General features: G+C 52.9%; 81 protein-coding genes (1 of these 81 running past the window's edge). 39 read left to right on the top strand and 42 right to left on the bottom strand.

Annotated features, from left to right (window positions below; all coding sequences use genetic code 11):
• Positions 1–1,121 carry the 5' portion of a chloride channel protein gene (locus MK110_17140; GenBank protein MCH2213032.1) on the bottom strand. 727 nt of this gene lie to the left of the window's left edge, so 1,121 of the gene's 1,848 nt are visible here — the first part of the coding sequence; its start codon is at positions 1,119–1,121; the stop codon falls past the left edge of the window.
• A 284-nt stretch (positions 1,122–1,405) separates the two neighbouring features.
• Positions 1,406–2,296 carry a hypothetical protein gene (locus tag MK110_17135; GenBank protein ID MCH2213031.1) on the bottom strand — a complete coding sequence of 297 codons (891 nt, stop codon included), beginning with the start codon at positions 2,294–2,296 and terminating at the stop codon, positions 1,406–1,408.
• Between the two features lie 519 nt (positions 2,297–2,815).
• Between MK110_17135 and csrA the strand changes: the two genes are divergently transcribed.
• Complete coding sequence (csrA, locus tag MK110_17130) at positions 2,816–3,010, top strand: carbon storage regulator CsrA (GenBank protein ID MCH2213030.1); 195 nt, start codon at positions 2,816–2,818, stop codon at positions 3,008–3,010.
• 123 nt (positions 3,011–3,133) lie between these two features.
• Here the strand turns inward: csrA and trkA are convergent, their stop codons facing one another.
• Entirely contained in the window at positions 3,134–4,480 is a 1,347-nt protein-coding gene (gene trkA / locus MK110_17125; GenBank protein MCH2213029.1) for a Trk system potassium transporter TrkA, read from the bottom strand.
• 242 nt (positions 4,481–4,722) lie between these two features.
• On the opposite strand from trkA, the gene MK110_17120 reads away from it, so the two are divergent.
• The 3 genes from MK110_17120 to MK110_17110 all read left to right on the top strand — a co-directional run bounded on the left by MK110_17120 (position 4,723) and on the right by MK110_17110 (position 9,042).
• Positions 4,723–5,427: a phosphoribosylanthranilate isomerase gene (locus MK110_17120; protein ID MCH2213028.1), complete on the top strand. Its 705-nt coding sequence runs from the start codon at positions 4,723–4,725 to the stop codon at positions 5,425–5,427.
• A 466-nt stretch (positions 5,428–5,893) separates the two neighbouring features.
• Positions 5,894–8,275 carry a hypothetical protein gene (locus MK110_17115; protein ID MCH2213027.1) on the top strand — a complete coding sequence of 794 codons (2,382 nt, stop codon included), beginning with the start codon at positions 5,894–5,896 and terminating at the stop codon, positions 8,273–8,275.
• Between the two features lie 227 nt (positions 8,276–8,502).
• Positions 8,503–9,042 (top strand): flavin reductase family protein, encoded by a 540-nt coding sequence (locus MK110_17110; protein ID MCH2213026.1) that lies wholly within the window; start codon positions 8,503–8,505, stop codon positions 9,040–9,042.
• 35 nt (positions 9,043–9,077) lie between these two features.
• On the opposite strand, the gene MK110_17105 is transcribed toward MK110_17110, so the two are convergent.
• Both MK110_17105 and metH read right to left on the bottom strand, forming a co-directional pair.
• Positions 9,078–10,406, bottom strand: coding sequence for a DUF1501 domain-containing protein (locus MK110_17105; protein ID MCH2213025.1), 1,329 nt, complete (start codon positions 10,404–10,406; stop codon positions 9,078–9,080).
• 204 nt (positions 10,407–10,610) lie between these two features.
• Positions 10,611–14,384 carry a methionine synthase gene (gene metH, locus MK110_17100; protein MCH2213024.1) on the bottom strand — a complete coding sequence of 1,258 codons (3,774 nt, stop codon included), beginning with the start codon at positions 14,382–14,384 and terminating at the stop codon, positions 10,611–10,613.
• Positions 14,385–14,739: 355 nt separating this feature from the next.
• Between metH and MK110_17095 the strand changes: the two genes are divergently transcribed.
• Positions 14,740–15,882 (top strand): PLP-dependent aspartate aminotransferase family protein, encoded by a 1,143-nt coding sequence (locus MK110_17095; protein MCH2213023.1) that lies wholly within the window; start codon positions 14,740–14,742, stop codon positions 15,880–15,882.
• A 24-nt stretch (positions 15,883–15,906) separates the two neighbouring features.
• Entirely contained in the window at positions 15,907–16,893 is a 987-nt protein-coding gene (locus MK110_17090) for an NAD-dependent epimerase/dehydratase family protein (protein ID MCH2213022.1), read from the top strand.
• 8 nt (positions 16,894–16,901) lie between these two features.
• On the opposite strand, the gene MK110_17085 is transcribed toward MK110_17090, so the two are convergent.
• Positions 16,902–19,226, bottom strand: coding sequence for an AAA family ATPase (locus MK110_17085; protein MCH2213021.1), 2,325 nt, complete (start codon positions 19,224–19,226; stop codon positions 16,902–16,904).
• 204 nt (positions 19,227–19,430) lie between these two features.
• Positions 19,431–20,603: a lipid-A-disaccharide synthase gene (lpxB, locus tag MK110_17080; GenBank protein MCH2213020.1), complete on the bottom strand. Its 1,173-nt coding sequence runs from the start codon at positions 20,601–20,603 to the stop codon at positions 19,431–19,433.
• Positions 20,604–21,013: 410 nt separating this feature from the next.
• Here lpxB and MK110_17075 point away from each other — a divergent pair, with 410 nt between their 5' ends.
• The 5 genes from MK110_17075 (at position 21,014) to MK110_17055 (ending at position 27,279) form a co-directional block, all read left to right on the top strand.
• Positions 21,014–21,841 carry a hypothetical protein gene (locus MK110_17075; protein MCH2213019.1) on the top strand — a complete coding sequence of 276 codons (828 nt, stop codon included), beginning with the start codon at positions 21,014–21,016 and terminating at the stop codon, positions 21,839–21,841.
• Between the two features lie 222 nt (positions 21,842–22,063).
• The gene (locus tag MK110_17070) at positions 22,064–23,578 is read left to right on the top strand and encodes a Gfo/Idh/MocA family oxidoreductase (GenBank protein ID MCH2213018.1); all 1,515 of its coding nucleotides are present in this window, start codon (positions 22,064–22,066) and stop codon (positions 23,576–23,578) included.
• 92 nt (positions 23,579–23,670) lie between these two features.
• A complete protein-coding gene (locus MK110_17065) occupies positions 23,671–23,976 on the top strand; it encodes a Dabb family protein (GenBank protein ID MCH2213017.1) in 306 nt (101 codons plus the stop codon).
• 84 nt (positions 23,977–24,060) lie between these two features.
• On the top strand, positions 24,061–26,076 hold the full coding sequence (locus MK110_17060) for a hypothetical protein (protein MCH2213016.1): 2,016 nt from the start codon (positions 24,061–24,063) through the stop codon (positions 26,074–26,076).
• Positions 26,077–26,520: 444 nt separating this feature from the next.
• Positions 26,521–27,279 (top strand): segregation/condensation protein A, encoded by a 759-nt coding sequence (locus MK110_17055; GenBank protein ID MCH2213015.1) that lies wholly within the window; start codon positions 26,521–26,523, stop codon positions 27,277–27,279.
• Positions 27,280–27,365: 86 nt separating this feature from the next.
• On the opposite strand, the gene MK110_17050 is transcribed toward MK110_17055, so the two are convergent.
• Positions 27,366–27,764 carry an FHA domain-containing protein gene (locus MK110_17050; protein ID MCH2213014.1) on the bottom strand — a complete coding sequence of 133 codons (399 nt, stop codon included), beginning with the start codon at positions 27,762–27,764 and terminating at the stop codon, positions 27,366–27,368.
• A gap of 303 nt (positions 27,765–28,067) precedes the next feature.
• Between MK110_17050 and MK110_17045 the strand changes: the two genes are divergently transcribed.
• Complete coding sequence (locus MK110_17045) at positions 28,068–29,093, top strand: hypothetical protein (protein MCH2213013.1); 1,026 nt, start codon at positions 28,068–28,070, stop codon at positions 29,091–29,093.
• Here MK110_17045 and MK110_17040 read toward each other — a convergent pair whose 3' ends face one another.
• The 3 genes from MK110_17040 to pilM form a co-directional block, all read right to left on the bottom strand.
• Entirely contained in the window at positions 29,094–31,256 is a 2,163-nt protein-coding gene (locus tag MK110_17040) for a hypothetical protein (GenBank protein ID MCH2213012.1), read from the bottom strand.
• A 355-nt stretch (positions 31,257–31,611) separates the two neighbouring features.
• A complete protein-coding gene (locus MK110_17035; GenBank protein MCH2213011.1) occupies positions 31,612–33,363 on the bottom strand; it encodes a hypothetical protein in 1,752 nt (583 codons plus the stop codon).
• 67 nt (positions 33,364–33,430) lie between these two features.
• On the bottom strand, positions 33,431–35,611 hold the full coding sequence (pilM, locus tag MK110_17030; GenBank protein MCH2213010.1) for a type IV pilus assembly protein PilM: 2,181 nt from the start codon (positions 35,609–35,611) through the stop codon (positions 33,431–33,433).
• Between the two features lie 175 nt (positions 35,612–35,786).
• Here pilM and MK110_17025 point away from each other — a divergent pair, with 175 nt between their 5' ends.
• The 3 genes from MK110_17025 (at position 35,787) to cmk (ending at position 39,905) form a co-directional block, all read left to right on the top strand.
• Complete coding sequence (locus tag MK110_17025; protein ID MCH2213009.1) at positions 35,787–36,065, top strand: hypothetical protein; 279 nt, start codon at positions 35,787–35,789, stop codon at positions 36,063–36,065.
• A gap of 200 nt (positions 36,066–36,265) precedes the next feature.
• Entirely contained in the window at positions 36,266–39,130 is a 2,865-nt protein-coding gene (locus tag MK110_17020) for a hypothetical protein (protein MCH2213008.1), read from the top strand.
• 127 nt (positions 39,131–39,257) lie between these two features.
• Complete coding sequence (cmk, locus tag MK110_17015) at positions 39,258–39,905, top strand: (d)CMP kinase (protein ID MCH2213007.1); 648 nt, start codon at positions 39,258–39,260, stop codon at positions 39,903–39,905.
• 46 nt (positions 39,906–39,951) lie between these two features.
• Here cmk and MK110_17010 read toward each other — a convergent pair whose 3' ends face one another.
• The gene (locus MK110_17010) at positions 39,952–40,143 is read right to left on the bottom strand and encodes a carbon storage regulator (protein ID MCH2213006.1); all 192 of its coding nucleotides are present in this window, start codon (positions 40,141–40,143) and stop codon (positions 39,952–39,954) included.
• A gap of 533 nt (positions 40,144–40,676) precedes the next feature.
• Here MK110_17010 and hemW point away from each other — a divergent pair.
• Positions 40,677–41,894, top strand: coding sequence for a radical SAM family heme chaperone HemW (hemW, locus tag MK110_17005; protein ID MCH2213005.1), 1,218 nt, complete (start codon positions 40,677–40,679; stop codon positions 41,892–41,894).
• Between the two features lie 19 nt (positions 41,895–41,913).
• Here the strand turns inward: hemW and leuB are convergent, their stop codons facing one another.
• A complete protein-coding gene (gene leuB, locus MK110_17000) occupies positions 41,914–42,984 on the bottom strand; it encodes a 3-isopropylmalate dehydrogenase (protein ID MCH2213004.1) in 1,071 nt (356 codons plus the stop codon).
• A gap of 1,059 nt (positions 42,985–44,043) precedes the next feature.
• Between leuB and MK110_16995 the strand changes: the two genes are divergently transcribed.
• The 7 genes from MK110_16995 to MK110_16965 all read left to right on the top strand — a co-directional run bounded on the left by MK110_16995 (position 44,044) and on the right by MK110_16965 (position 52,207).
• Entirely contained in the window at positions 44,044–45,825 is a 1,782-nt protein-coding gene (locus MK110_16995) for an aspartate kinase (GenBank protein ID MCH2213003.1), read from the top strand.
• Positions 45,826–45,982: 157 nt separating this feature from the next.
• Positions 45,983–46,207: a hypothetical protein gene (locus MK110_16990; GenBank protein MCH2213002.1), complete on the top strand. Its 225-nt coding sequence runs from the start codon at positions 45,983–45,985 to the stop codon at positions 46,205–46,207.
• 60 nt (positions 46,208–46,267) lie between these two features.
• Positions 46,268–47,215 (top strand): tyrosine recombinase XerC, encoded by a 948-nt coding sequence (gene xerC / locus MK110_16985; GenBank protein ID MCH2213001.1) that lies wholly within the window; start codon positions 46,268–46,270, stop codon positions 47,213–47,215.
• Positions 47,216–47,852: 637 nt separating this feature from the next.
• Positions 47,853–48,089: a carbon storage regulator gene (locus tag MK110_16980; protein ID MCH2213000.1), complete on the top strand. Its 237-nt coding sequence runs from the start codon at positions 47,853–47,855 to the stop codon at positions 48,087–48,089.
• Positions 48,090–48,156: 67 nt separating this feature from the next.
• Complete coding sequence (locus MK110_16975; GenBank protein MCH2212999.1) at positions 48,157–50,220, top strand: S41 family peptidase; 2,064 nt, start codon at positions 48,157–48,159, stop codon at positions 50,218–50,220.
• A gap of 661 nt (positions 50,221–50,881) precedes the next feature.
• The gene (locus MK110_16970) at positions 50,882–51,334 is read left to right on the top strand and encodes an N-acetylmuramoyl-L-alanine amidase (GenBank protein MCH2212998.1); all 453 of its coding nucleotides are present in this window, start codon (positions 50,882–50,884) and stop codon (positions 51,332–51,334) included.
• Between the two features lie 33 nt (positions 51,335–51,367).
• Entirely contained in the window at positions 51,368–52,207 is an 840-nt protein-coding gene (locus MK110_16965) for a hypothetical protein (protein MCH2212997.1), read from the top strand.
• 115 nt (positions 52,208–52,322) lie between these two features.
• On the opposite strand, the gene ispE is transcribed toward MK110_16965, so the two are convergent.
• Positions 52,323–53,240, bottom strand: coding sequence for a 4-(cytidine 5'-diphospho)-2-C-methyl-D-erythritol kinase (gene ispE, locus MK110_16960; GenBank protein MCH2212996.1), 918 nt, complete (start codon positions 53,238–53,240; stop codon positions 52,323–52,325).
• Positions 53,241–53,408: 168 nt separating this feature from the next.
• On the opposite strand from ispE, the gene MK110_16955 reads away from it, so the two are divergent.
• Positions 53,409–54,986 (top strand): aldehyde dehydrogenase (NADP(+)), encoded by a 1,578-nt coding sequence (locus tag MK110_16955; GenBank protein MCH2212995.1) that lies wholly within the window; start codon positions 53,409–53,411, stop codon positions 54,984–54,986.
• A 29-nt stretch (positions 54,987–55,015) separates the two neighbouring features.
• On the opposite strand, the gene MK110_16950 is transcribed toward MK110_16955, so the two are convergent.
• The 6 genes from MK110_16950 to MK110_16925 all read right to left on the bottom strand — a co-directional run bounded on the left by MK110_16950 (position 55,016) and on the right by MK110_16925 (position 63,500).
• Positions 55,016–56,152, bottom strand: coding sequence for a hypothetical protein (locus MK110_16950; GenBank protein ID MCH2212994.1), 1,137 nt, complete (start codon positions 56,150–56,152; stop codon positions 55,016–55,018).
• Between the two features lie 60 nt (positions 56,153–56,212).
• Complete coding sequence (gene ilvB, locus MK110_16945) at positions 56,213–57,988, bottom strand: biosynthetic-type acetolactate synthase large subunit (GenBank protein MCH2212993.1); 1,776 nt, start codon at positions 57,986–57,988, stop codon at positions 56,213–56,215.
• Positions 57,989–58,261: 273 nt separating this feature from the next.
• Entirely contained in the window at positions 58,262–59,851 is a 1,590-nt protein-coding gene (gene serA, locus MK110_16940; protein ID MCH2212992.1) for a phosphoglycerate dehydrogenase, read from the bottom strand.
• Positions 59,852–60,028: 177 nt separating this feature from the next.
• The gene (locus MK110_16935; protein ID MCH2212991.1) at positions 60,029–61,420 is read right to left on the bottom strand and encodes an RtcB family protein; all 1,392 of its coding nucleotides are present in this window, start codon (positions 61,418–61,420) and stop codon (positions 60,029–60,031) included.
• Positions 61,417–62,607 carry a ribosome small subunit-dependent GTPase A gene (gene rsgA / locus MK110_16930; protein MCH2212990.1) on the bottom strand — a complete coding sequence of 397 codons (1,191 nt, stop codon included), beginning with the start codon at positions 62,605–62,607 and terminating at the stop codon, positions 61,417–61,419. Before rsgA ends, MK110_16935 begins: the two co-directional genes overlap by 4 nt.
• Positions 62,608–62,732: 125 nt before the next feature.
• A complete protein-coding gene (locus MK110_16925) occupies positions 62,733–63,500 on the bottom strand; it encodes a redoxin family protein (protein MCH2212989.1) in 768 nt (255 codons plus the stop codon).
• A 254-nt stretch (positions 63,501–63,754) separates the two neighbouring features.
• On the opposite strand from MK110_16925, the gene MK110_16920 reads away from it, so the two are divergent.
• From MK110_16920 to dnaE, 4 genes are all read left to right on the top strand, one after another.
• Positions 63,755–64,306, top strand: a complete 552-nt coding sequence (locus MK110_16920) for a hypothetical protein (GenBank protein ID MCH2212988.1) — start codon at positions 63,755–63,757, stop codon at positions 64,304–64,306.
• Between the two features lie 55 nt (positions 64,307–64,361).
• Complete coding sequence (locus tag MK110_16915) at positions 64,362–65,540, top strand: hypothetical protein (protein MCH2212987.1); 1,179 nt, start codon at positions 64,362–64,364, stop codon at positions 65,538–65,540.
• Positions 65,541–65,570: 30 nt separating this feature from the next.
• Positions 65,571–66,266: a 2-C-methyl-D-erythritol 4-phosphate cytidylyltransferase gene (ispD, locus tag MK110_16910; GenBank protein MCH2212986.1), complete on the top strand. Its 696-nt coding sequence runs from the start codon at positions 65,571–65,573 to the stop codon at positions 66,264–66,266.
• Positions 66,267–66,446: 180 nt separating this feature from the next.
• Positions 66,447–69,992 (top strand): DNA polymerase III subunit alpha, encoded by a 3,546-nt coding sequence (gene dnaE, locus MK110_16905; protein ID MCH2212985.1) that lies wholly within the window; start codon positions 66,447–66,449, stop codon positions 69,990–69,992.
• Between the two features lie 73 nt (positions 69,993–70,065).
• On the opposite strand, the gene MK110_16900 is transcribed toward dnaE, so the two are convergent.
• From MK110_16900 to MK110_16885, 4 genes are all read right to left on the bottom strand, one after another.
• The gene (locus MK110_16900; protein ID MCH2212984.1) at positions 70,066–71,796 is read right to left on the bottom strand and encodes a S1 RNA-binding domain-containing protein; all 1,731 of its coding nucleotides are present in this window, start codon (positions 71,794–71,796) and stop codon (positions 70,066–70,068) included.
• Between the two features lie 214 nt (positions 71,797–72,010).
• Positions 72,011–72,838: an SUMF1/EgtB/PvdO family nonheme iron enzyme gene (locus MK110_16895; protein ID MCH2212983.1), complete on the bottom strand. Its 828-nt coding sequence runs from the start codon at positions 72,836–72,838 to the stop codon at positions 72,011–72,013.
• Between the two features lie 208 nt (positions 72,839–73,046).
• Positions 73,047–73,295: a hypothetical protein gene (locus tag MK110_16890; GenBank protein MCH2212982.1), complete on the bottom strand. Its 249-nt coding sequence runs from the start codon at positions 73,293–73,295 to the stop codon at positions 73,047–73,049.
• 622 nt (positions 73,296–73,917) lie between these two features.
• On the bottom strand, positions 73,918–75,327 hold the full coding sequence (locus tag MK110_16885) for a hypothetical protein (GenBank protein ID MCH2212981.1): 1,410 nt from the start codon (positions 75,325–75,327) through the stop codon (positions 73,918–73,920).
• A gap of 1,360 nt (positions 75,328–76,687) precedes the next feature.
• On the opposite strand from MK110_16885, the gene MK110_16880 reads away from it, so the two are divergent.
• From MK110_16880 to MK110_16855, 6 genes are all read left to right on the top strand, one after another.
• On the top strand, positions 76,688–76,873 hold the full coding sequence (locus tag MK110_16880) for a hypothetical protein (protein MCH2212980.1): 186 nt from the start codon (positions 76,688–76,690) through the stop codon (positions 76,871–76,873).
• A 435-nt stretch (positions 76,874–77,308) separates the two neighbouring features.
• Positions 77,309–79,456 carry a membrane protein insertase YidC gene (gene yidC, locus MK110_16875; protein ID MCH2212979.1) on the top strand — a complete coding sequence of 716 codons (2,148 nt, stop codon included), beginning with the start codon at positions 77,309–77,311 and terminating at the stop codon, positions 79,454–79,456.
• A gap of 311 nt (positions 79,457–79,767) precedes the next feature.
• Complete coding sequence (locus MK110_16870) at positions 79,768–81,132, top strand: tRNA modification GTPase (protein MCH2212978.1); 1,365 nt, start codon at positions 79,768–79,770, stop codon at positions 81,130–81,132.
• A gap of 276 nt (positions 81,133–81,408) precedes the next feature.
• Entirely contained in the window at positions 81,409–82,434 is a 1,026-nt protein-coding gene (locus MK110_16865) for a general secretion pathway protein GspE (GenBank protein MCH2212977.1), read from the top strand.
• A gap of 237 nt (positions 82,435–82,671) precedes the next feature.
• The gene (locus MK110_16860; protein MCH2212976.1) at positions 82,672–83,937 is read left to right on the top strand and encodes a pyridoxal phosphate-dependent aminotransferase; all 1,266 of its coding nucleotides are present in this window, start codon (positions 82,672–82,674) and stop codon (positions 83,935–83,937) included.
• Positions 83,938–84,289: 352 nt separating this feature from the next.
• Positions 84,290–85,447 (top strand): trypsin-like peptidase domain-containing protein, encoded by a 1,158-nt coding sequence (locus MK110_16855; protein MCH2212975.1) that lies wholly within the window; start codon positions 84,290–84,292, stop codon positions 85,445–85,447.
• A 31-nt stretch (positions 85,448–85,478) separates the two neighbouring features.
• Here the strand turns inward: MK110_16855 and MK110_16850 are convergent, their stop codons facing one another.
• On the bottom strand, positions 85,479–86,519 hold the full coding sequence (locus MK110_16850; protein MCH2212974.1) for a type II secretion system F family protein: 1,041 nt from the start codon (positions 86,517–86,519) through the stop codon (positions 85,479–85,481).
• Between the two features lie 320 nt (positions 86,520–86,839).
• Between MK110_16850 and tpx the strand changes: the two genes are divergently transcribed.
• The gene (gene tpx, locus MK110_16845) at positions 86,840–87,358 is read left to right on the top strand and encodes a thiol peroxidase (GenBank protein ID MCH2212973.1); all 519 of its coding nucleotides are present in this window, start codon (positions 86,840–86,842) and stop codon (positions 87,356–87,358) included.
• A gap of 54 nt (positions 87,359–87,412) precedes the next feature.
• On the opposite strand, the gene MK110_16840 is transcribed toward tpx, so the two are convergent.
• From MK110_16840 to MK110_16800, 9 genes are all read right to left on the bottom strand, one after another.
• A complete protein-coding gene (locus tag MK110_16840; GenBank protein ID MCH2212972.1) occupies positions 87,413–88,342 on the bottom strand; it encodes an ABC transporter ATP-binding protein in 930 nt (309 codons plus the stop codon).
• 17 nt (positions 88,343–88,359) lie between these two features.
• Positions 88,360–90,696 (bottom strand): DUF4350 domain-containing protein, encoded by a 2,337-nt coding sequence (locus MK110_16835; protein ID MCH2212971.1) that lies wholly within the window; start codon positions 90,694–90,696, stop codon positions 88,360–88,362.
• A gap of 9 nt (positions 90,697–90,705) precedes the next feature.
• Entirely contained in the window at positions 90,706–92,415 is a 1,710-nt protein-coding gene (locus tag MK110_16830; protein ID MCH2212970.1) for an ABC transporter permease, read from the bottom strand.
• A gap of 191 nt (positions 92,416–92,606) precedes the next feature.
• Complete coding sequence (locus tag MK110_16825) at positions 92,607–93,953, bottom strand: hypothetical protein (protein MCH2212969.1); 1,347 nt, start codon at positions 93,951–93,953, stop codon at positions 92,607–92,609.
• On the bottom strand, positions 93,950–96,244 hold the full coding sequence (locus MK110_16820; protein ID MCH2212968.1) for a hypothetical protein: 2,295 nt from the start codon (positions 96,242–96,244) through the stop codon (positions 93,950–93,952). Before MK110_16820 ends, MK110_16825 begins: the two co-directional genes overlap by 4 nt.
• A 123-nt stretch (positions 96,245–96,367) precedes the next feature.
• Positions 96,368–97,336, bottom strand: a complete 969-nt coding sequence (locus MK110_16815; protein MCH2212967.1) for an ABC transporter ATP-binding protein — start codon at positions 97,334–97,336, stop codon at positions 96,368–96,370.
• A gap of 339 nt (positions 97,337–97,675) precedes the next feature.
• Entirely contained in the window at positions 97,676–99,064 is a 1,389-nt protein-coding gene (locus MK110_16810) for a bifunctional folylpolyglutamate synthase/dihydrofolate synthase (protein ID MCH2212966.1), read from the bottom strand.
• A 161-nt stretch (positions 99,065–99,225) separates the two neighbouring features.
• A complete protein-coding gene (locus MK110_16805; GenBank protein ID MCH2212965.1) occupies positions 99,226–100,518 on the bottom strand; it encodes a YkgJ family cysteine cluster protein in 1,293 nt (430 codons plus the stop codon).
• Between the two features lie 41 nt (positions 100,519–100,559).
• Positions 100,560–101,657, bottom strand: coding sequence for a ThuA domain-containing protein (locus MK110_16800; GenBank protein ID MCH2212964.1), 1,098 nt, complete (start codon positions 101,655–101,657; stop codon positions 100,560–100,562).
• 193 nt (positions 101,658–101,850) lie between these two features.
• Here MK110_16800 and MK110_16795 point away from each other — a divergent pair, with 193 nt between their 5' ends.
• Entirely contained in the window at positions 101,851–102,849 is a 999-nt protein-coding gene (locus MK110_16795; GenBank protein ID MCH2212963.1) for an NAD-binding protein, read from the top strand.
• Between the two features lie 216 nt (positions 102,850–103,065).
• Positions 103,066–104,163, top strand: a complete 1,098-nt coding sequence (locus tag MK110_16790; protein MCH2212962.1) for a DUF1559 domain-containing protein — start codon at positions 103,066–103,068, stop codon at positions 104,161–104,163.
• Between the two features lie 206 nt (positions 104,164–104,369).
• Here MK110_16790 and MK110_16785 read toward each other — a convergent pair whose 3' ends face one another.
• Positions 104,370–105,677: a Gfo/Idh/MocA family oxidoreductase gene (locus MK110_16785; protein MCH2212961.1), complete on the bottom strand. Its 1,308-nt coding sequence runs from the start codon at positions 105,675–105,677 to the stop codon at positions 104,370–104,372.
• A 703-nt stretch (positions 105,678–106,380) separates the two neighbouring features.
• Between MK110_16785 and MK110_16780 the strand changes: the two genes are divergently transcribed.
• Positions 106,381–106,692, top strand: coding sequence for an RNA-binding protein (locus MK110_16780; GenBank protein ID MCH2212960.1), 312 nt, complete (start codon positions 106,381–106,383; stop codon positions 106,690–106,692).
• Positions 106,693–107,410: 718 nt separating this feature from the next.
• On the opposite strand, the gene MK110_16775 is transcribed toward MK110_16780, so the two are convergent.
• From MK110_16775 to MK110_16745, 7 genes are all read right to left on the bottom strand, one after another.
• Positions 107,411–108,778, bottom strand: coding sequence for a DUF3748 domain-containing protein (locus MK110_16775; protein ID MCH2212959.1), 1,368 nt, complete (start codon positions 108,776–108,778; stop codon positions 107,411–107,413).
• Positions 108,779–109,514: 736 nt separating this feature from the next.
• The gene (locus tag MK110_16770; GenBank protein MCH2212958.1) at positions 109,515–110,513 is read right to left on the bottom strand and encodes a lysophospholipase; all 999 of its coding nucleotides are present in this window, start codon (positions 110,511–110,513) and stop codon (positions 109,515–109,517) included.
• Positions 110,514–110,652: 139 nt separating this feature from the next.
• Complete coding sequence (gene fabF / locus MK110_16765) at positions 110,653–111,939, bottom strand: beta-ketoacyl-ACP synthase II (protein MCH2212957.1); 1,287 nt, start codon at positions 111,937–111,939, stop codon at positions 110,653–110,655.
• Between the two features lie 28 nt (positions 111,940–111,967).
• The gene (locus tag MK110_16760) at positions 111,968–112,453 is read right to left on the bottom strand and encodes a beta-hydroxyacyl-ACP dehydratase (protein MCH2212956.1); all 486 of its coding nucleotides are present in this window, start codon (positions 112,451–112,453) and stop codon (positions 111,968–111,970) included.
• Between the two features lie 18 nt (positions 112,454–112,471).
• On the bottom strand, positions 112,472–112,858 hold the full coding sequence (locus MK110_16755) for an acyl carrier protein (GenBank protein ID MCH2212955.1): 387 nt from the start codon (positions 112,856–112,858) through the stop codon (positions 112,472–112,474).
• A 291-nt stretch (positions 112,859–113,149) separates the two neighbouring features.
• Positions 113,150–113,902 carry a 3-oxoacyl-[acyl-carrier-protein] reductase gene (gene fabG, locus MK110_16750; protein MCH2212954.1) on the bottom strand — a complete coding sequence of 251 codons (753 nt, stop codon included), beginning with the start codon at positions 113,900–113,902 and terminating at the stop codon, positions 113,150–113,152.
• 98 nt (positions 113,903–114,000) lie between these two features.
• Positions 114,001–114,477, bottom strand: coding sequence for a beta-hydroxyacyl-ACP dehydratase (locus MK110_16745; protein ID MCH2212953.1), 477 nt, complete (start codon positions 114,475–114,477; stop codon positions 114,001–114,003).
• A 564-nt stretch (positions 114,478–115,041) separates the two neighbouring features.
• Here MK110_16745 and MK110_16740 point away from each other — a divergent pair.
• On the top strand, positions 115,042–115,343 hold a 302-nt coding region (locus tag MK110_16740; GenBank protein MCH2212952.1), incomplete at its 3' end, for a hypothetical protein.

The following is a 115,343-nucleotide window of genomic DNA, read 5'->3' as shown; positions in this document are numbered from 1 at the left end:
CCTCCAATCACCATTGATGGTCCGAACACACCACCAGAGCCGCCGGAACTGATCGTCAGTGAAGTGGTGATGATCTTTGCAGCAGCCACAGTGAGCAGGATCGAGATACTGATGTCACCCGGTGATTTGAGTGCTGTTTGCAGCAGCCCATAGCCCGTTGAGAGTACGGCCAGTGTCTGATCGTTGCGGTCGTGAGTAAAGTACAGCGCGATCGCAGTCAGACCGGCGAGGCCGGCTCCCAGTGCTGGTCGGACCATTCGTGGGCCCGGTAGTCGCGAAAATACTCGATTCAATTCGTGAAAGCACCGTGTGTACAGGAATCCAACTCCCACCAGTACGAGCGCCAATGCGCTGTACGGCAACAGTTCGGCGATGGAACGCATCTCAAACTCAGGAAGCACGCCAAAGACATGTCCGAAACACAGCTGATCCGGCAGGAATAGCCCATAAGCGGAGTAAGCCACGATCGAGGCGATTGCTGACGGAACAATCACTTCAGATTCGATATCTGATTCTCGATAGAGTATCTCACCCGCGAACAATGCTCCGGCCAGGGGCGCCCGAAATACGGCCCCCACACCGGCTCCCATTCCGGCTGCCAGCAGGATGCGGCGATCCCGTGCTGAGAGGTTGAGAAACTGACCGATACTGGATCCAACGGAAGCTCCAATCTGGGCAATCGGACCTTCCCGGCCTCCGGAACCGCCCGAACCCAGAGTGAGGGCCGATGCCACAGTTTTGATCACGGCAATTCGGGCGGATACCGTACCACGCTGGTTATGAAACGCATCAATTGCTCCATCGGTGCCGTGCCCTTCTGCTTCCGGGGCAAACCGATAAACAAAGAAACCGGAAATCAATCCACCCAACACCAGTACCATCAATACAGCAGTCAGCGAAATAGCCGAGGGATGATGTTCAAACAGGTGGTATTCTCCATCCGCTCCACCCGTCTGAAATCCGCTCGCGTACCACAGAACGTAGTGACTCACGGCTTCTGTCAACACCTGGAAAACGATGCCCGAACAGCCCGCAAGCAGGCCAACAACGACTGACAGGATCAGCCAGCGGCCGGACAGGAGATCCGACAGGGATTTTCCGAGACCTACACGCCTGGTCATGAATGTTGCCAAGCCGTTTGAGTTCGTCGGTCGAGGTTAATTCAAAGGACGTAAAACTGTGGGTAACCTGTGACCCGATCGGTTGTGTCCCATGACCGGATCATCGATCCCGTTCCGGCGCGTCAGTTCAGCAGGACAAACAGGCAACGGGCATTTGCAGTCCGATGGACTGAGTTCAGCGGACTGCGCACCAAACAGAAGGGACGAAGCATAGTCTGCTTCGTCCCTGTGTTTTGTGAGGTTGTCGCCTGTTTCTCAGACACTGGACGTCGTCTTTGTCATTACTATTGACCAAAACTGCCGGATCGTCCCCGCGACGGAACAGTCGTGATCACTTCTACTGTGCTGTTTGATTCAGTTGCATTGGCTGTTTTTTCCCGGACGCGCCCTGTTGCGGTGGCGACCAGCAGTTGAGCTCGTTGCAGTTGCTGGGGACGGAAATAAGCTCGCTTGCGACCTGCGGAAACCACGATTTTTCCGGCAAGGTCATTCCAGCTCATGTTGTCGGTCCGTGTCCATACTGCGGCCTGAGCAGATTCATGATTTAGGCGACCCGTGCCCACCATGGTGATCAGTTCAGTCAACACTGGGTCTGTGGTGTAACTTTCGACTCGAACCATCTGCATCCGCGTTCGCGAATTTGGCTCCGGTTTACCGTGGTTCAGGCAAACAGACCCGTAGGGCAAACGAACGGTTTTTTCAGGTGGAATTGAGAAAAATCCCTGGCCGCCTCCGCCCCCGGCACCCCCAAATCCTCCACCTCCACCTCCACCGCCGGCACCGCCGCCGTCGTTACCAAATCCTCCGCCGGTACTCTGTTGGCCACCTCCCATTCCTCCGGCACCACCCATTCCTCCGCCAAGACCACCACCACCAAACTGTTTATTGATCTGAACAGCGACAAACGCCTCTGGCAACTCAACGGTCAGAGGTTCATTGCTGGTGTTTTTGATCAATACTGAACCTCCCCGGGCATTTCTGGCAATGACTGTTGTCTCAACATGGCCTTCGGCCATGGCGTCAAACAAGTCAATTCGGTCTGCCGTTGGGTCAAATCCCGGGTGGGTAATCGGGCGGTTACGCTGAACCTTACCGGCATTGACGAATGCCGTCCCGAACAGCAGCAGTCCACTGAGGCAGATGGCCCCGGAAATGTGTCGATGACTGCACAACATAGGTGCTAACTCCTGCGGAGATGAATGGTCCGAGCACGAGATTCAATCGGGGACGAACTGTCCCCATGACATGCCAAACATTAATTTGAACTTTAGATCTGTGAGTTTATCGCCTGATTCCACCGATTCACAATAAAAAACATTGTGATACGGTGACGTCAGGTCCAGGAACTGCCCAGCCACTCCGACAGCGAAGAGCCTCATACCTGCGGTTACTTTGTCGGTTTCCACGGTTGAACGGCTGTTAGCCTTTGGTGCCGTTCGGAATTACGATGAGAGACCACACAGTCCCTACAACGCTCACGGTATCCCCTGGATTATCCTGGCGGGGTTAAATTGCCCCGTTGCCCTGACGCACATATTTGATCCGGCCGATGGATACCATCATGAGCAAACCGGCAGAAGGCTTTGGCGGAGGCTTCACCGGACAGGTTTTTAAAAAACCGTATCGCAATCATATAACTATATTATACATCTGTGGTGGATGACCGCAGAATCACATTCAGGGAGGAAATGACAATGCTCGTGCTATCCAGACAGCGCGACCAGACAATCGTGATCGGCGAATCAATTCGCATTACCATTGTGGGGGTTCGAGGTGACAAGGTGTGTGTCGGAATTGATGCACCCCGCGATGTGACTGTCCATCGTGAAGAAGTGTACGAGGCGATTCAACGTGAGCGAACGGATGTTGAAGTCTCAACAAAAGTCTGATCGGTTTGAAGTGATGCCGGCCATTTGATCTGGACAGCCAGCAATCACGACAGACGGTGTGCCGACCTGCACACCGCATTCCGGCGGACTAGTCAAACAGAGGAGGGGGACGCCCTTCCTCTGTCACATGGATCCCTCCACGCCAAATAACGACATTATCTTTGTTTCCACGGCGCGATGGACCAACAGTACGACATTGTCACCGGTCTGGAGCTGATCACTGGCTCCGGGAACCTTCACGTGCTCTTCACGTTCGATCGCGGCGACCAGACATCCGGTCAGAGGCAGTTCCCGCAGTGGTGCCCGGGTTGCTGCGACATGAGGGCGGATTTCAATCTCCCAGATATCGGCCGTATCTCCGGCTACCGGTGAGCGTTCTGTGACCGGTCCACTGGCGATCAACCCGACGATTTGTCGTGCCATGGCCTGCCGTGGACTGACGGCTACGTCCACACCCAGTCGCTCCAGCACATTGGCGTAGTCGGGGCTGCGTACAATCGTGAGCAAACGCGGGCAGCCGAGTTCCTTGGCCTCAGCGCCGCATACAATATTTTCTTCGTCATGGCCGGTGCAGGCCACAAAAACATCAGCGCTGCCCACCCGGGCTTCCTCCAGGTCCGCACGATTTCTTACATCGGCAAGCAGTACAGTGCATTTTGGTAATCTTTCTGCAATGAGTTCGCATCGCGTTTGGTCGGATTCCAGTACGGTTGTCTGACATCGGGTGGGTTCCAGAATCCGGGCAAGATTGAGTCCTGTTTCTCCTCCGCCGGCGATCACTACACGGGGACGAGTTGATGTACGTCCTTCGAACATGGCTGTGACGTTTTGCAGTTCGTCATGGCTGCCGATCAGGGTCACATGGTCATCCACTTCAACGGCATCAGTCGCTCCGGCAATGAAAGATGTCTGCTTTCTGCTGATCACGCCAACGCGTACGCCGCGTGGCAGTTTCAGGTCGATCAGAGGAATCCCGATAGCTTCAGCGCCAGGGCCCACGATGATTCCCACAACTTCCACGCCCCCTCGCATGAAATTCTCGACGGTCACCACAGACGTACTTCGAATGTGTCTGGCGAGTTCAAGTGCGGTCAGATGTTCAAGGCTGATCAGTCGATCGACCGAAAAATGTCTCTGATAATCAAACGTACTGTTGTCTCTGAGAATCGGGTTGAACACTCGGGCGACACTGCGGGACGCTCCCATGTTCCGGGCCACACTGGCACTCAGCAAATTGACTTCATCCCGGCTTGTCACAGCCAGACACAGGTCGGCAGTCAGTACGCCGGCCTGAAAAAGTGTGGCCGCGTCAAAAGCTGATCCGCAGACGGTCTGCACATCGAAACGTTCTTCCACTCGACGCAGAACATCCACCTGTTCGTCAACGACGCACACGTTGAGTCCCCGGCCGCACAACAATTCTGCCAGCGACTGGCCAACCGTTCCTGCCCCCAGGACCACCACATTCATGGGAATTCTTCCAAATCGGGTCACAACTCCGGCAAACAGTGCTCGGAAACTCTTTAAATACCTTCAAAGCTGGCGATATTCTTTTGAGCTTTAGATCGAATTTTGCAGATTCATGGCAACAATGTCGAATCGTCTCTACGTGATTTCGTCCGTATGTGTTCTGAAATCGTGTTAATTTCGCACCAGGAATTGCGTTATTTGCACAAAATGGTGCAACGCTCATTGAATCATCGTGCCCGGTGATGGCCTTAATTATGTGGATCAAAATCTGTGGAATCAGGAATTTTGACGATGCGGATACGGCTGCTGCGGCCGGTGCAAATGCGATCGGTTTCAATTTCTATCAGGCCTCACCACGATACGTGTCACCCGACGCTGCCAGGGCGATTGTAAACAGAGTGAACGGTGTCGAGTTTGTGGGAGTGTTTGTCAATGATTCGGCCCGAGATGTGGCAAAAATCGTTGAAGACGTGAGATTGACAGCTGTTCAGTTTCACGGTGACGAGACGATCACTGAAATTCAGGAGTTTCAACAACTTTGTCCGCAGGTTCCGGTCATACGGGCATTCCGAATCGGGGCCGGGACTGAGTCTCTGAAATCACAGCTGCAGACGTTCAACGGATTGCCGATTCCTCTGAACGCTGCTCTGGTCGACGCCTGGAGTGCTGCCCGTTACGGTGGCACAGGTCGGACTGTGAATGCAGATTTACTTGAGAGTCATCGGCAATGGATTTCGCGACTGATTCTCGCAGGAGGATTGACACCTGATAATGTCGTGCAGGCAGTGTCCGCCACCCGGCCGTGGGGAGTCGATACAGCCAGTGGTGTGGAAATTTCGCCCGGAGTCAAATCAGCGGACCTTGTCCGAAAGTTTGTGTCGGTCTGTCGGCAGGCGTTGCCTGGATCATCTGACAGCCTTTCGGATCTGTCGGACACCGGTACATGATTGTGGATGCCGGATCGGAAACGCGGCTCAATCCCTGCGGGTGGTTTACGGCGGAGGATGCAGCGGTAACTATCTGGCTAACCGCTTTCGAAACCGGCAGGTTTGAGGGTTACAGTCGGCAGCAAGTACAATGTTGTCAGTTGAACAGGGGGTGTTGTGTTCCTGTGTCCACTGTCGGGAGCCGAAAGGAAGTTGGCTGCCGGGGGCCGGAAGGAACTGTCGGGTGCACAGGCCATGATCCGTCCAGATGGTTTTACGTGTGATGGCTTCAGGTGACCAAACATGTGAACCGGAGACATTTCGATTGATCCGCTGCAGCGCGGCCGGTGAATCAGAATCCCGCCGTAACCCTTTGTTATATTCTGCCGACATTTGCGGTTTGTACCGTCTCGATCAATAGCTGCAGTGTGATCCTCAATGATAGAATTTCAACGTTATTAACAGTTGATGTGCACGGAGTTGCCCAATGAATAAATCGAGCATGATGGCAGCAGCTGGCGAATCTCAGCAGGAGAAAATCCGTGTTCTGCGGCAAATTGAACGTAAGGTGCTGTGGCTGTCTTCGTGGATGATCCACAACGCGAATCACCTGCGGGAAAATATGGACGGATTGAAAGTCGGTGGCCATCAGGCTTCGTCTTCATCGGTTGCCACGATTCTCACCGCGTTGTATCTGGACGTCCTGAATCCTGAGGATCGTGTTGCCGTCAAGCCGCATGCCAGTCCGGTCTTTCATGCGATTCAGTATCTGTTGGGAAATCAGACACGCGACAGACTGGAAAAATTTCGGGGATTTCAGGGGGCACAGTCCTATCCGTCACGTACCAAGGACGACGACGATGTTGATTTTTCCACGGGGTCAATGGGACTTGGCGTAGCCCACACTGCATTTTCCAGTCTGGTCCAGGAATACGTGCGAAGCAAAGGCTGGATTCAGGAATCTCAACAGGGACGTATGATTGCACTGGTGGGAGATGCCGAACTGGATGAAGGTAATGTGTTTGAGGCATTGTACGAAGGCTGGAAACATGGATTGAAAAATACCTGGTGGATTGTTGACTACAATCGGCAGAGTCTGGATGCCGTGGTCACGGACCGTTTGTTTGGTCAGATCGAAAGCCTCTTCCGCATGATGGACTGGGACGTCCTGGTTCTGAAGTATGGAATTCCGCTGCAGGCTGCGTTTCGGAAACCTGGCGGTGCAGAACTTGAACGATGGCTGGATCACTGTCCAAACTCTCTGTACTCCAAACTGGTCTACAGTGGTGAGTGGCGGGATCAGATTTTGTCCGATCTGGGGACTGCGCCGCAGGTGGTTTCGCTTCTTGACGAATACGAGGGGCCGAAACTGCATCAGCTGATGACCAGTCTGGCGGGTCACGATATGGAATTGCTCTGTGACACGTTCCATCGCCTCGATAACGATGTGCCCAAATGCGTGATTGCGTATACCATCAAGGGATACAACCTGCCGATGGCCGGTCACAAGGACAATCACGCCGGGCTGATGAGCGCCCCGCAGATGGAAGAATATCGGAAAGAAACCGGGATTGCTGCCGGTGAGGAATGGGAACGTTCGGCTGGGCTGCAGCTGTCAGAAACCGAACTGGATGCGTTTCTGCGGCGTGTGCCGTTCAACCAGTCCGGATCGAGACGTCATGCGGCACCGCGGCTGCCGGTTCCGGAAAATGTTTCGGCTCGGTTTGATGCGGTCACTTCAACGCAAAAGGGATTTGGCCGGATCTTGAATTCGCTGGCTCGCACGGGGGGACCGCTGGTCGATCGGATTGTGACGACAAGTCCGGACGTCTCCGTGTCGACCAATCTTGGTGGATGGATCAGTCGTCGGAATGTGTTTTCCCCCAATACGCTCGATGAGCACAGCCCGCAGACTGATACGCCGTCGATGCTCAAGTGGAATTTGTCGCCGGGCGGCCAGCATCTTGAACTGGGGATCGCAGAAAACAATCTGTTTTTAATGCTGTCCGCACTGGGACTGTCCCACGAACTGTTCGGAGAGCGACTGATTCCGATAGGGACAATTTACGATCCGTTTATCAATCGCGGCCTCGATGCACTGAACTATGCCTGTTACCAGGACGCCCGGTTCATTCTGGTGGCGACTCCCTCCGGGATCTCACTGGCGGCCGAAGGAGGACTTCATCAGTCGCTGGGGACGCCACTGACCGGCATGGCACAGGACGGCCTGGCTGCATTCGAACCGGCGTTTGTTGATGAACTGTCGGTGATTGTCCGCTGGGCCTTTGACTACATTCAGCGCGACGGTACCGGTACGCAGAGTTCCACCTGGCTGCGTGATGCTCGAGGGGGATCTGTCTGTCTGCGTCTGTCGACACGGCCGGTGCAACAACCTGAACGCACGCTGTCGGATGAACAGCAGCGGGCGGTTGTGGATGGCGGCTACTGGCTGCGTCCGCCGGAACCCGGTGCCCGGCTGGCAATTGTTTACACCGGAGCAGTCGCACCGGAGGCCTTGTCCGCTTATGAACGTTGTCTTTCTGATACTCCCGGTGCGGGTCTGCTGGCAGTTACCTCGGCGGATCGTCTGAATGCCGGATGGCAGGCCTCACACCGATCCGATTCAACCGATACAGAGAGCTGCTGGATTGAAGCTCTGCTTGAACCGCTTGCCGAAAATGCCTGCCTGGTCACTGTGATCGATGGTCATCCTGCCACGCTGTCCTGGATTGGCGGCGTTCGCGGTCATCGAGTGGAATCCCTGGGTGTCGAGCACTTTGGACAGTCGGGAAACCTACCCGATCTTTATCGGCATTACGGTCTGGATGCCGATTCTATTTTGCGCTGCTGCCGGCGGCTTTGTGGCTGATGTGAGTTTTCTGAAGATGTTGGGACTGCAAAACACATGAACAAAGAATGGAGCAGTCGTTTTGTTGAATCAGCCGTGCGCTGAATCGGACAGTCCTTCAGGATACGCAGCCGTTCAGCCTGAGTAATTCCGGACGGGCTCCTCGAATGGTCATCCGAACCGAAAATCGGCAGCCGGACGGTCGTCACGGACCCGACTTCCGGTAACAATACGGGGAGACCAGAAATATGTTTTGCACTCCTGTTAATCGAGACCTGCAGATGGATGCTTCGGCCCCGGAAGCCCTCAAAGAGAAACTGACCCCGATCCTGGGACGAATACCCAGTGGTGTTTTTATTCTGGTCGCCGGAAACGAGGCCGGAAGACAGACCGGAATGCTGGCCAGCTGGGTTCAACAGGCATCATTTGAGCCTCCTCAGGTCACCGTTGCGGTAAATAAAACCCGATTTCTGAATGAATGGCTGACCGCCGGGGCACCAATTACGCTGAATCAGGTCCGGAAAAAAGACCCGGCGCTGTTTCGACATTTCGGCAAAGGTTTTGAACCTGATGTCGATGCCTTTGACGGAATCCAGTCTGAAGATTCGGACTGCGGACTGCCTCAGCTTCCTGACGCCATGGCAACACTGGAAGGACAGGTTGTCTCACAAATGGAAGCAGGGGATCACGTGATCTACCTGATCACGGTTACGTCCGGGAAAGCTCATGAAGATCCTGCAGCGTTTGACCCGTTTGTTCACGTCCGCAAAAACGGTTTCAGCTATTAGCGAGTTGGGAACGTCGATCACCAGTGTGCTTGACGTCAGATCAGTTCGGTGATGAGGCCGCTTTCCTCGAGCACATACCGGGGGCGACCGGCAAGATCGACGAATGTCAGGCCCGGATCAATCCCGAGGTGGCGATAGATCATTGCAAGCACATTTTCCGGGCGATACGGTGCTTCAGTGGGTAATTCACCTTTGGAATTCGAGGCACCAACAATTCCGGGGTTCAGACCACCACCGGCAAACAGCACGCTCATCACATCGCCCCAGTGGTCGCGGCCGGCGTTCTGATTATATCTTGGTGTACGTCCAAACTCACCCATGGCAACGACCAGGACCTGTCTGTCGATGCCACGATCGTACAAATCACGGACCAGGGCGGCGATGCCCTGATCATACGCGGGCGCTCGTTCCTTCAGACCGCGGGCCAGCTGTCCATGGTCGTCCCATCCCGTCACTCTGACGGTGACGCAGGTGACCCCGGCTTCCACAAGTCGTCGGGCCATTAGTAAACTTTGTCCCGTAGTATGTCTTCCGTATTTGTCCCGCAGCGTGTCTGATTCGGTCTTAATATTGAACGCCGCTCGCGCCCGAGGACCGGTAACCATTTCGAGTGACTGTTTTCTGAACCGGTCAATTGCGGTGGACGAACCCTGCAGGTCCAACATCCGCCGCCGACGATCCAGTGCCGACAACAATCCGCCACGATCGCCAAGACGGACGTCAGTCAGGCCGGACGCCGGTGCCAGGTTTTGAATACGAAACTCCGGTTGATTTGGATCAGCCACTGTTTCGAACGGATTATAGGATTTTCCCAGATACGATGCGTGTCCGTTGCGCATCACCTGGGGAATCGCCACATAGGCCGGCAGCCCGCTGACGTTGGCTCCACGAACTTTGGCGACGACGGATCCGAAACAGGGCATCGTGTCTGCCGAAGACCGTCCACCCTTTGGACCTCGTTTATAGTAGCCTGTCTGCGCCAGGTGACTCGACGGGTCATGACTGTTTGACGAATGGTGCACAGAGCGAACGATTGATAGTTTGTCCATCAATTTCGCCTGTTCAACCATCAATTCACTAAACAACACGTCTGGTGTACTCGTTGAGACAACACCAAATTCTCCACGATACTCAGCCGGGGTATTTGGTTTTGGATCGTAAGTTTCAAACTGTGACGGACCTCCCGCCAGTTCCACAAAAATGACAGATCTGTCGTCGGTCGCCTGTTCCGCTGCGCAGGCAGCACGCAGGCTCAGTACGTCGGGCAGGTAAAGTCCGGCCAGACCCAGGTGGCCGACATTCAGGAAACTCCTTCGGTCAATCCCGTCGCAAAACCTTGATTTCTCGCCGGTGAGTTGGAGCATGGCGATCTCCGGAAGTTCTTCGTATGCCTCGCGAAATTACCCGCATTGTATCACGGACCGGGACTCAACACAGCATCTGCAGGGCCATCCGATGGTCAATTTTCTCTGTCAGGGAACACGCGTGTCAACCTGGCTTCAGTGGCATGACTCCGTACCGGTTATCGCGGTGTTACTTTGTTCCGGCAGACAGACCATCGATCCCGCTCAGGCAGGGTCGTAGCCCAAATTGGGGGCCAGCCAGCGTTCGGTGTCTTTGACGGTCATCTGCATGCGACGTGCGTAGTCTTCGATCTGATCCTTTGTAATGCGGTCGACACTGAAATAACGGCTCCGGGGATGCGAGAAATACAGGCCACACACGGAGGCGGCCGGCCACATGGCACAGGAACTCGTCAATTTAATACCAACAGAAGATTCCACATCGAGCAATTCCCACAACCGACGTTTTGGCAAATGATCGGGACACGACGGATATCCGAATGCCGGGCGTATGCCCTGGTATTCTTCCTTGATCAGCTGTTCTCGCGACAGATCTTCAGACGTTTCGTATCCCCATTCCCGGCGCACACGTTGATGCAGGTACTCAGCGAATGCCTCGGCGAGGCGGTCAGCCAGTGCTTTGACCATAATTGACTGATAATCGTCTCCTGCGGATTCGAACTCACCGGCCAGTTCATCACATCCATGACCGGCAGTCAAAGCAAATCCGCCGATGTAGTCGGGGTAGGACACGGCTTCATTCAGTGGGGCAACGTAGTCCGACAGACAACGGAAAACGTTTTGCCCTTTGCGTTCCCATTGTTGCCGAAGCATGGGGAATTCCATCAGTTTTTCTGAACGTGAACAGTCCGTCCATAAAACGATATCGTCTCCGCTGCTGTTGGCGGGCCAAAACCCGTAAACAGCTTGCGCCTGGAGACTCCTGTTCTGCAACAGCTGCCTGAGTAGCTGTTGAGCGTCGTTAAACAGTTTTTGGGCTTCTTCGCCAATGATGTCGTCGTCGAAGATCTGAGGATATTTCCCAACCAGCTGCCAGGAGGAAAAGAAAGGTGACCAGTCGATAAAGGGCACCAGTTCGGTCAGTGACAGAGAACCAGTGAGCCTGGTTCCGGTGAAGGAAGGCTGTGGAAGATCAGCGGGATTCCAGTCCGGAGTAAATCGTTGTTTCAGAGCTGTTTTGTACGGAATCAGGGTGGCCTGCTGCCGTTGTCCAAAGGCGGCACGAGCACGGTCCTGAGAATCCAGATTCTGCTGTACGAACGCCGGTCTGGAATCGGAATCCAACAGGGCTTCCACGACCCCCACAGACAGAGACGCATCACCAACATGCACAATCGGATGATCATAGACCGGTGCGATTCTGACCGCCGTATGTTTTGCGCTGGTGGTCGCCCCCCCAATCAGCAGCGGCACGTTCCAGCCCTGTTCCTGCATCGTACGGGCCACCACGATCATTTCTCCCAGTGACGGTGTGATGAGACCGCTGAGTCCAATGATGTCGGCGTTACATTTTTTTGCCTCTTCCAGAATGGTTTCACACGGTACCATCACACCCAGGTCGATGACCCTGAAGTTATTGCACCGCAGAACCACGGCGACGATGTTTTTGCCGATGTCGTGAACGTCTCCTTTCACTGTGGCGATCAGAAACGTCCCGCGACTACTGCCTGTGGAGTCAGCAGTTTCCGTTTTCAGCCCGGCGGCTTGGACAATTGCAACCGCTTCATCCCGCGTACCGATAAACAGTTCGTCATCATTGAACCGACTGCGGTCATCGCCGGCCACTTTTTCGGCTTCCATGAACGGTTCAAGCCATGCGACGGATTTCTTCATCACACGGGCGGACTTTACCACCTGAGGAAGGAACATTTTTCCTGCACCGAACAACTCTCCCACTACGTTCATTCCGTCCATCAGCGGTCCCTGGATGATGTCCAGCGGACGACAGTAACTCAGACGCGCCTCTTCTGTATCTTGCTCGATGAAATCGGTGATGCCTTTCAGCAGAGCATGTCTCAGACGCTCTTCGACTGTTCCGTTTCGCCACTCCTGAGTCTTTGTGATTCCTGCCGCTTTTTCTTTGACGGTTTCTGCGTATTCAATCAGCCGTTCGGTGGCATCGGGACAGCGATTGAGCAGCACATCTTCGACGTAGACCAGCAGTTTTGGATTAATTTCATCGTAGACTTCCAGCTGAGTTGGATTGACGATTCCCATATCAAGACCGGCATCGACCGCGTGATACAGGAACGCTGCGTTCATGGCTTCACGGACAATATTGTTTCCCCGAAAGCTAAAACTGATGTTGCTCACACCGCCCGATGTTTTCGCTCCTGGACATTCCTTTTTGATCTGACGCACGGCTTCTATGAATTCCACTGCGTAGTTGGCATGTTCTTCCATGCCGGTTCCGACAGTCAGAATATTGGGGTCGAAGATGATGTCTTCCGGTGGGAATCCCGCTTCCTCTGTCAGCAGGCGATAGGCCCGCCGGCAGATCCGCACTTTATCGTCGCAGGTGGTGGCCTGTCCGGTTTCGTCGAAAGCCATCACAATCGCCGCCGCTCCGTAGCGACGAACGGTGCGAGCCTGTTCAAGAAATTTTTCCTGCCCTTCCTTCAGGCTGATGCTGTTGACAATGCTCTTTCCGTGAACGCATTTGAGTCCCGAGACAATGACGTCCCAGTCGGAACTGTCGATCATGATCGGCACGCGGATATTTTCATCATGAAGAAGCCACAGGAACTTCTGCATACAGCGCGGACCGTCCAGCAATCCTTCGTCCATATTGACGTCAATGACATTGGCGCCGCCTTCCACCTGATTTCGGGCAATGCTGATGGCTTCGTCGTATTTTTCTTCACGAATCAGCCGGGCAAATTTTCGTGATCCCGTGACGTTGGTGCGTTCGCCGACGTTTAGGAAGTTTGTTTCCGGACGCAGTGTCAGACAGTCGAATCCGGAATAGGTGGACCACCCGTTACCCTGAGGAATTCTGCGGGGGGCAATCCCGTCTACTGCTTCGGTGATCCGGTGGATATATTCGGGCGTATTTCCGCAACAGCCGCCAACCACGTTCACGTGGCCCGCTTTGGCAACACTGTGCATCATTGATGCAACTTCAGCAGGATTACTGTCGAAACCTCCCATACCGTCCGGCATACCGGCATTCGGGTAACACGTGACGTAGCGGGTTGCCATTCCGGACAGTGTTTCAAGATAGGGTTTGATTTCCTTAGGCCCCAGGGCACAGTTGAGTCCGACGCTCAGCGACGGGAAGTGTTCAATGGAGGTATAAAAAGCTTCCACCGTCTGGCCAAGGAGTGTGACACCACCTGCAAAGACAGTTCCGGAGATCATCACGGGGACTTCGCGGCCCAGTTCTTCGAACACTCCGGAAATTGCAAACAGACACGCTTTTAGATTGAGAGTGTCGAAGCTGGTTTCAGGCAACAACAGGTCAACACCGCCCTCCATCAGTCCGCGAATCTGTTCCGCATAGGAATCGACCATCCGGTCAAAAGTGAACGGTCGGGTGCCCGGCTCGTCAGCATTCATAGACAGCTGAACTTTAGTCGGTCCAATACTGCCGGCCACATATCGTGGCTTGCCCGGATTGGCCGCGGTCGTTCTGTCGGCCACGGATCGGGCCAGTTCAGCTCCGACCCTGTTGATTTCGCGAGTCAGATGTGAGAGCTCAAATTCTTCCAGTGAGATGACATTGGCGTTAAATGTGTCGGTTTCAATGATGTCGGCTCCGACATCGAGGTACTCCTGATGGATTTCGGTAATCCGCTGTGGCTGAGTCAGTACCAGCAGGTCCGTGGCATTTCTCACGTCGATGTGGTGATTCCTGAACCGCTCTCCCCGATAAAATGCTTCATCCGGTTCTTGTGACATGATCAACGCACCCATTGACCCGTCGATGACAAGGATCCGCTGGTCCAGCAGTTCACAAATGTCGGGTCTGGTATTCATTTCACGAGGATCTTGCCGGAAGGTGTCTGGTTGCCAGGAAGAATTCAGGTGACCGGTAACCGCGTGGAAAGTGATCGAGGTCCTGAAACAGTGACTGTAGTTTATCGGACGGTCCCTGACGGGCTACACTGCGAATCAAACCGTGTCACAGAGTTGAACATTTTGCCGAAGAAATCAGTGGTTTTGATCGATACCAGGAACTAACAGACGTTAATCGCTGTCTATGTGGCTTCCTGATTGCCGGAACGTACTTCGATCGGTCGTTTGCCGGTCGGGTTATCCGTCACTGTTACGGTATTTCAGTATAATTGTGAGTGTTACCTGTTCGTTTTACCATCAGCCGAAATTCCCGCCGATGCGTTTTCAGACAAAAGCTGTGCATACAGGTGTTCACAAGGACCAGCAGTACAACAGCGTCATTACACCGATCTATCCCAGTTCGACGTTCTACTGGAACAATCTGGAGGAAACCTCCGGTTATGATTACACGCGATCGGGGAATCCGACTCGAGATGCGCTGCAGGAAAATCTGGCTGCTCTGGAAGGCGGCGCCGGATGTGTGGCCACCTGTACGGGAATGGCAGCCGTCCACTGTGCAATGTCACTGTTCGGACCGGATGATCATCTGATTGTTCCTGCAGATGTTTACGGGGGTACGTTCCGACTGATCAGTCGGTTTCTGGTCGAAAAAGGAATGACGTTTACGTTTTTGGATATGACGGACCTGGATTCGGTTCGCAGCGCGGTGACTTCGAAAACGCGAGGGATCTGGATCGAGACTCCCAGCAATCCCATGATGAAGGTCATTGATCTGTCAGCGGTGGCACAGATCGGTCGTCAGTCCGGTCTGCTCACACTGTGCGACAACACCTTTTTGTCTCCCTATCTGCAACGTCCGTTTGAGTTTGGTATTGACATCGTGGTCCACTCAACGACCAAGTACATCAACGGACATTCGGATGTGGTCGGAGGAGCAGTGATCGCGAAAGAGGACAAGCTGGCGGAACGTATCAGCTGGATCTGTAATGCGGCGGGCATGGGCTGCTCTCCATTCGATGCCTGGCTGGTTCTGAGAGGGGTTAAAACACTGGGCTGCCGCATGGAAGCTCAGGAGCGCGGAGCACGCAAAATTGCCGAGTGGCTGGAAGCACATCCTGCGGTTGAAAGAGTTTACTATCCGGGTCTGGCGTCGCATCCTCAGCATGCGCTTGCCAGCCGGCAGCAGGATGGATTCGGAGCCATGCTTAGTTTCGACGTCAAACAGGGACGGTCGGTTGCCGAACGTGTCTGTATGGAGACGAAGCTGTTTGACGTAGGTGTGTCACTCGGGGGTATCGAAAGTCTCATTAGTTTTCCGGTCACGATGAGTCATGCATCGATGTCGGAGGAAGGACGAACGGCTGCGGGAATCACTGACAGCACTGTCCGGATTTCTGTGGGCCTGGAGGATCCTGAGGATCTGATTTCTGATTTGCGACAGGCATTCGAAAGTTCATAGGGCCATATATCGAGAGCGTTGCTGATGCAGGCACTGGTCACAGGTGGTGGAGGATTTCTTGGACGTTATGTGGTTGAACAGCTACTGGGTGCCGGTCACAAGGTGCGGGTCTTTTGTCGAGGCCGTTACGATGCGTTGAGCCGTCAAGGCGTACAGGTCGTCCAGGGGGATATTCGTGATGCAGCTGCTGTGACTGCTGTTTGCGAGGACATGGATGCCGTGTTCCACATCGCCGCAATTCCCGGAATCTGGGGCCGCTGGGAAACGTATCGCTCCATCAACCTGATGGGTACCCAGAACGTGATACAGGCATGCCGACATGCCGGTGTCAGCCGTCTGATTTATACGAGTTCCCCCAGTGTTGTGTTTGATGGAAATGACCATCGGGATGCAGATGAATCACTGCCGTACCCGAAGATATGGACCTGTCACTATCCTCATTCAAAGGCGCTGGCTGAACAGGCTGTGATGCGGGCCAATGCCGACGGACTTCGAACCACATCGTTGCGTCCCCATCTGATCTGGGGACCTCGTGACAATCATCTGATCCCGCGACTGATTCGTAAGGCAAAAACGGGACGATTACGACGTGTCGGTGCCGGGAAGAATGTGGTTTCGGTCAGCTATGTGGAAAATGTAGCTGCGGCACATCTGCAGGTAGAACGTTCTCTCAGGAACTCAACCTGTGCAGCCGGAAAATCATATTTCATCAACGAACCTGAAGCAGTTAATCTGTGGAACTGGATTGACGAACTTCTGGAATTTGCTGGGTTACCGCCGATTCAGAAATCGATATCCGCGGCGGCGGCCTATCGAATAGGTCACTCGATGGAGCTGCTGTGGAGATTGTTGCCGGGAGAGCCTCCGCTGACACGTTTCGTTGCATCTCAGCTCACCAGTTCACACAGTTACAGTATCCAGGCAGCCGTGAGGGACTTCGGGTATTCGCCGGTCTGCACAATGCAGGAAGGTATGCATAAACTGAGGACCGAACTGGCGCAGTTGCATTGACGGTGGCGCTACTGCTGCTGGCTGCGTATTCTTGTGAATAAGGTGCGAAATTCCTGGAGCCGCATGTTAAAAACGTCTGGTTTGTCCTCTCCAGATTTATCCGGTTCGTCCCGAGGCGTCAAAGAAAACGTGAGAGATTCATCTTCATACAGAACATAGTTTTCTGCACCGGCTGCCTTTTTGAGTGGACGGGCCGTGACTACCTGTTGTGCCCGATTTGTCAACTTTGGTCGAACCAGTTCGAGTGTCGGACTGGCAGGATCCTCTTCGGCACATTGGGGAACGAGATGTTCTGATGAATGATTCTGTTCGGGGGGGGCTGCAGCAAGGACTGATTCGCCGGCAGAAAAATCGGTGTCCCCGGCAGGGGAAGACATCGTATCATCAGAGACCTCAAGTCTGTGATCCGGATTGGTCTGTCGTTCCAGTCGTTCAGTGACACGATTTGGTTCGACCTGTTCTGTCCACACAGGTGCGCCGATCGCAGTCTTTTCCCTGAACGATTCATCGGCTTCAGTTTCCTGTTGCGAATCGACACAGGTTCCGGCGAGTCTCAGCGGAATCACATCAGTTTCTGTCACGTTGGCGGTGGCGTCCGATTCATGATCACCGGCAGAAATGTCCTGATTTGTGAGATGGTTCAGTAAATGCTGACAATTTTCTGCGGCATTGATTTGCGGAGCACAGGATTCCTGGACTGTCGTTAAACTGCCAGGAAATGTGGGTTCCGCAGTGTTTTCAAAATCAACCGCTTTAATTGGCGTGGATTCCGGCGGTCCGTTGACAGGAACGGGGTTGACCGGACCAATACCGGACGGCTGCGGCGGCCATAAGGGCAGAGGCACTTCGCAGGGAGGAATGTTGATTTCGTACTTCTGCACCTGAGACGACTGTGCGGGCTGTTCGCTGACAATGCTGTGAAATTCCCGGGTTTTTCGATCAGATGATTCCAGACGTGCCCAGTACCGGACCAGTTCGTCGCCCTCATTCCAGACAGCCGGCCAGCGTCCGGGCGGTGACCATCTGCTGAAACCGGCCAGAAGTTCGTTGAAGTCCGGAACTGTATTTTGATTATGTGTACCGGCGTGCATCACGGCATCGGCGTTATGAATCAGACGCTGATCAAGGTCTGCATCGATATCCATGGCCGGTTCGCCCACGGATTCGAGGTCAGCGAGTACATAGTCGGCGTCAACGCTGAATTCACTGTCGACGGTCTGCTGATAGTCAGACCGGAAACTTTCCGGTTCGTTTTCTATCAGATCGTCCGGTCGCGGATCGGATACCAGTTCATCCAGCGGAGGCAGATCCTCAAATGATTCACTGTCAAACGATTCTTCCGTATCATGTTCACCGGACAGCTCAACGGTTTCCTGCGAATTGATGATTCCCGTCGGTACTGATGCAACTGTGTGTTCTGTTTCAATGCATCCCGAATCCGGTTCGGCCCCGAACTCGATCACACCGTCCGAAAATGTATCGCGGATCGGAGCGTTTGTTACAGCATCATCCGGAGTGGATGATTGATCGACCGAGATGTTCCAGGTATGCGGCAGATGCTGCAGAACTCGGAGTGCTTTATGAACGCATTCTCGTGTGACTCGATGTTTTCCATCGCGACAGGTGGTGAGCAGTGATTCATCGGCCAGCAGGTTCACGCACCGTGGATTTCCATCGGCCGCATCAACAACCGCTTCGACGGCATCGGTGTCAAAACAGTCGGTCATACAACCGCCTGCGTATTCGATCCGACTCCTGATGTACTCCACGGATTCCTTTAAACGCAGGGGCTGAAGAAAATTGTATGTTCGAATCCGCTGAGCGAATCCCGAAATCGCGGGCTGGGCCAGGGTTTCTTCAAGTGCATGTGAACCCGCGAGAAACAGACGACACATCGGATGTGAGCTTGTACGTTGTTCCAGCAGGAATTTCAGTTCGTTAAACAGTTCGGCGGACAGGAATTGTGCATCATCAACCAGCAGTGCGATGGGCCCCCAAAACTCTGCGGATGTCTGCAGTCGTTCGACGATGTCCCAGCGGCCGGAGCCCGCGGTCACAGATTCAGTATCCTCGGATTTCAGGATTCGTCGGATGCACAGATACAGATCCTCTGTAGTTTTTAATGAGATTCCGGGAAGGACAACCGCCTGTCCCTGTCGGCTGAGTATTGCCTGAACATGGTTAAGAAGCACCGTTTTGCCGACGCCGTCGGGACCGGTGACCACAGCTACACCTGCTGCCGCCTGCATCGTGTGCAGAATCGCGGGAAGCACAGAGTCGGATGATTCCGATTCATAAAATTGCCACGCCGCCGGGGTGACGGAGAATGGCATCGTCTGAAAACCGAAGTGCTGCTCGTACATCCGTGTACCTGCACCTGAGGTGCCAGGAAAAGGTCCGGCAAAAGCTGCCGGTGCAAATGCGCACCGGTTCTCTCACAAACATCGAACCGCAAAATGGAGGATCTTGAGGATCTTGCTGTTCAAATCCTGCCGGCGGTAATATCAGCCGTGGGACTGTCGTTCGGCAGGCCGGGCTCAGGCCGCCATCTCTTCAGTCTGCGAACTCTGATTTTTCTCAAGCAGCAGTTCCGCGGTACGAGTAGTGGCTCCGGTAAGTGCGGTATTGCCGGCCAGAATCTCGAGTTGCTTCCGCCGGGCATTGAGTGCATCTGCATTGCCAGCCCACTCGACCAGAATCTTTGATATGCGGCGGATATCTCCGGCTGGATTTCCACTGGAGATTATTTCCGGCATCAGTTCTTCGTTCGCCATGAGATTGGTCAACGTGACGAAACGGCATCGGAGTGCCCTTTTGCCGATAAACCGCATGATCCTTCCGGTACGATAAAGGACGACACCGGGAGTCCGACGTGCCAGTAATTCGAGGCTCACAGATCCACTCACCATCAGGCAGGCGTGTGCTGCTTCGATGACTTCCGATGTTTGACCGGTTTCGTAATGAATGGTCAGTGGTAATTCACTTTTACGTTGTAATTCCTCACATCTCAACTGATGTTCTTTTCGATAGCATCCGGCAATCCATTTGATCCCGGGATGAACCTGCCGGACACGTGCAGCGATTTCCAGCATGATGGGCCAGTTGTGTTCCACTTCGTGTGATCTGGATCCAGGCAGTAAAGCAAAGACGCGCTGATCAGTGTCTGCGGTTTTCAGGGTTTTGAGTGTTTCCGGGTTGAGTTTTCGGTGCGCGACCTCATCGAAGAACGGGTGTCCCACGTATGTTGCATTCACACCGCGGCTGGCATACCAGTCAAATTCGAAGGGGAGAGTACAGATGACATGGTCAATCCATTTTCGCACTCGACGAATTCTCCACGGTGCCCAGGCCCATAACTGGGGAGGGAGATAATAGTAAACCGAAATTCCAAGCCGGCGGGCTGCACGGGCGATCCACCAGTTGAAACCAGGGAAGTCGACCAGTACCACTGCGTCCGGCCGGGTGTCTCTGAGATGATTTTCGGCGTGTTTGACCAGCCGACGAAAATGGGCCAGCAGAGGAACGACTCTCAGGAAGCCCATCACGGCATTTTCGGTCATTTCATGCAGCAGACGGCATCCCTGTTTCCGCATTTCGGGACCGCCGAATCCATCGCAGTACAAGTCGGGATTACGAAGTTTCAGTTCACGCACGAGCAGTGCCGCGTGCTCGTCGCCACTCGGCTCGCCGGCTGAAATAAAGATTCGCATGTCATTCGTCCATGATGGCGAAGGTCGCTGACGGTCGAACACAAACCGTCAGCAGATTAGAGCTGCGACAGATCGTCGTCAAGACGATGATTAATCCGTGTGTTTTCCGGAAACCGGACGTGTGAGCAGTAAGCAGGTGGAGGACCAGATCTGTTGGAAACGGGTTCCTGGGATTATATCGTTGTTCTGAAACAGCAGTGACCGGAATATTGTCATGGTGTTCTTCGCTTCTGTCTTACCAGATTTGACCGGCTCGTTAGTGGCATGAATTGCCGGTTTGTTTGCGGCGTTTTTGGTCCGGCATTGCTTCTCCTGCAGAGCGGTCCACGCATCGTCTGTCCGCGACTGACAAACGCTGTTAGATTCAGGTGTCAGGGTTGCCGCGGTAATCGTTCGGAGGTTCACATCCTATGTCGCACGTTTGTCGGATATTTTTCTGTCTGTTTGTGATCTGCCGGGTTTCTGCGGCACCTGCCCAGGGACTACGTGTTGAGACACAGGTTTACAGGATTGCTCAAGGGGCGGCAAACGGTGGAGCTGTTGAATCCCGTCTTTCCAGCAGCGTGACGCTCTTCCAAAACGGAACGGTTTATGATTATGTGGAAGCGGCTGATGAGGTGATTATTTTGAATTCGTCGGCGGGAATGTTCACGATTCTGAACACGGCGCGGGAGATCAGGACGGAAGGACATTTTGAGGAGATTCAACATCTGATGGATTCGTACCGCAAAGAATCTAAACGCTATCTGCACGAGTTGACCCGATCGACTCAATCGGATGCGGCGAAGGTTGTTCGCAGTCTGCAATTCCAGCTCGATCCGTCCTTTGAGACCGGATTCGACGTCAAAACCGGGTTACTCGAAATGACGTCAGATTCCTGGAGATATCGCGTCCGGACCCACAGATGGGATGATTTGGATCAGGTGGCGGAGTATCTGAAATACGCTGATCTTATCTCGCGACTCAACTACGTCCTGCATCCTGAAAGCATGTTTCCGGAACCTCGCAGACTGTTGAATGATGAACTTCGAAGGCATGAACGACTGCCAACTCACGTTTTTCGGGAGCTTAACGCCGAACAGTCGGTGACATTGCGGGCCAGTCACAAGTTCATTGCCGGTCTGAACCCTGATGACCTGCATCTGATCCAGGTCTGGGATTCAGCTGCTCGGGACACTTCACAGCGCAGTCTGCCACTAAGGCGATACCAGGAAGCTGTCCTCCTGAGTCAGCGTTGATGGCGTCGATTCCGGTAGAGACGCCTAAGGATCCCGTTCTCGCTTGAATCGTGTCGGTTAATACGATTCAATCGAGGTGTTGGTGTTTTTCGCAAACAGGTTCTGACATTGCGAATCTGAATTTCATTGTTGCTGAAATCGGCACTCTCGTACCTTGTACGACGTTTCTGGCCGTCGTGAAGAAAAGTGACGGGTGCTGTTTTCCCTGAGTAGGACGAAACCATGTTTACACTCGATCGTCGTGATTTCCTCAAAACCACAGCAGTTGCAGGCGCGGCATTTACAACTCCGGCTTTCGGTAGAGCGGGAATATCGGCCAACGATAGAATTGGTGCCTGCGTGGTGGGAGTCCGAGGTCGCGGCGGAAGCCATATCAAAGGTTGGCTGAATGACCCACGTACAGAAGTTCGTGCGATTGTGGAGGTCGATGAGGATGTCGCGGCAAAACGAGCCAGTGAGATTGAGACGAAACAGGGGATTCGTCCGGCGATTTATACGGATATGCGAAAGGCGTTCGAAAATGACGACATCGATATTGTGAGTTCTGCAACGCCCAATCACTGGCATGCTCTGTCAGCAATCTGGGCCATGGAACGAGGCAAAGACGCATATATTGAAAAGCCTGTCTCCCACAACATCGCAGAGGGCGCGGCGATGATCGCAGCAGCACGAAAATACGGAAGGATGTGTCAGGTCGGAACGCAGTGCCGTTCGCGTTCAGCAATACGTGACGCAGTGCAGTTTATTGCGGATGGTGGAATTGGTGAGTGTACGTTTGCGCGTGGTCTCTGTTACAAACGTCGTAAAGCAATCGATGCTTTGGGTGATTACGCGATTCCGTCAAACGTCGATTACAACTTCTGGTGTGGACCGGCAACATACACTGACCCGAAAAACACGCGCAAACGATTTCATTATGACTGGCACTGGCAGCGACATTACGGAAATGGAGACCTGGGAAATCAGGGACCTCATCAGACTGATATCGCCCGATGGGGCCTGGGAATCGATACGCATCCGTCGACAATCCTGACTTACGGCGGTCGACTGGGTTACCAGGCAGAAAGGAATGACCCCAACTATGTTGATGCCGGTGACACGGGGAATACGGAGGTTTCCATATACGACTATGGAGATAAATGCATTGTGTTCGAAACACGCGGCCTGGGTGTCAATCATTCGGATGATGACGAAATCAACAGGTTGTTCCAGAAAACAGAAGGTAACAAGATAGGCGTTATTTTCTACGGGTCCGAAGGATACGTAGTGCAACAGTCCTACTCACGCTGTGTCGTGTTCGACAGAGACTTAAATCCAATTGAGGACAAAAAATTCGTCGGTGGCGGTGATCACTTTGGGAATTTCCTGGATGCCTGTGAAAGTCGCAATGTTGAGGATCTGAATGGTGACGTTCGGGAAGGTCACCTGTCGGGCGGCATCAGTCATCTGGGTAATATTTCATATTACATGGGTGAACAAAATCATGTGGCCGCTGATGAAATTTCTGGTGCTTTGAAAGACGTGGTCAGCCAGGACGACAACGAAGCCACGCTGCAGCGGACGCTCAAACATCTGCAGGCGAATGGTGTTGATCTGGAAAAATATCCTTTGTCACTGGGACCGAAACTGGAATTCGATCCTGAACGTGAATTGTTCACCAACAATTCTGCTGCGAATCAGTACCTGTCTCGTGAGTATCGGAAGGGATTTGAGTGTCCTTCTGCAGAGAATGTCTGATCCCGGACTTCCGAAGCGTACCCTGTTTATCTGTTCAGTAAATTTCTGATCGACGGTCCACGGCGATCAGGTCTTTTGTCCAGGATGCTGTCGTGCTTTCACATATGGTTTATTTTACTCTGAAAGATCCGTCTTCGGTGAATCAGCAGCAGTTGATTGATTCGTGTCGGCATTATTTACCCGGACACGAGGGGATCGTGTTTTTCGCGGTGGGAACGCTCACACCGGATTTGAAACGTCCTGTCAATGACCACGATTTTCACGTGACTGCAAATGTTGTCTTCGAAAGCCGTGAAGCGCACGATGCGTATCAGGTTTCGGAAAATCACCAGGCGTTTATCAGAGAAAACAAGGAATCCTGGGAACGACTGCGCGTGTTTGACGCGGATGTGGAATAAGTCCAGGTACCGACCGAGACCTGTCTGATGTCGGCATTGGCTTCGCCAGAATTTCCTCAAAGCAGGCTGGCGGCAGACTCTACTGTGAGTTTGCCCGAATGGCTGACGGCCATCGCTGTCGGCTGCGGACTTTCGGTCCTGATGTGGCATGGTCTGCTTCTGGGGAACGATCTGGTCGGGGGGGACACGTGGACCTATTTCATGCCCCAAAAGCTGGTTCTTGCCGACAGTTTTTCGCGAAACGAACTTCCGCTGTGGCACGATCTGACAGGCCTCGGCTACCCGTTGCTGGCGGAAAGCCAGGCGGGTGTGTTCTATCCGTCCAATCAGATTTTGTATCGTCTGCTGGATGTCAACCTTGCCTACTACGTCAGCATCGTTGTGCATTATGCCCTGGCGTTCATATTCATGTGGCGATTTGCGAGGTGTCAGCAGATTTCCCACTGGTCATCATTGCTGGTGGCTCTGGTCTTTGTCTATGGCTGGTTTCCTGCCCGCATTTCTCTCGAATGGGCCATCATCGGGGGAGTCTGGCTGCCGCTGACACTCTGGATCACACACTCTTTTTTGTTACGACCGTCTCGATTGCGTTTCGCGCTTTTGGCAACCGTTCTCTCCACACATCTTCTGGCGGGCCACTTCACTCTGGCATTTATCAACCAGCTGTGCCTCGTATTCTACGCGGGGCTCCAGTTTTTTCTGCGTCGCGGCACTGATCGTCCGTCCTTCGGTGTTGCAGCTGCTGTTCCTCTGGCCATTGTGATCAGTCTGGCAATCAGCGCTGTTCAGCTGCTTCCGTCACTGGAACTTAAACAGGTTAGTCAGCGAGAAGGCGTGCGCGCCGAGTTCAGTCCGGGGTACGGGCACATGCCTCCGTTGTATCTCACACAGCTGGTTGGTTCGTGGATCTGGTGGCATGCTCCCGAAATTCTGGAATCCCGACAAATGTTGAAATTACCGGGTTCGATCGACAGTGAGACGAATCCGGTTGAGGCGCACTTCTATCTGGGACTGATTCCTCTGGCACTGGTGTGTCTGTGTTCAGTCTCACAGCAGAGCCGAAAGATTCCGGCTCCGGTGCAACGCTGCTGGCTGGTGCTCGGTGTGGTCAGCGTGGTTTATGCCACTGGCTGGCTGCTTCCGATCACACGATACCTGCCGGGCTTCTCCTATTTTATGGGGCCGGGCCGATATACGATCGTGGCTACACTCGCGGGGGCCGTGCTGAGTGGGCTTGCCCTGGATGCACTGACCGGCAGACGGCGGCGCCTGGTTCCCGCTGTGTTACTGATCGGACTGTTCACGTGGTATGATCTGCAGTGGTCCTCACGTCCGGTAGCCGATGCGGTTGAAGTTCCTGGTATCCTTATGCATCAGGAGAACAGCTGGGTCCGAAACTATTTTCAAAACCGGCCGCCGCGAACATGCCGACTCCTGGCAAGTGGTCCCAATGTTGCAAATATTTACCGCGTCAGCTGTGTGCCGCAGTACCTGGGCATTGGTCCGGCCGTTTATTTCGGTGAAGACTTTGATCTCGAGACACAGCCGGACGCACCGGACTTCGGTTCCAGGGCTCAGATGGACAAACTCAGACGACTGGGGGTGACCCATTTGCTGACCACAGAACCGGCTGATGAATTTGATTCCTTTTTGATTTTGATAGACGCCAAACCGGATGCGTTGCTGAACCGAATTTGGGGACGAGGCAGTGCCTCCTGTTACCTCTATGAACTTCGGCAGCCTGGCCGGCGTCTGGAATCTAAACCAGCCTCCGCACTGGTTGATTGGAGAACGCTGCGGGACACCTCTGATGACGTCTTGATTGAAGTGACGCTCAACGAGGCGGCTGAGCTGCACTTCAAAGAATTGATGTACCCCGGATGGACCGTACAAATCGACGGACAACCGGCTGAGGAACTTCCGGGCGATGAGCTGACGCGTTCGGTCCGGATGAATAAGGGGACTCATTCACTGCAATGGCAATTTGATTCCTCTACTGTGTATTTCGGTGCATGGATTTCCTGTATCACGCTGATCAGTGTATGGACAAGTGTGTTTGTTCCGGTACGCAGTTCACAAAAATGCGTGTCCTCTGAATAAAGACCGCGTTTGTCACCCTTTACTGTGGGACGGTAGTTGCTGCGGAATCTGTGGCCTGCGACATTCATCAATTGTGTGATGAATTTTATCGTCGTCAACAAATGTACCGGATTCGTTTGGGTGCACGGGACGCGTCGTAAGAGTGAACACTTTGTCGATTGATGATGAAGGTCACAGATCCGGAGCCGTATGACGGCAGTTGGTCGGGTTTTTCTTCGACGTTCGGCTCAGCGGATAAATCCGGTGCCGTTCTGTCGAGCGGCAGTCTTTGCCGAAACCAGACCTGCACGGCGATGCCGGTGACCTGACAATACTCTTCCTTCCGAATTTGGGGCGAACTGCAGTTCGTTGGAGGTTCGGCTGAGCCTGATTGTCTCAACAGGTCGAATGAAATTTTGATGACGTGTTCCTGTCATTCTTCACCGTTCGCAGAAAACCTGCGCTATGACGCTCGCGGAATACCGAATTGATCTTGGTTATTTTGGCGGTCCTCTGGATCTGTTGCTGTATCTTGTGCGCCGACATGAACTGGACGTCTGCGATGTTTCTCTGGCACGGATCACAAGTGAATTCAATCAGCATCTTGAGGTCCTGGAACTGCTGGATCTTGACCTGATCGGTGACTTCATTGTTGTGGCTTCAACGTTGCTGGAAATTAAGAGTCGGGAAGTGCTTCCGGAGCAGCCGGACCTAGTTGATGCGGATGCTGTCGAAGATCTGGGCAGTAACGAACTTATTCAGCGTCTGATGGAATACAGGCGTTTTAAGCAGGCAGCGATACAGTTGGAGCAGCGTGCTTCCGAATGGCTCGAACGATACCCGCGTCTCACTGACGACCGACCCGAAAGGGCTGGAAAATCAATTCCGGATCGAGTAAGGGGTGTTGAGATCTGGGACCTGGTCAGTGCTCTGACAAGAATTGTACGGATACCGGAGATCGCGGAACAAACCACGATTCGAATGGACGAAACCCCACTTTCCGTCCATCAGGATCGGATTCGACGTCGTCTTCAGCTGGAGAAACGTGCCGAATTCAGTTCGTTCTTTGACGGTGAAAAAAACCAGGTTCGCATCGTTGGGATCTTTCAGGCGATTCTTGAACTTATTCGTCACGAGAGATATCGCGCGGAACAGTTTGTGGATTGGGGTGAGATCTGGATTCTGGCTCCGTCCGCTACTGAAGAAGAGGACGAGAGCATCTGAGTTGACGGATTCGCCCCGTAAAGTGCGAATATTTCTCGTCGGGAACCGTATGGAACCGGGCTGACTGCGGGGACCGGACCGACAGTTCACTCCATCCGAGGCAGATCTTTGGTGGTCTGATCATGCGGATCGAATCGAGGAAGCCGAACCTCTACCTCAAATTCAGTGTCACCGAGCAGGATTTGATCCCTGTGTCTGAGGACATAACAGGTCACCTCCTGTGCATTGACGATAGAGAGATTCGTGGAATCCAGATCGACAAGTTCGAACTGCCCGGCTGAATTCAGTTGAATTTTTGCATGAAATCGACTCAGTCGGCCGTCCGCAATTGTGATGTCGGCTGAATGACTGCGTCCGAGAATCACCGGAAGATGTTCCGGGAGCAGTTCAAGTTCTCCGGCAGGAAATGCGTTGCACTTCAAAAGTAATGTGGAAACAGCCACGAACATACCCAACTGCAGCTGGACAAGCAGACTGACCGACATATTCGGTATCGTGAGACTGAACCGTACAGTGCTCACCAAAGGCGTCAACTGGTGGTCGAAATTGGATCTCTGCCGGATGTTAAGACATGTCGCAATTTTGGCAAAGTGCGACGAGCTAGGATAGTGTGCCGTCAGGGGGTGTTGGAACCGGAATCCCTACAGGATCCGTTACTCGTGTCGATTGACTGTAAAGATTCTTTAACACTCCGACCGGTCGGTATAGTTCCGATGCTGTCAGATATCTGACTGTCAGTCTGAAGCATCCGAAGATAATGACAGAACGTGAACACGGATCAACCTGAAATGACGAACACAATCGGTCCGTCCGTTTCTTCAGCACTCAGTGACCTGCGGAACGATCCTGAGAATAGTACGGATCTCCTGAAAACTCTGCAGACGATTGAATCCACTGCTACCGGTATTGGAGACGGGTTTGCCGCAAACCAGTGTCCGGATGCCGGGACAATGGCGGTTTCCGGCACCGGAACGGAATCGGGCATTGAGCTGGCCCTTGAACGTCAGACAGCTTCCCTGATTGAGCTGACTCAGGAACTCCGACAGGTTGAATTGCGTCTGACGTCAGAGATGGCAAACGCGATAGATGCGGCCGTTTCCAGGGGCCGCCGGACGTTTACTGCTGCCGGGGAAACGAAAACGGTTGAGAACGTATCTGGTATAAACACTCCGGATGACCTGACTTGTTCAAAATCGTTATGCCCGGAAACCGGTAATGGTTCAATCGATGAGTCATGGGCTGCGATCCGCGCGGCGATGCTTAATTCATCTGATGATGATTCGAACGGCTGTGTGGAAAATGAAAACGGACCGAGACGCGAAGAGTTGGCGACACCGAAACCCGAAATGGCAGACGAGTCAACTGTCACTGTGGAGTTCGAGATGCCGGAACCGTTCAACTGTGACACCATAGAAGATCACGATCTGCGTTTGGCTTTCCTTGAAAGGGAGGACCTTCTGCGCCGGCTGTCGACGAGACTTCGGCAAAGACTACAGCCACTGACCGCGATGTCTACGGAACAGATTCGGGAAATGTCGGAATACCTTCCTCAGGATCTGCAGGATCACGCGTCACAGTGTCTCTTACGTGTTGACGAGAATCTGCGGCTGACCGAACTGGAACTTTCACTGGAACGGGCCCGTCTGGCCCGTCAGATGACTGCAGTGGAAGATACAAGGTCCACTGTTGAGCACACAGCACGGCAACTGGGCTATACAATTAACAGTGACGGCACACTCGAGGGTTCACCGAATTACGCTGACTCACGACGTTCAGGACGGCGCTGGATGCGTGTTCTTGGATTTGGACGTTAATTACCGGGAACGATTCCCTGTGTTTCTGCGACGCGGTCGTCCGCTGCGGGATCCGAGTGCGCTGCCTTCACGCATCCCCAGACCACGCCCACGGCCTCTGCCGGCGGCGTAACCGGAGTCCTCTTCTTCTTCTTCGTCGTCGTCGTCATCGAGAAGATCCAGCCCGTCCCGTCCACCGGACGCTTCGGGACGCCAACTCGCAAAATTCATGATGATCGCGTCAACCAGCTCCCTGTCGGTCCAGTGAGAGTTTTCGACGGCATAACGCAGTACGATGTCACCACGAGCATCCACCAGACTAACCAGAGGAGCGACTGGCTGCTGTCTGCCCAGTTTCCTCAAAATTCCCTGCAGATCTTCGTGATCTCGCGGATTTAGTCGGACACGCGGAAGTACGCCACACAGCAATTCACCGGTAGCGAATTCGACTTCGCCACCTTCCAGGACTTGTTGTTCAAGGTCAACTCGCTCTGTGCGTTCATGGCCGGCAACCGGCATTCCGACGTCAACGGAAAGTGAGCCCATAACGGGCAGCACGCCGTCATCTTCGTAATAAACGCCGAAATCAACCGAGTGCTGACCATTTCGTGTTGCCTTTACTTTTCGTGCGTAATTGCGATACCTCATTGGTACGTGAACAGGCTCTGTCGCTTCGCTCCATTCCGACATAATGGTTTCCTGTTCAGCAGACTCCGGTGACACCAAATCATCCGCAATCTGTTCGAAGTTTGGATTATACATCTCGAGCCGCACACGATAACGATAAGCAAAGCCTCTCTGTGCAGTGAAATCTATGAATCTGACCAGGAACAGCCGGTAGTCTGCTGTCGCCGTCGCTTCAAATTGTTTCTTGAAAAGTGCCTGGCTCGTGTCATCAAAAGTTTGACCACTACGGTTGTAGAACTGTTGCATCTGCTCCATGGCCCCGGCCTGAAATTCGCCAGGTGTGGCATAGTTGTTTCTTGCCTGAATACCCAAGTGTTCCCGAGACCTGTAACTCGGCAGGAAACCTTTCTTTCTTTTTCGCTGCGGAGGGGCAATCTGTTCAGCCTTCCTGGCTTCATCCGCCAGAATTTCGTCAATACGATTCTGCATTTCCTGTTCTTCAGGACTGAGTTCGAAATCTGTGATCATACTGTGCGCTGCTTCATTATCCTGCCATGTTCCGGTGGCCCGGCGTGGAAGAGGCATGGTGAGTTCCGGGTTAGTTACCACCGGACTGACGATATCGATGTCCTGACCGAGTGAGTCAGACAGTATCTCACCAACATCCTCCAGCCTCACTTCTTCCCAGCCACTCCATTCACCATCTCGGTGCTGCATTCGCTCGATATGCATCTGCTGATAATCGACGTATCGCTGAATTTCGTCATAGTTTCCTGTGACGTGCAACGCGTCCATTACTCTTCTGCGCTGCTCCTGCAGATCGATGATCATGCGAACTGAAATTCCTGCACGCCATTCGACCTTTCGACGGGCCGATGCCGACAGAACGTCTTGGGAATTCGCTCCATATACCAAAGCTTCCGCATCTGCGCGAGCAACACCGAATCGTTCCATCATGTCCGCTACTTGACTTTCCCGCGGATCCGAGACGGGTGCACCGGGCCGTTGAACATCTTTAGGGGTCGCGGCATCGGCATTGCCTCCGAATTGTTGCGCGGCAAGCAATCTTGTTGAATCAATTTCCTTCTTTTCGTCACCTGTGTCTTTTCGATTGTCAGCCGGAAATTCATCGGAGTCTTCTTCATCCGGCGGAAATGCCAGAGGAATATCCACCGAAGAAACTTCAGGATGGGTGGGAGCGAGGACCTGAATGTCTTCCCGTTTTTCTCGCATTGCCATCAGCGGCTCATTCCACACGACCGGCATGCTAAACCGTGTGTGATCAATTCCCTCACGTTTCCCGAGTTCACTTGCCAGGCTTCTGATGTTCGGCATGTTTTCGGTGAATGTTTTTTGTTCGTCCTCCGGCCAGACGTTTTTCAAATCAATTTCTCTGCGGACATCACTCGCCTGTTGAATCAATTTAGCCGGCATTACATCCGCATACTCCCAGGATGTCTGTGCGAAACACCACATGGCCAGCAATACCGCGATTCCACCTATAATTTTCTCACTGTGGTTAATGAAAAATAATTTTAAGTCGAATTTGGTTGCCATTGTTTTTATTCCGAAAATGAGCGGAGCCCTGCCCGCAGATCTCGATCGGTGTATCACTTACCAGCGGACCTTTAGGAACCTGCCTGCCAGCCGAGTGGTTAACTTCAGAAAGTTATGTCCGCACGACGCAAACTAGCCCTGGTGCACCTTAGCAATTATGTAAGTCTGGTTGATTTGGTTACATCAATTCACTGAGCCAGGTTCACACGAGCTGATTGTCGAAGCAGAAAGTCCACATCGCAAATTCCGATTGGTGGTTTTGATATGCGACAAAACTCGTCCGGTCTCTATTGTCGTGATTGATATGTATTGGAGTTATTGATCAGGATTGCCTAAACCGGATACCAACAGTTGGTTATGGTTTCTGAGGAGATTCCTCCTCAAGTTGTTTTTCAGCAGGTCGTTGTTCCGGTGAGGCCTCCCCGGCCGAAGTCTGTGTAGTATCAGTGTTTTCGGAAGTAATCGTTTCTTCCGTTGAATTCGCGTCGGTGTCTGCGGCATTCGGCTCCTCCGAGGCAGCTGTCTCAGATGATTTGGCAGTGGCCTCGGCCTCTTCCCGTTCCATTTCGGCCGTTTCTTCGACCCGTTCGTTTTCTTCCGGGGTTCCGTAAAGTGTCAGGAGGCCCGCAATTTTTAATTCCACCAGGGCGGGATCATATAGAGCAGAATTCCGTTCTTCTTGCCCTTTGTTATACAGACGGCCGCTCAGCCGTTTGTTTTCTGCTAGCAGAGCAAGCGGTCCTACCGCCATGACAGTGGGACCGAGTTGCTGATGAGATCCGCCACCAATATCCCCGGTAGGTGCACCCATCATCCCCATCGGTGCGCCCATCATCCCCATCGGTGATCCGGTTGCCATACTCGCACTTCCGCGACCGAATCCACCCCCGAGTCTCGTACCTAAACTACTGCCAAAACTACCTGGTGCTCCCGGTGCATGAGCAATTCCGTTCTGTGCTGGTGACGTTGAGTTGGGTGAAAACACTGCTGTCACACGTACGATCTGAGCGGGATACGACGAGTTGGTGAGTTCGGAAAGCAACGAAGGGAGATACGATCCATCGATTTTGACACGCAGTAGAAAGGCTCGAGTTCTGTATTCGCTGTTAATGTCGACGTAACGACTTTTCGACGTGGCAACCTGAGACCCTCCCTCTTCTTCCGCTTCTTCTTCATCTTCATCTGTGTTGCGGATTTTGAATCGTCGTCTGGTTACCTTTCTTTCTTCGAAAATAGGTGCCGTAGTACCGAATTCCTCGTTCAAAAGGTCAGTTTGAAAAGTGCCTCTGAAACGTCTTCCACCTGACGAGCGAGTTCTTTTAGGACCGCCGGCCTTCTCTTTATCCAGTGCGGCCTGCTCCTCCGCATACATTGCCGCGTAATCTGCGATTCCCATAGATTGCGGGACGGCTGAGGCCGCAGATTTTTTCTTCTCTGCAGCTACACTTTGATCCCTGGACCCACCACGAAGCTGAAGTGACATGAGATGACGAATCGGTGATTTACCCAAACGTTCCGCACCTGACCCCCTGTTAACAGCAGCGATGGATTGGAACAGTGACCTTAACAGCCACAGATCTTCCTGGGCATTCCAGATTTCGGTTGCGGTGGGAGCCAGGTATCGCCACTGTTCCGGATTTTCCTGCGTGATTTCCGGGATCGTGACATCAATCAAACCGCGGTTGTCCTGAACAATGAACGGATCCAGAACACGCAGCTGTTCCGCAAAATGCTCTTCGTAGACTTTTCGATACTCGTTTCTGAGGGCTGTTTCCGGAATAGGAGATCCAAATGATGGAAGTTCATGAGCAAGTTTTTTGGGATATGTCCGATGCTGAATTTGCCGATTGTGCAGATCCCGTTCTGCGTTCAGAAATTCATTTCGGTGTCGGGTATTGATGGCGGTCGCCCCCGCCGTGAATATACCGTTAGGTGCGTCTTTGCCGGATTTAGAATCTCTTTCGTTGTTCACCAGTGTGGTTTTATTCTTGTTGATCTGTTCTCCCAGGCTGCCAATTGCTATCCACCAGCCACTGACTGCAATCACAACCACAAAACCAGTACAGATCCAGAAGATTTGTTTTAAAACGGGTTGGAGTTTTTCCATTGTCAGACCTCAATCGATGCGGTTTCTCTCTGACCGAAAATTGTGCACAGCTACAGGCGGGAATTAATTACCGGACTCCTGGTGGGGTCGCAGCCGTTGTGTCGTCCTCATCAAGTTCAACTCGTTTATCTTCTGATACAGGTAACCAGGCGAACTGCAGTTGAAAATCAGTTCTGGTTAGTTTCAGGATTGGCTTTGATTTGTCATCAAGGCTATCCAGAGGGCCGGTTCTGCGAAGAGATCCATTTGGCTGACCAATGGACGGTTGTCGGATAGATCCGCCAAAATTCCCGCCTCGTTCCTCTTCCTCTTCCTCTTCCTCGTCCTCGTCCTCGTCATAACCGCCTCTACCGCCTCTACCGCTGTTACGGCCGAATGAACCGCCCGGAATTCCTCCTGATCGTCCCATTTGGAGCGGCTCATTGGGATCGAAGGTTGTTCGGTTGGTTTCACTCCAGATAATAATCGGATGAGAGATGCCCAGTTGGCCTACCGGGACGTTAACCCCTTCTCGCTCTATGGTCCATTTCCGCAGGTTTGTTACCAGTGTGGATTCCAGAAACGCATCCTCGATTTCACGAAAATTGAGTGACCGGTCGTTGTGGAAATGGTAGCCGCTGAGTGTGACAATGTAGCCCACTCCGGCGGGGGCGGTTTCACCGTCATCTCCTCGGAATTTTTCCTTAAGATTGGGGTCCGCTGACAGATCCTTATGCCATTCCTCCACATCGCGCGTAAGCATTGTGGCAACCGACATAATACGGACTTTGTTTTGCAGCTGGACATTTACCTCATCCAAAGCAGTATCTTCATCCCGAGGCAGGCACTCATTGACCGCTTTGTAGAGTTCGGTCCACAGCGACCTTTTTTCCAGCGGTGCTGAAATGATTTCGATTTCCTTCAGCAGTGCAGAATGAGCATCCTGCTGGGCTTTGTATGCCATTCGGTTCTGATTGACGTAGTTCCTGAGGTCTGCGACTTCTTTATACGCTGTCTCGAATCGTTCCGGACTGAGTGAACGTGCTACGCTTGCAGTCACTGCTGTTGATATCCCCAGCGCCAGCAGCAGCACGGCCACGGCGACAACGACCCACGGTTTTTTGCTGCGGATCTTTCTTTCAGTGACAATTTCCGGTGGCAGCAACGTCGTCTGAATGCGCGTATGATTCAGTGTCTGCAACGCCAGACCATATGGCACTGCGAACGACATCACATTGTCCATAAACAGCGGATCGCTCAGGACTGCATCACCCGTTACACCGTCGAGATGTTCCAGACGATGGACTTCGTACTGCAGATTCTGCTGCAGGAATTTCTGCAGACCTGCCAGCTTGAAACCATTGCCAACCCCAATGACTTTCTTGATTTTTGCGGCACGGTTGACGCTGCCGAAGTACCCGATGGAACGCTGAATCTCAGTGACGTAGTCGTTAAAAACCGGACGCATTGCCTGAAAAGCGGCTTTCGGATCCGGCGACTTGGTTGCGTTGCATTTGAGATGTTCGGCCTTGGCAAATGTGAGCTTCATTTCACGGGTAAGCGCACGTGTGAAATGGTTACCCCCAATGGGAACATTGCGGATCCAGATGCTTCGACCGTTTGACACCAGCAGTGTGGTGTTGTCGGCTCCCATATCCAGGACAATGTAATAGTCTTCCGCGTCCGGTGGCTCCGGTGTTTGTTCGTTTTTTCGATACGATAAGACGTCGTACGACAGATAGTTATACAAAGCCAGCGGAGCAATCTGGACCACTTCGATTTCTTCGCCTTTGTCTGCCAGCGGGCGCATAGATTCGAAGATCAATTCGCGTTTCATTGCAAACAAACCGACTTCTGCTTCCAGCATGAAGCCACTTTCTTCCACTCCGCCGCCAATCGTCTGAAAGTCCCAAACGACTTCTTCCAGGGTGAAAGGAATCTGCTGCCGGGCTTCGTATTGGACGATTTCGGCAATCTTTCCCGGTTCCACCGGCGGCAACTTGATGAATTTTGCCAAAGACGTGTGACCGGGTACACTGATTCCGACAGCATCGTCGCCCAAATCGTTTCGTTCCAGGAATGTCGCGACCGACTGCTCAATCAGTTCAACCGGGACTGCATCCGGCTGACTGAGGATCTTGGGATGCGGGATATAATCAAACGCAGTCGCACGAACCGACTGGCCATTGTCTTCTGCCCTCAGTCGGATCGCTTTGAGAGCCGCCTGACCAATTTCGATTCCCCATGCATTCTGTATTGATGCTGCCATTCCAACTTTCCGTTGCCAGTCTTTGGTTTATTTACCCATACTGACCTGAATACACACAACGTTCAAATCTGAATTTTAACCAGCGAAACCTTTATTGTCCGGATCCGCACAATGGTAGATTTCGGCATGTTCAACAACACCGTTATATTCCTGATCAGAAACACGGGATGCTGGGGTGCTGGAAGTAACGTGGAGTCAATTGCCTCCAGCGTTACCGACATCGGTTTCCAAATTGCGAGAATTTTTCGTATCGTCAACCATTCGCATGGTTTATGCAAGCTTCAATATTCCTGAAGCTGTCCACGGCTCCATCATTTTCCGGCGGAAAAACTATCTTGGCGGTAATCTTCAGTTTGTGTTTGTCGATATTGAAGATTTGGACGATTCTCTTTTGGTGAGAGTTCCGCAAAAACAGACAATTCGTAAAAAGAGGATCAGATTGTGCTTCGTGTGAGCTGATCCGTCAGCAACTGGTGTGGGTGAAGTCTTGGTTTTCTACATGAGCCTGTGTTCCTGAACACCTGGCCGGAATCTCGCATGTTTCAGTTCTTACGGATGCCGGTAATCGATATCGATTCGCGAGTCCTTGTACCAACAGCATTTTCACCGTCAACACGGCTCTGACGCGTGGTCGGGATGGCGAGGGTTTAGGCAATGACATCAGTGCGCCGATTTAGCGGAATATCCGTGCTCATCCCTGGCTATTCCGTTGAAGACATTCCGACCGATCTTTCGGAAGAAAAAGCAACGGGTCTGCTTAACGCAATTGCCTGTGCCTGGCATCCCGCAGTCATTGGGGCAGCCGAAGGGGTGCCGCAGTTTCGCTACGCCGATCTCTCTGAAATCATGGATTCGGGACAGATTCTGATGGTGCCGGAGTGCAGCGGGGAGTGGCTGGGCCATGAGTGGCAGATGCAGCTGGAGACTGCGAATTGCTGTGTCCTGCACAGTCTGACGGAACGTGGAGACTGGCTGGATGCGATCGAACGGGAGTTGATCAGTTCTGATGACAGTCTTGCCGAATTAACGCTTGTTAACGATTTTCTGGCGCTCGGGCTGTCGTGGTATCTGGTGATGGCCCTAAGTCGTCGGATGCATCACTACATTGATCCCGATGAAATACGCCTTTCGTCAGCTGTCCACGATGCTGCGGCTGCCGCGAACGATGGCTGTACAGAAGACGCACAGCGATCGCTGCTTTCCGGATTTGAATGCATTCTGGAAACCCGCGAACAGCTCTTTCCCGTGGAAAGCTGTCTGCTGGACATTTGTCTGAATGCCGCGCCTGGCGATGAACAACAATTGTTGGCTTTAGTTAAAGATACGGAACGTCTGAATCTATTGATTTCCGGTGCGGAGTTGAGCGATCTCAGGCAAAACCATTTGGAAATCTACCAGGCAGTTACTGATGCAGCCTCGGTTGGAACCTGTTGTCTCGTGAGTGGCGGTCGACACGAACTTCGGTCCAGCCTGAGCTCCTTTTCTGCAGCGTACGGAGAACTTCAGCAGACGGGAACCGCTGATGCTCAGTCTGGCAGGATCTGGGGGCAGCGACGATACGGTCTGCATCATTCCCTTCCGGGGTTGCTGCGACTGTTTGATTATGATTTCGCATTGCATCTTGCTCTGGATGACGGAATTTATCCGGAGAGGGAACAGAACACATTTTACTGGCAGGATTCCGGTTCGGTTTCCATTAAGTCGTCGTCTCGTCTTCCTGTTGCGATCGATAGTGCGTCTTCGTTTCTGCGACTGCCCGAACGTCTTGCCGAGGCCATGCAGTATGATTCTCCTGCAGTCGTGCTTCTTGCTCGACTGCCCGAATCCCAAATGCCGTGGTTCAGAGATCTTCAGCGTATTCACGAGCACTGCCCTGTGCTCGGTCGGTTTGTGACCTTCGAAGAACTGCAGGAACAGATGGATGGTACCGGGGATCCTGTGCGTTTTGCTGCTGGTGAATATCTGGGGCCCCATCTGGTCCAGTCGTCTGTTCTGAAGACTGAACCACCCGTCACCGGCCCGGCTGAACTCCACTGCCGAAGACATCAGCTCGAGCAGCTGGCATTCCTACAGGCACTGAACCGGATTCTGAAACCGGAGTCAGAAGGCTGTGCGGTCGTGGCGGAACTGGAGTCTGAACTGCAGGAAGCTGAATATGTTCGTTTGACCGGGGAAACTCCCGGTGAGCCGGACCTGCAACGCAGGCACACAGAGCAGATCGGCGATCGAATTCAGCGGCATCTTGGGAATCAACTGGATCAGTTTGGGGCTCTCCTTCCTTCTGGTGATGCTGCAGGTCAGGTGATTGTTAATCCGCTGGCTTTCGGTCGGGAGACGACAACCCGCTGGCCACCGGAGAAAAGACTGCCGGAAGCGTCGGACAGTATTCTGGCGGCATACCGGCAGGGCCATGAAGTCTTTCTCCGGGTTAAAGTCCCTGCCGGGGGATTTGTCCAGCTTGCTGAAGCAGGGACACGTTCAGCCGGCGTTGGCATCCAGAAGGCCACCGGACGGCCTCTGGCTGAAAACGGAATGCTGCGCAATCAGTATTTTGAGGCGATATTAAGTTCTGCCAGCGGGGGAATTGCAGATGTGCGGTTTCATGGACAGCGGGCCAACCGAGTCAGCCAGTTGGTAGCGTTTCGCTATGAATCTGCGAAGACTATTCCGGAAACACAGGCGACTGATCAAATCACGAGCCAATACGCCCGAACAATTTGCGAAAAAATGACAGTGATCAGCAACGGTCCGTGGTACGGGGCTATCGAGTCACACTGCGTGATTCGTGACGTGTCAGACGAACGGATCCTTTTTCGTTTTCGTCAGATCACCCGTGTGGAACGAACGGTTCCGAGGATTGAGATCTGCATCATTCCCGAATCAGTGGCTGAACCACCGGTGACAGGCAATCCTTGGATGGCTTACTTGGCGTGTCGGTTTGCCTGGGACAACGAAGCCGCCTCTGTGTCCCGAAGTCTGCTCGGGCAGGTTTGTGGATTTCAGGGTGAGCGATTTGAATCTCCTGACTATATCGAAATAGCCGACTTCGACCACAGACTTCTAATCATTCCGCATGGTCGCCCCTATCACCGGAGGTCCGGCCCGCGAATGCTTGACAGCATCCTGATTGTGGAGGGACAGCCTGTTCCTGAGGACGGATTCCGGTTCACACTCGAATTTGATCAGCAGTTTCCTCATCGGTCGGTGACCGATGTGCTGCAGCCCGTGCTTTCTAATTCGGTTGAGAGCGTCACCTCTTCCACCGGCTGGGTTCTAGCCTGTTCTGCGAAAAATATTCAGGTTGCCAGAATTCGGGCTGATGGAAGATCGGTGGTCGTCGTACTTCAGGAATCAGAAGGACGTTCATCGAGATGTCGGCTGCAGACGGCCCGACAACCTGAGTCAGCGTGTGTGCGGAAGGCTACGGGCGCCCTGGTAGAGCAACTGGACATACTCGATTGCGAAGTCGTGATGACGTTTTCACCTTTTGAGTTGAAGGAAGTTCAGTTGAGTTTTTGATCAGAAGGGTATGAAGGGAGATCTCGGGTGCGAAGTTTCCGTCCGGGACATAGTGGGACCCGACCTGTCCTGAGGCGAACGTCAATCATGCCTTCAGGGTGAGACCGAACGAGGAGTCAGCGGGACGATGATTGTTGCCATAGACGGGCCTGCAGGCTCAGGAAAAAGTACAGTCGCCCGATTACTGGCTGAACGTCTGAGTATTCGTTATCTGGATACAGGGGCGATGTATCGTGCCATCGCGTTTGCCGTCGTTCAGTCAGAGTTTGATGAAAATGAAGTCGATGAGGTAAGTCGAATTGCTCAATCTGCCTGCATTGAATTTCGTCACGAAGACATTTACCTCAATGGATTCTGTGTGACCGAGGAAATTCGTAGCGCTAATGTCACGGCCGTGGCGTCAATTGTTGCTGCTAATCCGGACGTTCGAATGCGACTGGTGGAACTGCAGCAGCAGATCGCTGTGGCTGGTGATCTGGTGACCGAAGGCAGAGACCAGGGAACCGTTGTGTTTCCTCAGGCCGATCACAAATTCTTTGTGACTGCCAGTCTTCTGACTCGGGCTCGCCGAAGACATCAGGAGATGACGGCTCGTGGCTCCTCACTGTCACTGCAGACGGTCAAGGATCAACTGCGGTGGCGAGATCATCGCGATGAAAATCGGGATTACGCACCGATGAAACCAGCCAGCGATGCGCAGGTGATTGATACTTCGGACATGTCCATCGGCGAGGTGGTTGATACACTGATGCAGCGCATCCGGCCAAAACTATGAATTTAGTCTGCGTTCATGATCCGTGGCAGCAGTTGCACTCAACTGTTCAGGCGTCAGCGACTGTACCTTCTTTAAAGGTTTCTTTGTCATCAGCAAGCAGTTCTTTTCGCACGATTCGGATCGTTTGAGGAGCGTCGATTGACAGCCGAACGCGACCTGCTCTGACATGCGAAACAGTTACAGAAACATTGTCGGAGATCTGAATTGATTCACCTGTCTTACGACTTAGCACCAGCATCGCACACCTCCTAACAAAAGGTCAGTCACTCCATCGGGGGGGCGCCGCTGCAGCCCAATTACGATGTTCCGGCGGATAAAAAATTCACCCTAAGATCCGGCAGAAAAAATTTCGAAGGCAACTTCGGGGTCGTTCCACTTCAAATTTCTGCTTCCGATAACTTTACTACGCTGTTTGACCCGTCTCCTTCGCAATTCGTTCTGTAAAATCAGCAGTTTCTGCCGAAATATTTGTGTTAAATGTTGTTACAGGACCGCAGATTGTTGTGTTCCAACAGGTGGGAAATATTTAAGGGAGTTAACACCATCGGGCGTTCCGGCTGTCCTGTTGGTTGCGGGTGTTTGTTTGGGCGGGTCTGGGAGAATAGGCGTATTTCGTTGCGGGGTAATTGAGTTGTCGAGTGGTTTTGTTTGCGGTAACCCGGTGTGTGGGGCGAGTTTTTTGATTAGGGGTTGCTCGGTCCGGGGAGTGTCTGTCAGTAGATTCACACAAGTTCCGCGTGTCCGAAACAATGTCCAGCAGGGATATTCCTGGTGAAGCCGGTTCGAGAAGACGAATCGTGGAGACACAGTCGGTCGGTTTATGAGTTGCCGAAGACTGCGGAACGTCCAAGGTCGGTGTACGTGCATGTTCCGTTCTGCAGTCATCGTTGTGGTTACTGCGATTTTACACTGGTGGCTGACCGCGATGATTTGATCGTCGATTATCTGAATGCACTGTCGAATGAGCTGGATCAGCTGAACGAAGTCTGTGCTGTTGATTCGATTTTCGTGGGTGGCGGCACTCCGACGCACCTGGCACCGGATCAAATCGAACAGTTGATGGGGCTGATCTCGGCACACTTCGAACTGACTTGTGACGGTGAGTACACATTTGAAGCCAATCCGGACGGTCTGAGCAGCCATCAGCTTGACGTTCTGGGCAGCGGTGGAGTCAATCGTCTCAGCCTGGGGGTTCAGTCGTTTGATACAGGCGTTCTTCGGACTCTGGAGCGAACGCACACTGCACAGCAGGCTCAGGCCGCCGTGGTTCGTGCGCAGCAAATCATTCCAAACATATCCCTCGATCTGATATTCGGCGTGCCTGGTCAAAGTGAGCATGTTTGGCGTCAATCACTTGCCACAGCAACAGCTTTACCGGTGAGACACGTGTCGACTTATGGACTGACGTTTGAGAAAGGAACAGACTTCTACCGTCGTCGTTTACAGGAGAAATTCTCGTTGGTCTCCAATGAATGTGAGCGTCTGCAGTACGCAGACGCGATGTCAGTGCTGGCCGATGCCGGTCTGGAGCAGTATGAAATCTCGAATCACGCACATCCGGACGCCCGCTGTCGGCATAATGAAGTTTACTGGGATGCTTCTGAGTACTTTGCGTTCGGCCCTGGCGCCGCTCGCTATGTCAACGGGACGCGAAGTACCAACGCCCGGAATGTGACCGGGTGGATCAGGAGCTGGCTCAGAAACGAGCCTGTTCTGCAGGAATACGAAAGATTGTGTGCGATTGACCGGGCGCGCGAGGCTGTAATGCTGGGACTGCGACGCAATCAGGGAATCCCTCAGGGTCAATTTCGGAACAGATTTGGCTATAGTGTGAGCAGCTTGGCTCCGGAAGCTCTGGAGCGACACCTGACAGCAGGACTTCTGGAGCAGGTTTCCGGAATAAACGATGTAGACGAACCGGACACCTGGCTGCGGTTCACCACCGAAGGTCGATTTGTTGCGGACACTGTCGTCGTTGATTTTCTTTGAGCGACGGTACCTCGAGCACTCACTCCAGGGCCTGTAAAACAGCATCGCCCATTTCTGTCGTACCGATACTATTGTTATCTGTCGCGATATCCCGAGTGCGAAGTCCCTGTTTTAGTACGCGATCAACGGCTGCTTCGACGGCCTCCGCTTCGGCGGAGAGGCCCAGCGAGTGTCGGAACAGCATGGCCGTTGCCAGTAAGGTTGCCAGTGGATTGGCAAGGTTCCGTCCCGCAATGTCCGGAGCGGATCCGTGAATTGGTTCGTACAGTCCTGGACCGCTGCTTCCAATCGATGCTGAAGGCAGAAGTCCCAGTGATCCTGGCAACATTGACGCTTCATCTGTGAGGATGTCGCCGAACATGTTGCCAGTGACTACAACATCAAAATCATTCGGTCGGGAAATCAGATGCATTGCCATGGCATCCACCAGCACCACATCATATTTCAGGTCCGGGAACTCATCTTTGACAATACGTTCGGCCACCTGACGCCAAAGCCGGGATGTTTCCAGTACATTGGCCTTGTCCACAGACGTCAGTTTGCCTTGTCGTTCTCCTGCGGCGTGTGCCGCCAGTCGAACGATGCGTTCCACTTCTCCTGTGGAATAGACCATCTCGTTGTAGGCAGCTTCGCCACTTTCATGTGATCGGCGTCCGGAATCGCCAAAATAGATACCTCCGGTGAGTTCCCGGAAAAACAGTATGTCGGTCCCGGCAATCACTTCGCGTTTAAGGGGCGAGGAATCAAGTAGTTCGTCGAATGTACGGATCGGACGCAGGTTGGCAAACAGTCCCAGTTCCTGCCGAAGTCTTAGCAGACCGATTTCCGGCCGTGTTTTGGCAGTTGGGTCATCCCATTTCGGTCCACCGACGGCGCCGAGCAGAATGGCATCGGAGGATCGGCATGCATCAAGCGAAGATTGTGGCAGCGGGTCGCCAAACTCATCGATGGCGTTGCCACCGATCGAGTGTTCAGACATGACAAACTGATGTCCAAATGACTGCCCGATTGCATCCAGAATCCGGCGAGCCTGTGTAACGATTTCCGGCCCAATTCCGTCTCCGGGCAGGAGCACAATGTTTGCATCCATCAGCAGATCCTGAAACGAACTTTCAATTCAATCCGGTGAAACAGATTCACCGTAAGCAAATCTGACGAAATCGCACCATACTTATGATTTCGTGGAATCCGGAACTAAAGTCAAGCCGGTTTTTTCAGTGCACTCTGAGAAATTCCGGTGTTGTTCGATTCTTCTACAGTCGGGACTGTGCAGGGGGCGAAATGGACCTGCGATGAGAGTCAGACGCCGGCCGAGGTTCGTGATCTCCGCGACCCGAGTGATCCATTCCTGCAGCGAGGTTCCGGGCCGTTTGAATTCAGTGGACGTCTTCTGTTTCAGCATCTGTTATTCCGGGGGAGGTCAGATTGTGACTGGTGCCGCAACAGCATCACTGCCGGGAAATCTGGGGACGTGACACGCATTCAGATTTTCTTTTTTTTATGACGTCGGTCCCTCCGACAGTGCTCTTCCTTATCAACAGGTTCGGAGTCTGGATCGAAAACAGCAGAACGGGGTCGACTGTCCGCAGAAATTGCCAGTGAAATCCGGGCGGATTCAGGAAAATAAAGATCCATGGTCAGATTCCTCAGTTCGGCCAATGTCCTCCTTGTGGGGATCCTGGAACGGAGCTAAGCTGCCAACGCACAGGATGAGCCGTGTTTTTTGCGCTCGTTATCTGTGCTGTTGAAAATGAATCAACCGAATCAGACCTCTTCCAGACTGGCTAATTCTGAAAAGAGTTGACCCTACAGTTTGAACCCTGCAGGGAACCTGGACGTTCCGGCCGACTGTTATGCCGACCATGTTCGGATCACATGACCCGGGCGGTGGGTGCCCACCTTTTTTCTGACTTGGGTGTCAACCGGATTTCAGACTGTCAGTCTGGGGAGAGGTCTTTGGTTGTTCTGCATCATTTGACTCCCGCCGCCTGTGGAGTTCTGCGCGACCCTGTCAGCGATTCCGTCCCGGACTGCTCCGGCGCGTTTTCGCGTTAGTGTTCGTGTCCGATTTTACGGGAAGCGGGCGTTGCCGGCTAAATGAATTCATACGGGGCGGTAACGCGACCCCCACTCTGTTTTCGGAATTATCGTGTCGATTGTCGTTCAGAAATTTGGAGGCACCAGCGTAGCCAGTGCTGATCGCATTCGCAGGGCAGCTGAACGTGCCGTTTCTACCAAGCGCGCCGGTCATCAGGTGGTGATGGTAGTGAGTGCTCGCGGTCGCAAGACTGACGAGCTTGTGCAGCTGGCCGGAGAGATCACCGATACGCCCGGTCCTCGTGAGATGGATATGCTGCTGGCGACTGGTGAACAGGAATCGGCGGCTCTGATGGCCATGGCGATTCATGAACTTGGGGAAGCTGCGATCAGTCTGACAGGCGCTCAGATTGGAGTCCTCACAGATGAGTCACATACTCGCGCGCGAATTGTCCGAATCTCAACGGAACGCATCAAGAATGCCCTGAATGCTGGTCAAATTGTGATCGCTGCCGGATTCCAGGGGGTCGATTCAGAATTTAACATCACCACATTGGGGCGTGGCGGGAGCGATACCAGTGCGACTGCACTGGCTGCGGTATTGAATGCCGAACGTTGTGACATCTATACGGATGTGGAAGGAGTGTTTACAACGGACCCGCGTGTCGTTGCGGATGCCACGCTCATTCATCAGGTCTCCTGTGATGAAATGCTGGAACTCGCCAGTATGGGTGCCGGGGTCATGCACTCGCGCTCAATTGAGTTTGCGCGAAAATATGGTGTTCCGCTGCGAGTTGGTCCTTCGTATACCGACGGTCCCGGCACCATGATCACACCGGATCCGTCCGATTCCGATCGCGTGGTCACGGGTATTGCTTTTGTACGCAACGAAGCACGAGTTGGTCTTACCGGGTTACCGGACCGGCCGGGAGTGATGGACCAGATTTTTTCACGACTGTCTTCCGCCGGTATTCCTGTGGACATGGTCATTCAAAATGTAGGACAGGCTCGTTCGGCCAGTCTTTCTTTTACGGTGGCGGAAGTTGACCTGGCAGCGTCCGTTGCAGTAGCTCAGGAAGCTGTCAATGAGATTGGTGCCGGATCTGTATCACAATTCAATCAGCTGGCCAAAGTTTCGGTGGTCGGGCACGGGATGCAGACGCGTCACGGTGTCGCTGCCGAAATGTTTCGGATTCTGGCCGATAACGACATCAATATTGAGATGGTCACAACCAGTGAAATCAAAATTTCGGTGTTGATTGATCGAAAAGTTTGTGATGCGGCGGTCAACGCCGTTCATGCAGGTTTTGGACTGAATCAGAAGATTCCTGTGTCTTCGGCTGTGCATGCCGTTCATTTCGATTCAGGAAAACGAAGAGCTCCGCGCGATGAAGAAATCGTGGAAAATTTGAGCGGTATGGAAGACATCGTTGTCAGCGATGTCGTGACCGACACTCTTCAGGCCCGAGTTACAGTGAACGGACTGCCCGACGACCCCGGCACCGCCGCACGAGTGCTCCGGGCTGTGGCCGACGGAGGCGTTCTTGTCGACATGATTATTCAGAACGCCAGTGATGCCGGGAATGCGACTATTTCCATCACTGTTCCGGCGGCGGATGCGGAGAGGACGACTTCACTGTTGAAGGAGTCACTTCGTCAGAACAATACCGTGAAAATTTCGTGTGAACCTAAGGTCGGTAAGCTGTCTGTTGCCGGTATTGGACTCCGCAGCCATGCAGACGTTGCAGCCAGGGTCTTTCGAATTCTTGCGCAGGAGCACATTAATGTGCAGCTGGTGAATACCAGCGAAATCAAGGTGAGCATTCTGGTAACACCGGATGAGGCCCGGCGCGGAAGTGAAGCACTGCGTAAGGAATTTCAAATCACCGGCTGAGTCGGAGATGATTCCGCCGGATTCGTTCCGAGTGGTTGGCGCAGTCAAGCTTTGACGGCAACGCTCTGCTTTCGTGATCGATACGCGAAGTAACGTCCGATAATCTTCCTGAACACCAGGTAGCGCGTTGGCAAAAACTGCCGAATGGGAGGAATGCATGACGACGTCGATGAATGTTTTGTTACTGGTCAGAGATGAACATCGTTATGTGTTTCTGTACGACGATAACAGCGTTGAGGAAGTGTTGAGTCGACTGAGTGCTTCGGCAAGTGATCCGGAGCTGGAGTTCAGCTGGTGGGATGCTGCCATGTTGTCACAGCGTGTGCGCAAAATGGCCGAAGAAAGAGAGCTAAATACCGGTGATTCGTGGAACGCGGCATAACCGCACACTGTGCGATGCCGGCCAGGATCACTCGCAACGCCGTCTTCGAGCGTTTTGCGAATGTTGCTGAAGGCTTTGATTCAGGAACAGCTCGATATGCATGATGCCGTTAGTCGATTTCTTAATTATCTGCGGGTTGAACGCAATGCTTCGGGCCTGACGATCAAATCCTACGCAGATGATCTGGGCCACCTGATTGAATTCTACGAAGAGCAGTCCGGTAATATCCCCGAACCCCGGGAAGCAGATGTTACCCAATTGCGGAGCTATGCATCGTATCTCCACGAATGCGGTTATGCACGTACGACTATCGCAAGACGCCTGGCCTGTCTGCGCAGTTTTTTTAGTTTTTGTAAACGTGAGGGGTTGTGTGATTCCAATCCCGCTAAGCCGCTGCGGACACCGCGGGCCGGGGTCAGACTGCCGCATTTTTTAACGACGGATGAGGTGGGGCAATTACTGTCGGCTCCACCGGCGACACAAAAGGATGGATTGCGTGATCGAGCCATCCTGGAAACCATGTATTCCGCCGGACTGCGTGTCGCTGAAGTTGTCTCGCTGAATACGGAGAACTGGGATCGCAGTTCGGGTGTTATGAAAGTGCTCGGAAAAGGCCGAAAAGAACGAATCGCGCCGGTTGGCAGTTATGCGACTCGTGCCCTCGATCGCTGGGTAGAGGTGCGGGAGCCGGATCCGAATGGCAGCCCGGATCAGACGGCGGCCATCTTTTTGAACCGATTCGGGCGACGCCTGACAACGCGCAGTATCGGGCGAATGCTCGACAAGTACATCACCATCGCCGGACTTTCTGCTCAGACATCGCCTCATACACTGCGTCACAGTTTTGCGACACACCTCCTGGATGGCGGCGCAGATTTGAGAAGCGTTCAGGAACTTCTGGGGCATAAGAGTCTGACGACGACTCAAATCTATACGCACGTGAGTACGCGACGGCTGCGCGAAACATATGAGCTTGCCCACCCCCACGCATCCGGTCGAGCGGGATAGCAATCACACTTGTTCGGGGTGCATTTGAAAGTGTCCGCCCCTTCTCGTCGGTGGTTGCAGAACGTCCTCGCAACTTGTTTCGGGGTACTGGTCGTGGCCTGACTGACGGTTGTAGGACCATTACTTGGCCATCTTTATCGCGTTGAGGCATTGTGACGTTGACCAGCCTCATGCCGACGCAACCACAGCATCAGTGATCCTAGGGCGCCCCCATGCCTGAGGTGCGAAACGATTCGCATCAGGGACACCGTCGCTCGACGCCCCGATGACCTCGCGGCGTCTTATGCGGGAACGGGGTTTATCCCAACATTGCAGTGTTGTTGCGTGACAGGCGTTAAACGTGTCTTCTGTGCAGCGATGGTATTGTCAAAATGACAATGAAATTGTTGGTCACGAACAGCTGATTGCAAAAGTTTCGTAGCTGAATCTGTGGTATCGGTAAAGCCTACCCGTGTTTTTATGATCGGTGGTGTATTATAAGTATAGTGTTGACAGTAGTTTATGGTTTTAGTCGGTCATTGTTTTTCGAAAGTATCATTTTTGGCACACCACTCGCTTGTACGGATCATTGTGATGACAACTTCAGTGGAGGCGTTTAACGTCGACACAATGATTTTCAACTCAGGAGGACCGTATCATGCTCGTACTGACACGCAAATCGGCACAGACCATCCGGATTGGTGATGATGTTGTTGTCAAAGTGATTAAGACCAGCACCGGCACAGTAAAACTCGGTATCGATGCGCCGAGTGAGGTGCGTGTGATTCGAGGTGAGCTTCTGGAGACGAGGATTCCGGAGGCTGCAGGAGCCGGCACAAATGATCCCGGAATCTATGGCGGCGTTCAGTCAGACCAGTTTCCGCACGTTGCCTAAAAGCTTATTCCCACGGTCTGCCCATCAACATTCATAACGACAAAATCAGTTCTCAGGAGGAATGGACATGACGACCCGAAAACACATCCTCAACTCAATACCCGTTAAGGTAATCGCCGTAATCGCCGTGATCGTTGGACCGGCGCTGGCTCAGCATGACGACTGTGGTTATGAATCTCCAAAGGAGCTTTGGCAGGATGAGTACGGTGACAGCCTGTACCACCATGATTACCTGCGGGCCCGTGAATATTTCGATTCCGAACATCGGTTTCCGGTGCGACACGAACCGGATTTCGTTCGCGACCGTGATCAAACAGGCGACTGGTGGTTAGATAAGACTGACCGGTTTCGTTTCCATCCAGCTACATTTGAGCGGTCTCGCAGTGACGGTCGGCTGAATCGGCGGGTTCCGGAAGACATGTTTCGGATACAACAGGGCCGCCGGGACGACAATGTATTCGGCGAAAGGCGTTTTCGGATTCCATTTCGCGACTACCTTCATCCTGAAGATCACCCGCGTGATTTTGATTCTCCCTTTGACCGTCTTCAGAGCGATGTCACCCCGAGTTTCAGTGGCAGCCATCGTTTTGATTTGAGTCGGCGAACACGGAGATCGGATCAAGATGCCCCACTGACACCTCCGTTGCCAGGTCGCGAGGGGGGTGATGCGGCAGACGCTCTGTCGAAACGGATAACGATTCGATATCAAAATCCATCAACGGTGCGAATGATTCGAACCTTGTCTTCTTCTCAGGCGCTGCGACTGTTCAGAGAGGTGTCTGTCCAGACGGACACTCGACACCTTGAACCCAGTTCATATGACCTCCGTGTGCGACGTGCTTTGCGCAACCTTGCTTTGGTTCTGGAAAACCCCGATGCGACTCAGGCGATGCAGATTTCACCACAGTCCTTTCGGGTTGATGGATTTCGCGATGCTCTTTCACGCATCTGGGACGGAATGAACGTACGAAATCGAAACGATGCCGAACAGGTTATGCAGAACGTGATACAGCAGGCCCGTCAGGTTCAGGGAATAACGCCAGGAATGGTGGCTTTGGAATTCACAAACGCCACGGTTGACACTCTTGACAAATTTTCTGCGCTTGAATTTTCTGAGCCCGATCAGGGGCCCAGTGCTGCACTGGAAACGGAAATGGTGGGCATTGGTGTGGAAGTCAAGCCGGACAACAGGGGACTGCTTGTGATAAGAGCATTGCGAGGTGGACCCGCGGCCGAAGCCGGCCTGAAGTCAGGAGACGTGATTACAGCCATTAATCGTCGTTCAATCAATGGGTTACCGATGGCGAAGTCAGTTGATCTGATCAAAGGTCCGTCAGGCAGTCAGGTTCGGCTTCGACTTAATGATTCCGGCGGCAGCAGTCGGTCTGTTACGCTGACCCGGCGACGTTTTCGAGTCTGGACTGTGAACGATGCCCGACTTATCCCCGGATCGGATGTTGGTTACCTGAATCTTAGCCAGTTTGCTCAAACTTCAACGCAGGAAGTCGACCAGGCTCTGCAGCAGCTGCACAGCAGGGGCATGAAGGCACTGGTTCTCGACCTGCGTGGAAACCCGGGTGGTCTGCTGACGACATGTGTTGACATCACGAATCGATTTCTGCCATGTGGAACCATTGTGTCCACCAAAGGTCGGTTGAGTGCTGACAATATGCATGAGTTTGCCACATTCAATCGTACCTGGGACATGCCGCTGGTGGTGCTCATTGATGGTCACAGTGCAAGTGCCAGTGAGATTTTCGCCGCGGCAATTCAGGACAATAAGCGAGGTGTCGTGGTTGGAGAAAATTCATACGGAAAAGGAACAGTTCAGACACACTTTCCTCTTCAGGCCATTAACGGCAATCTCAGACTTACTACCGCCAGGTTTTATGCGCCGAGTGGTCGGGCTATGTCCGGAAGCGGTGTGGTACCTGATGTTCGTATTGCTGATGGAGACGGAGTCGGCAATGGTGATCAGGCAATGGATGAAGCCGTTCGGATTGCCCAAAGTCGCCGATTGAAGGAAATGGCTGAAGCGTCCGGAAAATGTGGAACCAAGAAGGCTCCTCACCGAAACTCGTTCAAAAGTGAAATGTTTGACGCGATTCAGCCGAAAACGGTTTTGCGATGATCTGAAGTCTGTTTTTTGTGGATGGAGTGGGACCACGATGGTTCCGCCTTCCTTCTATCCCGTTACTGAAAGAGGAGTGTTGTTGATGATTACTGAATGGATGCGGACGAAAAAAGCCGGCTGACCTTTGTTACAGAGGTCAGCCGGCTTTTCTTTTTGGCATCATGGTTCCAGGCACGATATCAGCGAGATGCAACCACCGCTCGGTGTTGGTGAAGACGGACCTGACAGATTTATTTCCGGAATCCAAAAAATGTCATGAATTGGCCGGGAACCGTGTGGCTGCGCAGTCTGGGCGGCTGTCATTGACATTACTGGCGAAGTTTGCGGCCGCAATCTCTGCGTGGATCGCCTGGGTTAAAGCATTTCCATCTGCCGGGACGTGCCGCAGGTTCGTGGAGCTTTGGCAGAAATTGACCGGCTCTTACGGGGTGGGTAGAGTCGCTTTGAGCAATGGCTGTTCGTGGTTGTTTTGATTTCCATGCCGGAGTACCGGCAGATGTGTTTTTCTTTGACTTTGATTGCATGGTTGTTCGTCGCAGCCGGTACCGCCGGTGCCGGTGAGCCGAGACCGTTTTTAGCTGACACCGTATCTGTGCACCGTCACGTTCACAGAGTTTGGTGGACTGTGTCAGAGCCGGTGCGTCCCTGGGAATTTGTTGTGATTCATCATTCTGCCACTATGCGAGGAAGTGTTGAGTCGATTCATCGTGACCATCGAAGTCGAAGGGATCGCAACGGTCAGCCATGGTTGGGAATTGGTTACCATTTTGTGATTGGTAACGGCAGTGGAATGCCGGACGGTCATATTTCGCCGACATTTCGGTGGAAGCAGCAGCTGCATGGTGCTCATTCAGGTAGTCTGCTTCACAATGGTCATGGCATCGGAATCTGTTTGATTGGAAACTTCGAGGAACATCCACCGACGGCTGCTCAGCGTGCGTCCGTCGTTTCACTCCTTCGAAGACTGACGCGTCAGTACAGAATCCCGAAAGAAAAAGTGATCGGACACCGACACATTCGTGCCACGGCCTGTCCTGGTCGATTGTTTCCGTTGAAAGAGATCGTAAAAGAAGCGATGTCGGGCAACGTGGCTTTCATTCCAACCCGTTAGAGAATATCGATAACTCGATTCAGCAGTTTCGGGATGACGTGCTGCAGTGTCACGAAACTGATCGACATCTTTGAGGGAATTTTTACTATGTTCAATCGTGTCCGTGGTCCCGAGTCGTTTCCCGACGGAGTCAGTCCCCGTGATTCCGGTGCTGAATTGCCTCTGGAATTACGTGAACTGCTGGAAGAACAACCGGTCAGTTCCGCAGCGGCGGCTGAAGCCGCAGAAAGTGACTGGCCTGTCTCGATCTATGTACCGGCGCATTACGAAGAGAACTATGCTTATCCGCTGGTCGTCTGGTTTCATGATTCAGGGTGTCATGAAGGTCAGGTCGAACCCGTCATCGGAGCGATCAGTCGGCAAAACTACTGCGGACTGGGCATTCAGGGAAATCTGGCGCTGAATGACGGAGTCAGCTTTGGATGGAATACGGAGTTGCTGGAGTACGGGACAATACCTCTGCGTGATTTGCTGGGTGTTACGATCCGGCGTTTGCGGCAGGCATTCCATATTCATAGTGAACGTATATTTCTCGCGGGATCCGGTGCCGGGGCCGATGTCGCTCTGAATCAGCTGTCACTGATGCCGGACTGGTACGCCGGTGCCGTCCTGTTTAGTCCTGATTGTCAACAGTCCGTTGTCGAGGGGCTGGCTGCATGTAGCATGAGCAACAAGTCTCTGTTGTGGACTGTTTCGCGAACGGCATCGAGTGAGCATCTGGCTCACAACGTGGAGGCTGTTCAATTGATACGGTTGGCCGGGGCAGAGCCGGATGTTCGTGTGACAGACTCCGTCCTCGATCCGGAAAGCAGTGACGTTCGGTTTGTCGATCACTGGTTGCTTTCGAAACTGGCGACTGAGTCGTACGTTTGAACGGATTTCCTGCAGCTCTGCGCCGGGGAGTTTTTACGCACTCTTTGTGTGCCGAAGTCTGTATTCGATATCTGCTGCGGGGCTACCGGAAAACGAACACAGTCCGGTGATCGTTCTAGAACTGAAACGAGGTGACGAGACCCGCACAATCGCCAAACTGACGTGAAAGACGTCGAGCTTCCCTGGCGGACCGCAGCAGGGCAAAACAACCGGATCCGCTTCCTGTCATCAGTGCGTTTCCCGCGTGAGTCAACAGCCACTGAAGCGTCCTGCGGATATCATGGTTCAGCGTTACTGCAGTCGGCTGCAGCCGATTGAAGCATTGGGGAGCGACTGAGCGGCTGTCTCCGGTACCGAGTAAATTCACCAGGCCTGCCGCTGAGTGAAAGTCCTGCGAGACTTCAACTGATCGAAACACCTCGGCGGTTGAGTTGCCTGACTCCGGTACGATGAGAAGTCCATTTTGTCGTGTGGTCAGTCGAATTGGACTAATTCGTTCCCCGCGTCCCCGACAGACTGCACCGCGACAGCCACTGAGAAGGAAATTGACGTCGCTTCCCAGACTGGCAGCAATGCCGTGCAGGACTGACAACGGCAGATCAAGATTCCAGAGACGGTTCAAAACTCGCAGTGTTGTCGCTGCGTTACCGGAGCCTCCTGCCAGACCTGCCTGGCAGGGGATTCGCTTGTGGACACGGATGGACACTCCCCGAGAAATTCCGGTGTGCTTTCGCAGAGCTTCAGCTGCTCTTACGATCAGATTTGTATGATCAAGCGGAAACCCGGGGCCGCCGGAACGCGCGGGGGATGAATCGGTTTCACCGAGATTTCGTGTGCCGACGAGTGACATTTTGATGCATTCGTCGTTCCGACCTTCAAAACTCAGTGTATCGTACAGATCGGTGCGAACCATCACCGTTTCAAGATCGTGGAAGCCATCGGCACGGCGGCCGGTGATTTCCAGGAAAAGGTTGATTTTGGCGGGGGAACAGACCTGATACGATTTACTCTGCCGTCTTTTTTCGGGTGTCAATCGAGTCTTCCAGTGTGGCGTTGTCGCAGCGGTTTGTACCGACGGCTGAAATCAATCCGGATGTGGGGCTCGATCAGTTGAATCGTTCGGATGACTGATTACGCTCCGGTATCATACGGTTAAATTTAGTTCAGCCATCATCCATTTGGTACCTCAACGACAGAGACAATGACAAATCCCGTTCTTATCAATGGCCAGTGGGCCTCATCCTCAGCGTCACAGCAGTTTCGTGCTGTGAATCCTTCCATTCGTGAAGAGATTGATCGCGATTTTCCTGTGAGTCCGTGGTCGGAGATCGATCAGGTCCTGACAGCGGCGGCAGAGACCTCGCGGTTGATGCGCAACTGGACGGGTAGTCGCTTTGCGGACTTTCTGGAGGCTTATGCGGCGGAGATCGAAGCTCGGGCCGATGAGCTTGTCGCTGCGGCTCACGAAGAAACCGCACTGCCTGTTTCTCCCCGCCTGGCGGATGTTGAGTTGCCCAGAACGACCAATCAACTGCGACTGGCCGCTGCTGCAGCTCGCCACGAGTCTTGGCGTGAGGCGACGATTGATACCTCCAGCGGAATTCGTTCCATGCGGGGCCCCATTGGACCGGTTGTTGTTTTTGGACCCAATAATTTTCCTTTTGCGTTTAACGGTATTGCCGGAGGTGACTTTGCGGCTGCGATTGCCGCCGGAAACCCTGTCATCGCCAAGGGACATTCTTCTCATCCCGAAACAACACGAATATTCGCAGTGGCTGTACATGCCGCAATTCAATCTGCCGACATGCCACCCGGACTGGTGCAGCTGATTTACAGAACAAGTCATGAGGACGGATATCGTCTGGTGTCCGACCCGCGAATTGCGGCCTGCGGATATACCGGTGCCCGTGAAACTGGATTGAAATTGAAAGCTGCTGCAGACGCTGCGGGCAAGCCTATTTATCTGGAACTGTCCAGTATCAACCCTGTATTCATTCTGGATGGGGTTCTGAATCAACGACTTGATGAGATGGCGGACGAATTCGCAGGAAGCTGTCTGATGGGGGCCGGACAGTTCTGTACGAACCCCGGATTGGTCGTGATCAGCAACAACGACTCCGGGAAAAAGTTCGCGGGTGCCGTAGCCGAACGGTTCAAGGCAGCCACTCCGGGTACGATGCTCAGTGAGGGAGTCTGTCGCGCTTTTGGAGAGAGTGTTGAGGTTCTCAGAAACGCCGGCGCGAAACTTCTGGCCGGGGGACAGATCGGTGGCGGACCAGGAGTCTGTTATGCCAATACACTGATGACGGTTTCCGGAACCAGGTTTCTCGAACAGCCGGAGACATTTCAGACGGAGGCGTTCGGGAACGGGTCGCTGTTTGTACTTGCCGATTCTGTCGAGCAAATGGAGGAAATTGCGGAAAACCTGGAAGGTAATCTCACCGGTTGTATCTGCTCTGCGACTGACGGCAGTGACGATACGGTGTACGATCGGATTGAGCCCGCATTGAGGACACGGGTCGGCCGTCTCATCAACGACAAGATGCCTACGGGGGTGGCGGTTTCTCCGTCAATGAATCATGGCGGGCCATTTCCGGCCACCGGACATCCAGGTTTCACAGCAGTGGGCATTCCTGCATCCGTCCCCAGGTTCTCTGCGCTGTACTGCTACGACAACGTGCGACCGAATCGGCTGCCGGGACTTCTTCAGGACGCCAGCCCGGGTGCGAATATCTGGAGAAATATCAACGGACAATGGTCCACCGGCGACGTTGGCTGAGAAGTCGTCGTCAAAAGATCACGTGGAGATTATTGAATCTTTCGAAGCACTGCGGTGGCGTGAAGTCGAATGCCGGGAGATGCGTGTACCGATTCCAGCTGCTGAATCGCACCCCGCAATTCCGACCTGTCGGATTCAGCAATTCGATTCCAGAGTTTACATACGGCTGTCAGGCAATTGACCAGAGCTGTTGACTGATCGAATAGGCGGGCCGCTTCCGCATCCTGCTGTTCCGCGGCCGGCAGATCATTTAATGCTATCGGTTCAACTTCATTGAATTCCCCCTGCAGCACGCGGAGGATTGTGGGAACCCCGGCGATGTCGGCATTGCGTGATAAGGCAATTGCGGCATTCACCTGTGTCGATTTGTCACTGTCCAGCAACAGCACCCGAAGATGTTCCAACGCCTCAGGACCACTGACCAGCCCTAATACAAATGCAGCCAGGTGACGAATCGACGCATCGTTGTCCTGAGCTGCACTGTTCAGTTGCGAAAGGATTTCCTGGTTCTGAATAGTGGGACTTGGAAGCGGTAATCCCACGTCTGATTTCAGCGGGCTCAGATCCGGTGTAGCTGCGGGAACCGGCAGGTCAGATGTACCTGTTTGTTTTCCGAAATGCCTTCCGGCAATCAGGGCCAGTGACATCAGGGCGCTTTTTCGAACAGCGACGTCGCAACGGGAATCCATTGCTTTGGCAAGAGTCGGCAGCACAAAGTCTTCTGACTCCAGAGACCCCATTGTTCGAGCAAGGAAAACCTGATGATTCAGTCGTCCAGGGTCATCAGTCACAGAGGAGTCCAGTGAGTCATTCAACAAATCCGTAAGTCCCTCAGCGATATCACGTCGGGCTGTGATGCGATCGGGGTCAGTCTGGTCGACACGGCGTCCATTCTGCAGCAGAACGTAAAGATTGTGAGCCGCCCGCCAGCGCCGGTGTTCGTTGTTGTTTCCGAGTTCAACAACCAGTCGTTCAAGGTCTACTTCCGAACCGGCAAGTTGACCAAACAATCCCCAAACCGCAATGACTGCTGCAACAATGAATGCCGGAATCAGAAATAACTGAACGATGAAACCCGCTGAAGGAGGTGTGACCGGTGGAAGTTCCTGAGGCACATCAGTGGAGAAAGGTTCAGGCGTCCGAGGTTCGTCTGGTTCGCTGGACATAGGTCATGACACATAAAATGTAAGCATCAAAGAAAAACAACGCGGACAGTTTCGCTGCATCTATTTAATGATGATCTGGCTCACAGTACCGCCTGTTGGGATCATTGGCAGTACGTGTTCCTGATAAATGCAGATCACGTCCAGTAAATAGGGACCGTCATGATTCAGCATTTCTGCAAGTGCTTCAGGATACTCCTGTTTGCTGCGAACTCGTCGGGATTTAACCTGATACGCTTCAGCGATTTGTACGAAATCGGGATAGGTGTGTGTCGGCATGCTGCCGTCTCCTTCTCCCAGAGCTTCAGGGTGATCAACCGGGCCCAGATACGTATGAGCACGGCGACCGTCCATAAAACGATCTTCCCACTGCGTCACCATCCCAAGGTGCTGATTATTGAGCAGCAGGATCTTCACCGGCAGATTTTCGCAGTGCAGGGTTGCCAGTTCCTGGATGTTCATTTGAAACGAACCGTCACCGTCGATGTCAATCACCAGTGAATCGGGAAAAGCGGCCTGAACTCCCATAGCAGCAGGCAGGCCGAAGCCCATCGTGCCGAGCCCCGAACTGCTCAGGAATCGTCGTGGTTTATTGAATTTGTAGTATTGCGCAGTCCACATTTGGTGCTGTCCCACCCCGACCGCGATGTAAGGATTCTTATCACGGGTTTGATTGTAGAGTTCCTCAATGGCGTACTGCTGCTGAATCTCGTTGCCCGAATCACCGTAGCTCAGTGGATACTTTTTCTTCCAGCCTGATATTTTCGCGTGCCAGTCGCTCAGTTCCGGGATGTCGTCATCGGTCAGAGTCTGGTTCAGTGCAGACAGTGCTTCCTTCAGATCAGCCACAATCGGAATATGAGCCTCTTTGTTTTTATGCAGTTCTGACGGATCAATATCGATGTGGACGATTTTACCGTGCTTTGCGAACTCTTCGAATTTCCCGGTGACACGATCATCAAATCGAACACCGAATGCCAGCAGCAGGTCGGATTCTTCTACGGCGAAATTAGAGTAAACAGTTCCGTGCATGCCCAACATGTGCAGTGACTGCTCGTGATCACCGGGAAAAGCACCCAGCCCCATTACCGTCATTGCCACCGGGATTCCGGTCCGCAGTGCCAATTCACGGAATTCATCAGTGGCATCGCCGAGAATGCAGCCGCCACCGACATAGAACACAGGTTTTTTTGAACGTTTGATCGCTGCGATGACCTGAGCCACCTGTTCCGGTAGCGCTTTGCGAACTTCAGGTCGGTATCCGGGAAGCTTGAACGGAGGGTCGAAATCCACCTCTTCTTTAGGCAGTTCAGCCTGCTGAATATCCTTGGGGAAGTCGATGAGTACGGGGCCGGGACGGCCCGTTGTGGCGACATAGAAGGCTTCCTTGCCGATTCGAGCGACATCACGAATGTCGGTGATCATATAGGAATGCTTTGTAATCCCGCGACAGACTTCCACCATTGGCGTTTCCTGGAACGCATCCTTTCCAATGAATTTCTGAGGAACCTGGCCGGTGATTGCAATCAGAGGAACGCTGTCCAGTTTCGCGTCAGCGATTCCGGTGACCAGATTTGTGGCACCCGGACCGCTGGTTGCCATGCAGACACCCGCACGGCCGGTCGATCTCGCGATCCCCTGTGCAGCAAAACTACCACCCTGTTCATGACGAGGAAGGATGGTGCGAATTTGATCGCGATATTTTCTCAATGCCTGATGCAAAGGCATGCTGGCACCGCCCGGATATGCAAAGCAAAACTCAGCTTTTTGCCGGATCAGCATTTCGATCATAATCTCGGCGCCGCTGATCATTTCAGTGGATTTCTGAACCGTTGACACAGGAGTATCCTTCACGATGACGTTGTTAGCCTAATCCGGTTGCTTCCGGTTGCCTGTTAATTGTAACTTAGTCCGGTCTACACGACTGTTTTTGCTCTATTTTTTGATTCTACGACGCTAAGTCGGTCGGTTCGACCCCGGATTTGTCCGGATTTGTCCGGATTCACATGTCGATACGGAGAAGTCCGGATTCCAGTCACACCGTAATTCTTCTGCCGAATATGAGGGTCAGGGTTCCGGTATCACCGGGCAAAGTACTGTTTGGCGGGGCTTTTATCCTCCGAGCCACGACGGGAAGGCGTCCGCAGCCGGCAGCCGCACGATCTCGACGCCGGTCACTTCAGCATGTTGCTCGATTTCACTGAGGGCCTGTTGAGACGGTTCACTGTCCAGATTCAGGACTGCCACAGAGTCTCCGCCAGCGTCACTGTTCTGACGCCCCAGTGTCATATTGGCAATATTGACATTGTGTCGACCTAGGATTGTACCGATGAAACCGATTAGTCCAGGCATATCGCGATGACGATAGATCAGCAGAGTGCCGTCCAGAAAAGCCTCAAGCGGATAGCGTCCCAGACGGACCAGACGCTGAAATCGGTTGCCGAATATTGTACCGGATGCTGAGAATTCCTTTTGATCAGTCTTCAGTTTTACACTGATCAACGAAGCAAAATTATCACTGTCACCACTGGCTGATTCCGTGATACTAATCCCGCGTTCCCTGGCAGCGGACGATGCGTTGACCAGATTGACACAGGCATCCAAAGCACCTTCCAGTAATCCGGTCGTGAAAATACTTTTTAACAGTCGCGTGTTTTTATCGCCTGCTTCTCCGCGGAAATCAATATCGGCCGACTGCAGCGCCTGTCCGCGAATCATTTGGGATGACAGCAGTCCCAAGCGATAACTCAGCCCCATGTAGTGCCGCAGATCCTCCATTTCCGCAGCGGATACAGGAGCCATGTTGATCGCATATCGGATCTCATTGCGAATCAGGAATCCGGCCATGATCTCTGCTGCCTCCACGGCGACCATCTCCTGAGCTTCGTCCGTTGACGCTCCCAGATGAGGCGTCGACAGTACCTGGGGAAGTTCGATCAGACGTCGGTCTGCCGGAGGCTCTTGGGTGAAGACATCGATGGCCGCTCCCGCGATGTGTCCCGATTCAATGGCATCGGCGAGATCGGGTTCATCAATGATTCCTCCGCGGGCGCAGTTGATAATTCGGGCCCCTTTTGGCATTGCAGCGAGGCGTTGTGCGTCAATGATGCCCCGGGTTTCATCGGTGAGTGGCGTGTGGACTGTCAGGTAGTCCGCGACTCGGACGATCTCGTCAACATCCCGATGCAGTTCGATGCCATGTTCACGAGCGCGTTCTTCGGACAGAAAAGGATCGTATCCCACTACCTGCATCTCAAGGGCTCGCGCCCGTTGTGCCACGCAAATTCCAATGCGTCCAAGACCAATGACTGCAAGTGTTTTACCGGACACCTGTGTTCCCTGAAACATTTTTCTGTCCCACTTGCCGGCTCGCATACTGGCCGCAGCCGGACCAATGTTACGAGACAGTGCCAGCATCATTGCTACCGTGTGTTCTGCGGTGCTGGTCGTGTTGCCGGTGGGTGTATTCATCACCAGAATTCCGGCCCTGGTCGCAGCTTCCAGATCGATGTTGTCGACTCCCACGCCGGCACGGACGATTACTTTCAGGGATTGCTGGCCTTCGAGGATGTCTCGTCCCAGCCTGGACTTGCTGCGGACAACAATGCCGTCCACGTTTTGCAAAGCCTGTTTGAGCTGTTCCGGTGTCAAATTCGGTTTCACAACCGTCTCGATACCGTCCGAACTGTTGAGAATATTCATTCCGGTCTCATGGAGACCGTCAGTGATCAGTACAGATTTCACGAATTTCGCCTTTACGACGAGGCTGAGAGTGGTTTGCGGATAAACCGACCAGCATACACGAGTTCCGGTATACGGTCGTGGTGACCTGGTGCAGATCTCAGATTTCAGATCTGTAATGTCAATTTTTAGATCGCATCAGTCCTCAGGGCGACTGGTCCCGTCCCCGCACATCCTGACAATCTTAGGATCAAATCGGGCTATCGGTTCTACCAGATCCGACTGTTCAGCCATCACCTGTTCGATGTTCTTATAGACTCCAGGGACCTCGTCGGGACCCGCAGAAAGGACGTGAATGCCTCGTTTCTTTAGAGTGTTGCGTACTGTCGGATATGAAAATCGGCTGCGAGCTGCCCGGCGGGACATGATTCGGCCGGCTCCATGGGCCGCCGAATTCAAACTGGAAGTATTTCCGAGACCGCGGACAACGTATGCCGGATCGGCCATTGATCCTGGGATCACCCCGAGTACGCCCTGCCCCGCAGGTGTGGCCCCTTTTCGATGTACGATGGTCTCTCTGCCGCGGTGAGTTTCCTTCCACGCAAAATTGTGATGATTTTCCACGGCCAAAATGACCTCACCCCCAAGCAGTTGGACGACAAGACGATGAATCACATCGTGTCCGGCAGACGCGTAATCACCCATCAGGCTCATGGCCGCCCAGTATTCCTGCCCTTCATGGCTGTCCATGTCCAGCCACGCGAGATGACCCAAATGTTCCCACTTATGCGGCATCTGCCGACGGGCTATGGCTGAATAGGTGGAGCACACTGAGGCCCCGGTACCTCGGCTTCCACTGTGACTCAGTAATCCGGTGTATAGCCCTGGTTCCAGGTTCAGTTCCTGTGATCGCTCTGTTACTGTCACAATACCGAACTCTACGAAATGGTTGCCCGATCCGGATGTTCCCAGTTGACGCCTCGCTTTGTCTCTGTTCCGGCGTGTGATATCACTGACGTTCCAGTTGGCGTCTAAAACCGGGTGTTCCTGCGGTTTTTTATGTTCCCCTCCAATACCAAACACGGTTCCCTGTTCCAGGGCTCTCCGATAATGCACAAACCTGTTGTCAATACTCTCTGACGGTGTGTCCAGTACAGACAGTTTCATTCGACAGGCAATGTCAACACCGACTGCGTAGGGGACAACCGCGTTGTCCAGAGCCAGAACTCCGCCGATCGGCAGACCATAACCGACGTGAGCGTCAGGCATGACAGCGGCGGCCACAGCGCCGGGGATTTTACAGGCGGCGTTCATTTGCTGAAGTGTGGCATCGTCGATCATACTTCCCCAGCGTTCACAGGAAATCGGCGGTTGTGCAGCAGCCGGACGATGGTCCTGAAGCGACTTTGCCAGGGCATCCAGAACCGGGTCGGCAGTGAACAAACACGGGTTCTGAACCACCTGGGACAGTCGGGCCTTGATCTCAGAACGCGACAGTTTTTTTTGCGAAATCAGTTGCTGAACGGCAATGACAGCGATCCGGAGGCTGTATCCGGGGATCCCCAGTTTTTGCAGCTGTCGAGTGTTCATGTCAGTGGATCTGACGGCGGTGCTTTTCGGTGCGCAGCATCTTCCTCTCGCATACGTACATAGCTGTCGTAACGTATCTGAGCGATGAGTCCGTCGGCCGCAGCATCCTTCACGCCACACTGCTGTTCGTGGATATGACTGCAGTCCGGAAATCGGCAATACGGGATGAATGAGCGAAATTCAGCGAAGAATCCGTCAATTTCTTCAAGGCCGAGATCCCAAAGCGTGAATTGTCGAATCCCAGGAGTGTCGGCAACCCAGCCACCTGACTCTAGTGGCAGCAGATGAGTTCGACGGGTCGTATGTCGACCTTTTTGGCTCCAGTTACTGATGTCTGATGTCTCCAGGTTCAGACTGTGGTCGACGGTATTCAGCAGAGACGACTTGCCGACTCCACTTTGTCCACTCACTGCTGTTTCACGGTGGGACAAAAGTGTTCTCAATTCATCGATCCCATGACCGTTGACGGCACTTGTCAGTACGATGCGATATCCCAGTCGGCTGTAAAGTGAAGTCACTGACTGCAATACGTTGATGTCCACCAGATCGACTTTGTTGATACAGACGACAGCCGGGATTTCATTCACCTCAGCGTTGACGAGATAGCGGTCAATCAGGTTCGTTTTGAGTTCCGGACTCGCGGCCGAGGCGACGATCAGTATCTGGTCGATATTGGCGACCAACACGTGTTCCTTTCCCTGACTATGTCGCGCCAGTGTTCCGTGCCGCGGCTCAACCTGTTCAATCACTCCCTGGTACACGTCGCCTTCCGGCCGAAATCTCACTCGGTCACCGGTGACAACGGCGTTTCGACTTTCCCGGGCCATGGTCCGCAGGACACCGCGCAAAGTACATTCAAACTTTCGACCATCGCTGTCTGACTGCACGATACAGTTGAGCCCCGTGAAGCTCAGCACCCGACCATTGAGACAACCATTGACGTCTGTTACGCAGAATGACTCGTCATTTTCAGCATCAGTGATGATTGTCCGACGCCGTGACAAATGGCCCTTGCCACTCAGACGCTCCGTGTTTTCAGCGTCAGCAGCGGAGTCCGCATCAGTGAGCATATCCTGAGTGAGGTTCTGACGGCGGGGACGCGTTTGCTTATTGCGCCTGATATCCACACGGACTTTGCGTCGGCCGGATCTTCTGCGTTTGGAATCTCCGGATCGCTTTTTTGCCATTATCGGACTACCGGGACGCGGGTGAAAGACAGCAGTATCCGGTCAGCATTCCGGTCGTACATTGTTTCTTTCGACAACGGATTTCGCATGATTCCGTTCATCTCCGGCGTGGCGGACGCTTTGAATCAGGGTTTGCGATTTTCTGGACGGTGCCGTTTGAATCGAATCGCACAGCCCCGGGCCCCGGCTTTGGGTTTTCTGACAGGAACGCCGGCGAGTACCGCCGAGACGGCGTCATTGACATAATTCACTTTCACTTTGGTTTCCGTGGTGGAATCGTCCAGAGCCCCCTTGTAGACCAGATGCCGGTCCTGATCAAACACAAAACACTCCGGGGTGTAAACTGCTCCCACGGATCGAGCAAAGGACTGGTCACCGTCTTTGACGTACACAAATCGAAATTGTTTCTGTTTCGCACGCTTCGTCATTTCCGGCAGAGACTCATTCCGACCGGTGTTGCTGTTCACAACCAGGAGCCTGACCTTTCCATCTGAATCGACGCATTGACTGTGCAACGCATTCAGTCGGTCCTCATAGTCAACGGAATAGGGACATTTGTTGCAGGTAAATACGACAATAAGCACTTTTGCGTCTGCTTGACTCTTCGAACTCCATTCCATTCCGTCGATGCCGATGAGCCCTGATACTTCGGGCAGTTGGTTCCCAATTGTAAATTCGCTGGCGTAAACACACGAGGAAACGTTCCACAGAAGTGTGATCAGGCCGGATATCAGAAGAAGCGGACCTCGATGCGGCGGGTGAATCAGAGAGGAATATTTCGGAGCCACTTCATACATATCCTCGACCTGTCGGGGTGACAGATTGCACGGTACCGGCTCGGAAGCAACTCGTTCTGCCGTTTGGGACTCATTCCTGGAATGGAATGGCTTCATTTTGGATTTAAGAGACAACTCCGGTACCTCCGCCAAGCATGGCTGCAGAATTCAGATTGGTGCGGTTTGTTAGTTTGCCGCGAAATTTCCGGTACAGGCGGGGTCTGCGTCCGGATACAACAGACTGGCAATGCAAGAACGTCCGTCAACAGTGTCAGATGGCTGCATCGCAAGTGACACCGATGATTTGAGTGTATAGACTTATTCCTTTGGCATAATTGTTAAGATCGATTCGTTCAAAGGCAAACCAAAGCGTGATTTCCCCGGCTGACCCGACTGCTGTTTCATCCGCAGATGATGCCACTGGCCATCTGCTGGTGCGTTACGGAGCAATTCCTCAGGCAGCGCTGTACACCGTTGATACTGCTGAGATCGAGCACATCAAACGGGGTACGGCGGTAGTGATCATGACGGATCGCGGTCAGGAACTGGGTGAAGTACTCGATATCATTCCGGCAGCTCTGTCGAAAAGTCACCAGCCGGCGGGTCCGATCGAGCGAACAGCAACTTCCGATGACCATAATCTGTATCTCAAACGCCGGCAGCAGGCTGCCGGTTCGTTCCAGGTCTGGCACCGGCGAATCCAGGAGTGGAATCTTGAACTGGAATTGATGGAAATTGAACGGACTCTCGACGACGAAAAACAAATTCTCTACGTACTCAACGAAAGAGGTGCCGAAACCACTCGTCTGGCCCTGCTTGCGGCAGCCGCCGGGTTCGGTATCGTGAGTGTTCAGCCAGTCGACGCTGACGGACCTGTTGATGGTATGGCTGGCGGATGCGGAACGGCATGTGGTTGCGGGTAATTTCTGTTGAGGCATGCCGATGCAGTATTTTTTGCGTTTTTCAGCGGGATAGAAAATGACCACCGGCTCGACGACCAAAATTGACTCAGTCATCGAACGTCTTGACAGTTCAGCGGACACAGACCAGGTGTTCGAGGCACTGGAAGACGTGCTGATGCATGAAAAGGATTTTCATCGACTGTTTGATGCCAAATTGATTCGGACACGTCATCAGCTTGGTCTCCCACTTTCGGAGCCGACTTCGCTCGACAACATTCCATCGGAACATCAGTCTTCATTTCGGGATGCTTATATCGATGCGGCACGCACCGTCGGGCAGCTGTTACTTGAAAATGATCAGCTCACAGATGCCTGGACGTATTTTCGAACGATTGGTGAGCCAGATCCGGTTCGTGAAGTAATCGACAGGGTGAGCATTCCGCAGGATCCGGATGAATCGTTTGACGAGGTGATGAATGTGGCGCTTTATGAAGGCGCTCATATGGTCAAAGGACTGGAGTTTCTGCTTAAGACACATGGTACCTGCAATTCGGTGACAACGCTTAGCCAGCTTCAGCAGCAAATGACGTTTGAAGAACGACGGCAGTCGGCAGCCCTGCTGGTCCGGCAGATTTATTCAGATTTGCAGCACTCGCTCAGATCGGATCTGGAGTCACGGGATCCGGCCGTCGACGGATCGGCATCGATTCGGGAATTGATGACCGGTCAGGAGGTGCTGTTTGCAGAGGGGAACTATCACATTGATGTGTCCCACCTGCATTCAATCGTCGGTTTTGCCAGATCACTGACACCGGATGACCCGGAACTGGAACTGGCGATCGAACTGAGCGAGTACGGAAACCAGTTGTCGGAGTCACTGCAGTATCCAGGCAACCCCCCGTTCGATCGCTATTACGAAGCGCATCTGCACTTTCTGAATGCACTGGCGGGGCGCAATGCTGAGGATGCGCTGGAATGGTTTATCGGACGCATGGATGCCGAAGCGGAGGATGGCGGTAAAAGACTGGTGGCTTTTGTGATTTTGGATCTTGGCCAGCGAACCGATCAGGATGCTGTTGCACTGGTGCGAACGGCACCAGTGCTGGCAAACGTTCAGGATCCAGGTGGATTTTCTTTTACGTCTTTGTGCGTAGAGCAGGGGCGTCTTGATTTACTGGAAGAAACGGCCAGGTCCAGAGATGATGTGATTGCATGGGCCACTGCCCGCTTCACAGCGCTCAACAGCAGCTCCTGAACGCTTGAACACGTCGTTAATCGGAATGCTATGGCTGATTTTGCCGTAATTCTTCCGGCTGCAGGAAACAGCAGTCGCTTTCGTGGCTTTGATCACAAAAAACCGTTTGTCAGTCTGGATGGATTGCCTGTATGGAAACGGACGGTGCAGGCTTTCGCCCGACGGCAGGATGTCAAACAGATTCTGTTGATACTCCCGGGGTCAGATCTGGCCGGATTCACTCGTCAGTTTGGTGACGGTCTGTCTGGTGTTGAACTGATAAGCGGCGGGGTCTCGCGATCGGAGAGTGTGCTCAACGGTCTCCAGGCCGTGCGCGAGTCATGTGAATTTGTTGCGGTCCATGATGTGGCCCGACCGCTTATCAGGTCCGCCGTTATTGATGCGGTTTTCGCTGCGACCGTCAAAACAGGTGCTGCGATTCCCGGTGTCCCGGTGACCAGCACAGTCAAACGCGTCAGTGAAGCCAGTTGTGTTGAATCCACAGTCGATCGATCGAACCTGGTGCTGGCTCAGACGCCCCAGGGGTTTTCACGGGGGCTGCTACTGGAAGCATTTCGTCAGGTCGGTGAAAAGCTACAGGAATTTACGGACGAATCTTCGATCGTAGAATCACTTGGACACCCGGTCACGGTGACCGACGGAGCCTGGGATAACATCAAAATCACCACCGCGGCGGATTTTCAGCTGGCACAGAGAATTCTGGCGGGGCGTGCGTCATCATCCTGAGTCTAAAAATTACACTGTCACTACATAACGCACCCTGGATTGCAAACACGTTTGTGGTCCGTGAAGATAATCATCAGGAATCGCTTTCTGTACAGGCCGTCCGGCTGATGTAGTCGGTAACTGCATCGGCTGTCAGAAAGTATCGAAACACGGTGTCGATCGACAAAGGACGGATTACCAATGATCAGCGATACGGAGAATCCTGCGGTTTTGCCTGCGGTCGGCGCGCGCCCCTTTGCACATCTGCACTGCCATACCCATTACAGTCTGCTGGACGGGGTTAATCGCATTCCGATGCTCGTGGATCGTGTCAAAGAAATGGGGATGAATGCGGTTGCCATCACAGACCATGGAAACCTGTACGGGGCCATTGAATTTCACCGGTCATGCAGAAGTCGTGACGTAAATCCGATTATCGGCTACGAGGCTTATGTGGCGCCGGGGCGACGGACGGATCGCAGCGCGACACGCCAAAAAGAAGCACAGTCGCATCTAACGCTTCTGGCAATGAATCGCATCGGATTTGACAATCTGATTCAAATGGCTTCAGCGGCCTATCTGGAAGGGTTTCACTACAAACCGCGAATTGACCGGGAGTTGCTGAAGGAACACAGCGAAGGCATCATTTGTCTGTCCGGCTGTGTTTCCAGTGAACTCTCCAAACTCCTTCTGGCCGAACGAACCAATGAGGCACGTCAGTTAGCTGAGTGGTACTCACAAGTGTTTGGAGATCGCTTTTTTATGGAGATTCAGGACGCTGGGTTTGAAATTCAGAGGCAGTGTCTGGAGCTTACTGTCGATCTGGCTACCGAAATGGGGTTGCCACTTGTTGCCACCAACGATGCGCATTACCTCACTCGCGACGATGCCAAAGTGCAGGACGTGATGCTTTGTGTAAATACACGCCGCACTCGTAATGATCCTGGCCGAATGAAGATGAGCAATGACGGGCTCTATGTGTGCAGTCCGAACGAGATGTACAGTGCATTTCCGGGACTTGAAGATGCTGTCGCACGATCACAGGAAATTGCCGACCGGGTCGACATTCAGCTTCATGACCGAAAACTGTATCCGGTTTTTCATCCGCCTGAAAATAAAACAGATACGCAGTATTTGAAAGATCTCTGCAACGCGCGGATGTATGAACGGTACGGAGACAAACTGACACAGGAGCACTGGGATCGACTGGAATATGAACTGTCGATTATCGAATCCAAAGGATATGCCAGCTATTTTCTAATCGTCTGGGATTTCGTTGAATTTGCCCGGCGCAATGGAATTCCCTGCGGAGCCCGTGGTTCGGCGTGCGGAGCGATCGTGGCATTTCTGCTTCGGCTGGGAGATGTCTGCCCGCTTAAATATGACCTGCTGTTTGAACGCTTTCTGGATCCCAGCCGTAATGAGCCACCGGACATTGATATTGATTTCTGTCGTGACCGTCGTCAGATGGTTATCGACTACACCAAAGAAAAATACGGTGAAATGAATGTCGCCCAAATCGGAACGCATGGCACATTGAAGGCCAGAAATGCAATTCGTGATGTGGGCCGGGCGCTGGATGTTCCGCTTCCCCGCGTTAACGATCTGGCTCAAATGGTTCCGGATGAGCTGAACATCAAACTTGCCGATGCACTTAACAAAAGTGTCGATTTGCAGACCGCCTACGACTCAGATCCGGTCGCACGTGAATTGCTGGATTACGCCATGGCGGTGGAGGGCCTTGCGCGGAGCACCGGAACACATGCAGCCGGCGTCGTAGTCTCAGATGTGGCACTCAACGAAGTTGTCCCGCTGCAGAAGATCACCGGTAAACAGGACATCATTACTCAGTGGGACGGACCAACGATTGAAGACATTGGCCTGTTGAAAATGGATTTTCTGGGGCTGCGAAATCTCACCATCCTTGATCGAGCCGTTCATAATGTGCAGCGAACACATCCTGAATTCAGTCTTGATGACGTCAAAAACAATCTGACAGATCCGGAAACGTTTGCGCTGTTGCAGCGCGGTCAAACCAGAGGGGTTTTTCAGCTGGAATCGGGTGGTATGCGGGACTTGTTGACCAAGATGAAGCCCGACTGTTTCGAAGATATCATTGCGACGTCGGCTCTTTACCGTCCGGGACCTCTGGAAGGGGGAATGATCCTGGAATATGTCGAAGTCAAGCATGGACGCAAAGAACCTCGCAAGGTTCATCCGGTAGTCGATGACATCCTGCAGGAGACCTATGGTGTGATGGTCTACCAGGAACAGGTGATGCGAATTCTGAATCGTGTCGGTAACGTGGATCTGGCCAGCGCTTATAAATGCATCAAGGCAATCAGCAAGAAAAAACAGTCGATCATTGACAGCTTCCATGATGACTATCTCAGGGGAGCAAAAACCAATGATATTCCGGTGGCACTTGCTGACGAACTGTGGAATCTGATCGTCGCGTTTGCCGGCTACGGATTCAACAAGTCTCACTCCACCGCATACGGATTGATTGCCTATGAAACGGCGTACCTCAAGGCTCACTATCCGGTTGAGTTTATGGCGGCGCTGCTGAGCTGCGGGATGGAAAGCACCGAACGAATCAGCGAGCACGTCGAAGAATCCCGCCGTCAGAAACTGGAAGTCCTGCCACCGAACGTAAACCGCTCTGAAGTTGAATTCGGTATCGACAGCGGCAGGATCACGTTTGGGATGGGAGCCATCAAGGGCATTGGTGAAGGTGCGCTGCATACGATTGTACACGAAAGAAATGAGAACGGTCCTTTCAAACACATCTTTGATTTGACAGAACGCCTTGATTCAAAATCACTGACGAAAAGTGCTCTGGAAGCCCTGATCAGGGCTGGTGCGTTAGACGATCTTCCTGGAAGTCGGGCTCAGCAGATGGAGGTTGTAGAAAGGGCAATTCAGGCCGGGATATCACGGCAGAGGGACCGGGCGAGCGGGCAGATGAGTCTGTTCGGCGGCGATGATGATGTGGCCGATGAAGAAGAGGTGACAGTCAGTTTTCCCGACGTTCCTGACTGGACGCATTCACAGAAACTGACGATGGAGAAAGAAACACTGGGTTTCTATTTGACATCTCATCCACTGAGCCGTCACAGCAGAAGAATAGCGACGTATTCACGGACAACAACACAGGACCTGGCAGATGTGGACGATGGTGAATCTGTGACAGTGACCGGACTGGTGAGTTCCGTCCGAATTGCCACGTCAAAGAAAACAAATTCCAATGGTCAAAACCGCTATGCTAATTTCGATCTGGAAGATCCATCCGGAATTATTCGCTGCATTGCCTGGCCGACTGATTATTCGAGATTTGAGGGGCTGATCAAATCCGAAAATATCGTTGTCATCCAGGGGAGGGTCGACCGTCGCGGACGTGAGCCAAATTTGATCGTGAACAGAATGTTCTCTTTGGATGAAGCCGATCGTGAATTCACATCACAGGTGGCCATCAAATTTGAACAGGGGCTGCATACGCGCGACGATATTGAGTCGGTCCATCGAGTCCTCCGGAAACATCCTGGGTCTACCGGAGTGGTCCTGGTTGTCGACTCGAAGAACCCTGCCGGTGACAGTGACCAGGATGAAAACAGGAGCTCTCAACGACTGAGGTACATTCTCACCACCGGCACCGGGTGTGAGGTCAGCGTGAGTGCCGACTTCCGACGGGAACTTATCGAATCGATTGGTGAACAGTTCTTTGAATTCAAAACCGCCCGGCTGTGACGCCACTAACGGCAGTTTCAATGGATACTTGCTTTGGCAGGATCAGGGGACCTCGACCGGGTCAGAGACTGTGTTATGTGAAATCCGACGGATTTCCGAACAGGCCGCGTCCACCCTTGGATTCACTCGTTCCGCCTCGAAGGTTTGGATTGGGTTTGCGCTCGTTTTGGGGCTTCCTCTCTTCCCGAGGGGGAGATTGTTCCGGCCGACTTTCCAGAGCCTTAAGCGAAAGCGAGATTCGTTTTCGTTTCAGATCCACTTCAATCACCTGAAATTCGCAGGACTGTCCCGTACTGAGCACTTCATTAACACTGGCCACACGCCGCCAGGCAAGTTCGCTGATGTGGACAAGGCCCTCAATGCCAGGTTCCAGTTCCACAAACGCTCCGAAGTCAGCAATCCGTGTCACTTTGCCGGGAACAACTCGCTCGGGAGCATATCGTTCAACTGCAGACAACCACGGGTTTTGTATGAGTTGTTTCATTCCCAGACTGATCCGCTGTCGCTCGGCGTCCAGTTTCAGGATTCGGACCTGAATCGTTTGCCCTTCGCTCACCACGGTGTTTGGATGATTGATTCGGGACCAGGCCATTTCACCAATGTGAAGGAATCCGTCCATTGGTCCAAGATCGACGAATACACCGTAGTCCTTAATGGTTTTTACGGTTCCCTCGTGGTCCTGTCCCACTTCAAGTGATGTCCAGAAGTCGCCCTGCTGACTGGCTCGCTCTGCCTGAAGGAGGATTCGACGACTGACCACCAGATTGCGTTTCTTCTTGTTGACCTCCATGATCTGAGCCGTGAGTTTTTGACCCACATAAACCTCCAGATCAGCGATATAGCCCAAGTCGACCTGGCTGGCGGGCATGAATCCCCTCAGACTGCTGACCGTGACCTGCAAACCACCTTTATTCGTGCCGGTGATCATGCAGTCAACCACCTGTCCGGCTGCCAGTGCATCCCAGTTTCCACCTGGTTTGTGACGGCCTTCAGGAATTCTTGACCTGAACAGTCCGTCTTCATCAACAGACTCAATGATGACCGTCAGTTCATCACCGACTGATGGTTGCTTGTTTTCCGGGAACTGTCGAAGAGGAACAACAACTCCACTGCGAACACCGGCTTCCACGAAAACGTTGTCACCGTGAATCTGATGGACAGTGCCTTTCAATTGGGATCCCGGACCGAGTTCATCCTCTGAGGGTGCCGACTGTCCCTCGTCTGTTTCTGTTTCACTGCCGATAACGGGGGCTGTTTCCACAGGAGCTGACGTGTCGGACGTCATGGCTTCCGCTATTTGTGATTCCAGGGCAGCATCCAGTTCACTGTCCTTTGGTATTTCAACGGTCCGGCCGCCACGGGCCTGGTCCTGACCAGCTGCGGCCTCGGAACTTTCCACAGACCGATCGTCAGCCTGTGACGTCAACTGATTGCGAATTCGTGTGGCAGCTTCTGACCTGGGGGGGGGACTTACCTTGGCCGTTGCCAACACCTGGTCGGCAGGGGGGGCTGGCGAGGTTGGGTCGGAATCGGAGGACTCGGATGGCGAAGTGTTTGTAATTTCAGCAGCGGGAGACACTGCAGACGGAGCTTGAGTGTGGGACTGCGCCGCAGGAACCTTTGCGATCACTGAATCTGTCTGGTCCTGATCATCATCGGAGGGAACAGCTTTCTGTACTGTTGGCTGAGCTGCAGACTCGGTCCCCCGGGGCAGGGACTGGTCTTGATTTTCCGGTGATGTTGCGGCGCTGGTGACAGGTTCGTCCGGTGTCGGATCTGCAGCATGCTGATCTTCCGTAGTCATTCTAAATTTCCTTACAGCGTCCCACCGGATGCGGAGACGTCATCCAATTTTAACCTGTTCTCAGGTCTTCCGATTTTCAGATTCGAGATGCCATATTGCTGTCGTTGAATCCACCGTTCCCAAGACCTCGCGCATCAGCCACCAAACATTCGGATACGCATGATCCTTACAGTGCAACAAACGCAGTCAGCATATCGGAAGGGATACTAATTGGCTACCGGTCCGATAGATTCTTCGAATTCAACGGGACTGCAGTCACGACACATCGGAACCCCACCGCGTCACTTGCGGCACTGATAGGGATGGACTTTTTACTGTTAGCGGCCAAACGAGGTGCCGGGTCTCGCCACGATCCACCCATCACCCACGTCGTACCTGGCGCGGAGTCTGCTGTACCGTCGGCATTGACAAATTCCCACAGGTAACCATGAACGTCATACAAACCGTAGGTGTTTGGTAACAGCACTCCGACCGCCGGGTCATTTCCAGCCGCATTGCCTGTGTGCCAGGCGTATCTGTCCAGCTGTTTCGGCGAATCATCCAGTCGGCCGAAACAGAATGGCTCAACGGAGCCTGCCCGACAGCAGTACTCCCATTCGGCGGCCGTGGGCAGCCGGACTTCAGCTGTCGGTCCAATCAGTTCTTTTTGTCGGAGCATCGAGGTTAGAAGATCACAGAATCGACCAGCATCCTTTTTGGAAACCGACTCAACTGAGTTTCTGGGGCCCTTCCAGCGGCTCGGATTTTTGCCCATTACAACCTGATAGAGTTCCTGAGTTGTTTCATAACACGCAATTTGAATTTCGTACGATAGGCGTAATTCACGCGACTTCAGTGCGACCGTTTCAGGAAACCCGTTTTTGCCGGGAGTAACCGACACCAGTTCATCTACAAACCGTGCCAGGGTGTCACTGTGATCGATGGATGGTGTACGTGTATCCCGGGGGGGGGGCTGTGCGCAGATGGCTTTGATCCCGACTCCTGGGGCGAAACAAAAGATGGTGAACAGCAATGCCGCTGAGCAAATTGGAGGAAAGCTCATTTCGCACCCTCTCGGAATATGTGTCACATGCCGCTCACGAACAGCTTTGCAGGGACGCGATGCAGAAACGCTCTTTGTCTTAAAGCTTACACATGCTGCACAGCCGGAGCGGAAACGATATAACTATAACTGTCATTATGAAACGGAAACAGGCCCGAAGAAGCAAGCGTTCTTCGGGCCTGAAAGGTAATCTGTTGATGAATAAAACTCAGGCGGCGTCCTGGAGTTGTTCATCGTCCTGCAGTTCAGTTGCGTCAGTGTCCTGTACTTCGTGATCAGCGTCTTCGTAGACCAGATAGTAAATATTGCTGGACGCTTCTTCAAGGTAGTGCTTGATGTTGTCGCTGTCGACGCCTTCAATCAGGTTGTCCAGAACGTCAACAACACGATCGACTTCGTCGCTGTTGATTTCTTCGAACTCCTGATCGTCCAGCTGGCCTGTTGTTTCTTCTGACATGGAATCCTCCGTGTTCCGTCCTGAGAGTTGGGAGACAGGCCGCATGTGCTTTTGCTGTTAATGCACAGCGTCGGCCCGACCTGCACATTATCGGTCCGCCGAACAGCCTGTCTTGCGAAGATTGAGCTGTCAGTCACGGCAGGAATCGCAACGCTCGAGCCAAACCGGCAGTATAGGCCCGTTTCACAACCACACAGCCATTCCCTCTGTCAGGATAAGCAGAGCAGGCAAATGGTGACGATTGACCTGCTGTGTTGTTATGCCTTCAGACGCAGACAGCAACAGCCTGCAACAATTCCTGTTCTGCTGCTGCTACGGATATCGTTGATCGTTTCCTTCATGTTGTCGGTCCAGATGTCTACGAAGTTGCTGACATGTTTTGCTCTTGCCGCTGCCGGAAAATTTTGAACAGAGATCAAATCAATCCGATGAAGAAGTGTTTCGCGGTGGCAGACGCAAACGACGTGATATTGTCTGTTGGTATCGCCGCCTGAGCATTTGCGCTGACGTTGGACACGGCTTCCCGGAACGATCTTTCAGGGGCGTTGGAGACGCGGAAAACGTTTTCTGTCGGTTAGTCCGGAAAACTCACCCGACCAGGGTATAGCAGATACAAACAACGCTAGTGATACAATGTCATACGGGACAGGGAACCGCCGATACCGGTTGTTGCTGGTCTGGGGCGTGTCGCTGAATCGCTGTTTTCATTCACTGGTGCTGTAAAACGGTCCAGGCGGGGCCGAAACATGACCAGCATGAGCAACGGTAGATACCACAATACATACGTTCCTATGTCTTCCGGATACCACAACTGTGCAGCCACAACGAGTGCTGTTGAATTGGCCAGCAGATTTTCAAGGTTCCTTCGACGAGGAATGACGGTCATTGCTGTCAGCATCACAAAGAAGGCAGCCGCAAGTGTAATCCGAAGAAAGATCTGTCCCACCCCCATGCTGCTGACCGGCAACTGATCCGTAAACAGACGGAACGCAGTCCAGTTGGCTGTATGAACGAGCCGGGCAATGAATGAATCTGTGCTCGAGGAGGTCATTGCAACAGCAAGCAGAGCCAGTGCACCCACCGCTCCGAGTGAAATGCCGAACTTCAGGCTGCCTCGACGACCATAGAACACTGCCCACAACGGCAGTAGAAAGACTGCAAAGAACAATGTTCCACAGGCCAGACCCAGCAGCACACCGGCAATAGCCGGGCGACGATAACAGGCCACGGCCCAGATTAAACATGCCGCCGGAAGGACATGGCTTAGTTCGTGGACATTGAATGCCGTGCATGGAAGCAGCAGATAGAGGCAACTCATCGAAACGCCCAGCTGCAGACTGTTGAAGTGCCTGGTTCCAATGTTCACGAACCCTGCAATGATGATTGTGTGTGCCAGGACAACCAGGACGCAGGCTATCGTCTGCTCCATGGATGTAGATTCCGAATCAACACTTACAGATGCACGGTCAATTCCAGCCGACAGTTCGGCAACGGCAGACGCTACCGCGGCGGTCAACGTTTCTGTTGGTGCCGGCTGTACGTCTTCGGCCGGGGTTCCCTTCTCGCCGATCGCCTGGCGGTTCAACAGTGCTTTTCCGGACTCCACAGCGGCGACATTACCTCCAGGAGGTTCGGCCATGAATACACTTGTCATCAGCAGTGCGAAGGCCGGTACGCACAGGAAAGTCAGTCCGGCCTGATTCAGGTTTTGACTAAGACGCGGTCGTCGAGTCAGACTCTCGTCGAAGATTAACCGTACAATCAGGAGGATTGAGAGCGATAGCAATACGATGGAGGACCACTCATAAGAGGTCTCATCCACACGCTCGCTCGCAGGAACAGCAGTTGATTCAGATGAACTCCAGCTGCTGGCCAGTACCAGTGCAGTGGAAAGTGAGAGAATCAGTCCGATGTCCAGATTACGTACACTGAACACCCGTGGAAAACGGAAGAAGACAGTAAGCACCAGCAACGAAGCGTAAATAAGCCAAGCCGGGTGCGCTACGTCCATTTGGAAGAATGGAAAATCCATCACCATTTCTCAGTCAATGCGACAACAAGCCTCTGGCATCACTCGTAGTGCCGAAAGCTGACGATTGACGAGTTGTCCCCTGGTAAACGTCCGTTTTTACCTGCTTAGTAAATGACCCGGACTGTATTGGAGAATCACGGTTGCCAAAGATCAAGTGAAACTTGGAAAATACACAAAATATGTGAACCTGGTGGGCCATTGTGTATCTAACACACTGTCAGCAGCTTTGAGCAAGTGTTCAGACCATTGTTCTGGTCGTGAACGGTCAAACGGCTTCTTCGGTGGGAGTTTCCCGAAGGCAATTGTCTGATGTCGACCGGTTTACTTTCGCTTGATTATGACTGAGGCGATGGAACTACATGCATGTGCTTAGGGAAGTGTGTTGCGGTGACTTACGAAGGTGGTTGTGTCGGGAGTCAGCAAACACATGATTCCTTCGATTGACTTCGGCTTGAGATGGTGCGTGCGAGGACGGCAGGAGGGAACACGTGCATGCCGTCTTGGTGGCCTTCTGTTTCACACTGCTGACTGACCGTGACACGATCAACATCAGGGATGCACCTGCCTGTCAGGCAGTGAACCATTTCGAAAATTTGGCCCTCGCGTCACGGAAGCCGGACACTTGGGTTGATTGTCTCCTTTTTCGATCCGTGTGACTGATTAATTCCGGACCTGCAGATATCAAATCCTTGTGTGTCTCAGCGACCGCGATACTGGATTTCTCAACCGTCGTCAGCTTCTCATTTTGAAATGACTCTAAATTGTTGTCATCAAATGATTTTTAAATAAGTCGCGGATTTCCACCTCTCAAAGAAGACAACTGTCTGTACGGGAAAGGTCTGTTGCCGTAGTGGGGTTTCCGATAACGGAAAAATCGATCAGGCACACAATCAAATCTCACGGAGATTCAATGCGTTGGCAACAGAATACAGAGCAGGTTGATTTCGGGGTATTTCCGGAGTCGCATACCGTGTATAGATTGTATTCCTCTGATGTTTGTCTCGGACGCTTATTGTGTTTTCGGGTTTGAGGCCTTTGGGCAGAGTTTTGCACGAGACCAGCGTTTTTTGCCGATGATAACGCTGACACACGTACCGGCCTGCATCAGCAGTTTTCTGAATTTCAAATATAGGGAATGAATAAAACGTAGCAGGCGAATAAAAAGAAGAATGTCACCACTGGTGAAGGAGTGGGCCGTCGCGATTTCTGCCGGACGCACTGAGACGTGGGTTGCCCTGGAGACCTTTGCTTGCTCCGCCAGTAACAGAATTCGGACCTTTCAAAACGGCATTCTGAGGTGACGACTGCAAACGAAAACAGAACTTTGATTTCAATCAGGGCTTTTGGGAAAGGTGGTGAGATGGATCAATCATCAACGAATGCACACGTGGGCGCTCAAGGCTCCGATGAATCTTATGAAGTTCGGCGAACCCCCCCACGGAACGGCGACAGCTTTGTCGGAGGCCTGGATATTCTTACGATCCATCGAATGATCGAGGAACAGAATGCAGGGAGCTCCAGGCAGGAATCTGTCGATCCCGGATGATACAGAATGAATGGCGTGAAATGACCCTGTGAGGGTCCACGACAAGCCCGGCCCGACGGCGGCCGGGCTTTTTTTATGCCGCCGGTTCACCATGAGAACCAATGGTTACCCAGGCCATGTTGGTAAAGGGCCGGGGCATAGGCGATTTTTTCGCGCCAATCAGGGAAATGAGCTACATTCCTGAGAACCTTCTGAACCAGGCTGCAAGAGTCGGCATTGGGCGGATATCCTCTGAAGTTCAGCAGTTTGCTCGACAGGGTCGCTTTCGATGGAGATTTACCTTGTCCGCGGACATTCTGCTGCAATTCTCCGGATTTGCTGTTATTTGCCGCGACGTTTGTGGCTGTGATCCGAACCTGTTCATTCCATACACTCAGAATTCAGATTTTGTTGCCGGCTTTAACCACAGCGGAAACTGGCTGATACGGACCCGCGATGGATATCCGACGTCTTCTTCTTTTTCTCGTCGTGTCATTTGGGTTTGTTCTCATATGGCAGAATCTCGTTGTGGACAAGCTGCGCCAACCGGTGCCTCAGAAGGTGGTGGAGATTGAACCTGGTGACGACGAGAATACTCGGGAAGTCGACACCCAGGCAGCAGAATCGGCAGATAACCAAAACCCGGTTGTCGCCGCGGAAATCGCGGAAGCGGAAGAAGCAGACGACCTGAACGGGACACGGACGAACGGTCCCGTCCTTCATGAACGGCGTCAGATTGTTTTGGGTTCACTTGAGCCACGGGGCGCCTATGCGATTGAGGCCGTTTTTTCCACTGAGGGTGGGTCGGTCACCTCCGTGCGACTGGCGGATCCGAAAATGAAGGATTTGACAAATCGTAGTGAACAGGTGCAGGTCGTTGGGAACGGCGCGGCCGGTGGAAATACATTCAGCACCTCGCTGGATGTGATTGATCGGCAGCTGGACGAGTGGGGAATGCGACTCGAAACCGTCGACTGGAAAGTTGCGGATCAACAGGCTGATTCTGTAGTTTTTGCCTACGTCGCGCCGGATCGGTCGGTGGAGATCAGAAAAACGTACCGCATACAGCCTCTTCCGACTGATCTTTTTGTTAACACTGATCAGCTGCGGACGGACCCGGCGGCTTACACGATCCGGTGTGAACTGGCGATCCGAAATCTTTCCAGAACTTCCCAGGAGGTTCAGTACGAGATTCTTGGACCCTGTGGAGTGATTCTGGAAAACGAAGAGCATACGCGCAAGTATCGGGACATTAAACTGGAGTTCATTGACAATGGCAGCTCTGCTCAGCTGTCAGCGGCAGATGTTCAGTCCATATGGGAAGAACAGCGGCTCAGGTATCCACAGCGCACTCGTCATCAAATCAGCGAGATGGTTCGAGAGGGGGAACATAAGTGGATCGAACCGGTGAGATATGCGGGTGTGGATGTGCAGTTCTTCGCCGCATTGATTGCTTTGATGGATGACCGCCCGCCGGCAGAGCAGGCGTCCGATCAGTGGATAGACCGAATCTGGCCCGTGCTGTTGCAGGAATCAAAAACGGCAACGCTGGCTGATATTACGTTCAGGATGGCGTCCAGACCGCGGACTCTGAAGCCAAACTCTTTGGTGACTCATGAATTTGCTGTTTTCGTGGGGCCCAAGCAGGGGACACTGCTGGATCCTGCGCCGTTCCGGGCGGAAAAAGTTCTGGATTACGGAACTTATTTCGGGTTCATTGCTCGCGGAATGCATTCCGTTCTCAGCTTCCTTTACGGGATTCATCTGCCGTACTGGCTGGCCATTATTTCACTGACGGTCATGGTTCGATGCTGCCTGTTCCCGCTTTCGCGTAAGCAGGCTTTAAGTGCAGCTCGCATGAAAGAACTTCAGCCGAAAATCAATGAACTGAAGCTGAAGTACGGAGAAGATAAAGAGAAGATGGCCAAGGCGCAGATGGAACTGTGGCGCAAACACAACATCAACCCACTGGGAGGTTGTCTGCCACTGTTCTTTCAGCTGCCGGTTTTCATCGGACTGTATACCTGTTTGAACACAGCGGTCGATCTGCGGTTGTCATCTTTTCTCTGGATCGACAACCTGGCTGCTCCCGATGCTCTGTTCCGGATGCCGTTTTCACTGCCGTTACTGGGCAGAGATTTCAATGTGTTGCCCTGCATCAATGTGGTGCTGTTCCTTGTTCAGCAGAAACTGTTCATGCCGCCGCCAACCGACGAACAACAGGAACTGCAGCACAAGATGATGAATGTGATGACGATCTTTTTTGCTGTGATGTTTTGGCATGTCCCGGCAGGTCTTTGCATCTATTTTGTGGCTTCCAGCTTGTGGAGCATCGGTGAACGGAAATTGCTCGGAAGTGATGTACTGGCAAAAAAAGATGTTGCGGCGGAAGTAACCGAAGGAAACAATTCCGGCAAGTCGAGCGGCAGGTCCGAGAGGAAACGTCAACCCGTTTCTGCTGACGCTGATACCGATCGGCCTCAGGGATTTTTGGAACGTCTAATGGCAGCGGCCGAGCAGGCTAAGAATCAGGCGGAGCAGAAGCGACCGACCGGTAACGGGAAGAAAACCGGAAAACGCGGTAAACGGGATCGCCGACGTTAAGTGGAGGACTCGCGTTCCGGATTTGCGACTATTACCCCAAGTAAAGTTTATTTGTATCACTGATCAGTCCGGTGTGTCACAGATGAGCTATTGTGAATACAGGCGGTTCAGGACCTGGGGACTGCTGCGACTACGAAAAACCAGCAGGGAGCTGACGGTGTCCGAATCCACTGGCCGGTGTGTTGATCTGGTTTGTGCTCATCTGCATCCTTACATGTTTTGTCGGATCGATCAGCGCCTGTATAGAACCTGTCACCACGGATGCAGTCACCGGCGGCACACCTCGTTCATGGAATAAATGTTTATCTGACATGCCATTCGATCTTGTGGATGCCATTGCTGCGGTTGCGTCTCCGCCAGGTCCGTCGATCCGGGGGATCGTACGCATCAGCGGCCCGGAGGCCGTCATGATTGTCAGTCGACTGCTCAATTCAGATGTGCCGCAGACGGGGGCCCCTGTCCGAATTCGTGGATGTGTGCTGTCGAAACGTCTCGGTTCGCCGTTGCCGGTGAGTGTCCTGGTGTGGCCTACAGCTCGCAGCTATACCGGACAGCCCATGGCTGAATTTCACGTGATTGGATCTCCGGCTATTCTGGAACTACTGCTGGCGGCAGTGATTGATGAGGGGGCACGTCTGGCTGAACGCGGTGAGTTCACGATGAGGGCGTTCTTGAACGGACGCATTGATTTACTCCAGGCGGAAGCCGTATCAGGTGTCATTGATGCGGCCGATCATGATGAACTGCGGTCAGCGCTCACACAGCTCGGAGGAGGTCTCACTCAGGAGTTGCAGCAGATTCGGTCGAGCCTCATCGCGATTCTGGGTGATCTGGAAGCAGGCCTTGACTTTGTTGAAGAGGATATTGAATTCATTTCGTCCGAAACGTTGATTCGGCGAATGACTGACATTCGTGTTGCGCTGCAGGACCTGCTTGTCGATTCAGTGAACCGGCTTCCCTCCGGGTATCGTCCGCGTGTTGTACTTGCCGGATTACCAAACGCCGGGAAAAGTACACTGTTCAATCGTCTGGCAGATGCTGATTTGGCCATTGCTTCGGAGATCGCCGGTACGACACGTGATTATCTGTGTTGTCCGGTCAGCTTCGCCGGAATTTCGATTGATTTGATCGATACGGCCGGCTGGACGAATTCGAAAGACCCCATACAAATGACAGCGGTGGAACGTCGGCAGCAACAGCTGGATGCAGCGGATCTCGTGATCTGGTGCAGGGCGGGCGACCTCAACGAAGAGGATCAGTTAAAAGATGCCGAACTTCGTGACAGTGTGTTATCACGGTCGAGGCGGCTGATAGAGATCACGACGTGTATTGATCGTTCCGGTACGTCAGACAATTCAGACGAGGGGATTTGTGTGAGCGCGCTGTCGGGAGCCGGCCTTTCAGAGCTGCGTCATCAGCTGGTTCAGTGTTTGACTGAGGAAACGACGTCACGGGGCGAATTGCGGGCAACCATCAGTTCCCGCTGCCGAGACAGTATTGAACGGGTACTGTTGAGCATCGATTCAGCTGTGGAATCGGTAAAAGAAGATTTGGGAGAGGAACTGACCGCAATTGGTCTGAGAGAATCGCTTCAGGAATTTCGCGGAATACTCGGTGAAACATGGACTGATGATATCCTGGATCACATCTTCAGCAGTTTTTGCATTGGCAAATGACTTCACAGGCTGCCGACAGGGAACTGTTCTGTCGGACAGCAAACCCGTACGCTGCACAGGTAGATGTTGATGTCGCATCTTGTGAATTATGTGTGTTGCTTGAAGTCGGTTCAGATGCGGCAGGGCATCAACCATCCACCGGCAGCGTTCGGTGCCGCGGCAGGCATGCCTGCATGACACTGTGGTCTTCGGGGGCCAGCTTGTATCACGCGTGTTACCGGACTACAAAACTGACGCTGACCGATTACAGGAAATGTGACGCGGGGAGTTCCGGTGGTGGCTGATATTGACGTCTACAAAGAGTGGCTTGGAATCCCGGAAGGAGAACGTCCGCCGGATCATTACACACTCCTGCGTCTGGTGATGTTTGAAGATGACACTGAAAAAGTGAATCGCAACTATCGGAAGCTGAACAACCATGTGCGTAAATTTGCCACGGGACAGTACCTGAAGCCATCACAGCTGTTGCTCACAGAACTGGCAAAAGCCATGCTGTGTCTCACGGATGCCGACGCAAAACGCGAATATGATGCGTCGCTCGGGCGCGAAGCCGAAGAGCCGGTGCCGGATGAGGAAACGACGACGATACTGGGGTGTCTGGTCAGCAGAGGAGTCATCAAAAGAAGTCAGATTGAGGAAGTTGAGCACTTTGCAGAGGCGCGTGGTCTGTCAGTTCGTGATTCCGTAGTCCAGATGAAACTTGCTGATCATGTTCAAGCCACTCAGGCACTGGCGGCTGAGTTGCGAATGCAGTTTGTTGATCTGGAGGACATGCTTCCGGAAGACAATGTGCTTGACGGTTTGCCGCGAAATGTCGTCAAACGGCACACCTGTCTGCCGCTGTTTGAAGATGGGGGACGCCTGCTTGTTGCCTGCGCTGATGAGCCTGCTCCGGAACTCGAAGATGAAGTTCGCATGAGATTCGGAATACCAATGCAGGGAGTCATGGCTGTACCGCGACAGATCAATCAGGCCATTGCCAAGCACTATGCTTCAGGGATTCGTACTGAAGCAGATCCTGTTGGTGGAGCCGGGAGAGACTCTGAGACTGGCGCGAATCAAAACAAGTCCGAAAAGACAACGAATAAAAAATCAACGGTCAGGGAACGAACGACACCACTGACCGACGATGAGAAAGCCCATCGCCGAAACATCAGCCTGATCGCCCTTTGCTGGTCAGTAATCGTGCCTCTGTGTGTTATGAATACCCTGACAGAGATAGGCGGACTCATACAGACCTGCGTTACGGCTGCTGTTGCTGCCCTGGTGGCCGGTATTCTCCGTGTGTCCTGGTGGAAGTAGACCGGACACTTTGGTGATGGTCTGTGATGTTTGATTCCGTCAGGTCATGGTGTACATGATTCGAGATCAGTATCGGTCAGGCAATGAGACGCGGACGTTTCGCACAGATGCACGCTAAATCAGAGGGTCTGGAGCTGAACATCCGCAGGAATCGTGCATAATGAACGTTTTGCGACCGTTCGGACCTGTGCGCGGCCGGTCACCCTTTCAGCCAGTTTTACTCAGGATTGCTGTCTCATGACCGTTTCATTCAGCCGTTTCGCGGAGACTTTGACCGTTGAAACTGCTTTTTCCGTTTTGGCGGTGGTGCGTCAGTTGCAGTCGGCCGGAAAAGACGTGGTCGAACTGGAAATTGGTGACAGTCCGTTTTCAACGACTGCCGCAGCAACTGCTGCGGGACTTGCGGCGATTTCTGATCAACAGACCCATTATTGTCCGTCGCCGGGGCTACAGGAGTTTCGGGCGGCGGCGGCAGATTTTGTTCGGGAAGAGTTTAGTATTCCGGCAAACGCGGAAAATGTGGCGGTTGGTCCGGGAGCGAAAGTCTTTGAACAGTTCTTTTGCGAGGCTTTTCTTAATCCCGGTGACGGTGTGCTTGTGTTCAATCCTGCTTTTCCCACGTACCGGCCAAATATCGAGCGACGTGGGGCCCGCATGATAACCCGACCGCTTCGTCAGTCTGACAGTTTCCGTCCACGGATGAGTGATATCGAAGAGTTCCTGAATAATGACGAAGCTCCGCGAGCCATCTTTCTGAATTCCCCCAACAATCCGACAGGAGGTGTAACGACGCGTCAGGACCTGCAGGATCTTGCTGACCTCATTCGAGGGCGTGACGTGGCCGTGTTCAGCGACGAACCCTATTGTCACATGATCTGGGATGGTCAACATCATTCGCTGGCCGCATTGCCAGGAATGCTTGACCAGTGTGTTGCAACGTACACATTCAGTAAATCGTGGAGTATGAGCGGCTGGCGACTGGGGTTTTGTGTATCGTCGGCGGCGATTACCGACAAAATCGGGCGGATGATCAATACTTCATTGTCATGCATTCCTCCATTTGTCCAGAGGGCCGGGATTGCTGCGATGACAAAGGACACGGAGGAACGTGATGCCTCAATGCAAAAATTCGGTAAAAAAGTACAGCTTCTTACTGATGGCCTGAACGAACTGGACGGGTTTCACACGCTGCCGCCAACCGCTACATTTTACGTGTTTCCGAATATTGCACCTGTGTGCAACCGGCTGGGCATTACAAGTCACGGACTGGCGATGTATTTACTGGAAGGTGCTGACGATTCATTTGGAATTGCCTGTCTGGGCGGCGAATGTTTCGGTGAAGCGGGGGAGGGTTTTCTGCGTCTAAGCTGTGCAGAACCGGACGACCGGCTTCGTCAGGCGATTGACTTTATTCCGAAGGCGCTGTCTCGCCAGGACCGTATTGACGTGTGGCTTGAGACTCACCCCGAATTTCGTCTGAAACAGCATTACGACGAACCGTAGAGACCGGTTGGATTATCACATGGCGTCTATCGCCAATGTGTTGAGTCTTTCGGAGTCCTGGAATCTCAGGGCCGTCCAGAGAAATGATCCGGGTTCCAGTTTTACTTGTCGGACCGAAGGTTCCGAATATTTCGGCGTGCGCTGCGCGAGCCCCGCTGTCACGGCAGAATCAGCCGAAAATAATTTGCTTTCTGTGTCAGACCCGATCGATGAAGTTATAACGGCGCTGACCGGAAATTGATGAGACGTTTCCAGAGCAGAGCCAGGTGACCTCAACGGAAGAGAAGTACCGGTAAAACGGCGGACGGATCCGCGCCACAGCATGTGTGACTTTCCAGCGGAGAGTGCGTTGATGGTGCGACGAACGGGAACAATTGTCTGGTCAGCAGGTATGCTGGCTGTTGGACTGGCAGTCGGCGGACATATCGATTCACTGAAAGTGACACAGTCAGTCCAGGCGATTTCGTCCACCAGGACAGCTGTGATGTCGGGCGCTGATGTACTGATGCTGACCAGCGATCATATCGCACAGGTTTCAGAAGCCGTGATGCCGTCCACCGTGCATATTCAGGCCGTTCGCAGTGAATCGGACGGACGCAGGGTCGAGGAGACCGGTTCCGGCGTGGTGATGAGAAGTTCGCGGGTCAACGGTTATTTTGTCATTACAAACAACCATGTCATTCGTGGTGCTCACCTCGATGATATCAAGCTGCGACTGCCGGACGGTCGTGAAACCATTCCTGTTCGCGTGTACCGCGATGCTGCAACCGATGTTGCTGTGATGCAGCTGAAAGAGACCGGTCTGAGAACCGCATTGTGGGGAAACAGTCGGGATCTGAAAATAGGGCATCAGGTGATTGCCGTCGGTAGCCCGTTCGGACTGAGCCGTTCCGTTACCATGGGTATTGTGAGTGCGACCGGACGCCGCGCTTTATCACTGACAGAAGACGATTCGGTGACAAATCAGGATTTCGTCCAGACTGATGCCGCGATCAATCCGGGCAACAGCGGAGGACCGCTCATCGACATGAATGGAGAGGTTGTCGGGATCAATACGGCAATTGCTTCCAATAGTGGAGGTAACGAAGGCATCGGGTTTAGTATTCCCAGTCACCTTGCCCGACACGTCTTCGAACATCTGGTCAGATGGGGCAGAGTTCGACGGGGATATCTGGGAGTCGAGCTGGATTCCTCATTTGACCAGGCAACAGCCAAGCGTCTGGGACTGTCGCTTGCAGTGGGCGCCCATGTTACCCGGGTCTATCGTCAGCGACCGACTCCCGCTTCGCAGGCCGGGATTCGGCCAGGAGACGTCATTGTGGCGTTTGATGACGTACGCGTTGAGGATGAGAATCATCTGATCAACCTGGTGGGGCTGGCAAGCATTGATCAATCACTTTCCATGGAGGTGGTTCGGGGAGGCCGATCTATGGTTGTTAATGTGACACTCTCTGATCGCGACAGTTATCGATCTGTATCCGACGCTCCGGGAACATTCATGACTCGCTGAATCCTGATCGCCCTGTGCGATCAGTCCGGGATCATCCCGTAAGTACATCAGACGCTGCACTGTTCAGCAGATTGATGTAGAACATGGCGATTTTAAAAATGAAGTAGATGATCATCATCGCGACCACACCCCACACAGCTCTTGCTGCCAGCATTGTCAGCCACTGCAGAGCACGGTGAGCCTCGTCGTCAAAATGGTGGCTCATGCGTTTCATCGATTCCGGAACCGTTCCGCTTTGCTCAGCCGTGTCGACGAAATGCAGGAATTCTTCAGGGAACAGATTCGGAGACCGAAGTGCATCTCCGAGTGTTTCACCGGAATGAATTTCATTCCAGATATGCGGAATGGCTGCAATGAACGCTCCGTTGGCAGTAGCGTTCAGGCTGCTGGTCAGGGACGGTCGAATTGACATTCCGGCTCCCTGTGTCAGTGAAAAACACCAGGCAAAACGGGCAATAGCGAATTTCCTTTGGCATGAGCCCACAGCCGGAACATGCAGCAGAAACGTATCTAGGAACTGACGTCCGTTCATACTCCGGGACAGCACTTTCCAGAAAATCCAAAGTCCGAACAGAGAACCTAAGGTTCCCCCCAGCCATGTGATTGCTCCGGTTGTTCCCTGCAGGCCGAGTCCCAGCAGGTCCACCGGTGTGTTTCCGGCCGGTGTGCCAATCAATCCGAGAATATAGATGAGCAGTGCAATGACGATGATTGCTGCGAACAGTTGAATCCCCGGCCAGGCAATGGCTGATCGAAACTCCCGAAAGCGTCGTACTCTGGCTTCATAATAGTCTCCCAGAGCATTCATGACTTCGGGCAGGGCTCCTGTCTGCTCTCCCACATTCAATAGATCCAGAAACAGTGGTGGGTAGTTGAGAGAGAATTTTCTGAATGATGTCGTCAGGTCATGTCCCGCCTTTACCCGGTCCTGCACCCGCTGCACACTCTTGATCAGACGTCGGTCGGATGATGTCTTAACAGCGGTGGGGAGTGCCTTGCGAATGTCGACGCCTGCTTCAAGCATACGAGACATCGCATGGCAAAACGGATAGAGCGCTTTCGAGGGTATCATTGGATTTTGAATCATGTTCCACCCCAACGATCTGCAGGCTGCGGTCGAAACAGTGCCTGACGCACGTTGTAAATCAGAATGAACCGGGTCTGATGACCGGTGAACTCCACGGAATTGTGCGAGGAAATCATCCGAAATCTTAATCCGGCATTAAAAAGAAAAATTCACGAATCTGATTCGGGCAAAAACTGCGGAATACCTGTTTCGGGAAATCAACGGGGGCACGTTACAAGTTTGTGAGGATATCGCATAACATTCATCAAACAAAATGCAGAGTCGGACTGTGGCTCACCTGCTCAGTTGCTTTTAAGGAAACTGTAATGTCAGACGTACGTGAAGGGGCGGTTACGCTCAAGGGAAACTCTGTGAGCCTCGTTGGTGCGGCTCTGAATCCCGGGGAATCAGCGCCCGATTATTTGCTTCAAAACACCGGTCTTCAGGACGTGACACTCGGCGACAGTGCCGGCAAAACACGAATTATTGCCACGATTCCTTCACTGGATACGCCGGTCTGTCATGATGAAACAAAGAAGTTCAATGAACAGGCCGGGAATCTGGAAGGAGTTGAAATTTTTGTGGTCAGTATGGACCTGCCGTTCGGACAGAAAAGGTGGTGTGGAGCCGAAAATGTTGAATCAGTTCACACACTCAGTGCTCACCGCTGTACCCGTTTCGGTGAAGACTACGGCATTCTCATCAAAGGGGGACCGCTGGATCGCTGTTTAGCGCGGGCCATCTTTGTGGTTGGACCGGACGGATTGTTGAAGCACGTCGAATACGTTGGTGAAATTGCCGAACACCCCAACTATGACGCTGCACTTGCTGCTGCGACGGCGTGACTCAGACTCGTTTAAACATCCGGGACATTCCGACTGCGCTGACTTTGTGCGCTGCTACTGAACGAGGCCTTTAGTCAGCTGCAGGAATGCTGTTTCCAGGTTCACTTCTTCCTCCCGGAAAAGAGTGAGAGCGAGCCCCTGCGAAATGATGGCAGATGGAATGTCGCTGTAGTCTTCGACACCGCTGTTCAGAGTGACTTCCAGCATTTGATCTTCATTGATGCTTACAGTGTCAACAGAATCACACTGTTCCACACAGCGGGCGGCATCTTCCGGACGGTCCCTCACGCGAATGTTCAGTATGATTCTTGCTCGAGCTTTTCGCATCACTTCCGCAACGTTTCCATCGACAATCAGATTCCCTTTTTCGATCATGCCTACCCGAGTGCACACATCCGCCAGTTCCGGCAGAATGTGGCTGGAAACGATCACTGTTTTTTTCATCTCCCCGAGACGCTTAAGCAGGTTTCGAATCTCAATACGGGCTCTGGGATCGAGTCCGCTGGCAGGTTCATCCAGCAGCAGAACCTGAGGCTCGTGCAGTAGTGTTCGTGCAAGGCCAATGCGCTGTGTCTGTCCGCGGGACAACTCATTCACCATTGCATCACGTTTGAATGCCATGTCGACGAGTTCCAGTTTCTCTTCACAGATCCCACGACGGGCCGAAGAATCAATACGGTAAGAGGCTGCAAAGAACTCAAGATATTCGATAACAGTCATGTCGTCGTAAACACCGAAAAAATCCGGCATGAACCCTACCAGCCGTCGGATTTTCTCCTGTGAGGTGTAAATCGACTCGCCGCAGATATACGCTTCACCATGATCGGGATTCAGCAGCGTGGCAATCATTCTCATGGTTGTGGTTTTGCCGGAACCATTTGGTCCAATGAAGCCAAAGACATCTCCCTGTCCGAGTGTCATATTGATGTTGTTGACAGCGATAAGGTTTCCGTATCGCTTCGTCAGGTTACGTGTTTCAATCACGGGGACGTCTCTCTGCTTCAGTTAGCTTCGTTAGCCGACGGGGTATCGGACGCAGACTGATCGGCTGATTCCGGCTGGTCACTCAAAACGGAAGGTTGACCCGGACGTCGTTCCACCGGAAGCATCAGTCGAACAATGCTCAGGGATGACGTTTCTGTCACTGCAGATTCATCCATTTCAAACAGGGTTGCCGGTTCTTCTGCCCAGCCGATCACGACGGCGTAATTCATTTCAATAGATTCGCTGAATTCCAGACGTCGGAGGAGGTCGTGTCGCAGGCGCGTATAACCTTCGGCTCCGGCGGCGTTGAAAAGTGTCATCATGGTCACAATGTCAAGTGCGTCGCGTCCAAGCAGATTGTAGGGCACCGAAGAGTTAGATTGACCTGGAGGTTTTCGAGTTGGTGGAGTCCGAACCTCACGGTCACCATTTAGCCAGGCCTTAAGATCTGAGATTTGTGTTCCACCACGTTGAAATTCCCACTTCTCACCTGCGGGCAGCGACATCCTGGCGTCGTCTCTCGGACGGTAGACACGATTTCCGAACACTACGATCCAGTCACGGAGGGCGACCGGCAGCTGGTGCTGGAAACCTCCTTTGAGGATTCCAAAGCCACTGACGCTGAGACTGGATTCCACCAGTGGTTTTGCTGATTCGTTACTCCAGTGAGCCTGACACTCAAAAGAACTGTCACTCAGAACGGGCAGTGCCGTAATCGTGTCCGGGATCTCGTCACGACAGCTGTATTTTTGGTCGCCGGCACCAATTCCTGTTGATCGGTACATACCTCCATAGACGTCTTCGGCACGCCCTGTCCATTTCAGTGACAGGTTGGAAGCTTCACCGCAATATTTTGGACTGGGAATTCCCCTGAGTTGAATTTGTTTGGTTTCCGGCACCGACAGACTCATGAGTGAATACACTTGCAGCGGATAGTCGTTTTGATCCTGAGACACATCGATTACGTGAACAGAATTCATTACGACATCACTTGTTCCTGATTTGAACCCGTACAGTGTCACAAATCCGATGGTCACCCAGACAGGAAACGTCACCCATGTAAAATGAGGCCTTTTCAGTAAAATCACTACGAGAAAATAATCGACGGGACCGATCAGAAGTAACCATACAAATGCCAGCGACATGACACTCCATGTTGTCCAGCGGCCCACATCCGGAATCGGATCAACGGAAGCCATGAGTTGAGTGGACAGATCGCTGACACCGGAGCTGGAGATTCTGGAGCTGTTCCCGACGGCCGCTGATCTGCTCAGTGGAGCACCCGTCATTAGAATGGCGTAAAAATCGGCGAGTGATGTCCAGCCGGATAATGGCGACTGACTAAAGTCCAGTGTAACAACAGTGACCTGTCCCCCTCCACACATGGTTCGGGCTGCCAGAGGGCCGTTTGTCGATTCCGCCAGCCGAAAAGGTTGTGTGGCGCGGATCAGATTCATGCGGACATCTTCCCGACGTGTTGGGATGCGGCTTGACCTGGGAACAATTCGTTGCAGCGCGTTCAGGTCAACGTCCGTCACTCGGCGGGTTTCGGGAGAAATATCAAACCGTTCATCCAACCATCGCCTGAGCGGACTTGTAAGAGAATCGTTGAATCGTTCATTACAGCAGATGATCAGTCTGCCGCCTGCGTGAATCCATGATTTTAATGCATCAAACTGTTGATCACTGAACTCAATAGGGCCGGTCAGCAGGATGATTGAAAACAACTCATATGCCCGGGGTTCGCGCGGCAGCTGACTGACGGTATCGACGGAAACTCCCACAAGCACAGGTGCCTCGGGTGAGAGGGCCTTTGCCTGGCTGAGCAATTCTGTGATTCCGGGTGGTTGACCGACTGTCAGTAGAAAACGGACGTTATGTCGGTAGACGTGGAGGGCCTTTTGAACCGGATTATCCTCTGGTTCCAGAGTGTCTTTGGAGCACTGAATCAGGGCGGAACACAGTATCTCCGAATCTTTTGTATCTATCAGGTCAATCTGAAGCTGATCATCGAGCCGTCCGGTACGTCCGAGTCCGCTCAGTGACACACTGCCGTCAGGAGCCACTGTCTGTGTTTCACATATTCTAAAGACAGAATTACCTCTTGGATCCGGTGACGTGATTGTCAGAGAAACTGACTGCCCGGGGGATAATCCTTCCGCTGACGTCCTGATCGGCATCCAGCGGCCAACCTGAGCCTGTCGCTGGTATCCCACCTCCACCGAAGTGAATTCTGCGGCGCCGATTTTGTGACCGGCCAGCACAGCAGCCGTGACCAAAATTAACCGGAATCCGGCATGTCGGGATGTCAAAGTTCCGATCACGGTATCTGTTACTTTCGTGACTGGACGCATCTCTGGAGATTATCCGTCCTGCGTCGTGCGGCCCAGCGCGACATCAAAGTCGCTGATAGCAGGAATCAGCATGGCAATGGAGGCAAATCCATACGCGACACATATCCACAAACACACTCCAAGACTTCCACCAAGCAAATAATCCGTAATAGCATAGAAAGTGAGGAAGGGTAGCAGCATCGCTGCAAGGGTTAGAGCACCGGATGGGTTCTTATGAGTCATTGAACCGTAGAGACCGATGCTGCCCAGCCCGATAAACACAATAAAGCTCTGCATCTGAATCGCGAACGAACCGCGAGCTTCGACTAACAGCAGCATGAACACGAAAATGCCGATGAAGAGGAAAAACATTGTTCCCAGACTGTTGGCGATTGCATTCCGCGAATTTTCCCATGTGAGGCCGCCATGCAGTCCCAACATAACCGAAAATATGCTCAACACGAGATAACCGATGACAAGATAAACAGCAGATTCAATCGTCAGCCCCGCAGTATGGCCCTGTGCAGCAGTCCAGAACAGCAGCAGCAATGGAACCAGGATCATCTCCCGGGCATTCCATGATGCACCGACAATCTTTCCCAGCATAAATTCGCGTGCATTGAGATCTGTAGCGAGCAGAATGTCGAGGGTATTCATGTCTCGTTCGGTTGTGATTGAGGTCACAGCCAGAGCGTTGATCAACAGCAGACTGATCACCGCTGCACCCAGAAAGCCAAAACCGGCCGGCGAAACCATCCCAAGGATTAAGCTTCCGCTTGCTCCGCGACCGATACCCAGTGCAATCAAAACTGCCAGAATAACATAAGCCGCTTTGATCCAGATCATGCGTCGTCCGTAGCTGCGGGTGACGATCTCTTTCCACAACACCGGGTTGTTCCATACAGGACGATGCCGCATACGAGAGGCTGTTCTATTGACAATATCCTTTCGCGATTCATCTTCCTGTATTGCAGACTGACGGAGAGACTGGGAAGGATTCCATACTCTCATTCTGGCGATAGTGAACAACGCAAAACCTGCAGCCAGCCCCAGTAAAAATCCTACGGAGATCAGGGCCGGGGGCAGACCGGCCAGTGACTGTGCGTCGTGCAGAGGGTTGAGAATCTGCAGCATTGTACGCACCGGAGACATGTAAATGAGCCAGCGATGAACTAAGGATCCATCAGCAGTGACAGCCAGTGTTCCTTCGATGACGGCCAGTGCCATGACGACACCCAGCACGCTGATTGCCAGGGTCTGGAAGGTTTTTTCCCGCCAGAAAGCCACGAGGCAGCCCCAGCTTCCCGCTGCCAGCGCTGCCGCAGCGATGACACACTCCGACCACACGATTTGAGACCAGGTTACGCCGCCCAGAAGGCGTAATAACCCAAATACCGGGATGGACGTAGCCAGCAGCACGGCAACGATCAACAGACTGGCGAACAGTTTACCCAGTGCCAGCTCGCGATTTCGCATGTCCGTCATCAGTAGCAGTATCAGTGTTCGACGATCTTTTTCCTGAGCGACCCCCGCGGCGCTGAACAGAGTCGAGAAAAAGGTGGCCACCGTCAGTTGCAGGAATGCAAAAATCCCGAATACCAGCTGGCTGTATCCGGCCAGATCACCCGAAAACTGAACATCCTGAAATCCAATGGTTGCCTGGCGAACGGTGTACATCAGGATCAGGAGAAATGCGACATATCCGGACCGAAGCAAATAGTGCCGGGGACGGCGCGGCACAGTGAGAGCTTCTCTGGAAAAAATCGGCCCGGTTGGCACAAACGACTCCTGTGTGATCGGTTTGGCGGAGCCACTATCGTTTGCAGTAAACAGCGGATCGCGACGAATTGTTCAACAGATAAAGTAAGAACAGATGAACCAGTCTCAGGATATGCTTAAACGATGTCAGACATCATCACAGTGTACATCTGTCAATTCGTTTCACGCAGGAACATCGTCTCGACGTCGCGGTTGTACATGCGGTTTTTTGCAACGAACTGTTTGAGCGGATAATTGGCCGGTGGACTGGTTCCGTTAAGTTTGTGAATCTCCATCCAGTAAAGGACCGCCAGCATAGCGTTCATAATGGTGTCGTCATGGCCATTGACCTGGGGATGCCGTTCCAGCATCTCGGCCGTTTTGGCAATTCCTTTTTCGAAGAGTTCCAGTGCCAAAGTGAGGTCGGCGTCCAGGTATGCCTGTTTACCCTGATAGATCGCTTTGCGCGCCTCCACCGTCACCGGATCCTGTTCGCAATCCGCCACCTGCTGCCAAAATGTGTAGTTCACCATTTTTACACGTTGATTAACCATATGGTGCTGCAACGACAGGGTGACACCGTTCTGGATTGCCATTTCTTCCAGTTCTTCCGGCTTGTTCAGTGAATTCAGTTTGTATGTCATCCCGTCACGCGCTTCAAAAATTTCATTTCCGAAGACTTCACGCCATTCCTGACTCGCTTCCGCCCATGCATCTATAGAGTTCTGGAACTCTCCTTCACTCGTAACAGCAGTGGCGTAGTCAAACAGAGCCTGAGTCGGACTCTTACGAAAAAATTCACGTGTCATGCCCGAGACCGGATAATTGTCATCCAGTTCGTTGGCTTTCTGAAACCAATCCCGTGCCACGAGATAGTTGTCCTGGCTTTCCGGATTAACGACCGGGTCCGCACCACCCCCGTATTTATTTTCTTCTGGATCAGAAAGGAAAAATCTACGGAAGTATTTTTTCTCGTCCGAATAACCAATTTTGCGTCCGACAAACTCGCCAACGTTATGAAAAAGAATCGTGGCGGTCTGATTACGGTCAGTTCCTTTCTGCAGAAATTTCAGACCTTCTTTTACCCAGTAGAATCGGTCATCCACCCGGTCCCATTCTCGTGAAACATTGAAGGCGAGATTCCAGCCCTGAAACTTCCAGACTTCAACATAATGAGGCTGCAGCAGCAGAATCGAATCTACGGTGGTCTTGAGCTTGCCCCAGTCCTTTCGTTCCTGATAGTCAATTGCGCTCTGGTGCAGCACGCTTGCTGCCAGGCCTCGCAGGCCCAGCAGCATAAGGTTGGCTGCGGCGCTCGACGGATCGATATTGCCAAGCGTGCTCTCTCCGAGTTCCTGCTCATGCCGCATGCGGGCGAGCCTGCCTCCGGTGACCCCGGTTTTTGTTCCCGGCTGAACATCTTCTGACAGTGGGGCGCCCAAATAAACAATGGGTGCCAGCAGGACCAGAATACTGAGCGCAAAAACGATTTTGCGCTGACGAGACGTAAGTGAGTTCATTTGGCTTCCAGCTCACGAAACTTGAGGAATGCGGCGCCCAGAAGTACGCAGGGAATCAAAAAACCGAAAAATGTCAGAATCGCCGGAAGCATGACTGTGAACCAGGGTACGTCAAATCCGTCTTCAACGTACGTTGCAGATTGTGAATACAGATTGAAGTTTGGAATTATCTGACTTGTCCCGTAAAGCATCGCGGTGCTGACATTGTCTACAGATTCGATGATGGACTGCGTCCGTGTTGAGGCATCAACGCCGGCCAGGGGATTTCGCTGCTGATAGATCAGCATCCCTGATGAAACCAGACCGGCCCCCTGGACGTCTCCGGCCAGTATGTCGGACATGAACCCGTGAAATACCTGTCCGATCAGAAACACGCCGAAGGTGAGGAACAGAGCCACCGGGCCCTTAACAATCGTACTGGCCGTAACGCCAATGGTGACCACCAGGACGAGCATCAGAATCGTACACAGAAGGGCTTTCGAATAACCTGCAGCAAAACTGTTGTCGGGGAGACGGATGAACAGGTCTGGACGAGCCATGCCGATAAACATCTGGTCATCCAGACACGCCACTTCGACTCGTAATGTATCTCTGAAGATCAGATCACGGAATACGTCTGCGGTTAGTTGCCATGCATCACGCGAACTGAGACGTCCTGACCGGACAAGTTGGTCAAAATAGCTCAGCCATGGTCGTTCGTCGGCTACAGACAGCCTGGAATCTTCTGCCAGAAGGACTTCTGTATCGATTTCTTCCTGCAGGACTTCGATAAGTAATTCGCTGTTTAATTCTGTTAGATTGCCAGTCTCAACGAGCAGATTCGCAAGATCGTCTGTGAGAACTCCGCCTGAAACGACTTTTTGCTGCTCATTTAGCTTGGTGATTGTGTCCGCCAGAAAACGCGCAAGCGATTCATAGTCAGCCGTGTAGCTAAGTTTCCGGCTGATCGCGAACTGGTCCTGTCCTTTGTGATATTCCGTGACATGAAAACTGGGTAATGTTACTTCCAGACGCGGCATGACTTCGAGCAGAAGGTAACTGTGTTCCTGCAGTAATTCCGACAGCCTGGTGCAGGACTTGCTGAACTCGTCAAACGCGGCTGTGTTGTCTTTGTTTTTCGCGACCTGACTGGCTGTTTTCCCCGCCTCCACAAAGGCAGCTTTGATCTCGGAGACTTCCTCACCCAGGTCGTTCAGGATTTCACTGGTGACTTCAGTCGCACGATGAAAATATCGACAGTCACTCGACTGCACTAACTCGTCACCTTCGGTAATGGATTCGGCAATTTCACTCAGGCTGGCCGATGCATTCTGAAACTGCCCGGCAAGCAGTTCCTCACCGAATTGCCGAAATGCCGGAGAAAATGCGAATACCGAAAACGCTTCGGCCCGGAGATTCTTGACGAGGGTGAACTGTCCTTCCAATCCCTTCTCGACAGAGTCCGCTGACCCTTTGATCGTTCGAAAAGCCTCAAACCGCGACTCCAGATTAAGCTGGTCTCCGCCTCCATCGCCGTTGACGTCGTGCATCATGTTTTCATTGACGTTCTCAAATTCCCAGATGGCCCGTGCACGAGTGTTGCCTTCAATATATGACCGATAGGTCCAGACGTCGCCGGTGTTAACTCCTGTTGATGCAAGACCTCCCTGACGATCTTTGAAGTACAGAACTCCATACTTGGCGATTCGACATTTTAGCTGGTCCCGGACGTCCTCAGGCACCTGTCGCACAATCCAGATGTAACCTGCAATTCCCATCACAACAACAACGAGAGTCACAACTCCACCGAACCCGACAATGCGCCCAAGCACAACTTCAATTCGTCGAATCGGCTTAGTGACGACGGTGTGCAGAGACCTCATGCGAATGTCTTCCGGAATACTCCAGCATGATAGAAACATCGCCGCAGGAAGAATCAGCCAGGAAATAGCTGTCAGCAAAAACCAGATCTGAACTCCGGAACTGATGTCGTCGCGACTGTTGCCACTGGACATAAACCAGCCGGCAAACATCAACAGCACGGCAAACACAACGAAAACAACAAGTGCTTTGCGGCGAATGGCCTCTTTGAGTGTCAAACGTGCCACCGCCATCACGCGAGTCGGTGACATTGCAAACAGATCACGGACAAAGCTGGAAAATCCAGTCCGAAAGTAAGTCAGCCCCGACGGGCCCAGTCGCAGTGCTCCCAGCCAAGCGACACCCACTGCGACCGCAGCGATGATTCCCGTGACGATTGCCCACTGCGCTATCGCTAAGGCGACATTAAAAGATTCGAGTTCGTATTCCATGGGTGTGCGGATCAGTAGCTGACAGAACGGAGTCGGTGAATCTCGGAAACGCTTAAACTCAGAATAATTGCCGACGAAGTATCATAGAGATTCCCGACAACAGCGGGCTTCAATTGTAAGGGATTAGTCCTGCTTCTCACTGGTGCCAGGATCGGCTGAAGGAGCGGAATCATCCGTGTCGTCGGCAGTCGGTTGTGTTGCTGCCATTTCCTCAGCAGTAAATCGACGGCCAGGGCGTTCGCCACTTTGACGAACTGTCTCCAGGAACAGTTGTTCCAGGTCGGCACGTGGTCGCTGGAATGTGCTTTTTCCCGACGTGTGCTTTGCAAGAACAGCTCGGACTTCTTCGATAGCTTCGTCGCTGAGATGTCCCGTACGAATCTCTGTTTCGTTTCGAAGTTCCAGCAACTGTTCCACTTCTCCGAGAACCTTCAGCTCTCCCTGGAACAGTACGGCAATCCGATCGCTGACATCCTGTACGTCGGCCAGCTGATGACTGCACAACACGACCGTCTTGCCTTCGTCCCGGAGACGCAGGATCAGATCCTTCATTTCGCGAGTACCGATTGGGTCCAGGCCACTGGTCGGTTCATCAAGCAGCACGAGTTCCGGGTTGTTGATCAATGCCTGGGCCAGCCCGATGCGGCGAGTCATCCCTTTGGAATATTCTTTCAGCTGACGCCGGCGTGCCATGTCCAGGCCCACCGTTTTGATCAGTCGGTCTGCCCGTTCGGCTCGCTCTCTGGCAGGAATCTTGAACAGCTGTCCGTAGAAATCGAGTGTCTCATCGGCGTTGAGAAATTTGTAAAGATACGACTCTTCCGGGAGGTAACCGATTCGCTGGTTCTTTTCTACGTCTGCGGCGTTGCGTCCGAGAATCCGAATCATGCCGGAAGTCGGGAACAGCAGGCCCAGCAGCATTTTGATGGTGGTCGTCTTGCCGGAACCGTTTGGACCCAGCAGACCGAATACTTCACCGCGTTTAACGTCCAGGCTGAGACTTTTGACTGCCTGAACCTTCTTTCTTCCCCAAAAGTCACGATATACCTTGGAGAGGTTGCGGATCTCAATCACGTTGTCCTGTGCGACCATGAGTGCGTCTTCTGACCGGAATTCTGGGGGTTGACGGGCCGGAATCAGCAGGAAATGCTGAGAAAACAGTGTATTATGACCGGCATACTCCGGCTACGTTTGTCTTCCTCGGGACGTTTGTTGAATTCGCAGAAAACTCTGGCTTGCGGCGAGACGTCGTGCGGCAAAGTTGGCAAATCGGATCTTGGATCAACACTCGGGGAAATTTCCGGATCCCTGTGACATCTGCCACGTTCGAACCAGGGCCTTGTTTTAATCGGCGTCCTTCCGACTGTATCCGGTTCAATAGACAAACTCTGACGGGACTCACGGTGGTCCCCCGGCTGTTTCCTCTGTTGCTCAGGGATTTGTGTTCGATCTGTCTGAATTTCCGTGGCCCGGTTGACACCCATGGCACTCAGCAGCCAGAAAGACAGATCCGGTGACACAGATCAGACCGGCAGAGCCGGCCGCCGATTGGGCAAGTTGCAGCGACTTTTCTGCGGATTCTGCGGTTTGAATTGTGGTCGGACTTCTAATGTCGGCGGCCATTGCTGTCAGTTCTTTGGTCGGGCAGCTTCGTGGACTGCTGCGAATCAGAGTCAGGATTGCATGGTCAAAATGAGGAAGCAGAACTGCCAGCATTTTTCGGACATCTTTGTCACGGCTGGCTCCGAAGACCAGGACACGCGGTCGTTCGGGCCACAGACCGTTATTCAATGTGTCAATCACGGCGACTGCCGCAGCCGGATTGTGTGCAGCGTCCAGAATGATGACCGGCAAACCTGGAATCACTTCAAATCTCAGCGGCCACACAGTCTGCTGCAGTCCGCAGCGAATCGTTGACGTCGTGATTCGTGCATCCGACGTCGACAGATGATCCGCAACGGCGACGGCCAGTGCCGCGTTTTTCGCCTGGTGAGTGCCTGTCAGTGTCAATTCCAGTGACTCATGCTGCTGATGGGGAGTTGTAACCGAAACAATCTGGCCATTCCGAAATGATGACCGGACGACGACCTGAAGTTCCCTCTCCAGTCTGACTCGGGGTGCATTCAGAGTTTCTGCACGACGATCACACAATTCGACAACCTGGGGCTGATTGACTCCGGTGATCAGAGGCACACCAGGTTTGATAATGCCGGCCTTTTCAAAGGCAATTTCCTCAAGAGTGTGACCAAGAACTGAGGTATGGTCGAGACTGATGTTGGTGATGACGGTTACCACAGGACTGCAGACGTTGGTACAGTCCAGACGGCCTCCCAGTCCTGTTTCCAGAACGACAAGTTCGGCCTGCTGACGGTCGAAGTACATCCATGCCAGCAACGTTGCAACTTCGAAGTACGTCGGCGGATCCCTTTGCAGTTCACTGTCGGCTGTTTCCAGACATTGCTGCAGTTCTGTAACGAGAAATGTGAGTTCAGCCGGTTTGGGGTGGCAGCCGTCAACCGCCATTCGTTCCTCAAACAGTTCAATGTGAGGCGATGTAAACAGCCCGCATCGGATTCGGGATGCTCGCATGATGGAGTCGACCATGGCAGCCGTCGATCCTTTGCCCTTGGTTCCGGCAATATGCACAGCCGGAATGCGTTCCTGGGGAGAACCGATCAACGCCAGTTGGCGGCGCACACGTTCAAGCTGAAAGTGAGGCGACACCTGAACCGGAGGGATACGTTCGTAATCAATTCTTTCGTAGATCCAGCGGACCGCATCTTTGTAGGACTGCGTTGTATCGGACAGGATCCGTGTCATATTTGTGACTTTGAGTCAGCAGGGTTTCAGCCAGGACGGATCGTTCGAGCTCAGCTGAACTCTGAAAAGGGGGGCTGATCGGGTTATAAAATCGCAACCGTTACAGGTGACATGAGTGTCGGGCAGAGCTGATCGCTGTCTGGTGTTTCTTATGTGTTGCGTTACAGGCTGTACCAGCCACACAACGCCGTAATTTGATTCATCTTAGCCAGTTGTCGTATCCGATTCTTTGCCGAACGAGTTCCCAGTGCCGGAGAATAGGTGAAGTTGTGATCGACGGTTGCCAGTGCCGCTTCAGCGTCAACAAGTTGTATTTCCTGATTACCTCTTCGTGCCGCGCGCCATCGGGCCAGCCACATCGTTACCGGATACATCATCGCAAGATGACGGAAACCGTCCACGATTGTCATTCCGTAAGCAGCCACACCACAGAAGTGGATTCCCTGGATTTTTATCCGAAAATAACGTTCAAACAGTTGGTCGACTGCAGGCTGACGTCCTTGGTAATGTGATTCCAGCTCGGTAAATGTGGCCTGATTCTTCGGCAGCTCACCAAATGCCGCAACGACTGAAGTCGGTTCAGGCAAATTTGGGACACACCCGACGGCACTGCTGAAGCGCAGGACTGTGCTGAGCAGTCGTAAACGAGTGGCAAGACCTCCCTGAGCCTGTTGAGCCGTGTCGTGTCGAGCCAGTTGAGCTGTCAGCTGCCGAAACATGACGCGTGCAATCCGGGAAGGACGCAATACGGGCAGGTCATTGTCCGGTTGCGCCTGGCATGATGCGTCCAGCAGCAACTGGAGATAGTCAGTCAATCGCGTTCCCTGGACCGTCGTGAAGTTTGACTGCTCCACAACGTTCGTCCATTCAAGAGTTCTCAGCAGCCGAACAGCAAAGTTGACAGAGTCATCCTGGAAGGACGTATCCAGTGCTTGCAGGAATTGGGTTACGTCGGTCCATGACAATACTTCCGACCCGTGGACAGCCGGCGGCTTGGTCTCCGTCTGGCGCCCCGCTGTGACCTGGCCGCAAAGTCGTTGAAGTTCGGACCGTTGTTCTTGGATGCTCCGGCCGGCGTTCTGAACGACTGAGGGGCAACTGAACCTCAGGCTGGTTGTGATCCGACGGTCACCTGGGTGAAATGCATATGGATAAACCTGGCACGCCAGGGGCTTTTGTCGCTCGCCAAATCTCGTATGAATCAGACATAAACCCTGATCGTTCAGAAAAACACAGGAATTGTCGTCCTTATGTGCCAGTTGATATCGACCCGGGCCAATCTTTCGGATCACCGGGCGATCCATTGGAATCCCATCTTCGCGGGTCCAGCCCTGTTGCTCGATACGACGTTTTTCGTCTTCTGTGATTTCAATGAGATGTTCACGACAACAGCCACCACAATTGTGGCAGCTCCAGTTCTGAATCACAGGAAGCGCGAGACTTGTTGATGTCATGGCAAAAACTGACTGTGACGAAACTGAAGACGGATGTCTGTTCAGTTTTTACCGGGCATCGCCCGGAACGGCCATTTCGGAGAACCCGGAGGATCGGCCATCCTCGGCGATTTGCCGGGACCGTAGTCCTGAGGCGTCATGTTTGCATTTTTCCAGTAAGCCTGATCGCGGATAAAACCGTAGAAGCTGGGATAAAACGGATCCACAAAACGAACATCCGCCGCAGCAGGAACCTCTCTGCCGGTCAGATAATACGCCGCGTTGACAATCAAACGTCTCAGGTCATAGCTGAGCAGATCCACGGACGCACCCGCAGTTGTACAAAATGATTGTCCCTGTCCGGTTCCGTCCGGCGTTGTATATGTGTGCAGCCAGGCAAAGGGTTGCATCGGATCATTCCGAGGATCATCAGAAAGAATTTCAGACTTTGGGTCCAGTGATGCCGTCACGGCTCCCCGCAACAGGATCTGATCATCGGCAGTCAGATGAATGACACCGTACACATCACTGGGGGCGAACACATTCCGGACGCCGTTAAGAATTGCATGACCGGCGAATTCGGTCTGAATCACTCCACGTGCCCCTTCCTTCTTATGCCTGCCGTGATGACTGACCCATTGTTCTCCCAGTATTTTGCGGCCAAATTCTCCATAGCTGATGCTGCCAAAGGTTCCCTCTCCGCGGAACGCATGTGTTGCTGTGCGAATTCCAATCACCGGTCTGCCGGCATTCAGGTAGTCGGTGATGTACTCCGTCTGCTCGGGCGACGGTTGTCGGAATCGAGTGCCGATGATCATCAGGTCGGCAGACTGCAGGGCTTCCAGCCCTCTTAGACCCTGTTGGTTATTTGGATCCACATACTTTGCGCCGTCCGGGCCAAACGAAAACACAACTGTACAGTTGTAGGCATGGTGCCGGCTTAGAATTTTGGCCAGCATCGGCATTGATTCTTCACTTCGGTATTCCTCGTCGCCAGCGACCAGCACAATATGCTTGGTTTTCTCGCCGGCATTGGGAGTTTTGAATTCGAGTCGGTCACCGGCCGCAGCCCCGGCAGTAAAAGAGAACATCAATAATCCCGTTAGGACGGCGGCCACTCCGGAACGCAGATACGGAGACAAATGAATGTTGGTAATCATCACGTGGGGAATTTCATCGATTCACGTTGGAGGGAAATTTGTCAATCGGACAGTAGGAGTACTGCTCTTTGCGTCATCATGACGCTGGATCCATATCTGCGTCAAGTAACCTAATTCGCCTGGCCCGAGAGATTTGCTACCATCGTGGTCAAACCTGAATCGCCCGGCGCTGACTCCCAAGGGGCGCGGTTGTGTGAGACGTCTTATTCAAATCCCGCTGTTGTTGCTCACCGTGCTGCTGGCGGGGACATTGGGTCTCCGAATACTGACGCATCAGCCGGTTCTGGATTGTTTCTACCAGGTGGTCATTTTGATGACGACCGTCGGGTCTCAGGAACCTGAACCGCTGACGCCTGCGACGAAGATATTCGTTGTGATATTCCTAACCAGTGGTGTGGGGGTTTTCACGTACAGCGCATTTCAGTTTGGCCAGACAGTTGTCAGTGGTGATCTCCGCAGGTTTTTGGAGCGGCAACGCATGCAAAAGGTTATGGATCAATTGTCCGACCACTTCATCATTTGCGGCTACGGTCGAATGGGAGCGACGCTTTGTGAGTATCTTCACCGTCGAAATCAGTCCTTCGTCATTGTGGACGAGAATCCGGACCTGATGACCGACGAAATGAAGGCGGACGGCTGGCTGTTCATGCACGGGGATGCGACACAGGATCAGATCCTTATTGATGCCGGAGTCACACGTGCCCGCGGACTGACGACCGTACTGCCCACGGATGCTGACAATCTTTATGTGGTGCTGTCGGCCCGCCTGCTGGCAAAGGAACTGCAAATCGTGGCACGCGGCAGTGGCGAACGTGCAGCAGAAAAGATGCAGAGAGCCGGTGCAACGCGTGTCATCAATCCGCTGTCAACCGGTGCAATCCGGATGGCGAGGCTGATGTTGTCGCCAAGCATAGAGAATTTCATTGAAGTTGCCGAATCGCATGGCGTCGAATGGGAAATTGCTGATGTTCAGGTGCCGGACGAGTCACCTCTGGTCAACTGTCAACTGAATGAGACTCCTTTGAGACAGGCAGGAATTATCCTGCTCGGAGTCTGCAAACCCTCGGGTGAAACACATTTTCCGCCTGCGGCAGATCTGACCATTGAAGCTGGTGACAGCCTGTTTGCCTTTGGGACATCGGAAAAGATGCTGGCTTTTCCGATGTTGCTGGACGGGGAACGCGACTGCTGATGTTCTGACCTCCGGATCATTCCGGTCGTACGAAGGAAATGTTGTCATTTGTCGTTGTTTCAAACCGTATGTTACGGACTGTGGTCTTGCCGAATCGTTTACGAAAAGAAACAATGGTTAAACGCTCTGTTAGTCTGAAGGAGACGTGCGGATCCTTCCCGAATCTCAGCCCGCAACGGCAGTTCTGACTTCACACTCTGTGTAAAGGAATTCCCCATGGGAGAAAAACCGATCCACCGATGTCGAACACGAGGATTCACGCTGATTGAGTTGCTGGTGGTGATTGCAATTATCGCCATTCTGATGTCCTTACTGCTGCCGGCGGTGCAGCAGGCTCGTGAAGCTGCGCGACGTACCCAGTGTCGAAATAATTTGCACAACCTGGGGCTCGCACTGCACAACTACCATGACGTTTATTTGATGTTTCCTCTGGGAGGGATCATGGGGGTCAGTTCAGGCGCCCAGGTTGCTCCGCGCACGATGGCAAGTCCGCTGACGTCAATCCTGCCGTTCATCGAACAGAGAAATCTGTATGAGCAGTACGTATTCGAATCACCGTGGCAGAATCAAAACCCGGATATTGAAAAGCAGATCCTGCCGCTGTTTATCTGTCCAACCGTACCGGTATCGAATCCCGGGAATGTGAGGGGGCGTTTTGTGGGGCTGACACACTACGTGTTTTCCAAAGGAGTCAACGATGCGACCTGCGTTGAAGGCAACCTGCAGTCTGTGCTGGCGCAGCTTTACGGTGGTGGTACGAACGCCTCACCTACGTATGGAGATATCCCGTCCGGCGCAAGGGGCATGTTCAATGTCAATCAGTCAACTCGAATTCGTGATGTTGCCGACGGTACTTCAAATACATTTGCAATGGGAGAAGCGGCCGGAGGCCCTCTGCATCTGCTTTGCGCCGGACTTGGATGCACAGATCCCGCTACAGCCAACCTTACAGAAGCAAACGTCTCCTGGATGATTGGGGAGCCCGCCAACAGAGACGATCGCTCAAACAACAATTTCTCCTCAGGTTTGCTCGCTTCAACTGTGGAACGGCTGAATAAGAACCCGGTCACCGCAACTTATACTGACATTTCAGTTTCGTCCGGTGGCGGGGGGGCAGACCTCGCAGGTCTCGTTGATTGTCGCAGCAGCCTGAACGGCGGCTCTGACACCGTCAGCAACTTCCGCAGCGCACATGACGCCGGCGGTTTGTTTCTGCTTGGTGACGGGTCGGTTCAGTTCCTCAACGAGTATGTTGATTCGGCAACTTATCGTGCTCTGTCGACAATGGCAGGGGGGGAAGTTGTTACGTTCTGATCTGACAGATGTCAGCCGGACGTTTATTTTTCTCGGGCAGAATCTGTCGTGCATCGGAAGGATTTGGGACGTCGACCGGTTCCTGGTGTGATGGTGCTCAGTCTGCTTATGTTTGCCGTCCCTGCCGACGAATGCCCGTCTGACATTGTCGACTGTGCCTCAGTGGTGAGTGGTGAGTGGTGTCCAGATTGCGGGCACGTTTCTGGTCATGGTTCAATATACTGGATTCCGGAATCACTGAGGATCGCAGTTGCCGGAGTTCCACGTCCGTCCAGAAAGTGCTGCTCATTTTTTTCGGCGACAACGGTGGCAGCTTCGATCACCTGCACCACGTCACGCTGACTGGCGGCTGTGGGATAGGTTTCAACCAGTGATTCAGGAGATTCTCCGAGCAGTCTTCTTCGAATAATGGCCAGCAACCCGGAGGCAATTGAGGCCTTGCCATATCCGAAAAGTTCCGGGTGTGCTCCTGTGTGGTGCATGCGACCTCCGAATGACGGATTGCGAGTCCTGGACCCGTCTCCAATGACGGCTTCACGATAACCTCGATCCTGCTGATCGACGATGCCTCGACCGTAAATTCCATACAGCTCGATCTCCTGATTCACCGCTCCTTCGAACTCTGCAGGGTTGATCCAGTTGTTATTATAGTCGCCACGCATTCCGTCATCGTATGTTACGGCCACATCCACGCTGTCCCACGTGTGGATTTTATGCCGACGTCTGAACCCTGACGGGTCTGTTCCACGTCGACGAGCAACCTCAAGGTGATGTTCATCCCAGCCCTGCAGAAGCTGTTTCTGACCGGTTGCGAAGACGGTTTGGGGTTTCACCTTCAGATAATGATGTACCACGTCCAGCCAGTGGCAGCCCACATAGGCGAACGGGTTGCTGTTTTCGGCCCAGGCAAAGATCTCGGTACTAACTTCCAGAGGTTCTTCCAAAACGGCACGCACACGGTTAATTGTTCCATACTTGTGGCGGGCATTAGCCATCATTTCGCGAACAAACGGATCGAATCGTTTGTGCATGTCAACGGCTACAATTCGTTGAGCCTGTTTTGCTTGTGTGATGATTTGGTCCGTCTCTGCCAGCGTCAGGCAAAGTGGCTTTTCGGTAATCACGTCACATCCGGCCTGGAGCGCATCAAGAATAGGTTGGGTATGAACGTGGTCAGGAGTCGCGACGAACAGGACGTCCGGTCGATGTGAATCAAGAATTTCTTTCCAGACGGAGTTACCGTAGCAGGCGTCGATTCGAGTTTCCGGGAATTCTTCAGCAAAACGTTTAACGATCCGGTCGGCTGTACCGGTTTCTTTGCTCCTGGTGCCGACTGCCGATACCCGGATCTGTACATCAGCAACATCGGCGGCCAGGTGACTCATGCCGATACTTGTCAGAGCTCCTGAAATGCCGCCCCGCATAAAATCCGTGAAACTCTGTCCAATGATTTCATCAAAGAACATGCCGCCACCGATGATAGCGACGTTAAGGGATCGTGGTGAGTTGCTCATTCCGTTCATCCATCGTCTTGCGGCTCACGGCCTTGTCACCGTCACGCTGTGTAGTGAGTTTTCGACAGAGGATCATAGACCATCGCTCTGTCCACCCGCCACGGATCGAAATCATGCGTGGCAGACAATTTTCTGTGGCAGGTTCCGCGGACCATTGCCCCGTCAACGAACCCTGCAATACATTGGAATTTATAGTTAAAACGCTACTGGAACGCTGTTTTGGTGCTCATGTCCCTTGATGTTCAACTGATGGGAGACTGGTCTGTCTGTTTTTCGGCAGACATCTGAGATTCTCCATAAACGGGTCGCTGTTTGATACGCTGAATCGCTTCTCAAACCATTTCAAACAGGGTGTTATTGCACTGAGCTCACGGAACACAGTGGAAAGGCCCGTTTCACGGTTTATTCAATCTGCCTTTGATTTTGCAGTAGATTGCTAGCTGGTGTTGCTATTCCAGGCTCGTATGGGTAGCGTCACCAAAATGTGAATTTGATATTGACTTCAATTGAGGTGTTTTAGAGTCAATTGGTGTCGTAAACCTGCTTCGGACAGCTAAGTTTTGATGACTCCGGAGTTGGTGAAAAGCAGGCCACACGACGTTGTTCTTCAAACGAAGGCAGCGTTTCAAATTCCTGGTTTCAATTGTTGCTGTGTGGCAGTAACACGGTTGTTTTTGTAGCTGTGTAGCTCAAGGGTTTGGGAATGAGTAAGAACATTTTTGTTGGAAGCCTCGCGTGGGCCACGACGTCTGAAGGACTTGAGCAGGCATTTGCTCAGTTTGGCGTTGTTACGTCAGCCAAGGTTATTAGTGATCGGGAAACCGGACGATCCAAAGGGTTTGGTTTCGTGGAAATGGACTCCGGCGGAGACGAAGCGATTGATGCTTTGAACGGTTCGGATCTGGATGGTCGTCAGATTGTTGTGAACGAAGCTCGTCCTCGTGAAGATCGACGGGGCGGTGGTGGCGGAGGACGAGGTGGTTACGGCGGCGGAGGAGGACGCGACCGCTACTAAGCGGATTGATCGCCTCTTTCTGTGTAATCAAATCAGCAGAAACTAAGCCCGGCCAGTGCGCTGACTCCGGCGTGATTTTACGTCGCCGGAGTCGCGGCTGATATTAGGTGCGCATGCGTTGCGCTGAGCGTTGCTGGATATGCCCTCCGTAATGCCTCATCTCAAAGGGTTTAGGCAGAGCGATTCGGTGGCCTTCATGTGCGGGAGGAGACCACCGAATTGAAAGCTGTTTCGGATCATTGACCCTCGTTACGTGAATTTCGGTGCAACTGTTTCATGTCGGTTGACCATCTTACTGCATTATTGAAGCAGTTTAAGTTTGCGTGTGGTCTGCCGGTGCGTTGACTGTATTGTGCTGCCGCCTGACAGGTTTGTGGTTAACAGCTGAACACAGACCGGACGGGACACTGGCAATCAGCACGTGCCGTAAAATATATCGGGTCTGTTCCCCTCGAATCAGTTTGCCAGCTGCGTTTCTTTTTGCCACGTGTCCGTTGTGATGTGCGCAGCTGCAGCCCCGTAAAACTCCTGGATTGATCTCCATCACACGTTGTGTGATGACTTAAATCGGACGACCTTCCCCAAGTTTTTGTGCAGCAATGCGTTTTGGCATGACGTTGCCACAGTCTTGCTTTGATCGCAGAACTTGACTGATGACAGGATGCTGTTGGGCTGCAAAAAGGGCTGGATGTGTCGGCTCTTGGTGAAGTAACGCAGGTTACGGTAACTGATCTGCAGTGATGTGAACGATGAAGATCTGTGCGTATAAGGCTCCAGATCTGTTGTCCGGCAGGATTCGATTAAAAGCGATTGCGTTTCCGTTACGACTCCAGACCAGTGCAAACGGGCTGGCGAGTGATTGCGACGTTACCCTGCGAAACGCCGAGTTTTCAACATTCAACAGCACGATTGTGTTGTTCTGGACAAAGCACACATGAGTGCCGTTCGGATGCCATCGAATATCGGACTGTACGTTAGACTCGAACGACGTCAGTTGATGTCTGCGGCCATCCACCGGTGAAGCCAGAATGACCTGATCAATACCGCGTTCGTCCCTTGCGCGGCAGGCCAGCATCGATCCATCGGCGTTCGAACGAACATTACCGCTGAAGCCTGGGAACCGACGGTCCGTGGTGTATGTCAGACGACGCTGGGCCGCGCCAGCAGGGGGCATTGGCATGGTGATAGTTGTGCCTTCCAGCGGCCCATAGTCTCCCGGCACTGTCAGATCTGAAGGAATGTCGACCACAAACAGTTCTGAAACTTCTTTGCGGGAGAGACTGATGACGTTACCAAGGAAAGCCCGGGCCAGCTGTTTGCGTCCATCGGCGGTCGTATATCCCTGAGTTCCGATCCAGCTGTCGAACGAAGCTCGATTGATTTCGTCGGAACCGGGGGACGGATTCGAGGTCACTCGAACAACCAGTGCCGAAGTTCCGTTGCCGGAAAAATTGGCTCGATCTCCTGTTCCGATGATTCGGGTCGGACGGTCAAGTTTGGTGACGCCAATCGTTCGCAGGCTGTATTGTTTGCCATTGGTGGCCATCAGGGCGTCATTGTACGTGAATCCGATCCACTTTCCGTCCCCACTGAACTCATGCCGGTGTGTTCCACCTCGTAATGCACCGGGAGTGAACGGTGGTACGACGTCTCTGGCGTCCACGACAATGGGTTTTTGGGGTCCGGTTTCATCAATCATCATTCCGAATCGCCTCCACCAGTCATAGGGATGCGATTCGGAATGATTTGTAAGTCCGTGGATGAATACGACCCGGTGTTTTTTTGGATGGTAACTTGCGGCTGCAATCCCTGGTCCCGTTATCGTGGGATTTGGGGCTCTGTAGATCGTGGCAATTTTTCCTGACGGCACATGCACTTTTTCAATGCGCTGTCCCATTCGAATACCGCCATCGTTGGGGCGAGTGTCATAAACCAGCCAGCGGTCGTCAGGTGAGAAATTGTCGTTGTTGTCGAGTCGGTGGTTATAAGCATCGAAAGTCAGCTGCACTTCGTGCGGACGATCATCAGGCTCAGGGCAGTCGGTCAGTATGACTGCCGAAAGAATCATGAACAGGAATGTTGTCATATCGATACTCGATCGCAGCTGACGGAATTGAAATAGGCACCTTAGTTGTCCCTGTGCCGTCGACGCGGATGGAACGGAGGGGCGGTGCCGTCCCCCGGGCTGAATCCATTTTTATCGTGTTGGTTTCCCGTTGCAGTTTCTTTGATTGAATCGACCCTGGCTACCGTTTGGATTGATCTCGTCAGCAGAACTGAGCGCTCGCAGCCCGTGGTTCATTTCTGCCGAACCGTATGCCCGTATTGTGTTGCTGCAGTGGTATGGTGCGTGCCCGCACAGTATGTGTTTCGGTAAATTTGTATCAGCGTTTTCTGTTGACGGATTCTCTTTCACCATTCGTTCGGGCTTGTCGGATTCAGTCAATCGTCTCTTCACGCAGATCGTTTCGGATTGTTTTTGAAACCGGACGGGATCAAATTTCGGATCCGGCTCCGAAAAAAAATTGATCCGGAACTCTCGGAAAATACATTGATTACTCAGATGTTTCAGAGAGAGAGTTTTCGGTATTCCGTTCAAAAAACGTCTGTTTACCGGTGGGATTCATGTTGCGTTTCGACTGACGAACAGAGACTGCAGTGACAAATATTACATTACGAGTAACTGTCTTCAGTCCGGCAGCGTTTGGCTGCTGCCAACAATGCCGGACTAAAATCTCGTTGCTGCTGACTTTCAGTCTGAGCAGGGTTTCCTGACGGGTCGATCGCCTGGTGGCATGTTGTGCGGCGGCCGCACATACACACTAGGAACCTGTGGTAATTGTTCGGTGTTGGACGGGGCTGAGTGATTCGGTGGAGGAGTTCAACGCAAGTGGTTCAAAGTGTTCTGCGACACACCGGTCGTATTCCTCTTTAGCGACGGCTCTGGCCATATTGTGTTTGGCCCGTTCCACCATCCAAAGAACCTGTTCTCCACCGAACAGGTCTGCCAGAGCACCGGCCACAGTGGGGGTCACATAGGAATCACGCATTCCTGAGATCAGTTTTACGGATGTGTCGTCCCGATGAATGGTCTCACGCTCCAGATGAACATAACGGCAGTTTCGAGCAGTTTCGCTGTACCGCATGGCCTGTTTTAGCGTGATTTCGATATGCCAGTCAGGAAGAATTTTGAAGATCCAGCCAGGGATAATCAGACGGCCGAAACGTTTCACATAATGTTGTGTCATTCCCATTGTGCCAAATGCACTATCTGCCAGAACAGCACGAATCCGAGGGTAGCGGCAGGCGGCGGCAAGGGCAGCGGCACCCCCGCGGCTCACACCAAAAGCAGCCAGGGGCAATGTACTCAGGACCTCGTCCGTCTCAATGAATTCCAGTGCCCCGGCGATGTCCTGCATTTCATACTCGGTCACCCAGTGGATTGGAACGTAGCCGTCCTGTGAATCGCTCTGTCCCTGGTTGCGAAAATCAAAGCTCAGGACAGCAAAGCCATTGTTTAGCAAACTGTGACAATAGTGAGTCGCCATCCAGTGGTTACCACTGAGCTCCGGGCAGAATATCACCAGACCTCGCGGGGGCTCTCCCGACACTGGCGAATGCAGACTGCCGGACAGTCTCAGTCCATCGGTCGACCGGAAGGAAAGCTGCCGGGCACCAGGGGAGAATTCAGCAGGTACTACGCCAAAGGGCGGGACGTTTTCAAAGACATGCCTGATGCGTTTCGCCGCAAATTGACGAAATATCAGTTCGGCCAGCACGACAATACAAACAAGGCCGCCGAAATAGAGGGGGATCGTCACGACGACAACTCCGGCGAATCAGCACACAATCGGTTGGATTCAGCCAACGATCGCGGGCTTTGTAACGGTGTTCAATTCGTAAATCACAGTGAATTCCTTCCATCCTGCAGCACAGATCCGTATTGGTCAATGGAATTCACTATGCCGCATAGGCAGATACGATCAAAGAGACATTCTGACCGCCAAAACCGAAACTATTTGACAGTGCCGCTTTCAGGGGGACCTCACGAGCTTCGTTGGGAATATAGTCCAGATCGCAATCAGGATCGGGGGTTCCATAGTTGATGGTTGGCGGAAGCACACCGTCCCGAATGGCCATGAGACATGTGATCGCTTCGACACTGCCGGCGGCAGCGATCAGGTGTCCCATCATACTTTTGATGCTGGAAATCGGCACGTGTTGAGCGTGATTACCTAAACCACCTTTGATGGCCATGGTTTCGACGCGGTCATTGACCTTTGTACTGGTACCATGAGCATTCACATAGCCGATCTCTTCCGGGGTGATTTCTGCATCATCAAGTGCCATTCGAATACAGTTGATTGCTCCTCGACCTTCCGGATGGATATCGGTTATCCGAAATGCATCGGCTGATGATCCATAACCACGAATTTCTCCGTAAATTTCGGCTCCGCGGGCCTTTGCATGCTTCAGTTCTTCAAGAACCACCATGCCCGCACCTTCACCAAGTACGAATCCGTCTCGTGTGAGGTCGAAAGGACGTGATGCCGTTGACGGACTGTCGTTGCGTTCCGAAAGAGCCGTAAGCAGATTAAAACCAGTGAGACCGAATGGATGAATCATACTGTGGGCGCCGCCGGACAGCATTGCGTCTGCGTCGCCGCGACGAATGATTTCGGTCGCTTCTCCTATGGCCTGGCTCGAGGCTGCGCAGGCGGTGAGGCAATTTAGATTTGGCCCCTGAGCATTGAACAGACTGGCCAGATGGGCGGCCGCCATATTCGGTTCCAGTTCGATTTCGAACTGTGGATTCATGCGGTCAAGGAAGTCATGCGTGAATTTTTCCTGGTTGACGATGCCATTATCCTGGCTGTCCGCCACCAGTTCCATGAATTGCATAAAATCCTGCTGTCCTTCACCAGCGCCCAGATAAACACCAAATTTCGCAGGATCAAAACGGGCATCTTCAGTCAGGCCGGAATCCGTGATCGCCTGTGTGGCCGCCCCAATTGCAAAACGAATATTTCGACCGGCGTCAGCAAAACGTTCGGTGTCATCGATGTAATCCGCAAGACGGTAATCTTTGACTTCAGCTGCAAACTGTGTCGGGAATCCGGCAGCGTCGAAACAGGTGATATGGTCCACCCCGGAAACGCCTTCCTGGAGTTTCTCCCACATTGATTCGACCGTGTTCCCCAGCGGGCTGATACACCCGATTCCTGTCACCACAACACGACGTTTCATTCTCTTCTTCCTTCATTGCCACCCCAGGTCATTCTGAACACCCTGTGCCGGTTTTACCGACGTCCATGATATCCATCAGGTTCATGCGGAAGACGAAGTTCTTTTGATCAATTCGACTCAACTGAGGATCGTCAGAGCTGAGATGTACGAACATGATTTCACCATCCGCAACCAAGCGATCGGCCACCGTTGCTCTGACGCTCACTGAGCCACCTTCTTCGCGAATGTCCTGGAGTGTTGCCGCATAGAGAAGCTGGTCGCCAGGTAACGCCCAGCTGTGAAACCGGATTTTGGGAACTTTGGCGAGGATGACGTTGTGTGCAAAATTGTTAACTTCGCCCAGAAGAATTCCACCAGTCTGAGCCATTCCTTCGATAATGAGCGTTCCGGGCATCACAGGGAACCCCGGATAGTGATCGTGCAGGTGTTCTTCCGCGAGTGATACATTCTTCACGGCTGTCGCATGGCGGCCGGATTCGAATTCGACAAATCTGTCTATCCAGTACCATCGCATTTCTGACTCCGTTTGCTCCTAACCCAGTCTGGCGTCGATGTATTTACAAATCATATTGACGGTGAACAGATTCGGAATTGCGCTGACCTGCGGGTCCTGGGCAAATCTTTCGATGTCCGCGTAAGGCATTTTCTCGCGAAGCTGAACCAGGCCCTGCTCGGTGATCCTGTCATCTTCAACGAAGCCGGAATCTGCAGCTGCCAGATTTTCGGGAAACAGTTCACCACGAGGAATCTTGATATCGAATTCTTTCTCCAGACGAAACACGATATCCAGAAAGTCGATCGATTCAGCCCCCAGATCTTCAATCAGCGTGGCTTCCCGCGTCACTTCGTCGTCATCCAGCCCAAGGGCATCGATGAGGGTCTCCCGAACCTTGTCGAAAACTTCTTCACTCGACGGCATGTTGATGTTTCTCCTGATTCGCACATTACGTTTTCAGACACTGTACTGAACTGATGTCTTCACAAACACTGTGAACGCACAAGGTGTGTGGTTTGCTTCACCACAACTGATAATTCCGGTTTCAGACAGCTAATTTCCTGAAACTACCAATTTCAAAATTAGAGGAAAGAGCAGACAGCGTACAACTCCTGTCTTTGCCACTATCGATCCTGAGGCACCGTACGGCAATTGTAAATACACGTGTTTTTTATTGCGACTGATGTCGAATGGCCGTTTCGGCGAAACTGGCAGTTACAGCCCACCCAGAGTCAGCCCGCCGTCAACAGTCAGAACCTGTCCGGTAATATATGACGACTCCTGCTGTGCCAGAAAGCGTACTGCGTTGGCAATATCGCTGGGAGTCCCAAGCCGCCTGGCCGGAATTTTCTTTTTGATCTCCTTTCCGGCTGCGCTCACAACCTCCTTGGTCATATCTGTTTCAATGAATCCTGGAGCAACGGCGTTTGCCGTGATTCCTCGGCGGGAAAGTTCTGCAGCGATACAGCGAGTGAAGCCTTCGACTCCTCCCTTACTCGCAGCGTAGTTAGCCTGACCGGGATTCGCGACGCTGGCCGCAACACTTGACATATTAATAATTCGGCCATAACGCTGAGACATCATCTGGCGCGTAACGGCCTTACAAAAGTTGAAAACGCTGTTTAGATTTGTAGTGATGACGTCCTGCCAGTCCGATTCATTCATCATCGCCAGCAGGCCGTCACGGATGATGCCGGCATTGTTGACGAGGATGTCCACACTGTCCCACATTTCAACAACATCAGTGACAATCCTGTCTGCTGACTCCCGGGAACGGACATCGGCCTGAATCGCGACGCATTCTCCGCCTGCCGCCTTTACTGCATTTACGACTTCGTCAGCAGCGGAGGAATTTGAGTTGTAAACAAAAGCAACCCGGGCTCCGTCTGCTGCAAGGCTTTCCACCACGGCCCGGCCAATGCCTCGACTTCCGCCAGTGACAATTGCTACGCGTCCTTCAAGACTCATTCGCTTCATTCCGTTTGTATTTGTATTGGTTTAGCTGAGCCAGACGAGGGATGAACTGTTTGGCTCTCGGTTTTCCCTTGATTCTGCGATGTTTCCAATCAACTCGCATCTGGCATCATTTGAGCATACTGATCTTTCATTGCCGCGATTAGTCGTTGATCGTTTGCAGCCATATCCGGACGCTGGTCAGACAGATTCTGTTTTGACAGGACGAGACGTGCGCTGACGGCCGATTCTCCATCCACCGTTCCGGATGCTGTAAACGACACCTGATGATCATCGTTTTTCCTAAGCGTCGCTGTGACATTCAGGGTTCGTCCGGGTTTCAGAAAACTGTTGAATTTAACAGCCTTTGCTTCCTGCAGGAGCACCGCGCTGTACTTGAACTCATCAGTTGCTCGTGAGAGCCAGGCGCAGGACTGAACCATCACTTCAACCATCATCACGCCGGGAAACACGGAAAATCCCGGAAAGTGGTCCTCCAAGTACTCCTCGGCCAGCGAAACGTTCTTAAGCGTCGCGATCGATTGGCCCGGAATAATTTCGATGATCCGGTCGACGAGACAGAATTTCATGGAATGCGACTGCTTCTCAGGTACGAATTTTCCGCCACCGTGACTCACGGCAGGTCAGAGGAAGACTATATCTGCGGACATGATTGCGGACAACGGCCAGAAACCGGAACTCGAAGCCAATCCTGATCGCGAGAGCGACTTTGTGAGATCTGTTGGTGAATGACCACGTGCGTCATTAATTCTTTTGAAAATACTCACGGATCTCAGCAATTTGTCGACAAAAGCACAACTATGCGTTCCTAAAGCACTTTATTGGTGAAAAGCAGTATATTTTATAAATATCTGTTATGTGTCCAAAATGGATGCATGCCACGCATGTCTCCTAAACGTAACGTATTGTTCATTTTTGTTGCTCGTCGTAAACGCCCCGTGTTATATTTGGGTAGGCCGATGGTGATTCGATGGTTGCTGAGCAGCCGGAGGACATCTGGGCATCGTAAGAGGTTAGGGGGGCTGTCCGGCAGGGGGTTGAAAGCTGGCGGTATGTGGTTTCGGAGGCGTTCTCTGGAAGCTCATCCGTTTTTCTTGTGAATCATTGCGATTCAAATTAGGAGTTGTAGAGACATGCGGAATGTCTTGTCATTCGCAGTGGCCGTCATGATGGCTGCATCTGTACAGGCAGGCTGCTTTGGCGGCGGCAAAGCAAGTTCGTGCTGTGCAGCCCCCTGTACCTCGTGCTGTAGCCCATGCGGTCTCGGCGATGGTGGTGCGGGTTGCGACAGTGTGAGCAGTTGCGGGTCTTCCTGCAGCTCTGATTGCGGAACATGGGAAGCCGTTGAAAAGACAATCATGGTTCCGGAGATGGTTACAGAATTGCGAACTGTGACCGTGATGGTTCCTCACACAGAAGAGCGTTCGGGAACACG

The organism is Fuerstiella sp., from assembly GCA_022447225.1.
Lineage (GTDB): Bacteria > Planctomycetota > Planctomycetia > Planctomycetales > Planctomycetaceae > S139-18.
Note: the sequence above shows the minus strand (reverse complement) of the source record. Positions and strands in the feature narration are given on the sequence as shown.

Bases quoted from the DNA above. Each gene is read 5' to 3' on its own strand.
- MK110_17135 (MCH2213031.1), bottom strand. From the start codon at position 2,296: ATGTTGTGCAGTCATCGACACATTTCCGGGGCCATCTGCCTCAGTGGA.
- csrA (MCH2213030.1), top strand. From the start codon at position 2,816: ATGCTCGTGCTATCCAGACAGCGCGACCAGACAATCGTGATCGGCGAA.
- trkA (MCH2213029.1), bottom strand. From the start codon at position 4,480: ATGAATGTGGTGGTCCTGGGGGCAGGAACGGTTGGCCAGTCGCTGGCA.
- MK110_17120 (MCH2213028.1), top strand. From the start codon at position 4,723: ATGGCCTTAATTATGTGGATCAAAATCTGTGGAATCAGGAATTTTGAC.
- MK110_17115 (MCH2213027.1), top strand. From the start codon at position 5,894: ATGAATAAATCGAGCATGATGGCAGCAGCTGGCGAATCTCAGCAGGAG.
- MK110_17110 (MCH2213026.1), top strand. From the start codon at position 8,503: ATGTTTTGCACTCCTGTTAATCGAGACCTGCAGATGGATGCTTCGGCC.
- MK110_17105 (MCH2213025.1), bottom strand. From the start codon at position 10,406: ATGCTCCAACTCACCGGCGAGAAATCAAGGTTTTGCGACGGGATTGAC.
- metH (MCH2213024.1), bottom strand. From the start codon at position 14,384: ATGAATACCAGACCCGACATTTGTGAACTGCTGGACCAGCGGATCCTT.
- MK110_17095 (MCH2213023.1), top strand. From the start codon at position 14,740: ATGCGTTTTCAGACAAAAGCTGTGCATACAGGTGTTCACAAGGACCAG.
- MK110_17090 (MCH2213022.1), top strand. From the start codon at position 15,907: ATGCAGGCACTGGTCACAGGTGGTGGAGGATTTCTTGGACGTTATGTG.
- MK110_17085 (MCH2213021.1), bottom strand. From the start codon at position 19,226: ATGCCATTCTCCGTCACCCCGGCGGCGTGGCAATTTTATGAATCGGAA.
- lpxB (MCH2213020.1), bottom strand. From the start codon at position 20,603: ATGCGAATCTTTATTTCAGCCGGCGAGCCGAGTGGCGACGAGCACGCG.
- MK110_17075 (MCH2213019.1), top strand. From the start codon at position 21,014: ATGTCGCACGTTTGTCGGATATTTTTCTGTCTGTTTGTGATCTGCCGG.
- MK110_17070 (MCH2213018.1), top strand. From the start codon at position 22,064: ATGTTTACACTCGATCGTCGTGATTTCCTCAAAACCACAGCAGTTGCA.
- MK110_17055 (MCH2213015.1), top strand. From the start codon at position 26,521: ATGACGCTCGCGGAATACCGAATTGATCTTGGTTATTTTGGCGGTCCT.
- MK110_17050 (MCH2213014.1), bottom strand. From the start codon at position 27,764: ATGTCGGTCAGTCTGCTTGTCCAGCTGCAGTTGGGTATGTTCGTGGCT.
- MK110_17045 (MCH2213013.1), top strand. From the start codon at position 28,068: ATGACGAACACAATCGGTCCGTCCGTTTCTTCAGCACTCAGTGACCTG.
- MK110_17040 (MCH2213012.1), bottom strand. From the start codon at position 31,256: ATGGCAACCAAATTCGACTTAAAATTATTTTTCATTAACCACAGTGAG.
- MK110_17035 (MCH2213011.1), bottom strand. From the start codon at position 33,363: ATGGAAAAACTCCAACCCGTTTTAAAACAAATCTTCTGGATCTGTACT.
- pilM (MCH2213010.1), bottom strand. From the start codon at position 35,611: ATGGCAGCATCAATACAGAATGCATGGGGAATCGAAATTGGTCAGGCG.
- MK110_17020 (MCH2213008.1), top strand. From the start codon at position 36,266: ATGACATCAGTGCGCCGATTTAGCGGAATATCCGTGCTCATCCCTGGC.
- cmk (MCH2213007.1), top strand. From the start codon at position 39,258: ATGATTGTTGCCATAGACGGGCCTGCAGGCTCAGGAAAAAGTACAGTC.
- MK110_17010 (MCH2213006.1), bottom strand. From the start codon at position 40,143: ATGCTGGTGCTAAGTCGTAAGACAGGTGAATCAATTCAGATCTCCGAC.
- leuB (MCH2213004.1), bottom strand. From the start codon at position 42,984: ATGGATGCAAACATTGTGCTCCTGCCCGGAGACGGAATTGGGCCGGAA.
- MK110_16990 (MCH2213002.1), top strand. From the start codon at position 45,983: ATGACGACGTCGATGAATGTTTTGTTACTGGTCAGAGATGAACATCGT.
- xerC (MCH2213001.1), top strand. From the start codon at position 46,268: ATGTTGCTGAAGGCTTTGATTCAGGAACAGCTCGATATGCATGATGCC.
- MK110_16980 (MCH2213000.1), top strand. From the start codon at position 47,853: ATGCTCGTACTGACACGCAAATCGGCACAGACCATCCGGATTGGTGAT.
- MK110_16975 (MCH2212999.1), top strand. From the start codon at position 48,157: ATGACGACCCGAAAACACATCCTCAACTCAATACCCGTTAAGGTAATC.
- MK110_16965 (MCH2212997.1), top strand. From the start codon at position 51,368: ATGACGTGCTGCAGTGTCACGAAACTGATCGACATCTTTGAGGGAATT.
- MK110_16955 (MCH2212995.1), top strand. From the start codon at position 53,409: ATGACAAATCCCGTTCTTATCAATGGCCAGTGGGCCTCATCCTCAGCG.
- MK110_16950 (MCH2212994.1), bottom strand. From the start codon at position 56,152: ATGTCCAGCGAACCAGACGAACCTCGGACGCCTGAACCTTTCTCCACT.
- serA (MCH2212992.1), bottom strand. From the start codon at position 59,851: ATGAATATTCTCAACAGTTCGGACGGTATCGAGACGGTTGTGAAACCG.
- MK110_16935 (MCH2212991.1), bottom strand. From the start codon at position 61,420: ATGAACACTCGACAGCTGCAAAAACTGGGGATCCCCGGATACAGCCTC.
- rsgA (MCH2212990.1), bottom strand. From the start codon at position 62,607: ATGGCAAAAAAGCGATCCGGAGATTCCAAACGCAGAAGATCCGGCCGA.
- MK110_16925 (MCH2212989.1), bottom strand. From the start codon at position 63,500: ATGAAGCCATTCCATTCCAGGAATGAGTCCCAAACGGCAGAACGAGTT.
- MK110_16915 (MCH2212987.1), top strand. From the start codon at position 64,362: ATGACCACCGGCTCGACGACCAAAATTGACTCAGTCATCGAACGTCTT.
- ispD (MCH2212986.1), top strand. From the start codon at position 65,571: ATGGCTGATTTTGCCGTAATTCTTCCGGCTGCAGGAAACAGCAGTCGC.
- dnaE (MCH2212985.1), top strand. From the start codon at position 66,447: ATGATCAGCGATACGGAGAATCCTGCGGTTTTGCCTGCGGTCGGCGCG.
- MK110_16900 (MCH2212984.1), bottom strand. From the start codon at position 71,796: ATGACTACGGAAGATCAGCATGCTGCAGATCCGACACCGGACGAACCT.
- MK110_16895 (MCH2212983.1), bottom strand. From the start codon at position 72,838: ATGAGCTTTCCTCCAATTTGCTCAGCGGCATTGCTGTTCACCATCTTT.
- MK110_16890 (MCH2212982.1), bottom strand. From the start codon at position 73,295: ATGTCAGAAGAAACAACAGGCCAGCTGGACGATCAGGAGTTCGAAGAA.
- MK110_16885 (MCH2212981.1), bottom strand. From the start codon at position 75,327: ATGGATTTTCCATTCTTCCAAATGGACGTAGCGCACCCGGCTTGGCTT.
- MK110_16880 (MCH2212980.1), top strand. From the start codon at position 76,688: ATGGATCAATCATCAACGAATGCACACGTGGGCGCTCAAGGCTCCGAT.
- yidC (MCH2212979.1), top strand. From the start codon at position 77,309: ATGGATATCCGACGTCTTCTTCTTTTTCTCGTCGTGTCATTTGGGTTT.
- MK110_16870 (MCH2212978.1), top strand. From the start codon at position 79,768: ATGCCATTCGATCTTGTGGATGCCATTGCTGCGGTTGCGTCTCCGCCA.
- MK110_16860 (MCH2212976.1), top strand. From the start codon at position 82,672: ATGACCGTTTCATTCAGCCGTTTCGCGGAGACTTTGACCGTTGAAACT.
- MK110_16855 (MCH2212975.1), top strand. From the start codon at position 84,290: ATGGTGCGACGAACGGGAACAATTGTCTGGTCAGCAGGTATGCTGGCT.
- MK110_16850 (MCH2212974.1), bottom strand. From the start codon at position 86,519: ATGATACCCTCGAAAGCGCTCTATCCGTTTTGCCATGCGATGTCTCGT.
- tpx (MCH2212973.1), top strand. From the start codon at position 86,840: ATGTCAGACGTACGTGAAGGGGCGGTTACGCTCAAGGGAAACTCTGTG.
- MK110_16835 (MCH2212971.1), bottom strand. From the start codon at position 90,696: ATGCGTCCAGTCACGAAAGTAACAGATACCGTGATCGGAACTTTGACA.
- MK110_16825 (MCH2212969.1), bottom strand. From the start codon at position 93,953: ATGAACTCACTTACGTCTCGTCAGCGCAAAATCGTTTTTGCGCTCAGT.
- MK110_16820 (MCH2212968.1), bottom strand. From the start codon at position 96,244: ATGGAATACGAACTCGAATCTTTTAATGTCGCCTTAGCGATAGCGCAG.
- MK110_16815 (MCH2212967.1), bottom strand. From the start codon at position 97,336: ATGGTCGCACAGGACAACGTGATTGAGATCCGCAACCTCTCCAAGGTA.
- MK110_16810 (MCH2212966.1), bottom strand. From the start codon at position 99,064: ATGACACGGATCCTGTCCGATACAACGCAGTCCTACAAAGATGCGGTC.
- MK110_16805 (MCH2212965.1), bottom strand. From the start codon at position 100,518: ATGACATCAACAAGTCTCGCGCTTCCTGTGATTCAGAACTGGAGCTGC.
- MK110_16800 (MCH2212964.1), bottom strand. From the start codon at position 101,657: ATGATTACCAACATTCATTTGTCTCCGTATCTGCGTTCCGGAGTGGCC.
- MK110_16790 (MCH2212962.1), top strand. From the start codon at position 103,066: ATGGGAGAAAAACCGATCCACCGATGTCGAACACGAGGATTCACGCTG.
- MK110_16785 (MCH2212961.1), bottom strand. From the start codon at position 105,677: ATGAGCAACTCACCACGATCCCTTAACGTCGCTATCATCGGTGGCGGC.
- MK110_16780 (MCH2212960.1), top strand. From the start codon at position 106,381: ATGAGTAAGAACATTTTTGTTGGAAGCCTCGCGTGGGCCACGACGTCT.
- MK110_16775 (MCH2212959.1), bottom strand. From the start codon at position 108,778: ATGACAACATTCCTGTTCATGATTCTTTCGGCAGTCATACTGACCGAC.
- fabF (MCH2212957.1), bottom strand. From the start codon at position 111,939: ATGAAACGTCGTGTTGTGGTGACAGGAATCGGGTGTATCAGCCCGCTG.
- MK110_16760 (MCH2212956.1), bottom strand. From the start codon at position 112,453: ATGCGATGGTACTGGATAGACAGATTTGTCGAATTCGAATCCGGCCGC.
- MK110_16755 (MCH2212955.1), bottom strand. From the start codon at position 112,858: ATGCCGTCGAGTGAAGAAGTTTTCGACAAGGTTCGGGAGACCCTCATC.
- fabG (MCH2212954.1), bottom strand. From the start codon at position 113,902: ATGAGTCTTGAAGGACGCGTAGCAATTGTCACTGGCGGAAGTCGAGGC.
- MK110_16745 (MCH2212953.1), bottom strand. From the start codon at position 114,477: ATGAAATTCTGTCTCGTCGACCGGATCATCGAAATTATTCCGGGCCAA.